The 112,550-nt window shown below is 62.7% G+C and carries 113 protein-coding genes, 1 tRNA gene and 2 pseudogenes (1 of these 116 running past the window's edge); 71 read left to right on the top strand and 45 right to left on the bottom strand.

Translation table 11 applies throughout. From position 1 onward, the window contains the following. The 7 genes from SAZ10_RS27790 to SAZ10_RS27760 form a co-directional block, all read left to right on the top strand. Nucleotides 1-649 carry the 3' end of a bifunctional 5-dehydro-2-deoxygluconokinase/5-dehydro-2-deoxyphosphogluconate aldolase gene (locus tag SAZ10_RS27790; RefSeq protein WP_318612680.1) on the top strand. The gene continues 1,271 nt to the left of window position 1, outside the view, so 649 of the gene's 1,920 nt are visible here — the last part of the coding sequence; the start codon falls outside the window, past its left edge; its stop codon occupies nt 647-649. A 21-nt stretch (nt 650-670) separates the two neighbouring features. Beyond that, a complete protein-coding gene (gene iolD / locus SAZ10_RS27785) occupies nt 671-2,518 on the top strand; it encodes a 3D-(3,5/4)-trihydroxycyclohexane-1,2-dione acylhydrolase (decyclizing) (protein ID WP_318612679.1) in 1,848 nt (615 codons plus the stop codon). Between the two features lie 206 nt (nt 2,519-2,724). Continuing rightward, the gene (gene iolE, locus SAZ10_RS27780) at nt 2,725-3,642 is read left to right on the top strand and encodes a myo-inosose-2 dehydratase (RefSeq protein WP_318612678.1); all 918 of its coding nucleotides are present in this window, start codon (nt 2,725-2,727) and stop codon (nt 3,640-3,642) included. 48 nt (nt 3,643-3,690) lie between these two features. Beyond that, on the top strand, nt 3,691-3,909 hold the full coding sequence (locus SAZ10_RS27775; protein WP_318612677.1) for a DUF3329 domain-containing protein: 219 nt from the start codon (nt 3,691-3,693) through the stop codon (nt 3,907-3,909). A gap of 4 nt (nt 3,910-3,913) precedes the next feature. Next, entirely contained in the window at nt 3,914-4,726 is an 813-nt protein-coding gene (gene iolB, locus SAZ10_RS27770; RefSeq protein ID WP_318612676.1) for a 5-deoxy-glucuronate isomerase, read from the top strand. A gap of 105 nt (nt 4,727-4,831) precedes the next feature. Then, nucleotides 4,832-5,083, top strand: coding sequence for a hypothetical protein (locus SAZ10_RS27765; protein WP_318612675.1), 252 nt, complete (start codon nt 4,832-4,834; stop codon nt 5,081-5,083). Continuing rightward, on the top strand, nt 5,080-5,568 hold the full coding sequence (locus SAZ10_RS27760; protein WP_318612674.1) for a PIN domain-containing protein: 489 nt from the start codon (nt 5,080-5,082) through the stop codon (nt 5,566-5,568). Before SAZ10_RS27765 ends, SAZ10_RS27760 begins: the two co-directional genes overlap by 4 nt. Here the strand turns inward: SAZ10_RS27760 and phnF are convergent. Beyond that, nucleotides 5,565-6,311: a phosphonate metabolism transcriptional regulator PhnF gene (gene phnF / locus SAZ10_RS27755; RefSeq protein WP_318612696.1), complete on the bottom strand. Its 747-nt coding sequence runs from the start codon at nt 6,309-6,311 to the stop codon at nt 5,565-5,567. The genes SAZ10_RS27760 and phnF overlap by 4 nt on opposite strands. Nucleotides 6,312-6,406: 95 nt before the next feature. Between phnF and phnG the strand changes: the two genes are divergently transcribed. The 15 genes from phnG to SAZ10_RS27680 all read left to right on the top strand — a co-directional run bounded on the left by phnG (nt 6,407) and on the right by SAZ10_RS27680 (nt 20,015). Next, on the top strand, nt 6,407-6,880 hold the full coding sequence (phnG, locus tag SAZ10_RS27750; protein WP_318612695.1) for a phosphonate C-P lyase system protein PhnG: 474 nt from the start codon (nt 6,407-6,409) through the stop codon (nt 6,878-6,880). Continuing rightward, nucleotides 6,880-7,602 carry a phosphonate C-P lyase system protein PhnH gene (gene phnH, locus SAZ10_RS27745; RefSeq protein ID WP_318612673.1) on the top strand — a complete coding sequence of 241 codons (723 nt, stop codon included), beginning with the start codon at nt 6,880-6,882 and terminating at the stop codon, nt 7,600-7,602. The genes phnG and phnH overlap by 1 nt, the downstream gene beginning before the upstream one ends. Before the next feature lie 3 nt (nt 7,603-7,605). Beyond that, a complete protein-coding gene (locus SAZ10_RS27740; protein WP_318612672.1) occupies nt 7,606-8,715 on the top strand; it encodes a carbon-phosphorus lyase complex subunit PhnI in 1,110 nt (369 codons plus the stop codon). Then, nucleotides 8,712-9,590 (top strand): alpha-D-ribose 1-methylphosphonate 5-phosphate C-P-lyase PhnJ, encoded by an 879-nt coding sequence (locus tag SAZ10_RS27735; RefSeq protein ID WP_318612671.1) that lies wholly within the window; start codon nt 8,712-8,714, stop codon nt 9,588-9,590. Before SAZ10_RS27740 ends, SAZ10_RS27735 begins: the two co-directional genes overlap by 4 nt. Nucleotides 9,591-9,819: 229 nt before the next feature. Continuing rightward, entirely contained in the window at nt 9,820-10,596 is a 777-nt protein-coding gene (phnK, locus tag SAZ10_RS27730) for a phosphonate C-P lyase system protein PhnK (protein WP_318612670.1), read from the top strand. A 250-nt stretch (nt 10,597-10,846) separates the two neighbouring features. Further along, a complete protein-coding gene (gene phnL / locus SAZ10_RS27725) occupies nt 10,847-11,554 on the top strand; it encodes a phosphonate C-P lyase system protein PhnL (RefSeq protein ID WP_318612669.1) in 708 nt (235 codons plus the stop codon). After that, a complete protein-coding gene (locus SAZ10_RS27720; protein WP_318612668.1) occupies nt 11,551-12,174 on the top strand; it encodes a DapH/DapD/GlmU-related protein in 624 nt (207 codons plus the stop codon). The genes phnL and SAZ10_RS27720 overlap by 4 nt, the downstream gene beginning before the upstream one ends. A gap of 389 nt (nt 12,175-12,563) precedes the next feature. Continuing rightward, a complete protein-coding gene (phnC, locus tag SAZ10_RS27715; RefSeq protein ID WP_318612667.1) occupies nt 12,564-13,400 on the top strand; it encodes a phosphonate ABC transporter ATP-binding protein in 837 nt (278 codons plus the stop codon). A gap of 100 nt (nt 13,401-13,500) precedes the next feature. Further along, nucleotides 13,501-14,409, top strand: a complete 909-nt coding sequence (gene phnD / locus SAZ10_RS27710) for a phosphonate ABC transporter substrate-binding protein (RefSeq protein ID WP_318612666.1) — start codon at nt 13,501-13,503, stop codon at nt 14,407-14,409. A 214-nt stretch (nt 14,410-14,623) separates the two neighbouring features. After that, nucleotides 14,624-15,583 carry a phosphonate ABC transporter, permease protein PhnE gene (gene phnE, locus SAZ10_RS27705; RefSeq protein ID WP_318612665.1) on the top strand — a complete coding sequence of 320 codons (960 nt, stop codon included), beginning with the start codon at nt 14,624-14,626 and terminating at the stop codon, nt 15,581-15,583. Nucleotide 15,584: 1 nt separating this feature from the next. After that, nucleotides 15,585-16,931: a phosphonate ABC transporter, permease protein PhnE gene (gene phnE, locus SAZ10_RS27700; protein ID WP_412535310.1), complete on the top strand. Its 1,347-nt coding sequence runs from the start codon at nt 15,585-15,587 to the stop codon at nt 16,929-16,931. A gap of 97 nt (nt 16,932-17,028) precedes the next feature. Next, nucleotides 17,029-17,736: a DUF1045 domain-containing protein gene (locus SAZ10_RS27695; protein ID WP_318612663.1), complete on the top strand. Its 708-nt coding sequence runs from the start codon at nt 17,029-17,031 to the stop codon at nt 17,734-17,736. 1 nt (nt 17,737) lies between these two features. After that, nucleotides 17,738-18,877: an alpha-D-ribose 1-methylphosphonate 5-triphosphate diphosphatase gene (locus SAZ10_RS27690; protein WP_318612662.1), complete on the top strand. Its 1,140-nt coding sequence runs from the start codon at nt 17,738-17,740 to the stop codon at nt 18,875-18,877. Further along, nucleotides 18,874-19,503, top strand: coding sequence for a phosphonate metabolism protein/1,5-bisphosphokinase (PRPP-forming) PhnN (phnN, locus tag SAZ10_RS27685; protein ID WP_318612661.1), 630 nt, complete (start codon nt 18,874-18,876; stop codon nt 19,501-19,503). Before SAZ10_RS27690 ends, phnN begins: the two co-directional genes overlap by 4 nt. 47 nt (nt 19,504-19,550) lie before the next feature. Continuing rightward, entirely contained in the window at nt 19,551-20,015 is a 465-nt protein-coding gene (locus SAZ10_RS27680; RefSeq protein ID WP_318612660.1) for an SRPBCC family protein, read from the top strand. A gap of 121 nt (nt 20,016-20,136) precedes the next feature. Here the strand turns inward: SAZ10_RS27680 and SAZ10_RS27675 are convergent, their stop codons facing one another. From SAZ10_RS27675 to maiA, 12 genes are all read right to left on the bottom strand, one after another. Then, nucleotides 20,137-21,228: a DUF1513 domain-containing protein gene (locus SAZ10_RS27675; protein ID WP_318612659.1), complete on the bottom strand. Its 1,092-nt coding sequence runs from the start codon at nt 21,226-21,228 to the stop codon at nt 20,137-20,139. A 2-nt stretch (nt 21,229-21,230) separates the two neighbouring features. Continuing rightward, nucleotides 21,231-22,304 (bottom strand): imelysin family protein, encoded by a 1,074-nt coding sequence (locus SAZ10_RS27670; protein WP_318612658.1) that lies wholly within the window; start codon nt 22,302-22,304, stop codon nt 21,231-21,233. Between the two features lie 2 nt (nt 22,305-22,306). After that, entirely contained in the window at nt 22,307-23,836 is a 1,530-nt protein-coding gene (locus tag SAZ10_RS27665; protein WP_318612657.1) for a di-heme oxidoredictase family protein, read from the bottom strand. Between the two features lie 258 nt (nt 23,837-24,094). Continuing rightward, on the bottom strand, nt 24,095-24,580 hold the full coding sequence (bfr, locus tag SAZ10_RS27660; RefSeq protein WP_318612656.1) for a bacterioferritin: 486 nt from the start codon (nt 24,578-24,580) through the stop codon (nt 24,095-24,097). After that, nucleotides 24,546-24,854 (bottom strand): (2Fe-2S)-binding protein, encoded by a 309-nt coding sequence (locus SAZ10_RS27655; protein ID WP_318612655.1) that lies wholly within the window; start codon nt 24,852-24,854, stop codon nt 24,546-24,548. Before SAZ10_RS27655 ends, bfr begins: the two co-directional genes overlap by 35 nt. A gap of 97 nt (nt 24,855-24,951) precedes the next feature. After that, nucleotides 24,952-26,259 (bottom strand): imelysin family protein, encoded by a 1,308-nt coding sequence (locus SAZ10_RS27650; protein ID WP_412535309.1) that lies wholly within the window; start codon nt 26,257-26,259, stop codon nt 24,952-24,954. Between the two features lie 11 nt (nt 26,260-26,270). Beyond that, a complete protein-coding gene (locus tag SAZ10_RS27645) occupies nt 26,271-26,783 on the bottom strand; it encodes a hypothetical protein (RefSeq protein WP_318612693.1) in 513 nt (170 codons plus the stop codon). Between the two features lie 382 nt (nt 26,784-27,165). Further along, nucleotides 27,166-28,794 carry an ABC transporter ATP-binding protein gene (locus SAZ10_RS27640; protein WP_318612654.1) on the bottom strand — a complete coding sequence of 543 codons (1,629 nt, stop codon included), beginning with the start codon at nt 28,792-28,794 and terminating at the stop codon, nt 27,166-27,168. Continuing rightward, nucleotides 28,795-29,925, bottom strand: a complete 1,131-nt coding sequence (locus SAZ10_RS27635; RefSeq protein WP_318612653.1) for an ABC transporter permease — start codon at nt 29,923-29,925, stop codon at nt 28,795-28,797. Nucleotides 29,926-29,931: 6 nt separating this feature from the next. Next, complete coding sequence (locus SAZ10_RS27630) at nt 29,932-30,855, bottom strand: ABC transporter permease subunit (protein ID WP_318612652.1); 924 nt, start codon at nt 30,853-30,855, stop codon at nt 29,932-29,934. A 66-nt stretch (nt 30,856-30,921) separates the two neighbouring features. Continuing rightward, complete coding sequence (locus tag SAZ10_RS27625; protein ID WP_318612651.1) at nt 30,922-32,511, bottom strand: peptide ABC transporter substrate-binding protein; 1,590 nt, start codon at nt 32,509-32,511, stop codon at nt 30,922-30,924. A gap of 314 nt (nt 32,512-32,825) precedes the next feature. Beyond that, on the bottom strand, nt 32,826-33,476 hold the full coding sequence (gene maiA / locus SAZ10_RS27620; RefSeq protein WP_318612650.1) for a maleylacetoacetate isomerase: 651 nt from the start codon (nt 33,474-33,476) through the stop codon (nt 32,826-32,828). Nucleotides 33,477-33,597: 121 nt separating this feature from the next. Between maiA and SAZ10_RS27615 the strand changes: the two genes are divergently transcribed. Both SAZ10_RS27615 and SAZ10_RS27610 read left to right on the top strand, forming a co-directional pair. Then, complete coding sequence (locus SAZ10_RS27615; protein ID WP_318612649.1) at nt 33,598-35,553, top strand: adenylate/guanylate cyclase domain-containing protein; 1,956 nt, start codon at nt 33,598-33,600, stop codon at nt 35,551-35,553. A gap of 338 nt (nt 35,554-35,891) precedes the next feature. Continuing rightward, the gene (locus SAZ10_RS27610; RefSeq protein ID WP_318612648.1) at nt 35,892-36,410 is read left to right on the top strand and encodes a transglutaminase-like cysteine peptidase; all 519 of its coding nucleotides are present in this window, start codon (nt 35,892-35,894) and stop codon (nt 36,408-36,410) included. A gap of 45 nt (nt 36,411-36,455) precedes the next feature. Here SAZ10_RS27610 and SAZ10_RS27605 read toward each other — a convergent pair whose 3' ends face one another. The 12 genes from SAZ10_RS27605 to SAZ10_RS27550 all read right to left on the bottom strand — a co-directional run bounded on the left by SAZ10_RS27605 (nt 36,456) and on the right by SAZ10_RS27550 (nt 45,761). Further along, on the bottom strand, nt 36,456-37,211 hold the full coding sequence (locus SAZ10_RS27605; RefSeq protein ID WP_318612647.1) for a hypothetical protein: 756 nt from the start codon (nt 37,209-37,211) through the stop codon (nt 36,456-36,458). 38 nt (nt 37,212-37,249) lie between these two features. Continuing rightward, complete coding sequence (locus SAZ10_RS27600; protein ID WP_318612646.1) at nt 37,250-37,741, bottom strand: hypothetical protein; 492 nt, start codon at nt 37,739-37,741, stop codon at nt 37,250-37,252. A 562-nt stretch (nt 37,742-38,303) separates the two neighbouring features. Next, on the bottom strand, nt 38,304-39,080 hold the full coding sequence (locus SAZ10_RS27595) for an SDR family NAD(P)-dependent oxidoreductase (RefSeq protein ID WP_318612645.1): 777 nt from the start codon (nt 39,078-39,080) through the stop codon (nt 38,304-38,306). Nucleotides 39,081-39,130: 50 nt separating this feature from the next. Next, a complete protein-coding gene (locus SAZ10_RS27590) occupies nt 39,131-40,042 on the bottom strand; it encodes an SDR family NAD(P)-dependent oxidoreductase (RefSeq protein WP_318612644.1) in 912 nt (303 codons plus the stop codon). Between the two features lie 107 nt (nt 40,043-40,149). Beyond that, nucleotides 40,150-40,926, bottom strand: a complete 777-nt coding sequence (locus SAZ10_RS27585; protein ID WP_318612643.1) for a hypothetical protein — start codon at nt 40,924-40,926, stop codon at nt 40,150-40,152. A gap of 10 nt (nt 40,927-40,936) precedes the next feature. After that, on the bottom strand, nt 40,937-41,524 hold the full coding sequence (locus tag SAZ10_RS27580) for a protein-S-isoprenylcysteine O-methyltransferase (protein WP_318612642.1): 588 nt from the start codon (nt 41,522-41,524) through the stop codon (nt 40,937-40,939). Nucleotides 41,525-41,620: 96 nt separating this feature from the next. Next, nucleotides 41,621-42,253, bottom strand: a complete 633-nt coding sequence (locus tag SAZ10_RS27575; protein WP_318612641.1) for a hypothetical protein — start codon at nt 42,251-42,253, stop codon at nt 41,621-41,623. 144 nt (nt 42,254-42,397) lie between these two features. Next, entirely contained in the window at nt 42,398-42,541 is a 144-nt protein-coding gene (locus SAZ10_RS27570; protein WP_318612640.1) for an ABC transporter, read from the bottom strand. A 188-nt stretch (nt 42,542-42,729) separates the two neighbouring features. Further along, nucleotides 42,730-43,311 carry a L,D-transpeptidase gene (locus tag SAZ10_RS27565; protein WP_318612639.1) on the bottom strand — a complete coding sequence of 194 codons (582 nt, stop codon included), beginning with the start codon at nt 43,309-43,311 and terminating at the stop codon, nt 42,730-42,732. Between the two features lie 216 nt (nt 43,312-43,527). Continuing rightward, complete coding sequence (locus SAZ10_RS27560) at nt 43,528-44,889, bottom strand: HAMP domain-containing sensor histidine kinase (protein WP_318612638.1); 1,362 nt, start codon at nt 44,887-44,889, stop codon at nt 43,528-43,530. Continuing rightward, nucleotides 44,886-45,560, bottom strand: coding sequence for a response regulator transcription factor (locus SAZ10_RS27555; protein ID WP_318612637.1), 675 nt, complete (start codon nt 45,558-45,560; stop codon nt 44,886-44,888). The genes SAZ10_RS27560 and SAZ10_RS27555 overlap by 4 nt, the downstream gene beginning before the upstream one ends. A gap of 24 nt (nt 45,561-45,584) precedes the next feature. Beyond that, the gene (locus SAZ10_RS27550) at nt 45,585-45,761 is read right to left on the bottom strand and encodes a hypothetical protein (RefSeq protein WP_318612636.1); all 177 of its coding nucleotides are present in this window, start codon (nt 45,759-45,761) and stop codon (nt 45,585-45,587) included. A 23-nt stretch (nt 45,762-45,784) separates the two neighbouring features. On the opposite strand from SAZ10_RS27550, the gene SAZ10_RS27545 reads away from it, so the two are divergent. From SAZ10_RS27545 to SAZ10_RS27535, 3 genes are all read left to right on the top strand, one after another. Beyond that, nucleotides 45,785-46,339: a class I SAM-dependent methyltransferase gene (locus SAZ10_RS27545; protein WP_318612635.1), complete on the top strand. Its 555-nt coding sequence runs from the start codon at nt 45,785-45,787 to the stop codon at nt 46,337-46,339. After that, nucleotides 46,336-46,962, top strand: a complete 627-nt coding sequence (locus SAZ10_RS27540) for a DedA family protein (protein WP_318612634.1) — start codon at nt 46,336-46,338, stop codon at nt 46,960-46,962. Before SAZ10_RS27545 ends, SAZ10_RS27540 begins: the two co-directional genes overlap by 4 nt. A gap of 200 nt (nt 46,963-47,162) precedes the next feature. Continuing rightward, entirely contained in the window at nt 47,163-47,597 is a 435-nt protein-coding gene (locus tag SAZ10_RS27535) for a hypothetical protein (RefSeq protein WP_318612633.1), read from the top strand. A gap of 365 nt (nt 47,598-47,962) precedes the next feature. Here SAZ10_RS27535 and SAZ10_RS27530 read toward each other — a convergent pair. Further along, nucleotides 47,963-48,052, bottom strand: a tRNA-Ser gene (locus tag SAZ10_RS27530). Between the two features lie 258 nt (nt 48,053-48,310). Between SAZ10_RS27530 and SAZ10_RS27525 the strand changes: the two genes are divergently transcribed. The 5 genes from SAZ10_RS27525 to SAZ10_RS27505 all read left to right on the top strand — a co-directional run bounded on the left by SAZ10_RS27525 (nt 48,311) and on the right by SAZ10_RS27505 (nt 53,141). Next, a complete protein-coding gene (locus tag SAZ10_RS27525; protein ID WP_318612632.1) occupies nt 48,311-49,018 on the top strand; it encodes a hypothetical protein in 708 nt (235 codons plus the stop codon). Nucleotides 49,019-49,216: 198 nt separating this feature from the next. Then, nucleotides 49,217-49,543 carry a hypothetical protein gene (locus tag SAZ10_RS27520; RefSeq protein ID WP_318612631.1) on the top strand — a complete coding sequence of 109 codons (327 nt, stop codon included), beginning with the start codon at nt 49,217-49,219 and terminating at the stop codon, nt 49,541-49,543. Nucleotides 49,544-49,576: 33 nt separating this feature from the next. Further along, entirely contained in the window at nt 49,577-50,242 is a 666-nt protein-coding gene (gene msrA, locus SAZ10_RS27515; RefSeq protein ID WP_318612630.1) for a peptide-methionine (S)-S-oxide reductase MsrA, read from the top strand. A 310-nt stretch (nt 50,243-50,552) separates the two neighbouring features. Then, a complete protein-coding gene (locus SAZ10_RS27510; RefSeq protein ID WP_318612629.1) occupies nt 50,553-51,542 on the top strand; it encodes a BMP family ABC transporter substrate-binding protein in 990 nt (329 codons plus the stop codon). Between the two features lie 405 nt (nt 51,543-51,947). Beyond that, nucleotides 51,948-53,141: an MFS transporter gene (locus SAZ10_RS27505; RefSeq protein WP_318612628.1), complete on the top strand. Its 1,194-nt coding sequence runs from the start codon at nt 51,948-51,950 to the stop codon at nt 53,139-53,141. On the opposite strand, the gene SAZ10_RS27500 is transcribed toward SAZ10_RS27505, so the two are convergent. Beyond that, the gene (locus SAZ10_RS27500) at nt 53,092-53,526 is read right to left on the bottom strand and encodes a hypothetical protein (protein WP_318612627.1); all 435 of its coding nucleotides are present in this window, start codon (nt 53,524-53,526) and stop codon (nt 53,092-53,094) included. The genes SAZ10_RS27505 and SAZ10_RS27500 overlap by 50 nt on opposite strands. Nucleotides 53,527-53,548: 22 nt before the next feature. Beyond that, on the bottom strand, nt 53,549-53,755 hold the full coding sequence (locus SAZ10_RS27495) for a SlyX family protein (RefSeq protein WP_318612626.1): 207 nt from the start codon (nt 53,753-53,755) through the stop codon (nt 53,549-53,551). A gap of 211 nt (nt 53,756-53,966) precedes the next feature. Here SAZ10_RS27495 and SAZ10_RS27490 point away from each other — a divergent pair, with 211 nt between their 5' ends. From SAZ10_RS27490 to deoA, 6 genes are all read left to right on the top strand, one after another. Next, complete coding sequence (locus SAZ10_RS27490; RefSeq protein WP_318612625.1) at nt 53,967-55,499, top strand: ABC transporter ATP-binding protein; 1,533 nt, start codon at nt 53,967-53,969, stop codon at nt 55,497-55,499. After that, nucleotides 55,496-56,635, top strand: coding sequence for an ABC transporter permease (locus SAZ10_RS27485; RefSeq protein WP_318612624.1), 1,140 nt, complete (start codon nt 55,496-55,498; stop codon nt 56,633-56,635). Before SAZ10_RS27490 ends, SAZ10_RS27485 begins: the two co-directional genes overlap by 4 nt. Before the next feature lies 1 nt (nt 56,636). Beyond that, nucleotides 56,637-57,608 carry an ABC transporter permease gene (locus tag SAZ10_RS27480; protein WP_318612623.1) on the top strand — a complete coding sequence of 324 codons (972 nt, stop codon included), beginning with the start codon at nt 56,637-56,639 and terminating at the stop codon, nt 57,606-57,608. Between the two features lie 60 nt (nt 57,609-57,668). Continuing rightward, nucleotides 57,669-58,061, top strand: a complete 393-nt coding sequence (cdd, locus tag SAZ10_RS27475) for a cytidine deaminase (RefSeq protein ID WP_318612622.1) — start codon at nt 57,669-57,671, stop codon at nt 58,059-58,061. Between the two features lie 24 nt (nt 58,062-58,085). Continuing rightward, nucleotides 58,086-58,886: a purine-nucleoside phosphorylase gene (locus tag SAZ10_RS27470; RefSeq protein ID WP_318612621.1), complete on the top strand. Its 801-nt coding sequence runs from the start codon at nt 58,086-58,088 to the stop codon at nt 58,884-58,886. Nucleotides 58,887-59,127: 241 nt separating this feature from the next. Next, nucleotides 59,128-60,447 carry a thymidine phosphorylase gene (gene deoA, locus SAZ10_RS27465; protein WP_318612620.1) on the top strand — a complete coding sequence of 440 codons (1,320 nt, stop codon included), beginning with the start codon at nt 59,128-59,130 and terminating at the stop codon, nt 60,445-60,447. Nucleotides 60,448-60,567: 120 nt separating this feature from the next. On the opposite strand, the gene SAZ10_RS27460 is transcribed toward deoA, so the two are convergent. The 3 genes and pseudogenes from SAZ10_RS27460 to SAZ10_RS27450 all read right to left on the bottom strand — a co-directional run bounded on the left by SAZ10_RS27460 (nt 60,568) and on the right by SAZ10_RS27450 (nt 63,223). Next, a complete protein-coding gene (locus SAZ10_RS27460; protein WP_318612619.1) occupies nt 60,568-61,134 on the bottom strand; it encodes a TIGR02281 family clan AA aspartic protease in 567 nt (188 codons plus the stop codon). A gap of 372 nt (nt 61,135-61,506) precedes the next feature. Then, a complete protein-coding gene (gene upp / locus SAZ10_RS27455; protein ID WP_318612618.1) occupies nt 61,507-62,136 on the bottom strand; it encodes a uracil phosphoribosyltransferase in 630 nt (209 codons plus the stop codon). Between the two features lie 110 nt (nt 62,137-62,246). Continuing rightward, nucleotides 62,247-63,223 (bottom strand): annotated as a pseudogene (locus SAZ10_RS27450) (adenosine deaminase). A 112-nt stretch (nt 63,224-63,335) separates the two neighbouring features. Between SAZ10_RS27450 and ubiE the strand changes: the two are divergent. The 7 genes from ubiE (at nt 63,336) to SAZ10_RS27415 (ending at nt 68,478) form a co-directional block, all read left to right on the top strand. After that, complete coding sequence (gene ubiE, locus SAZ10_RS27445; RefSeq protein ID WP_318612617.1) at nt 63,336-64,112, top strand: bifunctional demethylmenaquinone methyltransferase/2-methoxy-6-polyprenyl-1,4-benzoquinol methylase UbiE; 777 nt, start codon at nt 63,336-63,338, stop codon at nt 64,110-64,112. Between the two features lie 13 nt (nt 64,113-64,125). Next, nucleotides 64,126-65,700: a 2-polyprenylphenol 6-hydroxylase gene (gene ubiB, locus SAZ10_RS27440; protein ID WP_318612616.1), complete on the top strand. Its 1,575-nt coding sequence runs from the start codon at nt 64,126-64,128 to the stop codon at nt 65,698-65,700. A 64-nt stretch (nt 65,701-65,764) separates the two neighbouring features. Continuing rightward, on the top strand, nt 65,765-66,040 hold the full coding sequence (locus SAZ10_RS27435) for a FitA-like ribbon-helix-helix domain-containing protein (protein ID WP_318612615.1): 276 nt from the start codon (nt 65,765-65,767) through the stop codon (nt 66,038-66,040). Then, nucleotides 66,037-66,276, top strand: a complete 240-nt coding sequence (locus SAZ10_RS27430) for a FitA-like ribbon-helix-helix domain-containing protein (protein WP_318612614.1) — start codon at nt 66,037-66,039, stop codon at nt 66,274-66,276. Before SAZ10_RS27435 ends, SAZ10_RS27430 begins: the two co-directional genes overlap by 4 nt. Beyond that, nucleotides 66,255-66,683 (top strand): type II toxin-antitoxin system VapC family toxin, encoded by a 429-nt coding sequence (locus tag SAZ10_RS27425; RefSeq protein ID WP_318612613.1) that lies wholly within the window; start codon nt 66,255-66,257, stop codon nt 66,681-66,683. Before SAZ10_RS27430 ends, SAZ10_RS27425 begins: the two co-directional genes overlap by 22 nt. Nucleotides 66,684-66,696: 13 nt before the next feature. Then, a complete protein-coding gene (coaBC, locus tag SAZ10_RS27420; protein WP_318612612.1) occupies nt 66,697-67,914 on the top strand; it encodes a bifunctional phosphopantothenoylcysteine decarboxylase/phosphopantothenate--cysteine ligase CoaBC in 1,218 nt (405 codons plus the stop codon). A 36-nt stretch (nt 67,915-67,950) separates the two neighbouring features. Further along, nucleotides 67,951-68,478: a GNAT family N-acetyltransferase gene (locus tag SAZ10_RS27415; RefSeq protein ID WP_318612611.1), complete on the top strand. Its 528-nt coding sequence runs from the start codon at nt 67,951-67,953 to the stop codon at nt 68,476-68,478. A 190-nt stretch (nt 68,479-68,668) separates the two neighbouring features. On the opposite strand, the gene SAZ10_RS27410 is transcribed toward SAZ10_RS27415, so the two are convergent. Together SAZ10_RS27410 and SAZ10_RS27405 are read right to left on the bottom strand one after the other, a co-directional pair. Beyond that, complete coding sequence (locus tag SAZ10_RS27410) at nt 68,669-69,334, bottom strand: peroxiredoxin (RefSeq protein WP_318612610.1); 666 nt, start codon at nt 69,332-69,334, stop codon at nt 68,669-68,671. Nucleotides 69,335-69,528: 194 nt separating this feature from the next. Beyond that, on the bottom strand, nt 69,529-69,879 hold the full coding sequence (locus tag SAZ10_RS27405) for an MliC family protein (RefSeq protein WP_318612609.1): 351 nt from the start codon (nt 69,877-69,879) through the stop codon (nt 69,529-69,531). 189 nt (nt 69,880-70,068) lie between these two features. Here SAZ10_RS27405 and ppk2 point away from each other — a divergent pair, with 189 nt between their 5' ends. After that, entirely contained in the window at nt 70,069-70,986 is a 918-nt protein-coding gene (gene ppk2 / locus SAZ10_RS27400) for a polyphosphate kinase 2 (protein WP_318612608.1), read from the top strand. Between the two features lie 110 nt (nt 70,987-71,096). Here the strand turns inward: ppk2 and SAZ10_RS27395 are convergent, their stop codons facing one another. From SAZ10_RS27395 to SAZ10_RS27370, 6 genes are all read right to left on the bottom strand, one after another. Beyond that, nucleotides 71,097-74,642: an autotransporter domain-containing protein gene (locus tag SAZ10_RS27395; RefSeq protein WP_318612607.1), complete on the bottom strand. Its 3,546-nt coding sequence runs from the start codon at nt 74,640-74,642 to the stop codon at nt 71,097-71,099. 295 nt (nt 74,643-74,937) lie between these two features. Then, complete coding sequence (locus tag SAZ10_RS27390) at nt 74,938-76,017, bottom strand: AraC family transcriptional regulator (RefSeq protein ID WP_318612606.1); 1,080 nt, start codon at nt 76,015-76,017, stop codon at nt 74,938-74,940. A 181-nt stretch (nt 76,018-76,198) separates the two neighbouring features. Then, entirely contained in the window at nt 76,199-78,043 is a 1,845-nt protein-coding gene (locus SAZ10_RS27385; RefSeq protein WP_318612605.1) for an adenylate/guanylate cyclase domain-containing protein, read from the bottom strand. Nucleotides 78,044-78,325: 282 nt separating this feature from the next. Then, nucleotides 78,326-79,411, bottom strand: a complete 1,086-nt coding sequence (locus SAZ10_RS27380) for an ABC transporter ATP-binding protein (RefSeq protein WP_318612604.1) — start codon at nt 79,409-79,411, stop codon at nt 78,326-78,328. After that, the gene (locus SAZ10_RS27375; protein ID WP_318612691.1) at nt 79,408-80,946 is read right to left on the bottom strand and encodes an iron ABC transporter permease; all 1,539 of its coding nucleotides are present in this window, start codon (nt 80,944-80,946) and stop codon (nt 79,408-79,410) included. The genes SAZ10_RS27380 and SAZ10_RS27375 overlap by 4 nt, the downstream gene beginning before the upstream one ends. A 132-nt stretch (nt 80,947-81,078) precedes the next feature. Continuing rightward, nucleotides 81,079-82,083: an iron ABC transporter substrate-binding protein gene (locus SAZ10_RS27370; protein ID WP_318612603.1), complete on the bottom strand. Its 1,005-nt coding sequence runs from the start codon at nt 82,081-82,083 to the stop codon at nt 81,079-81,081. Nucleotides 82,084-82,259: 176 nt separating this feature from the next. On the opposite strand from SAZ10_RS27370, the gene SAZ10_RS27365 reads away from it, so the two are divergent. Together SAZ10_RS27365 and SAZ10_RS27360 are read left to right on the top strand one after the other, a co-directional pair. Beyond that, on the top strand, nt 82,260-82,937 hold the full coding sequence (locus SAZ10_RS27365; protein ID WP_318612602.1) for a winged helix-turn-helix domain-containing protein: 678 nt from the start codon (nt 82,260-82,262) through the stop codon (nt 82,935-82,937). Continuing rightward, nucleotides 82,924-84,279 (top strand): HAMP domain-containing sensor histidine kinase, encoded by a 1,356-nt coding sequence (locus SAZ10_RS27360; RefSeq protein ID WP_318612601.1) that lies wholly within the window; start codon nt 82,924-82,926, stop codon nt 84,277-84,279. Before SAZ10_RS27365 ends, SAZ10_RS27360 begins: the two co-directional genes overlap by 14 nt. Nucleotides 84,280-84,313: 34 nt before the next feature. Here SAZ10_RS27360 and SAZ10_RS27355 read toward each other — a convergent pair whose 3' ends face one another. Further along, on the bottom strand, nt 84,314-85,099 hold the full coding sequence (locus tag SAZ10_RS27355; RefSeq protein ID WP_318612600.1) for a hypothetical protein: 786 nt from the start codon (nt 85,097-85,099) through the stop codon (nt 84,314-84,316). A gap of 342 nt (nt 85,100-85,441) precedes the next feature. Between SAZ10_RS27355 and SAZ10_RS27350 the strand changes: the two genes are divergently transcribed. Continuing rightward, nucleotides 85,442-85,669, top strand: coding sequence for a hypothetical protein (locus tag SAZ10_RS27350; protein WP_318612599.1), 228 nt, complete (start codon nt 85,442-85,444; stop codon nt 85,667-85,669). A gap of 355 nt (nt 85,670-86,024) precedes the next feature. Further along, complete coding sequence (locus SAZ10_RS27345) at nt 86,025-87,107, top strand: glycosyltransferase family 2 protein (RefSeq protein ID WP_318612598.1); 1,083 nt, start codon at nt 86,025-86,027, stop codon at nt 87,105-87,107. 109 nt (nt 87,108-87,216) lie between these two features. On the opposite strand, the gene SAZ10_RS27340 is transcribed toward SAZ10_RS27345, so the two are convergent. Continuing rightward, nucleotides 87,217-88,698 (bottom strand): ArnT family glycosyltransferase, encoded by a 1,482-nt coding sequence (locus SAZ10_RS27340; RefSeq protein ID WP_318612597.1) that lies wholly within the window; start codon nt 88,696-88,698, stop codon nt 87,217-87,219. A 233-nt stretch (nt 88,699-88,931) separates the two neighbouring features. Here SAZ10_RS27340 and SAZ10_RS27335 point away from each other — a divergent pair, with 233 nt between their 5' ends. The 16 genes from SAZ10_RS27335 to SAZ10_RS27260 all read left to right on the top strand — a co-directional run bounded on the left by SAZ10_RS27335 (nt 88,932) and on the right by SAZ10_RS27260 (nt 104,838). After that, entirely contained in the window at nt 88,932-89,528 is a 597-nt protein-coding gene (locus SAZ10_RS27335) for a hypothetical protein (protein ID WP_318612596.1), read from the top strand. A gap of 17 nt (nt 89,529-89,545) precedes the next feature. Further along, nucleotides 89,546-90,208 carry an ABC transporter ATP-binding protein gene (locus tag SAZ10_RS27330; protein ID WP_318612595.1) on the top strand — a complete coding sequence of 221 codons (663 nt, stop codon included), beginning with the start codon at nt 89,546-89,548 and terminating at the stop codon, nt 90,206-90,208. Beyond that, nucleotides 90,201-90,878 (top strand): ABC transporter ATP-binding protein, encoded by a 678-nt coding sequence (locus tag SAZ10_RS27325; protein WP_318612594.1) that lies wholly within the window; start codon nt 90,201-90,203, stop codon nt 90,876-90,878. Before SAZ10_RS27330 ends, SAZ10_RS27325 begins: the two co-directional genes overlap by 8 nt. Then, complete coding sequence (locus tag SAZ10_RS27320) at nt 90,878-93,526, top strand: FtsX-like permease family protein (protein WP_318612593.1); 2,649 nt, start codon at nt 90,878-90,880, stop codon at nt 93,524-93,526. The genes SAZ10_RS27325 and SAZ10_RS27320 overlap by 1 nt, the downstream gene beginning before the upstream one ends. 708 nt (nt 93,527-94,234) lie before the next feature. Further along, nucleotides 94,235-95,023: a MipA/OmpV family protein gene (locus SAZ10_RS27315; RefSeq protein WP_318612592.1), complete on the top strand. Its 789-nt coding sequence runs from the start codon at nt 94,235-94,237 to the stop codon at nt 95,021-95,023. A gap of 130 nt (nt 95,024-95,153) precedes the next feature. After that, nucleotides 95,154-95,810: a response regulator transcription factor gene (locus SAZ10_RS27310; RefSeq protein WP_318612591.1), complete on the top strand. Its 657-nt coding sequence runs from the start codon at nt 95,154-95,156 to the stop codon at nt 95,808-95,810. Continuing rightward, on the top strand, nt 95,807-97,183 hold the full coding sequence (locus tag SAZ10_RS27305; protein ID WP_318612590.1) for a sensor histidine kinase: 1,377 nt from the start codon (nt 95,807-95,809) through the stop codon (nt 97,181-97,183). Before SAZ10_RS27310 ends, SAZ10_RS27305 begins: the two co-directional genes overlap by 4 nt. A gap of 262 nt (nt 97,184-97,445) precedes the next feature. Beyond that, complete coding sequence (locus SAZ10_RS27300; RefSeq protein WP_318612589.1) at nt 97,446-98,183, top strand: MtnX-like HAD-IB family phosphatase; 738 nt, start codon at nt 97,446-97,448, stop codon at nt 98,181-98,183. 18 nt (nt 98,184-98,201) lie between these two features. Next, on the top strand, nt 98,202-99,623 hold the full coding sequence (locus tag SAZ10_RS27295; RefSeq protein WP_318612588.1) for an aspartate aminotransferase family protein: 1,422 nt from the start codon (nt 98,202-98,204) through the stop codon (nt 99,621-99,623). 4 nt (nt 99,624-99,627) lie between these two features. Next, nucleotides 99,628-100,581: an arginase gene (locus SAZ10_RS27290; RefSeq protein WP_318612587.1), complete on the top strand. Its 954-nt coding sequence runs from the start codon at nt 99,628-99,630 to the stop codon at nt 100,579-100,581. Continuing rightward, nucleotides 100,578-100,934 carry an EamA family transporter gene (locus SAZ10_RS27285; protein WP_318612586.1) on the top strand — a complete coding sequence of 119 codons (357 nt, stop codon included), beginning with the start codon at nt 100,578-100,580 and terminating at the stop codon, nt 100,932-100,934. Before SAZ10_RS27290 ends, SAZ10_RS27285 begins: the two co-directional genes overlap by 4 nt. Continuing rightward, nucleotides 100,931-101,806: a fatty acid desaturase gene (locus tag SAZ10_RS27280; protein WP_318612585.1), complete on the top strand. Its 876-nt coding sequence runs from the start codon at nt 100,931-100,933 to the stop codon at nt 101,804-101,806. The genes SAZ10_RS27285 and SAZ10_RS27280 overlap by 4 nt, the downstream gene beginning before the upstream one ends. Continuing rightward, nucleotides 101,793-102,974 (top strand): GNAT family N-acetyltransferase, encoded by a 1,182-nt coding sequence (locus SAZ10_RS27275; RefSeq protein WP_318612584.1) that lies wholly within the window; start codon nt 101,793-101,795, stop codon nt 102,972-102,974. The genes SAZ10_RS27280 and SAZ10_RS27275 overlap by 14 nt, the downstream gene beginning before the upstream one ends. After that, nucleotides 102,971-103,417 carry an EamA family transporter gene (locus tag SAZ10_RS27270; protein WP_318612583.1) on the top strand — a complete coding sequence of 149 codons (447 nt, stop codon included), beginning with the start codon at nt 102,971-102,973 and terminating at the stop codon, nt 103,415-103,417. The genes SAZ10_RS27275 and SAZ10_RS27270 overlap by 4 nt, the downstream gene beginning before the upstream one ends. Then, nucleotides 103,414-104,271 (top strand): alpha/beta hydrolase, encoded by an 858-nt coding sequence (locus SAZ10_RS27265; RefSeq protein WP_318612582.1) that lies wholly within the window; start codon nt 103,414-103,416, stop codon nt 104,269-104,271. Before SAZ10_RS27270 ends, SAZ10_RS27265 begins: the two co-directional genes overlap by 4 nt. 39 nt (nt 104,272-104,310) lie before the next feature. After that, nucleotides 104,311-104,838, top strand: coding sequence for a DUF2147 domain-containing protein (locus SAZ10_RS27260; RefSeq protein ID WP_318612581.1), 528 nt, complete (start codon nt 104,311-104,313; stop codon nt 104,836-104,838). Nucleotides 104,839-104,950: 112 nt separating this feature from the next. On the opposite strand, the gene SAZ10_RS27255 is transcribed toward SAZ10_RS27260, so the two are convergent. The 3 genes from SAZ10_RS27255 to SAZ10_RS27245 form a co-directional block, all read right to left on the bottom strand. Further along, entirely contained in the window at nt 104,951-106,540 is a 1,590-nt protein-coding gene (locus tag SAZ10_RS27255) for a peptide chain release factor 3 (protein WP_318612580.1), read from the bottom strand. 271 nt (nt 106,541-106,811) lie between these two features. After that, nucleotides 106,812-107,555, bottom strand: coding sequence for a pentapeptide repeat-containing protein (locus tag SAZ10_RS27250; RefSeq protein WP_318612579.1), 744 nt, complete (start codon nt 107,553-107,555; stop codon nt 106,812-106,814). Nucleotides 107,556-107,701: 146 nt separating this feature from the next. Next, entirely contained in the window at nt 107,702-107,917 is a 216-nt protein-coding gene (locus SAZ10_RS27245) for a DUF6356 family protein (RefSeq protein WP_318612578.1), read from the bottom strand. A gap of 112 nt (nt 107,918-108,029) precedes the next feature. Between SAZ10_RS27245 and SAZ10_RS27240 the strand changes: the two genes are divergently transcribed. From SAZ10_RS27240 to SAZ10_RS27220, 5 genes are all read left to right on the top strand, one after another. Beyond that, complete coding sequence (locus SAZ10_RS27240) at nt 108,030-108,500, top strand: Lrp/AsnC family transcriptional regulator (RefSeq protein ID WP_318612577.1); 471 nt, start codon at nt 108,030-108,032, stop codon at nt 108,498-108,500. Between the two features lie 82 nt (nt 108,501-108,582). After that, nucleotides 108,583-109,056, top strand: coding sequence for a dUTP diphosphatase (dut, locus tag SAZ10_RS27235; protein WP_318612576.1), 474 nt, complete (start codon nt 108,583-108,585; stop codon nt 109,054-109,056). Between the two features lie 253 nt (nt 109,057-109,309). Then, nucleotides 109,310-110,164: a hypothetical protein gene (locus tag SAZ10_RS27230; protein WP_318612575.1), complete on the top strand. Its 855-nt coding sequence runs from the start codon at nt 109,310-109,312 to the stop codon at nt 110,162-110,164. Nucleotides 110,165-110,314: 150 nt separating this feature from the next. Beyond that, nucleotides 110,315-111,136: an isocitrate lyase/phosphoenolpyruvate mutase family protein gene (locus SAZ10_RS27225; RefSeq protein WP_318612574.1), complete on the top strand. Its 822-nt coding sequence runs from the start codon at nt 110,315-110,317 to the stop codon at nt 111,134-111,136. A gap of 43 nt (nt 111,137-111,179) precedes the next feature. Then, complete coding sequence (locus tag SAZ10_RS27220) at nt 111,180-112,154, top strand: proline racemase family protein (RefSeq protein WP_318612690.1); 975 nt, start codon at nt 111,180-111,182, stop codon at nt 112,152-112,154. A 295-nt stretch (nt 112,155-112,449) separates the two neighbouring features. Here SAZ10_RS27220 and SAZ10_RS27215 read toward each other — a convergent pair. Beyond that, nucleotides 112,450-112,550 (bottom strand): annotated as a pseudogene (locus SAZ10_RS27215) (IS110 family transposase); the annotation flags it as partial.

Here is a 112,550-nt window from a genome sequence, read left to right as displayed (position 1 = left end):
CGCCCGCCACCCCTTCTCGTGGCTTGGCCGCCCTGTCGAGCTGCCGGGGTCAAGGCCGCTGCGTTTCGAATTCAGCCAGGACATCGGCTCGCAGCTCGTCGAATGGCCGGTCGACCACTGCATCAAGTGCCTGTGCTTCTACCATCCCGACGACCCAATAAAGCTGAAGGACGAGCAGCAGCAGAAGCTCCGGGCGCTGTTCGAAGCCTCGCGCAAGATCGGGCGCGAGCTCCTGATCGAAATCATCGCCGGCAAGCACGGCACGCTCGACGATACGACCATACCGCGCGCCCTGGACGAGCTCTATGCGCTCGGCATCAAGCCCGACTGGTGGAAGCTCGAGCCGCAGGCTTCGGCCTCGGCCTGGAAGCGGATCGAGGCATCGATCGCACGCAACGACCCCTGGTGCCGCGGCGTCGTTCTGCTCGGGCTCGAAGCTCCGCAGCAGGAGCTCGAGGAGGCATTCGCCGCGACCGCAAATGCGCCGATCGTGAAAGGCTTCGCCGTCGGCCGCACCATCTTCAACGAAGCGGCGGAGGAATGGCTGGCCGAGCGGATCAGCGACGATGCGGCGATCACCGAGATGGCCGCCCGCTTCGAGAAGCTCACCGAGGCTTGGCTTGCCGCGCGCGGCCAGAAGGCGGCATAACAAGCCGGGAGGATCAATGCGATGACCAAGACCATTCGCCTCACCATGGCGCAGGCGCTGACACGGTTTCTCGCCTGCCAGAAAACCGAGATCGACGGCGAGACGCTGCCCTTGTTCGGCGGCGTCTGGGCAATCTTCGGCCATGGCAATGTCGCGGCGGTCGGCGAAGCGCTCTACCAGCATCGGGACGAGTTGCCGACTTTCCGTGCCCATAACGAGCAGGCGATGGCCCATGCGGCGATCGCCTATGCGAAGGCGAATTTCCGCCGTCGCATGATGGCGGCGACGACCTCGATCGGCCCCGGCGCGCTCAACATGGTGACGGCGGCCGCGCTCGCGCATGTCAATCGCCTGCCGGTGCTGCTCCTGCCGGGCGACGTCTTCGCCAACCGGGTACCCGATCCGGTGCTGCAGCAGATCGAGGATTTCGGCGACGGAACGGTCTCCGTCAATGACTGCTTCCGGCCGGTCTCGCGCTATTTCGACCGCATCGCCCGGCCCGAGCAGATCGTGCCGGCGCTCAACCGCGCCATGGGCGTGCTCACCGACCCGGCCGAATGCGGCCCGGTCACGCTGTCGCTTTGCCAGGATGTGCAGGCCGAGGCCTATGATTATCCCGAGAGCTTCTTCGAGCCGCGCGTGTGGGTGCCACGGCGGCCGCGGCCGGACCTCGCCGAGGTCAAACGCGCGGCCGACGCGTTGCGGAAGGCCGAGAAGCCTCTCATCATCGCCGGCGGCGGCGTGCTCTATTCCGGCGCGTCGCGAGAGCTTGCCAAGTTCATCGATGGGACCGGCATCCCCGTCTCGGAAACGCAGGGCGGCAAGTCGTCCCTTCCGGACGATTACGAACTCAACATGGGGGCGGTCGGCGTCACCGGCACATCGGCTGCGAACCGGCTCGCCGAAGAAGCGGACGTGGTGCTGGCGATCGGAACGAGACTGCAGGACTTCACCACCGGCTCCTGGACGCTGTTCAAGAATGCCGGCAAAACGGTGATCGGATTGAACGTGCAGCCCTTCGATGCCGGCAAGCACCGCGCACTCACTCTTGTCGGCGACGCGCGCGAGGGCTTGAAGGAACTCGACGCCGCCATGGCCGGCTGGTCAGCCCCCGACGCGTGGACGAAATACGCTATCGACGGCAAGGCCGAGTGGCAGAAGGCGGCCGCGGAGGTCACGGCAGTCACGAATGCCTTGCCTTCGGATGCGCAAGTGATCGGCGCCGTGCAGCGGGCGCTGGGCAGCAGCATTACGCTGATCAATGCCGCTGGCGGCTTGCCGGGCGAGCTCCACAAGCTGTGGCAGGCCGACGCGCCGGGCTCCTATCACGGCGAATACGGTTTCTCGACCATGGGTTACGAGATCGCTGGCGGGCTCGGCGCGAAGATGGCCAGGCCCGACCAGGAGGTGGTCGTCATGGTCGGCGACGGCTCCTACTTGATGCTCAATTCCGAAGTCGCCACCTCGGTGATGCTCGGCCTCAAGCTGACCATCGTGCTCCTCGACAACCACGGTTTCGGCTGCATCAACCGGCTGCAGATGGCGACCGGCGGCGCGAACTTCAACAATCTCTTCAGGGATGCCCGCCACGAGGTGATGCCGGAGGTCGACTTCGCCGCGCACGCGAAGAGTCTAGGCGCGATCGCGGAAAAGGTATCGTCGATTGCCGACCTCGAGGCCGCGCTGAAAAAGGCGAAGACGAACGACCGCACGACCGTGATCGTCATCGATACGGACCCGCTGATCTCCACCGAGGCCGGCGGGCATTGGTGGGACGTCGCGGTGCCGGAAGTCAGCCCGCGCGAGCAGGTCAACGCCGCGCGCAAGGCCTATGAGGAGGCCGTAAAGCTGCAGCATGTGGGGGATTAGGGCGTTCTGCAATTCGCCTGACGTTGGCGCTGCCCCTCACCCTCACCCTCTCCCCGTAAAGGACGGGGAGAGGGGGCGGCAACGCCTCAGAATCCCCTCTCCCCGTTCACGGGGAGAGGGTGAGGGTGAGGGGCAGCGCCAACGCAAAAACAGCAAGCTTTAGAGCGGCAAAGCCTCTGAACGATCCGCAAACCTGGAGTGAAGTCTTGAAAGCCAAACTCGGCATGTCTCCCATCGCGTGGTGGAACGACGATCTCGTGGAGTTGAGCGACGACGTCTCGCTGGAGGAGTGCCTGCGCCAGTCGCGTTCGGCGGGCTTCACCGGCATGGAAATGGGTCGGCGTTTTCCCAGGGATCCCGAGGTCATGCTGCCGATCCTCAGGGCGGCCGACGTCACGCTGTGCGGCGGCTGGTTCTCAGGCACGCTGGTGAACGAGGACATGGCGGCGAACAAGGATCGCATCCAGCCGATGATCGACCTCTTCAAGGCGGTGAACGCGCCCTGCATCGTTTACGGCGAGGTCGGACGGTCCATCCAGGGCGACCGCTCGAAGCCGCTCGCCACCAAGCCCCGGCTTTCGGACGACGAGATGAGGACCTATGCCAAGCGCGTGACCGAGTTTGGCGAGTGGTGCGCAGAGCAGGGCATGCCTCTCTCCTATCATCATCACATGGCCGCCGTCGTCGAGACCGAACCCGAGCTCGATGCCTTCATGAGATATTCGGGTGCCGGTATCCCGCTGCTGCTCGACGCAGGCCATCTCGCCTTTGCCGGCGGCGACGTGCTCCGCACCATCGACAAGCACCACGCCCGCATCAACCACGTGCATGTCAAGGATGTGCGCATGGGAGTGATCGAAAAGCTCGACCGCACAAGGCAATCCTTTCTGGATGCCGTGGCGCTCGGCGCTTTCACGGTGCCGGGCGACGGCTCGCTCGATTTCGGCGCGATCGTGCAAAAGTTTGCCGACTATGGGTATGAAGGCTGGTTCGTGGTCGAGGCCGAGCAGGACCCCAGGAAGAACCCGCCCCTCAAGATGGCAGAGGTTGGCCATAAGGAGCTGATGCGGGTCATGACGGCGGCCGGCTATACGGTCGAAACACAAGGCTTCCCGAATGCCTGAGGTTGTTCCCCGCGACGGGGCGAGGTCGGCCTGATATAGGATCGCCCCATGAACGACGCTCAGCACCCTTTCTTCAGGCCACTTTGGCGACGCATCGCCGTCGTCGTTTTCTGCGCGGCATGGTCGATCTTCGAGTTCTCGACCGGCACTCCGCTCTGGGGAACGCTCGCCGGCGGCATGGCCGTCTACGCCGCCTGGATCTTCCTTCTGAACTACAAGCCGCCCGCCGGACCTACCGAAGGCCAGCCTCCCTCGGAGAAGGAGTAGATAGATGTCCAAACTCCTGGTGAAGCCCACGGGCAAGAGCGGTCTCGTGAGCCACGTCACGCCCGAAAGCGCCGGCTGGACCTATGTCGGCTTCGATCTCTATCGGCTGAAGCCCGGCGAGAGCGCTTCTGCGCAGACCGACGACCGCGAAGTCTGCCTGGTCTTCGTCACCGGCACGGGAAAGGCGACGGCAGGCGGCAATTGGCTGGGTTCGCTCGGCGGCCGCAAATCGCCTTTCGACGGCAAGCCCTGGTCGGTCTATGTTCCGGAGAGATCCAGCTGGGCGGTGGTGGCCGAGACCGAGCTGGATCTCGCGGTCTGCTCCGCGCCGGGCCGCGGCGGCGGCTTACCGGAGCGGGTGATCGCGCCCGATACGCTCGGCCAGGAGGTGCGCGGCAAGGGCACCAACACGCGCTACGTCACCAATATCCTGCCGGAGAACGAGCCGGCCGACTCGCTGCTCGTCGTCGAAGTCATCACGCCCGGCGGTCACACGTCGAGCTACCCGCCGCACAAGCACGATCGCGACGACCTGCCGCGCGAATCCTATCTCGAGGAGACCTACTACCACCGGCTCAATCCGCCGCAGGGCTTCGCCTTCCAGCGCGTCTACACCGACGCCGATGCCAACGGCACGGGCGAGCTCGACGAGGTGATGGCGGTGGAGGACGGCGACGTGGTGATGGTGCCCAGGGGCTATCACCCCTGCGCAGCCTGTCACGGCTATGATCTCTATTACCTCAACGTCATGGCCGGCCCGAAGCGGACCTGGAAATTCTACAACGCACCCGAGCACGAGTGGCTGATGAAGGCATAGGAAGCGGGGCAATTCACTCTCCTCGCTCCGAACCTCAGTAACCACTTGTCAACCTTGCCTCATGCGCCCATCGGCATTACATACATGTCGCAATCTAGAAGGACGATGAAGATGGCTGTTGGTGCTATCAGCATGCGCGAGCTCCAGAAAATCTCCGCCGGGGCCATTCAGGCGTTACCGCATCCCGTGCCGATCAAGAACGGAACGGCGACGGTCGGCGTCTTGGTGCCGGCGCACAGTGTCAGCCGCGACTATTTGCGTAAGGTGTTTGCTCTTCTTGAGGAGGCCGAGGCAAAGCGGACCCCGGAAGAACAGCGGGCAATCGATGAAGTTCTTGCGGCTCGCGGCATTGAATGAGCTCGCCTGACACGGTGCACCTGCCACGCGCCCCGTCATCAATCGTGATTGTCGACGCAAATGTCATTTTGAGCGTCGTTCTCGGACGACGATCCCGGACTGTATTCGCAACGGTTGACGCCTCGCGGCTCTTGGCGACATCGTCAAGGGCCGCCGAAGAAATCCGTGGCGTTCTCAAGAACATCCCGAATCTTCAGCCGCATGTAATGGAGGCTGCTGACGTGCTGCTCGATGGCATCCAGATCATCGATAAGGACGTCTATTCGCCCCTGATGGACGGAGCCGCTTGGGCTTTGCGCCATGCTGTCCCGTCCAAGAACGGCTCGGAGAGAGACGCGCATCTGCTGGCATGCGCCTGGGCGTTTGACGCTGATATCTGGAGTCACGACCGCGATCTCGCCGGCTCGGGCTGGGCGTCATGGTCGACCGCCAATCTGCGCAATGCCCTCGAGGCCGAGGGCGCCATCGAAGTTCCCCAGGGCTAAGTCATCACCGAAAGCTCGACCCGATCGGCCGCGAATCGGCTTTCAGCGAACTCGATCGGTCCGCCTTCCATGTCGACGTTCACGGCGACCGTAACCAGCACGATCGCGCCAGGGGCCAGGCCGAGATCGCGGAGATCGGCCGGGTCCGCATGGCGCGCGGAGACGACCGTCGACTGCCTGACATAGTCGTCGACACCGTACCTCTTGAAGGCTGCCGTGACCGACTGCGTTTCGCTATAGGCCTTTTCTAACCCCGGAAACCGTCCAGCATCGAACCATGCCGTACTCCTGGACAGCGGCCGTCCGTCGACCTCGCTCAGCATCTCCATCCGCAGCACCGGAGCGCCTGAGTTGAGGGCGAGCGCCTCCGCAACGCGCTCGACAGCCGGCTCGACCCCATAGTCGAGCAACGCGCTTCTGCGCTCCCTGACCTGACCTTCCAGCCCGGTGGAGAAGCGCGTGCGCTTGGCGATCGGGTAGGAGAGCTTCTTGCGCGCGGCGACGAAGGTGCCGCGGCCTTGCTCGGCCCGCAGCACGCCGTCCTGCACGAGCGCCGCGATTGCGGCCCGCACCGTGTGCCGGTTGACGCCGAACCGCGCCGACAGCTCCAGCTCGGGCGGCAGCCGCCCGCCTGTGCCGAGCTCCTCCGCAGCAATGCCGAGCCTGATCCGGTCGGCGATCTGTCGCCAGAGCGCGATACCGGAACGGCGTTCGACATCCGCCTTTCGCGTTGCGCCAACCATTTTCGCCATTTGTCACGGACCCGTCATGGACATGAAGTATGGAAAGGTTTAACTTGTATAGTTGTATAGAACAATAGACAAATAGTGAGGCTCGGATAGTGGCGAGAACGAGTGAGAAGAATGAGGGAGAGATCGCGGCTCGCCAGGCTGCATTCGCAATTCTTTCGCACGCTGCTCCCGACGAGTTGAAGCGGCTTTGGGAAGAGGCCGGGCTGCCCTCGCAAGCGCATCTGCTGCGCGGGCCGGAGATTGGGCTCGTCACATTGCGCGGACGCATCGGCGGCGGCGGAGCGCCGTTCAATTTCGGCGAAGCAACGGTCACGCGCGCGACCGTCAGACTATCGGACGGGTCGGTTGGCCATTCCTATGCGCTCGGCCGCGACAAGGAGAAGGCGAAGCTCGCGGCGATCGCAGATGCCCTCTGGCAAGATCCGACACGCCGCGCGGAGGTCGAGGTGAAAATCCTTGAACCCCTGCGCGCCGCGGCCGCAGCGGCGGAGAAGAAGCGCCGCGCCGAAACAGCGGCAAGCAAGGTCGACTTCTTCACGATGGTGCGCGGAGAGGATTGATGTTCGGGCAAGCTGATACGATCGAGGGTGGCTTCGCCAATCCCGTCTTTGATGCGCAGGCGGTATTCAAGGCCGTCATGGACGCCATGGCGCGGCCAGGCACGGTGATGCCGGTCAAGGCGCTGGCCAGCCCGCCCGAGCCGCTCTCGGCGACCGCGGCCGCCGTCGCGCTGACGCTCTGCGACCATGACACGCCGCTCTGGCTCGATTCCCAGCTCGCGGCCTCGGCCGCGGTCTATTCCTGGCTCGGCTTCCACACCGGCGCGCCGCTTGTCGAGGTGCCCGCTCAGGCCGCCTTCGCGCTGGCCGCGAGTCCAGGCAGGCTGCCGCCGCTCGGCAATTTTGGACGAGGCTCGCAGGAATATCCCGACCGTTCGACGACGATTGTCCTGCAAGTGGATGCGTTGTCCTCAGACGCCGGCGCTGCCCCTCACCCTTACCCTCTCCCCGTGAAGGACGGGGAGAGGGAGGCGTCAACGCTGGTGCCCCCCTCTCCCCGCTTGCGGGGAGAGGGTAAGGGTGAGGGGCAGCGCCGCCTTGTCCTGGAAGGCCCCGGCATCCAAACGACCACGACGCTTCTGGCCGCACCTTTGCCAGCCAATTTCATCGAGCAGTGGCAAGAGAACCGCGCTCGCTTCCCGCGCGGCGTCGACTTGATCCTCGCGGCACCCGGGGCGGTGGCCTGCCTGCCGCGTACTGTCCGCATCGAGCCGGAGAGCTGAGCCATGTATGTAGCCGTCAAGGGCGGTGAAGCCGCCATCCAGAACGCCCATAGCCTGCTCGCCGACCGCCGCCGCGGCGATCGTTCCCTCCCGGCGATCCGGCTCGACCAGATCGTCGAGCAACTGGCCCTCGGGGTCGATCGTGTCATGGCGGAAGGCTCGCTCTATGACCGAGAGCTTGCCGCCCTCGCAATCGTGCAGGCGCGGGGAGATCTCATCGAGGCGATCTTCCTGGTACGCGCTTACCGCACAACCTTGCCGCGCTTCGGTTACACGCACCCCGTCGACACCGCGAAGATGCTTGCCGAGCGTCGCATCTCGGCTACCTACAAGGACCTCCCCGGCGGCCAGGTGCTCGGGCCGACCTTCGACTACACGCACCGGCTGCTCGACCCGGAGCTTGCCGCCGACCCGGATATTCCGGCGCCCGAGCAGCGGCTTGAACCCACGCAGCCGATGCCGCGCGTCTCCGACATCCTTGGCAATGAGGGCTTGATCGAAGCCGACGGCAGCATGCCCGAAGGCCACAGGGCCGGCGACATCACGCGCGAGCCGCTCGAGTTCCCGATGGCGCGCGACATCCGCCTGCAGGCGCTGGCGCGCGGCGACGAGGGCTTCCTGCTTGCCCTCGGCTACTCCACGCAGCGAGGGTACGGCCGCACGCATCCCTTTGTCGGCGAGGTACGGATCGGTGAGGTCGAGGTGGAGCTCGACATTCCCGAGCTGCCGTTCCCGGTGCCGCTCGGCCGTATCCGAGTCACCGAGTGCCAGATGGTCAATCAGTTCAAGGGCTCGGCCAAGGCGCCGCCGCAATTCACGCGCGGCTATGGGCTGGTCTTCGGGCAGTCGGAGCGCAAGGCGATGGCCATGTCGCTCTGCGACCGGGCGCTGCGCGCCTCGGAGCTGGGCGAAGACATCGTGGCGCCGGCGCAGGACGAGGAGTTCGTGATCTCGCACTCCGACAACGTCCAGGCCACCGGCTTCGTCGAGCATCTGAAGCTGCCGCATTATGTCGACTTCCAGGCCGAGCTCGACCTCGTGCGCCGCATGCGCGCCGGGCACGAGGCGCAACAGGCGGAGTCGACCGAACAAGCAAGGGAGGCCGCAGAATGAATATGCAGGCCGATATCGCCACCTACAATTTCGCCTATCTCGACGAACAGACGAAGCGCATGATCCGCCGCGCGATCCTGAAGGGGATCGCCATCCCCGGCTATCAGGTACCGTTCGCGAGCCGCGAGATGCCGATGCCCTATGGCTGGGGCACCGGCGGCGTGCAGGTGACTGCCTCGATCATCGGGCCCGACGATGTGCTGAAGGTGATCGATCAGGGCGCCGACGACACGACCAATGCCGTCTCGATCCGCGCCTTCTTCAGGAAGGTCGCCAATGTCGCGGTCACGACCGAGACCGCCAAGGCCACCATCATCCAGACGCGCCACCGCATTCCGGAGACCGGGCTCAAGGCCGGGCAGACCATCGTCTTCCAGGTGCCGATCCCTGAGCCGCTGCGCTTCCTCGAACCGCGCGAAACCGAGACGCGCAAGATGCATGCGCTGGAAGAATATGGGCTTATGCACGTGAAGCTTTACGAGGATATCGCCAGGCACGGCCGCATCGCCACGACCTATGCCTATCCGGTGAAGGTCAAAGGCCGCTATGTGATGGACCCCTCGCCGACGCCGAAATTCGACAATCCGAAGATGCATATGTCGGCAGCGCTCCAGCTCTTCGGCGCCGGCCGCGAGAAGCGCATCTACGCCGTGCCGCCCTACACTGACGTGGTGAGCCTAGACTTCGAGGACCATCCTTTCGAGGTGCAAAAATTCGATCGGCCCTGCGCGCTTTGCGGTGCGGAGAACGTCTATCTCGACGAGGTGGTGCTCGACGATCGCGGCGGGCGCATGTTCGTCTGCTCGGATACGGATCATTGCGAAACGCGGCGTGCGGAGGGGTATAGGGGTGAGATGGCGGGGGAAGAGTTGTGATGAGGCTTTTCTTGAGTGGTCGCGCCCTGTCGCGCCCCCCTCTGTCCTGCCGGACATCTCCCCCACAAGGGGGGAGATCGGCTGTCATCCAGGATTTCGCCAATCTGCGACGTTGGCGATTAGCCAAAACAAAGCGGCCGTCCAATCTCCCCCCTTGTGGGGGAGATGTCCGGCAGGACAGAGGGGGGCGCCGTAGGGCGCAGACCTCGCTCGTGAGAGGAGCGATCCAATGACCGACGAACCCCTCCTCCGCGTCTCCTCCCTCACCAAGCACTACGGCGCACGGATCGGCTGCGAGGAGGTCTCATTCGATCTCTGGCCCGGCGAGGTGCTGGCTGTCGTCGGCGAGTCCGGCTCGGGCAAGACGACGCTGCTCAACTGCCTGTCGACCAGGCTGCCGCCCAGCTCCGGCAGCGTCAGCTACCGCATGCGCGACGGGGCGTTTCGCGAACTCTATGAGATGAGCGAAGCCGAGCGCCGCTTCCTGATGCGCACCGACTGGGGCTTCGTCCACCAGAATCCGGCAGACGGGCTGCGCATGACCGTCTCGGCCGGCGCCAATGTCGGCGAGCGGCTGATGACCATCGGCGACCGCCACTACGGCAAGATCCGCGGCACCGCGCTCGACTGGCTCAGCCGCGTGGAAATCCCTGACGACCGCATCGACGACCAGCCGCGCGCCTTTTCCGGCGGCATGCGCCAACGCCTGCAGATCGCCCGCAACCTCGTCACCGGCCCGCGGCTGGTTTTCATGGACGAACCGACAGGCGGGCTCGACGTATCCGTGCAGGCGCGCCTGCTCGACCTCTTGCGCGGCCTGGTCGCCGATCTCGGCCTTGCGGCGATCGTGGTCACCCACGACCTAGCCGTCGCGCGGCTGCTCTCGCAGCGCATGATGGTCATGAAGGACGGCCGCGTCATCGAGACCGGCCTCACCGACCGCGTGCTCGACGACCCGCACGAGCCCTATACGCAGCTCCTCGTCTCCTCAATCCTGCAGGTGTGATGATGGTCTATTGCATGCCAGGTCTGCGTCCCTTCGCGCCCCCCTCTGTCCTGCCGGACATCTCCCCCACAGGGGGGGAGATTTGCTTTCATTTTGGTTTTCGCCAATCCTCGACGTTGCAGGGCGAGCACCGGCAAAGCGGTCGTCCGATCTCCCCCCTTGTGGGGGAGATGTCCGGCAGGACAGAGGGGGGCAACGTAGAGCTCCACCCCTGGACAGGATCTGGTGACTCCATCCGGAGGGCAAGCTGATGGCCAACCCTCTCATCGTTTCAGACGTATCCAAGAACTTCACCATGCATCTGCGCGACGGCGTCAGGCTGCCGGTCGTGGCGGGCGTGTCCTTCGCGCTCGAGGCCGGCCAATGCGCGGTGCTCGGCGGACCGTCCGGCGTCGGCAAGAGCTCGATCCTGAAAATGCTCTACGGCAACTATTCGGTCGATGCCGGGCGGATCCTCGTCGAGCACCGGGGCGAGACGGTCGACCTCGCCCAGGCGAGCCCGCGCACCATCCTTGCCGTGCGCCGTGATACGATCGGTTATGTCAGCCAGTTCCTGCGCACGGTGCCGCGCGTCTCGGCGCTCGACGTCGTCGCCGAGCCGCTTGCGGCGCGCGGCGTCAACAGGGAGGAGGCCCGTAGCCACGCGCGCGAGCTTCTCGCCCGGCTCAACCTTCCCGAGAGGCTCTGGTCGCTGCCGCCGGCGACCTTCTCCGGCGGCGAGCAGCAGCGCGTCAACATCGCGCGCGGCTTCATCACCGACCATCCGGTCCTGCTCCTCGACGAGCCCACCGCTTCGCTGGATGCCGAGAACCGCGCCGTGGTGATCGGCATGATCGCCGAGAAGAAGAAGGCAGGCGTCGCGCTGCTCGGCATATTCCACGATGCCGATGTCCGCGACGAGGTCGCCGACCGTATAATAGACGTCACCCAGTTCGCTGCTGCACGGCTCGCCGCATGACCCCGAGAACGAAGCTCTCCGAACCCCCTCTGGTCCACCCGACGGCTGAAGTGAGCGCATCCACGCTCGGCCGCTACACCGAGATAGCCGAGCGCTGCCGCGTCTCCGAGGCCGAGCTCGGCGACTATTCCTACATGATGCATGATTGCGCGGTGTGGTGCGCGAAAATCGGCAAGTTCGCCAACATCGCCGCCGCGGTCCGCATCAACGCGACCAATCACCCGACGTGGCGGCCGACGCTGCACCATTTCACCTACCGCGCTGCCGACTATTGGGAGGACGCCGAGCACGAAACGGAGTTCTTCGAATGGAGGCGCGGCAATGCCGTCAAGATCGGCCATGACACCTGGCTCGGGCATGGCTCGACCATCCTGCCCGGCGTTTCCGTCGGCGATGGCGCCGCCGTTGGCGCAGGCGCCGTCGTCACGAAAGACGTCGCTCCCTATACGATCGTCGGCGGCGTACCGGCAAAGCCGATCCGCGAGCGCTTCGATCGCAGGACCGCCGAACGCTACCAGGCGCTCGCCTGGTGGGACTGGGACCACATACGCCTGCGCGCCGCGCTCGATGACTTCCGCAATCTCGGCGCCGAGGCGTTCCTGGAGAAGCACGGCGGGTAAGAGCGAGTAGAGGGCGCGGCGCCGGTGCCCCCCTCCCCCTTGTGGGGAGGGATTCAGGGTGGGGGTGCCTCGCGATTGCCTTGCAAGGTTAGCTGAAGCAGACGGCACCTCCGGCTTGGCTTGGCGCGCGTCGCACCCCCACCCTGAATCCCTCCCCACAAGGGGGAGGGGGGCACCAGCGTCGCGCCTTCCATATGCAATCGCCCTGCCCTTTGAGGCGGAGAGGTGCCGAGCGAAGCGAGGCGGAGTGGGGGTCTGCGCCGCCATGTGCCATTGCCCCTGTGCATCGTCATGGAACTGACATCGTACTGACACCGCACCTTCATGCGCCTGAGTTAGGGCATGCCCAGAAGACGGCGAGAACGCCGCGCTCGAACAGGGAAGCCGGCATGTCAGCAGCGCTTGAGATTCGTGCGGTCACGCGACGATTTGGCAAGAACACCGCCGTCAACGGCATCAATCTCGTTATTCCCCAAGGCCAGATGGTGGGCATCATCGGCCGCTCCGGCGCCGGCAAATCGACCTTGCTGCGCATGGTCAACCGCCTCGTGAACCCGAGCGAGGGGTCGATCCTGTTCGGCGGCGTCGAGGTTTCGAGGCTTGCCGGCTCGGCACTGAGGCGCTGGCAGCGCGACTGCGCCATGATCTTTCAGCAGTTCAACCTCGTGCCGCGGCTCGACGTGCTGACCAACGTACTGCTCGGCCGGCTCAACCATCGCTCCACCACGGCTAACCTGCTCGGCGTATTCTCCAGGGAAGAATCCATCGAAGCGATTGCGGCCCTCGAGCGGCTCGATATTGCCGCGACGGCGCTGCAGCCGGCCGGCACGCTGTCCGGCGGCCAGCAGCAGCGCGTTGCCATTGCCCGTGCCCTGATGCAACAGCCGAAGGTGCTGCTCGCCGATGAGCCGATCGCCTCGCTCGACCCGCTGAATGCCAAGGTGGTGATAGATGCGCTCCGCGACATCAACAGGCGCGAGGGCATCACCGTGATCACAAACCTGCATACGCTGGACACGGCTCGGGCCTATTCCGACCGCATCGTCGGCATGGCTGCGGGCAAAGTCGTCTTCGACGGCACCCCGGACGAGCTCGATGGCGACGCGGTGCGCATGGTCTATGGCGCGGACTCGAGCGACGAGATCTCCGAATCCATCACCTCGACCAGCATCGCAAGGTCGAGAATTCCAGCATCCGCCGCACCGCTCGAACCCGTCTTTTCTTGAGGGAAAGAGCGGCCTGGATCGCCCGCCCGCGTCACAGGCATTTTTTCCGAATTCGACTGCAGCCGGCCCAGGCGCCGGAACCCAACAGGAGAGAGATCAGATGTTCAAGAAGACGCTTCTAGGCGCCGTGTCCGTCATCGCCATGGCGGTCGGCGCTGCTCAGGCAGAAGATATCAAGGAATTCCGCGTCGGCATCCTCGGCGGGGAAAACGAGGCCGACCGGCTGCGCAACTATCAATGCCTTGCCGACCATCTGAAGGAGACCTTCGGCTTCGAGAAGGTTTCGCTGTTTCCGGCTGCAGACTATGACGGCGTGATTCAGGGCCTGCTCGGCGGCACGCTCGATTTCGCCGAACTCGGCGCCTCGGGCTACGCCAACGTCTTCATCAAGGATGAGAAAGCCGTCACGCCGATCCTCACCACCAAGCAGACCGATGGCTCGACCGGCTATTATTCGATCGGCCTGGCGCTGAAGTCGTCCGGCATCAAGACGATCGAGGACGCCAAGGGCAAGCGGCTCGGCTATGCCGACCCCGATTCGACCTCGGGCTATCTGATCCCGCTCACCCAGATCCCGAAGACCACCGGCGTGCCGAACGACCAGTTCTTCGCCGCGACCCAGTTCAATGGCGGCCATGAGAACAACATCCTGGCCGTGCGCGATGGCAAGGTCGACGTGGCCGTGGACGACTCCTCCGGCATCGGCGATTTCAAGGATGGCTTCACCTCCGGCACCTTCCACAAGGTGGTCGCCAAGGGCTCGGTCGACCCGAACGATTTCGTCGAAGTCTGGCGCTCGGGCCTGATCCCGAACGGCCCGCTGGTCGTGCGCACCGCGCTTGGCGATGAATGGAAGACCAAGCTCACCGACTTCTTCACCAAGCTGCCCGAGACCGATCAGGCCTGCTTCACGGCGATCGAGGGCGGCGATTTCACCAGCTACGTGCCGGTGACGCCGGAATTCTATAACGTCATCATCGAAACGCGCCGAGCTGCTATCGGCGGCTGATGTGAGTTGAGAAAGAGGGCGGTGCCTAGTGTCGTGATTTCGAAGTTCGCCTCACGTTGATATTGGGCTCGGAGCGAACTTCGAAATCAAAACGACACTAGGACTCGGAAAGTTACCAGTGTCCCTTTGGTTCTGAAATTCGCTCTGAGCCCGATATCCAACTCCAGCGAATTTCAAAACCGGGACACCGGCACCGCCCTTTTTTCATGACCCGATGACCCTTTCCACAACCGCCCGGTCGGACGAAGCTCACCAGTTTGCCGAGGCATGGCGCCGGCAGACGGACCTGCGTCGCCTCTATACGTTCATCGGCGTAACCCTGCTGTTCGCCGCCCTATGCGGATCGCTATGGTTCGCAGACGAGAGCAATGCCGGCCATTTCTTCGATCGGCTGCCGCACCTGCTCGATTTCCTGAGCTGGCTCGTTCCCAAGGACTGGAACGACGTCTGGCGCGCCCTGTTCGACATCGCCAGCCCGAACGACAAAGGCGGGCAGGAATTCAATTTCGCACAAGGCCGCGTTTACGTCTGGGGCAGTTTCTATATCCCCGAATATTTCGAGCTGATGATCACCACCATCAACGTGGCGCTGGTCTCGACCTTCATCGGCTTCGTATTCGCCGTGCCGTTCTCCTTCATCGCCGCGCGCAACCTCACACCTCATCCGGTGCTGAGGATTGTCGTCAAACGCTTCATGGAACTGCTGCGCGCCTTCCCGGAGATCGTGATCGCCGGCCTGTTTTCGGCGATCCTTTCGATCGGCCCGGTTGCGGCGATCATCGCGGTCGGCCTGCACTCGATCGGCGCGCTCGGCAAGCTCTTTTATGAAGTCAACGAGAATGTCGACATGCGCGCCGACGAGGGCCTGAGGGCAGTCGGGGCCAACTGGTTCGAGCGCGTGCGCTTCGCCGGCCTGCCGCAAGTGCTGCCCAATTTCATGTCCTATACGCTGCTTCGCGTCGAGATCAACGTGCGCGCCTCCACCGTCATCGGTGCGGTCGGCGGCGGCGGCATCGGCGAGGAGCTGAAGCTCTCCATCTCGCGTGGCTTCGGCGCCAAGACGGTAGCGCTGGTGCTGCTGCTTTTCGTCACGATCCTGATCGTCGACCAGTTCTCGGCCTGGCTCCGCCGCCGGCTGGTGGGCGAGCAGGCTTTCCTGTTCAGGGCGCAGTGAGGTGTCTGCGATGACCGCAGCGGAGATGTCATCGATCGAGGGCCGCTATCCCCAGATATTCCAGCGGCCGTTGATCAAGCGCCAGGGACATTGGTTCCTGCTCGGCGGGATCGTTCTCTACCTCGCCTACGCCGTCTGGTTCTTCAACCTGCCGCAGATACTGAGCGATGCCCATTGGGAGCGCATGGGACTCTATCTGACCCAGTGGGTCAGCTATGACGTTCAGCCCGATTTCCGGCTGGACGCACCCGCGATCACGCCCAAATACCAGCGATTTTCGCCGCTCGGCGACAATCCGAGTCCTGATTGGGTAAAGATCAATCCCGACAGCAGCTTTACCGTGGAGATCGACGGTCCCGGCAAATCCGTCACCTTCAGCAAGACCGAGGCCACGGTGGTGGCCTTCGGCGAGACCGTGCCGGTCGCGCTCGCCAGCGGCAAGCCGGTGGTCGATGGTCCTGTTCCCGACTGGATCACCGCTCATGAAGATGAGGTCGTCGCGAAAATGGGCTTTGCGGGCGGGGTCCGCATCGCAGTCGATCGCATCAAGGTCACGAAACGCTTTTTCGGCTGGCCGAACTTCATCTTCGACACCAGGTCGCCCTTCTTCGGCAAATCGGCCGGCGAGGTGATCTCGCTGCTGATTTTCGGACCGGAGCTGAAGCCCGGGACATCCAATCGTGCGCTGGCGTTCGACAATTTCTGGAATAATTCCCAATGGCAGCATGGCGACGTCTGGACGAAGCTGCTGCAAACCATCGTGATGGCATTTCTCGGCACCCTGCTCGGTGCGCTCGTCGCCTTCCCCTTGTCCTTCTTCGCGGCTCGGAACATCACGCCGAGCAGGCTCATGAATCAGCTGCTCAAGCGGTTTTTCGATTTCATGCGTTCGGTCGACATGCTGATCTGGGCATTGTTCTTCACCCGCGCCTTCGGGCCGGGGCCATTGGCCGGAAGCGCAGCGATCTTCTTCACCGAGACCGGCACGCTGGGGAAAGTGTACTCGGAAGCCCTGGAGAATATCGACGACAAGCCGCGCGAGGGAATCAAATCGACTGGCGCCGGCGGGTTGCTGGTGCAACGCTATGGCGTGCTGCCGCAAGTCGTGCCTGTCTTCGTCGGCCAGACTCTCTATCAGTGGGAATCGAACACAAGGGGCGCGACGATCATCGGTGCCGTGGGTGCAGGCGGTATCGGCCTGAAGCTGTGGGAGGCGATGCGGACCAACTCCAACTGGGCCAACGTCTTCTACATGGTGCTTCTGATCCTTCTGGTCGTTTTCATATTCGATAACATTTCCAACGTGTTGCGACGCCGTTTGATCGGAACCAATCCTGCGGAACGGTGACGTTCAAGCAATGATCTGCTAGGCTCGGAAAACCAATCGGGCTTCGTCAATCTGTCATGCAAATCACCTAAGGCATCGGGCTTAAAGAAGGACGCCCATGCGCTACGCAATCTACTTCACGCCACCCAGGGAGAGCCCGCTGACGCGCCTTGCCGCCAGCTGGCTTGGACGGGATGCGTTCTCGGGCGCGGCGGTCGAGCCGCCGAAAACCGGGACGCTCGTCCCCGCCGAGATCGCCTTCCATTCGGCTGCCGCGCGCCGCTACGGATTTCACGCGACACTCAAGGCGCCGTTCCATCTGGCGGCCGGCGAGAGCGACTCTTCGCTCGCAGAGGCGTTGGCCGAATTCGCGGCCGGCGTCGAGCCGTTCTTCATTCCGCGCCTGGCTGTCGGCCAGCTCGACGGCTTCTTCGCGCTACTGCCTGCAGCCCCCGCCGCGGCGCTGAACCGCCTTGCCGATGACGTGGTGGTGGCCTTCGACCGCTTCCGTTCGCCGCTCAGCGAAGCGGACATCGAGCGCCGCAATCCCGACGCGTTGAGCGCTCAGCAATTCAGCAATCTTCACCGCTGGGGTTATCCTTACGTATTCGGCAGCTTTCGCTTCCACATGACGCTGACAGGTCGGGTGGCCGGTGCCGAGGCGGAACGCGTGCGCGCGGCGCTGGACGAGGTGTTCGGCCCCGTTCTCGTATCTCCTGTCCCGGTCGACGGCATCGCGCTCTTCGTCGAGCCCGAACCGGGCGCCCCTTTCACTATTCATTCCTATTCTCAATTCGCGCCGCAGCGCGAAAGAAAGTCCGCATGACATGACCACCGAGACTGTACTCAGCAATGCGCGAATCGTGCTGGCCGACGAGGTGCTCGACGGTTCGCTGCTCATTCGCGACGGTATCATTGCCGATGTCTCGCAAGGTGCTGCTCAAACCGGTGAGGATATGGGCGGCGACTACCTGATCCCGGGGCTCGTGGAGCTGCACACCGACCATCTAGAAGGTCACTATCTGCCGCGGCCGAAGGTGCGCTGGAACCCGCTTGCCGCCGTGCTTGCCCATGACGCGCAAATCTCGACTGCGGGCATCACCACCGTCTTCGACGCTTTGCGCGTCGGCCTCGACGAGGACGCGGAGTTGACCTCTGCCGAAATCCGCAAGCTAGGCGACGCGATCAAGGACGGCGTGACGAACGACCGTCTGCGCGCTGACCACTTCCTGCACTTGCGCTGCGAAGTTTCTGCGCCGGATTGCCTGGAGGCATTCAGCCTGTTCGAGGATGACGAGCGCGTAAAGCTGGCCTCGTTGATGGACCATTCGCCGGGCCAACGCCAGTTCGTCAATGTGGAGACCTACGCCTCCTATTATCAGCGCAAGATGAAGCTCACGGATGAGGACTTCAAGAAGTTCTGCGATCGCCGCATGGAAGAATCGCGGCGCTATTCGCCGACCAACCGCGCGGCGATCTCCGCTGCCTGCCAGGCACGCGGCATCGTGCTGGCGAGCCATGACGATGCCACCGTCGGCCATGTCGAAGAGGCGATAGCCCAAGGGATCCGTGTCGCCGAATTCCCGACGACGCATGAAGCGGCCAAGGCATCCCGCGAGGCGGGATTCGGCGTGCTCATGGGCGGCCCCAATGTGGTTCGGGGCGGATCGCATTCGGGCAATGTCTCGGCGCGCTCGCTGGCCGAGCAGGGGCTGCTCGACATTTTGTCGTCGGACTACATTCCCTTCAGCCTCATCCAGTCGGCCTTCTTCCTCGGTGAGGTGGTGGATGGCATCTCGCTGCCACGGGCGGTTGCGATGGTCTCGAAGAACCCGGCCGAGGCGGTGGGCTTGACCGACCGCGGCGTGATCACCCCCGGCCGCCGGGCCGATCTGGTGCGTGTCAGGGTCGACGAGCACATCCCGGTCGTACGCACGGTCTGGCGGGAAGGTCGCCGCGTCGCATGATGGTGTCGGCGTTGATAGAGCGCGAGCTGGCGAGCACCGGTTCGCCTATTCGCAACGGCGTGTTCGTCGCCGTCGTCGGTCCGAGCGGCGCCGGAAAGGACACTCTGATCGGCTATGCCCGTGAGGCCTTCGCCGGCAGCGAGGCTGTGGAGTTCGTGCGCCGCGTCATCACCCGGCCCTCCGATATTGCGAGCGAGGACCACGACAGCCTGGCCGACGAAGAGTTCGAGGAGGCCAGGAAGGCCGGTGCCTTTGCCGTGTCCTGGCCGGCACACGGGCTGCATTACGGGCTGCCGGTCAGCGTCGACCGGTCGATCGCCGACGGCCATGTCGCAGTCGCGAATATTTCGCGCGGCGCGATCCCGCTCATCAAGGCACGCTACGCGAATGTGGTGATCGTCGAAGTGACGGCGTCGCCTGAGATCCTGGCGCAGCGGCTTTCCGCGCGCGGCCGCGAATCACGCGGCGAGGTGCTTGCCCGGCTCGCCCGCAGCGCCGAACTCGGCACGTCGCTTCCCGGCGCGATAAGGATCGACAACAGCGGCAGCCGAGATGAGGCCGGCGAGCGTTTCGTCGCCGTATTGCGCAAGGCGATCGCATTCGCCGACGTCTCGGGGACGGTGTAGCCGACCGGCCAAACTGTATATGATGACGCCAAGGAGAGGACGGCGTCATGAAGTCTGGCAGAACCGATTCCGTTTCGAGGGTCATCAAGGCCTCGCCGCAGACCATCTACAAGGCATTTCTTGACCCCGAGGCGTGGGCCTCGTGGCTGCCTCCGGACGGCATGAGCGGCCATATCGACCGCTTCGACCCACGCGAGGGCGGCACCTATCGAATGGTGCTCACTTACGATGAAGCGGAACACACCGGCGGCAAGACTTCCGTGAACTCGGACGTCGTGGAGGGGCGCTTCATCGAACTGGTTCCCAATGAGAGGGTCGTGCATGTCGTGGAGTTCGAGTCCGACGATCCTGCCTTCTCGGGCGAGATGAAGATGATTTGGAGCCTGGCTGCAGCGCCCGGCGGCACAGAGGTGACCATGATTGCCGAGAACGTGCCGACCGGCATACGGCCGGAGGATCATGAGATGGGGATGAGCTCGACGCTCGCAAACCTCGCCGCATGTGTGGAGTGAAACTCGACCGGCAGGCGGCGAGATTGCGCAGGGGACAGTTTATTTTTTCCGCTTGCGTCAGCTCTGAAGCGCCGCCGCCCTACTGCGCAAAAAAGTAAACTGTCCCCGGCACTTCCTCACCTCACCCGATCCTAAGCAAGTGGTTGTCCCACGCATAGTCGTCGAAATGTGTCGGTTTGCCGTAGCTATCGACCACGTCGCCGCGGCCGGTCGAGGCGACGAAGCCGCAGCGCTCGGGCGCCAGGCCGCAGACTTCGACGAGCCCTGTCGACAAGACGACCTCTCCGCTTGCGGCATCGATCACCGCCACCGAATTTCCGGCCGGCGAGGAGACGCCAATCATGCCGGCATCACGATTGGCCTCGACCGCGCCTATATAGTTGCGCAGGCTGTTGAGAATTTCCGGCTCCATCTGAAGCAGCTCCACGGCGGCGCCGAGCCGGGCCTTGCCGACCAGCGGCGGCCGCTCGCTTGCCGGCCCCTTGTGCTGGCCACCGAACCATACCGCACCCGAGGCATCCTCGGCGAGATGATGGAGCGATAGCTGGTGCAGCTCCGGCGCAAGTCTGTGCTTCTCCCTGAGATCTCCGGTCTCGCGGTCGAGAAACACCAGGGACGGCTGCATCGTCGTTATGTTGAGCTCGGCGCGACCATAATCGGGATGCGTCTCGACGCCGCCATTGGCGACGGCCAGCGTGCGGCCGTCTGCGAGCAGCAGCACCTCATGCGGGTCCATCCCATGCGTCGGAAACTCGCCGACACGGCGAAAACCGTCGGCGGCGTCGTAGACGCCGATCATCCCGGCCGCATTTTCATAATCGTTCTCGGTCGCGTAGAGCAGCTTTCCGTCAGGCGAGAATGCACCATGGCCGAAGAAGTGGCGGCCAGGCTGGCTTGCGATCGTCAGCGGCTCTGTCTTGCCGGTGTGATCGAATACGACAGCAAAGGTGCCAGGCCGCCGCGCAAACACGACCGAGCGGCGCGCGATCGGGTCGAAGGTGACATCATGGCCGCGGTCGGGCAGATCGGTCGTGAACAATATCCGGCGATCTTCTGAGAGCACCGCAACGCCATAAGCGCCGTTCTTTTTCTGATACGCCGTGGCAAAAACGGCGTCGGCCTGCTCGATGGCGTAAAGCCGGCGCGGCGCGAGCGAGGCCGCGAAGGCCAGGCCCGCTGCCTTCATGAAATCGCGTCGATCGATCAGCTTCAAGGTCAGTCTCCGTCGAGCGAGGAGAATCCAGCCGTCAGCCCGTAAGCCTCGGAGAGGCGCTTGCCGAACAGGTCCGACAGGCTCGAAGTTACGATGGCGAAATAGACGAGCTTGCCGCGCTTCGTCTCGTCGGCGAGCACCGCATCGATTGGGCCCTCGGCACCCTTCGTGGCATTGACCGCATTCGAGAATTCGAAGCCGATGGATTCGGCGATCCAGCGCAAGTCCGGCGGGAGGTCGTTCCCGAGCCCCGATGCATCGAACAGCGCCTTCATGCCGGCAATATTGGCGCCAAGCGATCGTGCCGTGCCTTCGGAGCGCCAGTAGATCGCCTGCTTCGGCTTGTCCTGCCCGGCCGCATGGCCGAGGAAGGCGTTCAGCCGCACGTCCCGCACCAGCTCGAGCCCGTTGACGAACACCTCCAGCAGCTCGGTCACTGACTCCGTGCCGCTCTGGTAGAGCGGATTGCTCGGACCCGGATTGGCCCATTTTTTCGCGAAACCGTCAGGGACCGCCCATTCGGCATCGAGGTCGCCGGCAATCCCGGCGATATTGGCGGCAATCGCTGCGCCGTATCGGCAGCGATAAGGATCCCCGGCGGCGGCAAGTGCATCCGAATCCGTGCCGAAAAGCACGAATTCCAGTGCTCCGAACCCTTGCACGGCAACACTCTTTTCGGCGAGCTGCTCAGGATCGGCAGCGGCTGCATCCTTGTTGGCCAGGGTTGCCTGTACCTGCTTCAGGCCGATGCCCTTGCGATCCGGCCAGAACAGGAGCCGCTCCAGCCGATTCTCTTCCGTCACCGGACCGAAACGTATGATCTCGGCGTAAGACCAGGCCTCGGTTGCACCTTTGAACGCCTGCCGTGCTGCTTCGAGCTTTTCCGAAGACGGCTCCACGCACAGAGCATCCATCGCGTCGTCGAGCGCCCCAGCGCTGTTTGCGAAGCCGGAATAAGCAGACCGGATGAAGCCGTTGATCGCCGCGTTGACGATTGCCGTCGCCTTTTCGTTGGCCAGCGCGTGATCGGCTGAGCCGAAGCAAAGGACGAGCAGGAAGAGTGCCAGCTTTCTCATGATCAGAGCGATTCCAGGAATTTGATCAGCGCATCGCGATCCTGCCTCGCGAGCGCGGCGAAGGCGTCGCGCGACCTCCCAGCCTCTCCCCCGTGCCAGAGGATCGCCTCGCTGAGATTGCGCGCGCGGCCGTCATGCAGGAAGAAGGTATGGCCGTTGACGGTCTTGGTAAGCCCGATGCCCCACAGCGGCGGGGTGCGCCATTCGTTGCCGGTCGCCTCTCCGACCTGCTGGCCGTCGGCCAGTCCGTCGCCCATGTCGTGCAGCAGGAAGTCGGAATAGGGCCAGATGAGCTGGAAAGACTGCGCCTTGTTGGGCGCGTTGCGTCGCGTCACGAATTTCGGCGTGTGGCAGGAGGCGCAGCCGCTCTGGTAGAAAAGCTGCTTGCCGTGCAGCACTTCCTTGTCGTCCATGTCGCGACGGGCCGGCACGGCGAGGTTCTGCGAATAGAAGGTAACGAGGTCCATGATCGGGTCCGGCGCCTCGACGGGCCCGAGCCGATCCTGCACGCCATTCGGCATGGCAAGGCAGGCGGCCTCGGCATCGGTGCATTCGCCTGAGTGTTTCGGAACTTCCGGCGTGGAGATGCCGATATCGCCATTGAAGGCAGTCGCGGTCTGCTCGCGGATCGTCGGCGTCTGCGCCTTCCAGCCGAAGCGGCCGAGCGTCAGTTCGCCGCTCTTGCCGTCGCGCACGATCTGAGGCTTGCCGGAAATCCCATCGCCGTCACTGTCGTCCGGATCGGCATGGGCGAGGATGTCGGCCGGATGGATCTGCTCGATAAGGCCGAGGCCGATCATCGGGGGCGTCACCCGAGGTGAGAGCGTGGTGCGCGGATCGAGCGGACCGTAACCGAGGCCGGTCACCGAATAGCCCGGCTTGCGCAGCGAGACGACGGTGCCGTCGCCGAGCGTCACCGGGACTTCCTGATAGCTGATGGCCATCCTGCCTTCGCCCGCGAGCCCCGGCACGGCCAGCTCCTGCAACTGCGTGCCGTACACCGGGTCGGGGAAATTCAGCGCATTGTGGTCGGCAACGGCCGCCTTCTCCTCCTCGGTCTCGGCCGCACGCGCCAGGCGCAGGAACATGGAAGTCGAGTCGCCCGCTCCTTCCGGCGGATGGCCGCGGCCATCCTTCAAGTGGCAGTTCTGGCACGCGCGTGCATTGAACAGCGGCCCGAGGCCATCGGAGGCCTGGGTCGACGACGGGGCCGAGACCCAGACCTTCCTGAAGATGCCGTTGCCGAGCTTGAAGGTCGACTCCTCTTCGAAGGTGATATTCGCGGAGGATTGCGAAAAGGAATCCTGGTTCACCCGCTTGCGCGAAGTGCCCGCCCCGCCCTGCATCAGCTCGAACTGTTCCGGCTTCGAAAAATCGGTCGTCGGCTTTGTGATGGCGATGACGCGAGCGAGGTCCTTCTCGGAGAGATCGTCGCGCGTGGTTGCGAGGCCGGGCGGTATGTCGCCCGCGAGAGCGATAGCAGAAACAAATGCGGCTGAGCCTGCGAGCAGCCCACCGAACAGGCTTGTCAAGCGGGGGCGCTGTTTGATTCGAGAGAAGGGGCCGGCGTCGCGGCAGTCGTTCTTCTCCCCGTTCCGAGCTTGTCGAGGAAACGAGGGAGGATGCCGTCCTTCGACAGGCTCAGGAGCAGATGAGGGGCGGCGCAAACTTTCCCAGGTTGGGTGCTGCCCCTCATCCGACCCTTCGGGCCACCTTCTCCCCGTAAACGGGGAGAAGGAAACTGCAACGCGGCGCAGTCTGCCGATTATGCGCCGCATGCGTGCATCGTCCTATTCGACCTCGTTCGCGGGATCCGCGTTGAGCTGGCCGTATTTCTTGTCGCCAATGGCATTGAACAGGTCGAGCTGCGTCTCGAGGAAATCGATATGTCCTTCCTCGTCCTTCAGGAGGTCCTCGAACAGCTCCATCGTCACGTAGTCACCAAGCTCATGACAGATCTCGCGCGACTTCTTGTAGGAAGTGCGGGCGTCATATTCGCCGGCGAGATCGGATTCCAGGACTTCCTTCACGTTCTGACCGATCCTGAGCGGGGCGAGCGTCTGCAGGTTCGGATGCCCTTCGAGGAAGATGATGCGGGCGATGATCTTGTCCGCATGATGCATTTCCTCGATCGATTCCGCGCGTTCCTTCCTGGCGAGCTTCGTGTAGCCCCAGTCCTCCAGCAGCCTGTAATGCAGCCAGTACTGATTCACTGCGCCGAGCTCCAGGAACAGCGCTTCATTAAGCCGCTCGATGACCTTTGCTTCGCCTTTCATTGAACCTGCTCCCGAATTTGACGCGCAGTTCCCTGACGCGATCGAGGTGTGAAACGATATCGGCATGCACTTCGGCACGGGAGTGGTATGCTTCCGTGACGCGAATGATCGTTTCCACCACATTCGGGAAGCAGCCGCAACAACGCCCGCGCTTGTTCATGCGATGATAGACCTTAGCAGGCACGATCAATTGCCAGGCGTCCTCATCGAGCATTTCGATGATCGTTCGTTCGATCTCCTTCTCGGTCATGACGTTGCAGTGGCAGATCAGCATGCTTCACTCGACTGGGCTGACGGCGCCGCCCTGGACGCCGGCTGGCAATTGTCTCTGTCCTATCGGACGTTGGGACGCGCCTTTCCTAAGTCCCCGCTTATTGGAACACCTTGTCCGGCGAATCGAGGCTGTCCGAGCCTTCGAAGGCGATCGCGTCGAGCTTGAGCGCCGAGACGGCGCGTTCGATCGACTTTGTCTGATCGATGAGCGCGTCGATCGCGGCCTGCACGGTGGCGTTGCCTTCGGCATTGCCCTCGCCGATCTGCTGGTCATAAGCCTCGCCCGCCTCGACGCGCTTCTTGATCGCTTTCATCTTCTCGACCGTCGCGTCGAGCTTGGCGGAGAGCTCGGCGTCGATTGCAGGATCGGCCGCCTTCACCAGGTCCGAGACGGACGGACCATCCATTACGGTGCCGTCGAGGCGCTTATAGTGGCCGTGATAGGCGTCGCGGATGCCGATCGCGTCGTTGAGATGCGAGTTGTGGGTGTTGTCGGAAAAGCAGTCGTGCTCCTCCTCGGGGTCGTGCAGCAGCAGGCCGAGCTTCATGCGCTCGCCGGCAAGCTCGCCGTAGGAGAGCGAACCCATGCCGGTGAGGATCGTCGACAGTCCGGCATTCGCCTCGCCCTGCATAAGCGCCTCGCGCGCCGCGCCATCCGCCTTCCAGTTTCCGACCATCTCCTCGAGATCGGAGACCAGAAGGTCGGCAGCAGCCTTCAGATATTGGGCACGGCGGTCGCAATGGCCGCCGGTGCAGTTCGCGGTGTCATAATCGGTATAGGGCCGCTCGCCGGCGCCCGGTCCGCTGCCATGCAGGTCCTGCCCCCACAGCAGGAACTCGATCGCGTGATAGCCGGTCGCGACGTTGGCCTCGATGTCCCCGGCCTCCTGCAGCGTCTTCGACAACAGCTCCGGCGTGATGTTCGAAGTGTCGACCTTTTGCCCGTTGATCTCGATCGAGGTGTTGGCGATCACATTCGCCGTATACAGCGGGTTCTCGTCGGACTCGGCGCCGTATTTGCCGGCGTCGACATAGTCGATCAGCCCCTCGTCCAGCGGCCAGGAGTTCACGCGACCTTCCCAGTCGTCGACGATCGCATTGCCAAAGCGGTAAACCTCGGTCTGCTGATAGGGCTGCCGCGCCGCCTTCCAGGCCGCGCGCGCCGCATTCAGCGTGTCGGCCGAGGGCTTCGCGATGAGCGCGTCGACGGCCTGGTCGAGGAGCTTGGCGCTCGCCAGCGAGTCCCCGTATTTGGCGAGCGCGATGTCGGCATAATTCGCGATCACCGCCTTCGGATCCGTGTCGGCTCTCGCCGGCAGCACGAAGATCGCCGCCGTCAGCGCAGTGGAAGCGGCGATTGCGGCGAGCCGTCCCGAAAGCCGTACACGGCTCATTATCTTCGTCATGACCCATCTCCTCAATGAATTGTGGCGCGCCCGACAGCCGAGCGCGAGAGAACGTCCTCGATCGCGCCCTGCGGGATCGGCAGCAAATAGTGGCGCGCCGCTGCGAGCGCGTCGGCGAAGAAAACGGCAGCCTCCGCAACATCGGCCGAAACGGCCGGGCAGGCGATCGCAGAAAGACAAATCCTGGCAGCACCTTCGTCGTCATGCTGCAGGGCTGCAATCAGTCCGAGAGCAAGGCATTCGTCGCGGCAGACATGGTGCGCATTAAAGGGGAAGCTCCGCAGCGGACAGGCGGCGCAACGCCGCAGCGTGCGTACGAAATGGGAGAGCTCGACAACCAGCCGGCGGCCCTGGACGCGACCGAGCAGTTCCTCATAGAGCGCCTGCGTCATCTCCCACGGCGTCACCGAGCCGGTCTCGAAACCGGCGAGCCAGCCGCGATAGCCTTCCAGCACCAGCCTCTCGGGCGGACGCTCGAAATAGCAACCGGCATGCTCCATGGGATCGAACTGGCCGGGCCGCATCAGATTGACGCCCCAACGTCCCATCCAGCGGCGGCGCGGCTCACCGAAAGCCGGCGATATCGTGCAAAAGCCGCGCTCATGCGCGGCCTGGAAAAGGCAAACACGGTGCACTCCAATCGAAAGGGTTCAAGGCCCTGACATCAAAGGCTATAGCGGCATAAAGCCGGGAGGGGGCTGGAAAGTCAAATGGAATCTCAGCAAAAGCGTTTAAAATCAATAATTTAGAATAATTCTAAACTAGAAAAGTCAACTTATGGCGGCATAGGTACGCGGTGCCAGAGCCTCCTGCTTGCAGGTCGGCGCCGCCCTCACCCTCACCCTCTCCCGTAAAAGACGGGGAGAGGGTAAGGGTGAGGGGCGGCGCCAGCGCCCGGCGAGTTGACTAAACCGCCCGCAGCTTCCTCTGCCCGAACTTCGTGGTGTCGATCGCCGCAGCCATCAGCGCCTTGGTGTATTCCTCGCGCGGGTGATCGAAGATCTCGTCGGTTGGACCTTCCTCGACGATCTGCCCCGACTTCATGACGATGATGTAGTCGGCCATCGCGCGCACGACCGCGAGATCGTGGCTGATAAAGAGATATGAGAGATCGTGCGAACGCTGCAGCGAGCGCAGAAGCTCGACGATCTGCTTCTGCACGGAGCGGTCGAGCGCCGAAGTCGGCTCGTCGAGCACCACGACCTTCGGCTTCAGGATCATCGCCCGCGCAATGGCGATCCGCTGGCGCTGCCCACCCGAGAACTCGTGCGGGTAGCGGTTGCGCATGGCCGGATCGAGTCCGACCTCCTTCAGCGCCTCGACCGCACGTCGGTCGCGCTCTTTGCCTGAGAGCGACGGCTCGTGCACGAGCAGTCCCTCGGTGACGATCTGGCCGACCGTCATGCGCGGCGAAAGTGAGCCGAACGGGTCCTGGAAGACAACCTGCAATTCGCGCCTGAGCGGCTTCATCCTTGCGCGATCGGCGCCGGAAATGTCTGTCGTCTCGAACCTGATCCTGCCCTCGCTCGGCAGAAGCCTCAGCAGCGCGCGGCCGAGCGTAGACTTGCCCGAGCCCGACTCGCCGACGATGCCGATCGTCTGGCCCTTGCGGAGCGTCAAGCAGACGCGGTCGACAGCGCGGATGACTATCGGCTGCCCCCCGAACATGCCGCCGCCGATATTGAAGATCACCTCGACGTTGCGGCCGTCGAGCAGGACCGGCGCGCCCTGTAAGGGCGGCGCCTTGCGGCCGGTCGGCTCGGCCGCGAGCAGCATGCGCGTATAGGGGTGCTGCGCCGCCGTGAATATCTTTTCGGTAGCGCCCTCCTCCACCACAAGTCCGGATTGCATGACATAGACGCGGTCGGCGAAGCGCCGCACGATGCCGAGATCGTGGGTGATGAAGACGATCGCCATGCCGAGCCTCTCCTGCAGCTCGGAAAGGAGATCGAGGATCTGCTTCTGGATCGTCACATCGAGCGCAGTGGTCGGCTCGTCGGCGATCAGTATGTCGGGGTCGTTGGCAAGCGCCATCGCGATCATGATGCGCTGGCGCTGCCCGCCCGAAAGCTCATGCGGGTAGGATTTCAAGCGCCGCTCTGGATGCGGGATCTTCACCAGCTCCAAGAGCCGCACCGCCTCCTTCCGGGCTTCGGCGGCGCCCAGACCGCGATGCTTGCGGATCGGTTCGACGAGTTGGCTGCCGATCGTGTAGAGCGGGTCGAGCGAGGTCATCGGCTCCTGAAAGATCATGCTGATCTTGCGGCCCCGAATGCCGTTCATCTCGGACTTGCCGAGCGTCAGCAGGTTCTTGCCGCGATAATCGACATGACCGGCCGCCTCGCCATTGGAGGCAAGCAGCCGCATCGCTGCCATCATGGTCTGGCTCTTGCCGGAGCCCGATTCGCCGACGATCGCCACCGTCTCGCCGGCATCGACGTGAAGGCTGATCCCCTTCACCGCATCGACGATGCCGTCCAGCGTTCGAAAGCGGACGCGAAGCTCTGTTACCGTCAGAATAGGATCGCCGGCCATCTAACGGTCCTTCGGGTCGAGCGCATCGCGCAGCCCGTCGCCGATGAAATTCAGCGCGAACAGCGTCGAGACAAGGAAGACAGCGGGAAAGAAGAGCAGCCAGTTGGCGGAGCCGATGTTCTTGGCGCCGGCCGAGATCAGCACACCCCAGCTCGTCATCGGCTCCTGGACGCCGAGCCCAAGGAAAGAGAGGAAGCTCTCCAGGATGATTACCTGCGGGACCAAGAGCGTCATGTAGATGACCACCGGGCCGAGAAGGTTCGGGATGATGTGGCGGAGCAGGATGCCGCGCGGCGAGACGCCCAGCGCTTCGGCCGCCGAGACATATTCCTGCCGGCGGATCGACAGCGCCTGCCCTCGCACGATACGGGCCATGTCGAGCCACTGGACCGCACCGACGGCGAGGAACATCAGGACGAAATTGCGCCCGAAGAAGACCACCAGCATGATGACGAAGAAGATGAAGGGCAGTGAATATAGAATGTCGACGATGCGCATCATCACCTCGTCGACCTTGCCCCCCAGGAAGCCCGCGGTCGCGCCGTACGCGACGCCGATCGCGACGGCGACGATGCCGGCCAGGAGCCCGATCGCCAGCGAAACGCGGCCCGCCATCAGCGTGCGCGACAGGAGATCACGCCCGATATTGTCGGTGCCAAACAGGAAATATTGCTGCTTGACGGACGCACTCATTACCATGCGCATGCCGTCCGGCGACGTCTCCTCTATCTTGGCGTCGTCGAAGGCGTCGGATCGCTCGAGATAGCGCAGGTTGCGATCGTCGATCTTCTTCGAGGACGTGAGCGTGACATAGACGCGGCTCTCCTCCTGATGCCATTCGGCGAGGTCGAGACGCATGCGCTTGACCACCTCGTTGAGTGCGGTCTCGATCATCTCCTTCTGGGGATAGGGCGAGAGGCTAGGCGGCGTGCGCACGTAATCGGAATAGATCGTCGTGAACTGATGCGGCACGAACCACGGCCCGACGATGCAGACGATTGCCATCAGAGCGAGATAAAAAATGCTCGCCATGGCCGCGCGGTTGGCCTTGAGGCGGGCCCAGGCATCGCCCCAGAGCGAACGACCGACCGTCGCTTCCTCGAGCATGGTGGTGGCGGTGAGGTCAGTCATAACGCATCAATCATAACGGACACGGGGATCGACAACGGCGTAGAGGATGTCGACGATGAGGTTGAAGACGATCGTGAAGATCGCGATGACGACGACCGTTCCCATCACCAGCGTGTAGTCGCGGTTGAGCGCGGCATCGACGAAGTAACGGCCCACCCCCGGGATAGCGAAGATCGTCTCAACGATGACCGAGCCGGTGAGCAGCGCCGCCGCCGCCGGACCCGCATAGGAGATGATCGGTAGGATCGCCCCGCGCAGCGCGTGCCGGACGACGACCGACCAGTCGGATAGGCCGAGCGCGCGCGCTGTGCGGATGTGATGACTGCGCAGCGATTCGATCATGGAGCCGCGCATGAGACGCGCGACGATCGCGATCTGCGGCAGAGACAGCGTCAACACGGGCCCGATCTTGTTAACCAGCGCACCGTCGCCCCAGCCGCCGATCGGCAGAAGCATCCAGGTCAGTCCGAAGAAAAGCTGGATGATAGGCGCAATCACGAAGGTCGGGATCGTGCTGCCGGCCGTGGCCGTGGCTATCACCAGATAGTCGCCGAGCTTGTTCTGATTGAGCGCGGCGACGATGCCGAGCACCCCACCCACGAACAGCGCAAGGATCAGCGCCGAGGCGCCGAGCTGTACCGAGACCGGCAGGCCCTTGGCGAAGAGCTCGCCGACCGTGAAGTCCGGCAGATTATAGCTCGGGCCGAAATTGCCGTGCAACAGATTGCTGAGATAGTGCAGATATTGCCGCCAGAGCGGGTCATCGAGACCATAGGCACGTTCCAGGTTGGCCTTCACCTCAGGCGCAAGGCCGCGCTCCTGGTTGAACGGGCCGCCAGGAGCGACGCGTATCAGGAAGAACGCCAGCGTAACGATCACGAAAAGCGTCGGAATGGCGGTGAAGAACCGCTTTATCACATAGGTCAGCATGTCGGCCGGGCCCTCATGAGCACACTCGCCCGCCGTCCTTCAGAGGACGGCGGGCGAGCAGGAAGCCTAGTCCTTGCTCATGAAGCGCGACGGATGGACATCCATGACATTGTCGTCAAAGCCATGCAGCTTGGGCGAGACGATGTTGTGGAAGCTGTAGTAGAGCAGCGGAATGTTTCCGAGGTCGTCGACCAGCACGCGTTCGGCTGCGGCGAGATCCTTCATCCGCTCCTCCGGCTTGCCGCCATCGGCGGCCGCCTTGTCCATCAGTTCTTCGAATTTCGGGCTGTTGTAGTTGGAATAGTTGTTGCCCGAGGCCTTGCGGGTGATGCCGAGGAAGGTTTCCGGATCCTTGTAGTCGGCAATCCAAGCGGCGCGAGCGACGTCGTAATTGCCCTTCTGCTCTAGGAAGCCGTAATGCGTCTTGGTGTCTGTGTTGAGCAGCGTCACCTCGACACCGAGCGGCTTGAGCTGTTCCTGAATGGCGACCGCCGTGTTCTTGTGGTTCTCAGACGTGTTGTAGCGGATTTCCATCTTCAGCGGATGCTCGGGCGTATAGCCGAGCTCCTCCAGGATCTTCCTGGCCTCGTCCTCGCGGTCAATCTGCGACATGTTGGCATAATCGGCCTCCGCCGGCGTGTAACCCTGGATGCCGGGCGGCACCATCGAATAGCCGGGAAGCATTGAATTCTGCCAGACCTTCTCGGCGATGAAGTCGCGGTCGATCGCCATGGAGATGGCGCGACGCAGCTTCGGGTTCGACCACGGCTCCTTGTCTGTCTTGATGGCGTAGTAATAGGTGCCGAGATACGGCCCGACGCGGACCTTGTCGCCGAACTTGGCCTTGAGGTCGGCGAGCTGCTCGGTGGGCAGATCGTCATAGCTGTCGAACTCGCCTGCCTCGAAGCGCTTCATCGCCGAGGAGCGGTCCTCGGTCGGAATAAAGTTTACGACGTCGATCTTTACATTGGCGGCGTCGTGGAACTTCGGGTTCTTGACCATCTTGAGATGATCGTTCGGGACCCATTCGGCGAGCGTGTAGGCGCCGTTGGAGACGAGATTGCCTGGCTTGATCCAGTCCGCGCCAAGCTTATCGATGGAAGCCTTGTTGACCGGGTAGGCCGACTGGTGCGTCAGCATTTCGAGGAAGTACGGGGTCGGCGCATTGAGGGTGACCTCCAGCGTCTTCTCGTCCACCGCCTTGACGCCCATATCTTCGGGTTTGCCCTTGCCGGTATTCACGGCTTCGGCGCCCTTGATCACGTAAAGCATCGAAGCATATTCGGCGCCAGTCGCCGGGTCCTCGAGACGCCGGAGAGAATAGGCAAAGTCTTCGGCCGTCACCGGGCTGCCGTCCGACCACACGGCGTCCTTGCGCAGCTTGAACGTGTAGATCTTGCCATCGTCGGAAACGGTCCAGCTTTCAGCGGCGCCGGGGATCAGATTGGCATTCTGGTCCTGCATGACGAGGCCTTCGAACAAGTCGCGCAGGACATGCGCCTCGTAGACGGTCGAGGTCTTGTGCGGGTCGACCGACTCCGGTTCCGCGGAACTGCCGCGATTGTAGACGACCTCGGCGAAGGCCGGGACGGTGAATGCTCCTCCCGCCATCAGCAGGCTTGACGCCAGCAGAGTGGCGCTCAGCAGTTTCTTCATTTTGCGTTCTCCTCTTTATCTCTAGCTTTGGACGCAAAAACCCTCTGCTCCGCAAGGCGAAACAGCGGATCTTATAGCATCGGGCTGCGTGACGCAGGGGCAGAAAACCGGTTTTTCACCGAGGATTCGCGGCATTTGGCCGATGCACTCCCTGTAGGCGGCCGCTTTCGGCCGTCCTCCATTTCCCGACAATGCCACAAAACCGAGCGTTGTTAAGCAGTTATTCGCGGCTAAGTGGTGACGCGGGGGAATATGCTTGTTGATCAGTACGCTAAATTCGGTTCGGCTCGCTGCCGCGACATAAACCAATTCTTCTACTCTGCGTCAGGTTGCTTCTCGGGCGCAGCATTTGCGAAAGCGGGCTCGGCTGCACAGACTTCGAAGATACGCCTGATGGTCGGGTAAGGTATCATATCGAAGTCGAAGCGACGGTTGTTGATCACTTGTGCAAAAAGGCATGCATCGGCCATGCTCGGGCGGCTGCCGTGGCAGAATGTGCCGGTCGCCGGATCGCCAGCCAGCATCTCCTCCAGGGGCACGAAGGTTTCCGCCACCCAATGCCGGAACCAGTCGCCCACCATCGCGTCGTCGGCGCCGAAGCGAGCGCGCAGCACATTGAGCACGCGCAGGTTGTTCAAGGGGTGGATCTCACAGGCAATCGCCTGCGAGATGGCCCTCACCCGCGCCCGCGCTGTCGCCTCGGCCGGCAGCAGCGGCGGCTCGGGACAGACCTCGTCGAGATATTCGATGATCGCGAGCGACTGCGTCAGCACCGTCCCGCCCTCGATCTCGAGCGAGGGTACGAGCATCTGGCGGTTCACCGCACGGTAAGCTTCGCCGCGATGTTCGCCGAGCCTGAGATGATGCGCGACATAGGCATAGTCGAGGCCCTTCAGGTTGAGCGCGACGCGCACCCTGATCGAAGTCGAGCTGCGGAAGTAATTGTGCAGGACAAGCGGGCCCATGCGTTCCTCCGGGCTGCATGTCTGCCACGGACTGTCAAACAGCGAAAGGCCTGACAGCAGCCTCCGGCGAGGAGTCTCCCGCCGGCTTGTACTTTCCTGGCTCGTCGCCAACATTGTGTCCATGAATCAGGTGCATACTGACGAGATGGACAACGTCGTGTCGCTGCAGCCGCGCGAACGCGACCGGCGGCGAATTTCGGTCGCGACGATCCTGGCGCTGAGCTTCGGCGCGCTTGTGCTCGTCTCGGTCGGCAGCGTACTCGCGCTGACAGTCGGGGCGAACTACCGCAACACCATCGATCTCGTCGGACGACGCGCCAGCTTGCTCGTCGGCGCGATGGAAGACTCACTGCGAGCGAAGATGGGACGCGCGGAGGACGCCGTCACCGGGCTTGCAAAGCTCTACGGGGCCGGCGGCTTCGAGATCGACGACACAGGCGCGATGACAGCCGCCTTGTCCGGGGCACTTTCGTCGGTTCCGGACGCGTCGGGCATGCTGATCATAGATCGGGAGCAGAGCCGCCGGGGCGTTGTCCGCAAGAGCTCACAAGGCGGCAATCAGGTTGCGCCTTTCCAGGTTCTCGAAAAGGAGCCCGTAACGAACCCGGACATTCTTCAGCGCCTGCATAAACTGCCGGGGGCACAAAGGACCCAATGGGGTGACTTCGTGCTGAATGAGGGGCGGCTCTACGCCAATGTAGCGGCACCGCTCATCCGCCAGGGCGAGATACGCGGCTGGATTGTGGCGCCGATCGAGCTGCTGACGCTTTCGCGGATCGCGCAGGACCTTTCGCAGCGCTTCGAGACGACCGCCTTCATCCTCGAAGGCGGAGACCGCGTCCTCGCCCACGAACGGCTGCTCACCCACGATTTTTCGAAAGGCGAGGCGACAATCCCGCTTGCCGGTTTCGACGATCCGGTGCTGGCGCATTTCACGCAGCGGCGGCCAATCAGCGAGTTCGCGAAACTTGGCGCAGAAGGCGTGCAGATCGCCGAGATCGACACTGCTGACGGACCCGACGCCGGCGCCGTGCACGAGGGCGCGCATGGCTACATCGTCATCACCAAACAGCTCACCGGCTATGGCGTTCGGCCCTGGACGATCGGCGCCTATTTTCCGAAATGGGAAGTCAGCCAGGAAATCATGCGCACATGGCTGTCGGCAGCGATCGGCCTGGCATTGCTCGCGATCGCCCTTGTGGTGGCAGTCATTCTGGGCAAACGCCTTTCCCGTCCGGTAAAGGCGATCGCCGCCCAGGCCCATCTGGTCGCCGACTTCGATCTCGACGGTGTCAAGCCGCTTCCCCACAGCCGCGTGCTCGAATTCGACAATCAGGCGTCGGCCTTCAATGCGATGCTGACCGGCTTGAGGGCCTTCTCGGCCTATGTGCCGCGCTCGCTCGTCGCCAAGCTCATTCGCACCGGCGAAGCCGACGCGACGAAGCCGCGCGAGGCGACACTGACGGTCATGTTCACGGACATAAACGGATTCACGAGCCTCTCCGAACAATTGCCGGCAAGCGTCGGCGCCGAGTTGCTGAACCACCATTTTGCCCTGCTTTGCGCTGCGATCGACAAGGAGGGCGGCACCGTCGACAAGTTTCTCGGCGACGGGGTCATGGCCTTCTTCGGCGCGCCCGATCGATTGAAAGGCCACGCCACGGCAGCCGTACGCGCCGCAGTCGCCATCCGCGCGGCAATCGAGATGGACAACAAGAGCGCCGCCGAGATGGGCTTGCCGCCGCTTCGGATCCGCGTGGGCATCCACACGGGCAAGGTGATCGTCGGCGACATCGGAGCCTCCGACCGCGTCAACTACACGATCGTCGGCGATACCGTGAACGTCAGCCAAAGGCTGCAGGAACTCGGCAAGCTTCTGGCGCCGGACGCCGAAGTCGCGATCATGATTTCAGGCGAGACGGCGGCGCGGCTGGATGATTGTTTTCAGCTCACGGCATCCGGCAAGCATCGCCTGCGCGGACGTGGCGAGCCGGTGGAGGTGTCCCTCGTCGGAGAGCTTGCCGACGCCGACGCGCTCGAGCGGCAGGCCATTGTGAATGTCGTCAAGGAAGCGTGAGTGGAGGTTGCCGGTCACAGTACTGGGGTGAGCAGCCTGGGGCGCTCGACGGCTTTCATCTGAACTGAAAAATCGAGCTGCACCTGGTGCCGGCCAACTGGCTTCAAGAGGTCCCGCGATAGCCCAAACGCAGCTTCACGATTCCGTAATGTGAATTGACCCAGGCGGCTGATTGCCGTTTAAGCCTTCGTTAAAGAAAAATTAATAGGGTGTACGGGGGCGGGATGTCCTTTTCACAAGCTGGTTCTTGGCGCGCCCGGTTGGGCGGCGCAATGGTGGTGCTGGGCCTTGCTCTTTGCAGTCAGGCTGTCCGTCCTGCAGAGGCGGCAGATCGCAACATGATCACCGGCGCCCTCACCGCCCAGCCTCTCGGCCACTACGACTTCTGTAAGGTCTACCCGAGGGAATGCTCGATCCGCTCGCGGAACAAGGCGCCGGAACACATGACCGCTAAACTCTGGCGCCGGATCACGAGCGTCAATCTCGCCGTCAACAAACGCATCAAGCCAATGACCGATCAAGAAATATATGGCCGGGAGGAGGTTTGGGCTTACCCGGATAAAGGGGTCGGCGACTGCGAGGACTTTGCGCTGGAAAAGCGCCGGTTGCTCATCAAAAGCGGCTTGCCGGTCTCCAACCTGCTGATCACGGTCGTGCGCAAGCCGGATGGCGAAGGGCATGCGGTGCTCACGGTGCGGACCGACAAGGGCGACTTCATCCTCGACAACCTCTCGGACCGGGTGAGGTTTTGGACCGAGACGGGCTACCAATACCTCAAGCGGCAGGCAGCCGACCACACCGGCCATTGGGTAGCAATCCTCGACGGCGGCGCAGCGCTGGTCGGTTCCGTCCAATAGAGCGGGGTCGGTTCGACTTGGATCGCCACGCCGCCTTTCAAAGGCTCAGAAGCCGACCTTCTCATCGATGTAGAACGTATTGAGGATCGACAGGCGCGGCTTGTCCATGGGCGCACTGATCTTCGGCCGACCGTGCCAACTCATCCCGAAAGGCGAGTGATAGGCCTTCAGCACGACGAAGGCGTAGCCGACATTCGGCAAGAACGGCAGGGTCTTGACTGGCTCCAGGAAATAGGAGCGCGGGTGGCGTAATCCATTCAGCGAGGCCTGATAGAGCGTGGTGCCCAGATCCTGCTGCGAGCTGTCCGTCGGACAATAGAGTTGCATCGTCACGACTTTCTTACGGGCATCGGGATGGGGTTTGATTTCATAGCCGTCGCTGTCGCGGTAAAGGACCGGCTGGGCCACCAGCTTCAGCGCGTCGGGTCCCCTTACCCTGTCGCCACGCGCACGTATTTCCAGGCCGTCATTCAGCTTCAGGCGGATCGCTTGCTCCACCTCTGACGACGTCAGGGTCTTCGAAACGGCTTTCCAGAGGTCGCGTAGACCGATCTCGATCTTGTCGACATTGTCCCCGTAGAGCCGGAGCGCCATGCGGGTTCCGTCGCCTTTTATCGGATCATAGCCGTTGGCTGGCCAACTGTTGATCATCTCCGCATAGAAGTCGGGCGGAAAGAAATCGCGAAAGAATATATGCGGAAAGGGCTTCGAGAAGTGACTACACGCCTCGATGCTCGCTACGGCGTGCCTTGTCAGCCTGGCGGTTAGATCTTCTTCCCTTTCCTTGGCGAGTTCCGACATGCCGAATTCCTCCTCCCTGATAGTGCCCCATCCGGCGCTTACAGGCGGCGCAGATCGATCTGGCTCGTAATAACGATCTTGCCCGTCTGTGGATTTGTGTCGATCGTCGTCAGGCGCATTCTGTCGCCCCCGATTTTTTCGATCCGCAATTGTGCCGACCGATCGCCGTTGACGTTCCTGGCCCAGCGGATTTCAAGATTCAACGCGTTTCCGGATCGTGTGCCCCGCAGTGTGGCCGGCCCGGTTTTCGATCCGAGATAGGTCCCGGTGTACAGTTTTCCGTTCGTCTTAACCGTCGCGCTGAGCGGCCGTGAGAAAATTGCCAGGCTGGTGCATTGTCCAGCCAGAGACATAGAACTTTCGGTTGCCGTCGAAGAGAACCTGCATTTGACCGGCATGGAGGGCATTGTCGTTCGGATCCTGACCGAGCCGTCGCCGCCCCAATCGCCGCCGAGGGTGTTCAGGAAACCGACTTCGGCCGCATGGGCGATGGCGGGTGAAAGCGCCAGGGCCGCGGCGATCAGTGCCACAAGGATCTTGGTACTGCTGATGACCTAACCCTCCGAACACGAAGACCGCCGGCATCAAGTCAAGCGGTGTTGGCTAAATTGGTATGGCGTCAACGAAAGCGCCGTTGGCATCGAAGCGGCATCTGAAAGCAGCGCCTCCCTCGACATCCCCCTCCGCCCCCTTGTCTATCGTCCCGTCTATGGTGGTGCTGCCATCAGCCTCCCGCACAGGCGAAGCTGTGCGGACACGATCCGGCTGTGTCACGTTCCGCGTAGCTAGTTCGGCTCGGCAGTAGTCCGGCATGTAAGACCGGCTGATCGACGGCCCGTTTCCCCTCAGGGACGAGGTCGGGACCCTGGCGGCCGAAGCAGACATCGCGACGGGTCGCATCTGTTCGTCTGTTTCACAGCCGCACAGAATGACGGCCATCGCGCCTGCCGCCAATGCAGACACCAGTCGCCCCATGCTGATCCTTGTGAAAAGCGTTCCCCGGGGAAGTCCGATTCTCAAATCATACGCCAAAGCTGTCGTATCCGGCAACTTCGACACCTCGTTGTCCCACAGCATATCGCTCCTATTCTATCAAATGGCGGTCGTGCCGCCGTCGACGGTCAATGTCGTACCTGTCATGAAAGAGTTCCTTGGATCTGCCGCAAACAGAATTGCCTCGATGACTTCGTCGATCTCAGCAATCCGTTGCATTGGAATGCCCCGCGTCAGCACTGCTATCGCTTCGGCCCGGTGGTCGCCCGCAAGCTGAACCAGATCGCCAAACATCCTCGTTCTCGCATAGGATGGGCATACGGCATTCACGCGGATGCCTTTCGATGCGTATTCGGCCGCCGCCGACCGAGTGAGTCCGATGACTCCATGCTTCGCGGCTGAATAGACCGACAGGCGAGCTGCGCCGGCAAGTCCGGTGACGGAGGCGACATTGACAATTGCGCCGCCATGACCACCTGTCCGGCTCTGCATTTCCATGACCGGGAGCTGGTGCTTCATGGCGTAGAAGACACCGAGAAGGTCGATTTCGATGACGCGGCGCGCCTCATCGGAGGGAACGTGCGGAAGCTTGACGAAGCTTTGGGCCACCCCTGCGTTGTTGAGAGCAATGTCGAGCCTTCCGAAGCGTTCGACGGCAAGCTTAACGAGAGATTCGGACAACTGCTCATCGGCTATATTGCCTGCAAGCGTTGCACTTTCAGCATCAAGCGACGCCGCCATTTCCTCCAGCGGGCTACTATCGATGTCCGAAAGCACGAGCCGCGCCCCCTCGGTCGCGAATCTTTCGGCCGCCCGGCGGCCGAACCCGCCTGCAGCGCCGGTAATGAGAACCGTGAGGCCCTGAAAGCGGCCCATTCATCCCTCTCCGTCGAAACGCCGGGCCGCAAGAAGCGTCCCCATAAAGATCAGCGATGTTCCTGTTCGCTCAAATGACCACCCTCCGAAGGCCGGCGTCGCAACTGAAGACGCCGGGCACCATGGCATTTCTTGAACTTCTTGCCCGATCCGCAGGGGCATGGATCATTGCCGCTGAGTTGCAGGCGGCCGATCAGCGGCAGCACCAGAGCAGGCGGCAGGAACCGTGCAGCGAGCACCGCAAGCTTGGCCGAAATGCCTGGAACGACCAGACGGCGTCCGGATTTGAATCCTTGCCACGCCCGTTCGGCCACCTGGCGTGGATCGAGCTTTGGCCAGATTCTGAACATCGGTATCGATCGAGCACCGGCCCTGCCATAAAACTCGGTCTTCACCGGTCCCGGCGCAACGCAGGTGACCGTTACCCCTGTGTTGCGCAGCTCCTGATGAAGCGCCTCGGAGAAGGAGCGCACAAAGCCTTTGCTGGCGTAGTAGAGCGCCATGTAGGGCCCCGGCGTCGAACCGGCGACGGAACTGAGATTGATCACCCCGCCCCGCCTGCGCGCCACCATAGCCGGCAGAAAGTGGAGGGTCAGTTCGGCAAGGGCGCGGATGTTGAGATCGATAATGCCAAGCTGATCCTCGAGGGAAAGCGCCGTCGCCGCGCCCCGCAGTCCATACCCTGCACTGTTGACCAGGACATCGCAGACCAGGCCGTTTGCCGACAGAAATCCTTCGATACGCCCTGGCGCGTCGCCAGCCAGCAAGTCCAGCTGGAGTATGTATGGCTTGCCACCCGCCTTCTGCACGTCGGCCGCAGCTGCTTCCAGCCCCTCGGGCGAACGCGCGACGACCACGACTGCGCCACGCTCTCGCGCAGCGACACCGGCAATCGCCCTCCCAATTCCACCCGACGCGCCGATGACGACGACCGCCGGCTGGAGTTTGCTTTGTTCGGTCATGAGGCTGACGCTGACGCCGTCCTCGACCGATCTTCACCGGTCAAGTCACACAGCTGGGCTGCTCCTGACGCGCACCGTGAAAATACTTCCTCGCGAACTCTCACCGGCTAGGTTCCTCCCTGGACCATGGAAACGGCAGTGACTTCAGCCAACCGTTTCACTTCGTCGGTAATGGGGCCGTTGAGTATCTTTTCGAACCTCTCCAGCGCCCGCGCCACAGTCGCGCCGTCCATGACCCTGTGATCATAGAGGATGCGAACATTCACCAATCCGTCCCGGCCGATCAGACCGTAGTTGAGAAGCGTCGTCAAAGGCGTGAGCGGATTGAAGGATTCCGCTCCCAGACCCGAATAAACAGACAGCTGGAACGTCCCGAAATAATTCGGCCTTTGCCGGCCGAGATTGAGACCGAGCCACATCAACAACCATCTAAGCGGCGCGGGCACGCGGGCCATCGCCAAGGCGCGCCTGAAATCCTTGATCTGCAGGACTGGACGCGATCGTGCGTTGCGGACCCATGAATCGAGCACTGCGATCGAGCAGTGTTCGGGGCCTTTGATGCGGCTCAACAGGACGGCCTGCTCGCCTTCATACTCGCGCTCATGGGCGACCGAGGCCACGCTGACCGGGTATTCGTAGAGCTGCGGCCAAGGCAGTTTCACATAGGCGCGCCTGAGCTCCGGCGTCTCGCTGGCAAGGAGCGCATACCCTCTCAGGAAGAGCGCGGTCCAGGACGGCCTGCGCTGCAGCGCTGCTCTTGCCTGCAAGAGCGGGCTAAGATTCATCTGGCGCTGCACCGTGACTCTCGGAATCCCGATCGAGAACCTCATCAGATCACCGACCAGGCGTCTGGGCGCTGAGAGCTTGAGAGCTCGGCCTCGCATCGTTCGCTCTCTAATAGAGGTAAGGGATGATCCTCTTCGTCCTCTTCATGTAAGGGCGGTATTCCGGCCCGAAGTTTTCAAGCATCATATGCTCCTCCTTGTCTACGCGCAGGAGAAAAAGGACCGCAAAACCGAGCAGGCCCGCCAAGCCCACCACCCAGTTCGAAAGCAGAAAGGCCTGTCCGAGGGCCATGAGCAGAAACGAAGTGTACATGGGGTGCCGGATCAAAGCGTATGGGCCGGTGCTGACAAGTCTGTGCTCCCGGCGGATCTGCAGCGTGATCGACCAGTTTCTGCCGAGTTGCTTGTGGGAAACACGGAAAAGCAGAAGCCCGGAGGCGAAGATCACAGTTCCGAGAGCAATGGCCCAGGCCCTTGCCAAATAGTCGGCCGACCGCGGGAATCCGGTTGCCAGATAGAGCGCAGGCAGGATCGCCATGCCAAGAAGAGCCGCAGCAAGCCCTAGGGTATCGGACTGCGAGCGGCTGTCTCTTACAACCTGGACGCGTTTTGCGCGGCGCTCGAACGGATAGCGTATAACGTACCAGGCGATGATGCCGAGCACCCATATGCCCTCGCCCACTGAAGCTGTTGTCATGCTGGCCTCGGATCAACGAGGCGACCCCGGATCACCTCGACACAGAGACGTGGCCCGTGCCAGCTCATTGCTATTCACCGATTTCGAAGCTTTCCACTAACGTATAGTTGAAGCGGAAGCCGGAGCGATGCTTGCGTTCGCACCCGCGTTCAACTCTCGGAGCTTGGTCATGAATTCCTGCGGCCGCAGCCAAATGGCGGGTGTCTTATACCCCATGTGGCGCGCAATATCCGCAGTGAAGGCGTTACAGTTGTAGATCGTGGCATCCCAGACTGGGGAACTGGCCTGCAGCTTGCGAATGTAGGCAACCGTTTTCTTGTATTGCGCTTCATCGACAAGGACGCGCCAGCTGGCCGACCTGTACTGTTCTTCGAGGTCACCGTCGCTCCAGCCGGTTTCTGCCGGCACGGGAACGAAATGGCCCAGAACGTAGGGGACAGCGCTCATCGAAGCCGGATGAAGACCAGCGACTTCGGGGCTGTACATCTCTCCCTTCTCGCCCACGCGACCAAAGACTACGTAGGAATGGCCGTAGCTCAGCGCATAGCGGGAGCGGAACTCGATGAAGTACTGGTGGTCTTTGTTCTGGCCCGACGGCGCGGACAGCTTGCCGTTGCCATCGGCGACGGAAACGTAGCGCGGCGCAGCGCTGGTGTCTTTTGTCTGGCACGCCGACAGCGCGGGCGCCAGCATGACCATTAGAGATAGACAGACTCTCGCGAGTGTCATTCCCACACTGCCTTGCAAAGAGCAAAACTTAGAGCACAACTTGCCCTAGCCGGGCAGTAGTCCGGATCGCGTATATTTGCGTCCAATTTATGGAGGAAGGACAATAGTCCTCCCTCCATATGCCGAACCAAAAAGGATCAGGCCTTATTTATAGACTGGCGCGGTCGCTACAGGTGCGGCTGCCGGAGGCGGAGCCTTGCCCTTGCCTTTACCGATCCAATCGGTGGTGCAGCCGCTGACGCTGGCCACAACGAGTGCTACAACTATTGCGGGTACAAGTCTGCTCATGAATGCAATCCTCTCCTGGGGCGGGATAGATTAATGGAGCAACGCAGCGAGACTAGCGGCGAACGACGCTCATGAATAGTGCAAGAAAAACACAGTCGGCTTCGAATTGTAACAGAAGCGCCAGGTGTCTCAGAACGGTACACCCCAGCCGTTCACGGCAGGAACCAGTCGATCATGCAATGAAACGGTCAGGTGACCAGGACCGGAGTCCCCAAAGGTGCCCGGTCGTAAAGTTCAATAACGTCCTCATTGAACATGCGGATGCACCCGTTTGACACGGCATGGCCGATTGTCCACGGCTCATTCGTACCGTGCACCCGGAACTTTGTGTCCCACGTGCCACGGTAGAGATAGAGGGCGCGTGCGCCAAGCGGGTTGTCCGGCCCGCCGGGGACACCGCCGGCATACTGCAGCAGGCGCGGCTTGCGCTTCATCATGGCTGCAGTAGGTGTCCAGGATGGCCACTCCGCCTTCCGGCCGACGGTCGCTCGCCCCTTGAGGGTCAATCCCTCCTCCCCGACGCCGACGCCGTAGCGCGTCGCTCGGCCGTCCCCTTCAACGAAGTAAAGGAACCGTTCCGACGTATCGACGACGATCGATCCAGGTTTCTCGCTCGTTGGATATGCGACGGACTGTCGCCTGTAGCGGGGATCAATCGCGAAGCCGGGCGAAACAGGTGCCACCACCTGCTCTACCCTCGGAATGCATCCTGCGACCAATGCCAGGCTGCCGAGCAGCAACCCTCGGCGCGTAATCCTATCGACGTCCATTTTGGCCTGATCAAAACACCACCACGCGCTTTTCTAACACTCCGGCGCATCGCGGCCAAGTCTCATAGATCGAGGAGAGTTCGCACCCTACCAGTATACATGTTCTTGAAATCACCAAGTTCATGCCGTTTGTCGTGTTACTGAAAAATACAATCGGTAACATTTGTTTACGACGCACAGCCGAGATAGGTACCCCTCAGCGGTTTGCCAGTCGCCCTAGCGGTCGACCGGAAAGGTCAGAGTGAAGCGGGCGCCATGTGGCGGTACATTGGTCACGCCGATTTCCCCCTGATGCAGTCTCATGATCTCGGCAACGAGGTTAAGGCCGAGTCCGGCGCCCTCGCCGCGCCCCCGCAGCCGATAGAACGGCTCGAAGATCTTTTCGCTTTCGTCTTCCGGAATTCCCCTCCCCTGATCCGAGACGGAAATCACTCTGTCGGGTGAGACGGCGATCTCGATCGTTCCGGCATTACCGCCATGCTCGATGGCGTTCTGGACGAGATTGGTTATGGCGCGTTGTATCGCGATAGCGTCGCCTGCGACCATAATCGGCCTGACGAGAGCTTCGAACGTCATCTCGTAGCCCGCTTCGAACGCCATCGCCGCCAGGTCTAAGACCACGCTTTCGCTGACCGCCACCAGATCGAGCCGATCGAAAGACATGGGCTGCCGGACCACCCGCTCGAGGTCGAGCAACTGGTTGGTCAATGTCGACAGACGTGCTGCGTCCTGCAGCAGCCGCGCCCGCTCCGGCGAGACCGGCAGCGAGGCGAGCCGCGTGTTGAGTATGGCGATAGGCGTACGCAATTCGTGCGCGGCGTCGGCGAGGAAGCGCTTGTGGCGTTCGTAACCTCTATCCAGCCGTTCGAGCGCTTCGTTTACCGCCTCGACCAGCGGCACGACCTCGATCGGCACGCCTGCAAGCGGGAGCCGCATCCCACGCCGATCGATGTCGATGCGCTCTGCTTCGGCCGCGGCGTACCTCAATCCCGACATCGCTCCGCGCACGACCCATGGAGTAGCAAAAAAGGTGCAGAGCGCCATCAGTCCCGCTGCCGGAAGAATGAATTGCAGAAAGAACAGAGGAGCCTGCAGCATCAGGCGCATCAGCGAAAGCTCGCCCTTGGTCCCGGTCATGATCTGCACCTTGCCGGCGTCGGTGTCGACCCATCTAACGCGCACCGCCGGCGGCGCTGCATCGCCATTGTTGGCATGATCGAGCCGGGCATCGCCTATCTGGTCCACCAGATGCGCGAAGGGCTTGAACTCCGCTGGTATCGTGCCTTCCTGAATTCTGGCGCCTTCACGATCGCGGATCAGGAACCACAAGTCGGGCACGTTTGTGCGCAGCGAAGCGAGATCGGCCGTTTCATTCAGGACCAGCGCACCCGACGGGTCGCGGGCCACTGCCTCGACCAGCACATCCATCGTTCCGCCTTCATATTTGCGGGGGATCAGGCCGGTAAGGAGCAGCGCAAAGAAGATGAGGAGGATGATCAGCGTCAGTAACGCGCCTTGCAGAAGGGCAATGCGGATGGTCAGCCGCCATTTCAGCGAATGCAGCGCGCGAGGTTTCATGCGGTCTCGCGCAGGACATATCCGACGCCACGAACGCCATCGATCGCCACGCCGCTGTCGGCTGCACTCAGTTTGCGCCTGAGGCGGGAGACATGGGTATCCAGCGCATTGGACTGTATCTCGTCGTCAATGCCGAACACGGCTTCCATTAAAGAGGCGCGCTGCACCATGCGTCCGGTGCGCCGCATCAGGGCTTCCAGGACAAGGAGCTCGCGACGCGGCAAAATCAGCGGCGCGTCACGAATGCTGACCTCTCGGTGGCCGAGATCAAGAGCCAGATGGCCGGCGCGAATGATCTGCGGCCGCATGGATATCGGCCGGCGCATCAGCGCGCGCAGGCGCGCCAGCAGCTCCTCGAAATCGAACGGCTTTGCCAGATAATCGTCGGCGCCTTTATCCAGGCCGTCCACCTTGTCGGCCGTTTCGCCGCGTGCCGTCAGCACCAGGACCGGCGTCATGTTGTTCGCAGCTCGCAGGCTTCTGACCAGGGTGAGCCCATCGCCATCCGGCAGCTGCCGGTCAATTAGTATGGCGTCGTGGCTTTTGGCAGCGACAAGGTCGCCGGCTTCGAGCAACGAAGCGGCGAGGTCGATCACCATGTCATGCCGGCGCAGCGCAGCGCGCAACGCCTGGGCCATTTCCGGTTCGTCCTCGACCAACAATATTCGCATGATCAATCCGATGAATCTCGTCCGCTACAGGATGAACATTGCGGCAGCATTGCGCAGTTGCTCTGCGCCAATTTCCTGGTGATGCGGGATTTTCGCAATGTCAGCGTAATCGAGCCATTGCAAACAGCCTTCGACTGCGGCCGGCGACTTGGGCGCATCGCGACGATGAAACGAGGGAAGCAATGTCTGAAAGTGACGCATTTGTTTTTCTGCGAGCCTGGGCGATGGCGCCGCTCAAGATCGCGTCCATTGTGCCTTCCAGCGCCACGCTGGCCACAATGATGACGCGCGATATCGGCCCCGGTACCGGTCCGGTATTGGAACTGGGGCCAGGCACTGGGCCCTTCACCCGGGCGCTGATTGCACGGGGTGTCGCCGAGGCCGACCTGACCCTCGTGGAAGCCAATGCCCATTTCGCGGCTCTGCTGAGGAAACGCTTTCCCAAGGCGACCGTGCTGGAGGCGGATGCAGCGGATATCCGATGCAGGCGGCTTATCCAGGACTCACAGTTTGGCGCGGTGGTCAGCGGGCTGCCGTTTCTGACCATACCCAGCCGCCCGACCCTTGCCATCCTGCAAGCCACGTCTGCCGCACTTCGGCCGGGTGGCAACCTCTATCAATTCACTTATGGCTGGCGCTGCCCGATCGATGAAATCCTGCTTGATCGGCTGGGCCTCGAAGCGGTACGGATTGGACGAACATTTCGCAATTTTCCCCCCGCAGCGGTTTTCCGCATCTCCAAAATCAAATCATCCCGCCACTGCCGGCATTTCCCATGATCGACGTTTTGTCCTTCGGCGCCGGGTTGGGTCTCGCCGGCGTGCTCCTGTTGACCTTCACGGAAAAGCTCCTGCCTGTTCCGCCCTCCCATGCCATCCTGCTCTATCTGGGAATGACCGTTGCCAAGGACGGGCTGCAGCTGGCGCTTCTGCACGCTGTATCGGTGCTTGGTTCGACCGCAGGATCGCTGCTGTGGTTCGGGGTCGGCAAGGCTCTCGGCCCGGATCGAGCGGGTTCATTCGTGGATCGGTTCGGCCGTTACATATTGCTGCGGCCTAAAACCTACCGGAGACTTGCCGAAAGCTATCGCCGTCGCTGCTTTCGGATCAGCCTCTTGGCGCAACTCGTGCCAACTGTGCGCAATTACGTCGGCATCGCTGCAGGTTCATTGAATCTGTCGGTCTTGTCGTTCGGACTTGCGACGCTCGTCGGTTCTGCCCTTTGGAATATGGGATTTCTCGTCTCGGGCTACCTGTTGCGGGGCGATCGGCAGGATATGGCCGCGACGGGCCTGCGCCTGATCTTGATCGTGATTGCCTTCGAAGTGACCGTCTTCCTGCTATGGCGAATGAAAGCCGCACTCTTCGGTTTCCGCTCCGGCCCGAGCCGTCCGCCTGGCTAACCGCAATCGCAGCGGCAATGCACGAGGTCTCCGGCTCACCTCACCCCGCTGCAGCTCCGACAATTGCGGCTATTGAAACACGACGCCGGATGAGAATGCGAGAATCGGCGTTTCGTCGAGACCCCCATAGCCGCCTCCCTATCCGTTTGCGCAGGCAGGCCGTTCCTCTACAGTAGCGGACTGCGCTTCCGGAGATTCGCTTGAGCACCATCCGCCACGAATGGGACATGCCCGACGTCGGGCTGCGGCGGCTGTCGGCACTCGACATGCGGCGCTTCTGGGACGGCTTCATCGCCATGCGGCCGGGCATCCGTTACGGCTGGGGCAATGTCTATTCGCGCTGGCGCGCGGTTCCCGGCACCGAATTCAACTTGTCGCTCTATATCACCAACCACAGCGTCGGCCTGTTCGTGCGCGGCCCACGCGGCATGCCCCTGTCGGGCACGCGCGCCACCCTTCAGCCGCGCGCCAGTGAGCTGGAGCGGGCGCTTGGCGCGGAACTTCACGCCGAAGCGCCATTGCTGCGCAACCTGCCGCTGGCGACGACCGATGCCTCCACCTGGAGCCGCGGCTACGAATGGCTGCAGGCGAGCGAGGCCGAATATCTTGCGGTGCTTGCGCCGGGAGAGCTTTAGGCAGTCGATACGAGATTCCTTTTCAGGCGGCCCGGCAGGATCGCCATCCGCCGCCAAATTTGGACAGAAATATGCACATTGTCTAATATTCGTTATGCCCCAGCGATACGGTCTAAGGCGAGGCTCTGACAGCACCTGGTCGGTGATCGACACGCTCACCGGGCAGTGGGCGGTGATGGGCGAGCCTTTTCTCGAAACGGACTTCCTGCTGAGGGCTCGATTTCGAGGACGCGGACGGGCTGGCCGAACTCCTGAACCGCATGGACAGGGAACAGCGGCGGCAGCTTTGACGCCTCCCTTTCGACGCGATCGCACGGACGACAATCCTTTTCAGGCCGGACTCTTACTACCGGACACATGGATGCTGGCGGAGAGAGGGGGATTCGAACCCCCGATACGGTTTCCCGTATACACGCGTTCCAGGCGTGCGCCTTAAACCACTCGGCCACCTCTCCGCATCGCTTCGGCGACGGCCGGTTCTGCCGCGCGGGTTGGGGAAGCGAAACCTTTGCGGGATTGCCCGATGGACTGAAGCGGTCGTCAACCAGCGCCCGCACCCGCTGCCCCCGAAAATCGCCGACGCAAGCCCAGGAGCGCGCCTCATCTAGTCGATCGGCCGGCGAAAGCCAAGGCCCGAATGCCGCTATCCGAAATGCCGTCCTTGACTTGGCATTGGCAAGCCGTATCGCTCGTGCATTGGGGAGGGAAAGCGCATGTCACAACCGGACCGGACGGGGACTGCACCAGGCGCAAGTCGCTCAGGCCTCGCGACGCTGCCGGCACTCTGGGTCGGCGTCAACATTCTCATCGCCATCTACGCCGTCTATTCGGCCTGGTCTGTCACATATGTTTACGGCATCCCGGACAGCGCGCTCTACCTGGTCTATGCCTCGCTCGCGGCCGGTGTCGTCAACATGCTCTGGGGCCTCTATCTCGTCGGCCTCGCGATAGGCGGCTCCGTCCGTTTCCCACGCCACTTCACCATCTGGCAAATCGTCAACATCGTCTGGATCGCGCTGCGCGAAGCCTATGTGCTCGTCACACCCGATTTCGTGGTGACACTCACTCCGCTCGCCTATGCCGCCGCCGAAATTGCCATCGGCGTGATCTGCATCCGGCTGCTCAGCCGTCATCCGGGTACGGCAGCCGCCTATTCGAACACCGGAACCGGACGCCCGCCGGCGATCGTCTCGGTCATCGCTGCCCTGCTCGGGGTGATCATCGGCGGCGCGCTCGGCTTCGGCGCCGGAATCGTCGGCGGTGTGATCATCGCGGACGCGACGCAGATGAGCTGCTTCGAAGGCGCCTGCGGCTATTTCGCTTTCTTCCTGGGTCTCGCCGCCATGCTGGCCGGCGCTATCGCCGGCGGCATCTTCGCCGTCTGGCGCACCAATCGCCGCCGACCCGCGCCGAGCATGTGAGCCGCTTTAGGCTGCAATTCGCGGTCGCCCGAAATTGCCTGCTCGGACTGGTAGCATTCTCGCATAACGCTTGATCACATTCCGAAACCTGCATGGCGTCAAAATCGCGTGTAAAATGTTGCGCGCCAGCGGGCGAAGCCGTATCTCATGCACCCGGAAAAAGGGCACGCGAATCGCTCCGGGAAACGCAAGGGCTGCATGATCCGATTCCTGTTCCGGTTGATGGCGACTGTCTCGCTCGCCGTCGCGACAGTAATGGCCGTGCTCGATGCGACGCGCACGGTCGCCGCGGGAAGCTGGGTGATGACGCCGCTTGGCGAAAGCTGGAAGACGGTGTCGCCCGACACGCTTACCAAGGCCCAGGCAACCGTCGAGACCTTGCTGCTGCCTGCGCTCTGGGACCCGGTCGCCTTGTTTATCCTCAAATTGCCGGGCTTCGTCGTTTTTGGCGTGCTTGCCCTGTTGCTCTATGCGATCGGCCGCAAGCCGGCACGCCGCCTGGATCCTTTCGCGCAAAGGGCGTGAGAGGCCGGGCGAAAGACCACCAAGGAGAAGCGGATGTTCTTCCTGAATGAATTCTCCAACAAGAAGCTGCAGCTGCCGAAGGCCTCCGAGGCGCTTCCGGGCCGCGACCGCGCGATGCCCACCGCTTCGAAGCATCGCGTCTCCGGGCGCCCGCTCAAAGGTCCCTATCCCGAGGGGCTCGAGATCGCCTATTTCGGCATGGGCTGCTTCTGGGGCGCCGAGCGGCTGTTCTGGCAGACGAAAGGAGTATGGGTGACGGCGGTCGGCTATGCCGGCGGCTTCACGCCCAATCCCACTTATCAGGAGACCTGCACCGGCCTTACCGGCCACGCAGAGGTGGTCATGGTCATGTACGACCCGAAGCTGGTCTCCTATGCCGACCTCTTGAAGGTCTTCTGGGAAGCGCATGATCCCACGCAAGGCATGCGCCAGGGCAACGACGTCGGCACCACCTATCGTTCGGCGATCTACACGACCAGCGACGAGCAGGCACGCATGGCCGTCGCCTCGCGCGACGCCTACCAGGCCGAGCTCAGGAATGCCGGCCGCGGCAAGATCACCACAGAAATCGCGCCTGCTCCCCCTTTCTACTACGCCGAAGAGGATCACCAGCAATATCTGGCCAAAAACCCTCACGGCTATTGCGGACTGAAGGGCACCGGGGTGGCTTGCGCAATTCCCCAGACTGTCGACGCCTGAACCGGACTTTCATGGGCTGCCCAAGCATTGGGTCCGGCTTCGTCATTCGAACCAGAAATCCAGCATCCCAACGGACCTCTTCCCGTACCAGACAACCCGTCGGCATTCGCCTCGTTGCCAGGCTATGCGCCATCTGCTTGCCGCCTAGGCCTTGTCCAAAAGGTCAAAAATCTTCGTGAAATTTGCTTTCCGCCGTGCCAGAGTGCGCGCGAGCGGGAGGGAGAAACCACTCCTGCCTTGCAGAGCAGCCGACGGGGAGAACGGCCGGCAGCGCTGCCTCACGCAAAACAACCGACAGGGTGTGGATCACATGAAGCGTTTCGTATTGGGCCTCCTGGCCGCTGCCGCGATGACCGCTCCGGCCTTCGCTGCGGACATCAAGCCGGCGATCATCTACGATCTCGGCGGCAAGTTCGACAAATCCTTCAATGAGGCTGCCTTCAACGGCGCCGAAAAGTTCAAGACCGATACCGGCATCGAATATCGCGACTTCGAGATCCAGAACGACTCGCAGCGCGAGCAGGCACTGCGCAAATTCGCGGAAGACGGCAACAACCCGATCGTGATGCCAGGCTTCTCCTGGGCGACGGCGATCGAGAAGATCGCTCCCGATTTCCCGGACACCAAGTTCGTCATCATCGACGGCTCCGTCGACAAGCCGAACGTACGTTCGGTAATCTTCAAGGAGAATGAAGGCTCATATGTCGTCGGCGTTCTCGCTGCAATGGCCTCCAAGTCCAAGAAGGTCGGCTTCGTCGGCGGCATGGACATCCCGCTCATCCGCAAGTTCGGCTGCGGCTATGTCGGCGGCGCCAAGGCCGCGGGGGCGACCGACGTCATCTGGAACATGACCGGCGATACCCCGGCTGCCTGGAATGACCCGACCAAGGGCGGCGAGATCGCCAAGGCGCAGATCGACCAGGGCGCCGACGTGATCTATGCAGCGGCCGGCGGCACCGGCGTCGGCGTGCTGCAGGCCGCGGCGGACGGAGGCAAGCTCGGCATCGGCGTCGATTCCAACCAGAACTACCTGCAGCCCGGCAAGGTGCTGACCTCGATGATGAAGCGCGTCGACGTCGCGGTCTACAACGCCTTCGCCGACACCAAGGACGACAAGTTCACGGGCGGCCTCAACCTGCTCGGCCTCAAGGAGGGCGGCGTCGACTACGCCATGGACGAGAACAACAAGGATCTCGTCACGCCGGAGATGAAAGAAGCGGCCGACAAGGCCAAGGCCGACATTATTGCCGGCAAGATCGAGGTCCACGACTATACGAAGGACAACAACTGCCCTTATTGATCGGCTTGTGTACTGGGATGACGAAGACCGCCGGGCGTGAGCCCGGCGGCTTTGTTTTACATGGGGGCAGCTATGTCCGACGCCACAAGTTTGGCGCAGGCGCCGCCCCTCACCCTTACCCTCTCCCCGTAAACGGGGAGAGGGGGTCGTCAGCGTCGCGACTCCTGCGGCAGAGGAGCTAGGCGCCAACGTCAGTGCCCCCTCTCCCCGCCTGCGGGGAGAGCGTAAGGGTGAGGGGCGGCGCCGACGTTAGAGGAGCAAGCCGAGCGCTCTACGAAACGCGGGCCGATTCAGAGCGTCGAATCTCCTTTGCTGAATCTTATTGTGGTGTGTCGCCGCGGTTGTCTAAGGGGCGTGTAGGACACGCCGTGAAGCAGGCGATCGAGCAGGGGCCAGACGCGATCAATGACCAGCAATGCCAGTCGTCTAGCGATCATCGTCGTCCTGCAGATCGTCGGCATTCTTGCCGGCGCACAGCTCGGCAAGATCGCTCCGCTCGTCGACTGGTATCAGCGCGAGGTCGGCCTCTCGCTGACGCTGATCGGCTGGTTCACCTCGATGATCGGCATTTTCGTCGCTGCGGTTGCGCTGCCGGCTGGCTGGGCGATCGAGCGCGCCGGGCCGGACCGCACCTTCGTCGCCGGCTCGCTCGTCCTGGCGGCGGGCGGTTTCGCGCTGTCGCTGCTCGATGCGCCGTCGGCGGTGCTAGCCGCCCGGCTCGTCGAGGGTGCCGGCTACCTCGTGCTTGTCATCGCCACGCCGGCGCTGCTGGCGGCCATCTCGCCGGCGCGCTGGAAAGCGCCGGTGCTCGCCATCTGGGGCGGCTTCGTGCCAATCGGCTTTGCCGTCGCCGATTTTTCGGCGCGCGCCATGCTGCCTGAGACCGGGCCGAAGATCTATCTGGCCACCTCCATTGCCGCCTTCGCCGTCGTTGCCGGCCTTGCCGCTCTCCTGCTTCACGAAGAGAAGTATCTGGAGCAGCGCGCAAGCGGGGCGGCCGGGAACACCTTCATGGCGACAATGACATTGCCGGTCTGGCTGACCGCGCTCGCCTTCGGCGTCTATGTCGTCAGCTCGGTCGGCTTCTTTACGTTCATGCCTGCCTATGCCGGTGAGAGGGATGGCCTGCTTCTCTCCGCGGGCGCGATCGCACTCGCCGTCCCGGTCGGCAACATCCTTGCTGGCATTCTCGTGCGCGGCCGCGGCCTGCGCTTCATCGTCCTGCTTTCAGGGGCAGGCTTTCTGGCGAATATGGCGCTCGCAGTCCCCGGCTTCACAGCTGCCGATCCGGCCTTTGCGACCCTTGCCGTCGTCGCCTACGCCATCATCGGCGGCTTGGTCGCCTCGGCGCTCTTTGCTGCGATCCCGTTCCTCGTCCCGCAGTCGGGTTCGGCATCGGTGGCGATCGGCCTTGTCGCACAGGCCGGTGGCCTCGGTACCTTGTTCGGGCCCCCGCTCGCCGGCCATATCATCGAAAATTTCGGCTTCGGTGGCTTTGGCATGCTGCTTGCCGCGGTCTCGTTGATCGGGGTCGTCGTCCTTCTGCCGCTCACATTAGCCAAAGTGCAGCGAGATAACCTGCTGCAAACGCAGCAATGAGCGAGATCGCGTAGACCGCCGCCTGCCGAGACGGCAGGGCATATCTGATTTTACGCAATTTCGGACGGAAAACCGGCTCCCACTTTCGCTGGACTTTCCCAACGGTCCTGAGCTTTCGGACCGGTACAATGGCACCTTCTTCGGCCCCGCGCATGTGCGGCAGAGCGGCAATCCGCGCCGCGATCAGCTTCCAGTGCTCGGCACCGCCTATGGCCTTTTGGGGCACCACATCCAGCACCTGCAGCCGTCCGGCGAACTCGAGCACGGCCTCGCGAAAAACCGGATCGATCTCGAGATCGCGCTCGGCACGCTGGCGCTCCGCGTCGTTCATCAATCCGAGCACAAAGCTCTCGGCCCGCGACACCCTGTTGCTCCCGGCGGCCATGGGCTGGACCTTCCTCGGACCCTCACCAATGCGGAGGTTTACGCGCCTCGATCGGCGGCGCGGCATGCTCCTCCAGCGCAAGGAACCTGTCGGTAAGCGCATCAAGCTTCTTCTGCAGCCTCTCGATCTGTTTCCATTGGGCGGCGACTTCTCCAGAAAGCTCCTCGATCGTCTTTTCCTGCTCGGCCGCGCGGATCTCGAGCGCCGTCAGGCGATCGGTCGTGGTCATTGGCGCCTCCCATGGCAGTCGACTTCAGTGCCGGTTCCTGTTGCAAAGCCGTGCAGTACGTTTGCGGAACCTGACCGGTAGGCTTCGAAATTGACAAGAGCAGGCGCTTTTGTCGAGAGTAGCGGGGGGCGCCGCCGCTGGCATGGCGAAGGCAGGCGTGCTAAGTCGTTTTGACCAAACGATAAAAAAAATCCAAGAGTGGGAACCTTGCATGGCGGAAGCTGCAATCGAGCTGATCGGCATCAACAAGAGTTTTGGCGCGGTCCATGCCAACCGCGACGTCCATCTCGAGATTCCGCGCGGCACGATCCACGGCATCATCGGCGAGAACGGCGCCGGCAAGTCGACGCTGATGTCGATCCTCTATGGTTTCTACCACGCCGACAGCGGCGAGATCCGCGTCAATGGCAAACCCACCCTCATCCAGACGCCAAACGACGCGATCGCGGTCGGCATCGGCATGGTTCACCAGCATTTCATGCTGGTGCAGAACTTCACCGTGCTGGAGAACGTCATCCTCGGCGCCGAGAGCGAGCCGCTATTGAAGAGAAGCATCGCCAAGGCGCGTGGAGAGCTGGCGCGCCTCGAAAGGGAGTACGGGCTCGAGGTCGATCCCGACGCCATCATCGAGGAATTGCCGGTTGGACTGCAGCAACGCGTCGAGATCCTGAAAGCCCTCTACCGGGGTGCCGACATATTGATCCTCGACGAGCCGACCGGCGTGTTGACCCCGGCCGAGGCAGACCACCTTTTCCGCATCCTCAAACAGCTGAAGGAGCAGGGGAAAACCATCGTTCTCATCACGCACAAGCTGCGCGAGATCATGGCTATCACCGACAATGTGACCGTGATGCGCCAGGGTACCGTGGTCGACACGCGCGAGACTAGGAAGACGACCGTCGAAGAGCTTGCCGAGATGATGGTCGGCCGCCGCGTCCTGCTGCGCGTCCACAAGGAAGAGGCTCGGCCGGCTGCCGTCAAGCTGTCGGTCAGGAACCTCAGCGTGAAGGATCAGCGCGGTGTCACCATGGTCAACGACGTCTCCTTCGACGTCAGGGCAGGCGAGATCGTCGGGATCGCAGGTGTCGCCGGCAACGGCCAGTCCGAGCTGATCGAGGCGATCTCCGGCATCCGCAAGGCGGTTTCGGGCACGGTCGAGCTCGACGGCCATCCAATCGATGTCACGGGCGAAGCAGATCCCGGCGAACTGCGCGGCCGCGGCCTGGCACATGTGCCGGAAGACCGGCATCATGTCGGGCTGGTGCTGCCCTTCGAGGAGAACGAGAACTCGATCCTCGGCTACCACGACCACGCGCAATATCTGAACGGCGTATTCCTCGACATCCCGGCCATCATCAAGGACGCCAAGGACAAGATCGAGAAATTCGACATCAGGCCAGGCAATCCGCGGCTTAAGACCGCCAACTTCTCCGGCGGCAACCAGCAGAAGATCGTGCTCGCGCGCGAGATCGAGAAGGACCCCGGCGTGCTGATCGTCGGGCAGCCGACGCGCGGCGTCGACGTCGGCGCGATCGAGTTCATCCACCGCCGCCTGATCGAGATGCGCGACCGCGGCAAGGCGGTGCTGCTGATTTCGGTGGAGCTCGATGAGATACGCTCGCTGTCGGACCGCATCCTGGTGATGTTTGACGGCCGCATCGTCGGCGAGCGCGGTCCCGAGGCGACGGAGGGCGAACTCGGCCTGCTGATGGCCGGCATCGAGCAGAGGGAGGCCGCCGAGTGAGCGCGCCATACGCGAAGCTGCCAGCCTGGGCCGATTACGGGCTGATCCCGCTGATGAACCTGTTCGTCGCATTCATCGTTGCCGGGCTGGTGGTGCTTCTGGTCGGGGAGAATCCGTTGCGCGCCGCCGTCATCCTGTTCGAAGGCGCGTTCGGAAGTGGCCAGAACATCGCCTACACACTTTTCTACGCGACCAACTTCATCTTCACCGGGCTCGCTGTCGCGGTGGCCGTCCACTGCGGCCTGTTCAATATCGGCGGCGAGGGGCAGGCCTATATCGCCGGCCTCGGCGTCTCGCTGGTCGCGCTCACCTTCGATTCGATCTTGCCGTGGTGGCTCACCTTCCCGCTGGCGATCCTTGCCGCGGCGCTGGTCGGCGCGCTTTGGGCGCTGATCCCCGCCTATCTTCAGGCCAAGCGCGGCTCGCACATCGTCATCACCACCATCATGTTCAACTTCATTGCGGCTTCGATCATGGTGTACCTCTTGGTCGACGTCCTGAAGCCGCTCGGCGAGATGGCGCCGCAGACGCGCGGCTTTGCCGAGGGCGGGCAACTGCCGAAGCTCAACTTTCTCCTGCAGGCAATCGGACTTCATGTCCGCTCGGCACCGCTCAACGTATCCTTCCTGCTCGCGCTTGCCATGGCCTATCTCGTCTGGCTGCTGATCTGGCGCACCAAGCTCGGCTACGAGATGCGCACGCAGGGACACAGCCCGAAGGCGGCCCGCTATGCCGGGATCAGCGAGGCGAGGATCATCATCCTCAACATGATGATCTCGGGGGCGCTGGCCGGGATGATGGCGCTCAATCCGATCATGGGCGACCAGCACCACATGGCGTTGGATTTCGTCGCGGGCGCGGGCTTCGTCGGCATTGCCGTGGCGCTGATGGGCCGCTCGCATCCGGCCGGCATCGTGCTCGCCGCCATCCTGTTCGGCATGCTCTACCAGGGCGGCGCCGAGCTTTCCTTCGACATGCCCAATATCAGCCGCGACATGATCGTCATCATCCAGGGCCTAGTCATCCTATTTGCCGGCGCGCTCGAGCACATGTTCCGCCCGGCAGTCCAGGCCGCATTCGCCGCGATGAGCCCTCGTTCGGTCGGCATGGTCGCGACCAAGGGGGAAGGCGCCTGAGATGGAGTTCATCAACGTCCTTGTCCAGCTGCTCGACGCGACGATCCGCGTCTCGGTGCCGCTGCTGCTCGCCTGCCTCGCCGGCCTCTATTCTGAGCGTGCCGGCATCGTTGACATCGGACTTGAAGGCAAGATGCTCGCCGGCGCCTTTTCCGGCGCAGCGGCAGCCGCTGTCACCGGCTCGGCCTGGCTCGGCCTGTTGACCGCCGTCATCATCTCCGTGCTGATGTCGCTGGTGCACGGCTTCGCATCGATCACGCATCGCGGCAACCAGGTCGTTTCGGGGCTGGCCATCAACTTCATCGCGGCCGGCTCCACGATCATTCTCGGCCAGGCCTGGTTCCGCCAGGGCGGCCGCACGCCGGCACTTTCCGGCGCAGCCCGCTTCGAGACGATCACGCTTCCCGGCGCCGATGCGGTGAAGGACGTCCCGATCCTCGGCCTGCTCTATTCCGAGCTGATCTCCGGCCACTCGATCCTCGTCTATCTCGCCTTCCTCATGGTGCCCTTCACCTGGTGGGTGCTATTCCGCACGCGCTTCGGGCTTCGCCTGCGCGCAGTCGGCGAGAACCCCGCCGCGGTCGATACGGCCGGCATCTCCGTCGCATGGCTGCGCTACCGCGCCGTGATCTGCACCGGCGTGCTCACCGGCGTCTCCGGCGCCTATTTGTCGGTCGCGCAGAATGCCGGCTTCGTGAAGGACATGACGGCGGGCAAGGGCTACATCGCGCTCGCCGCGCTGATCTTTGCGAAATGGCGGCCGGTGCCCGCCATGTTCGCCTGCTTGCTGTTCGGCCTGCTCGACGCCGCTTCGATCCGCTTCCAGGGCCAGCCCTGGCCGATGATCGGCAAGGTGCCGGTGCAGTTCATGCAGGCCCTGCCTTATGTGCTCACCGTGGTGCTGCTCGCCGGCTTCGTTGGCAGAGCGATCCCGCCGCGTGCCGGCGGCGTGCCATATGTGAAAGAACGCTAAGGCATGATTCTGAGAAGTAGATACCGGTTCCCGAACAAGATCATCCGCAAGGAATAACCGATGTCCCACGACCTGTTCGAGGCTGCAAAGGCGGCCATGGCGAAAGCCTACGCGCCTTATTCGAGATTTCCGGTTGGCGCGGCAATCCGCACTGCCGACGGCAAGGTGTTCGCCGGGGCGAACATCGAAGTCGCTTCCTATCCCGAAGGCTGGTGCGCCGAGACGACGGCGCTCGGCCATTTCGTGATGGGCGGCGGCGGCAGGATCGCCGAAGTGGCCGTGATCGCCGAGCGCATGCCGAAGGTCACGCCATGCGGCGGCTGCCGCCAGCGGCTTGCCGAGTTCGCCGGGCCCGAAACGAAGGTCCATCTCTGCGACGCGACCGGCGTCGTCGAGACTGTGACGATGGGCGACCTGCTACCCTATGGCTTCCGGGCGGACCTCTTGAAATGAGCGGGTTGAAATGAGCGAGCTGACATGAGCGAGAGTGGGGACAAGCTCGGCAAGCTTCTCGGCAATCTCACGCCGACGACTGCGCTCGTGCTTGGCTCCGGGCTTGGCGGGCTGGTCGACGAGGTCGAAGGCGCTGTCCGCATTCCCTATGCCGAGCTGCCGGGCTTTCCCAGGAGCGGCGTCACCGGTCATGCCGGCCAGCTCGTCGCCGGCCGGCTTTCCGGCACCCCCGTGCTGATGCTCGCCGGGCGCGCTCATTATTACGAGCACGGCGACGCGGCAGCCATGCGCCCGGCGCTGCAGACGCTCGCCGAAATCGGCGTCACGAAGCTCATCCTCACCAACGCCGCCGGATCGCTCGAGCCGGGGATGGGACCCGGTTCGGTGATGCTGATTACCGACCACATCAACTTCTCCGGCGCCAACCCGCTGATCGGCGAGCCGACCGAGCGCCGCTTCGTGGGCCTCACCGAGGCTTACGACAGGGCGATCAGCGCTGCGATCGAAAAGGCAGCCGCGGCAACCGGAGCACCGCTCTTCAAGGGCATATACATGTGGTTCTCAGGCCCTTCCTTCGAAACGCCGGCCGAGATCAGGATGGCGCGGGTGCTGGGCGCCAATGCCGTCGGCATGTCGACCGTGCCGGAGGTGATCCTTGCCCGTTTCCTCGGACTCCGTGTGGCCGCCTGCTCCGTCATCACCAACCTGGCGGCCGGCATGACGGGCGCCGAACTCTCGCACCAGGAAACGAAGGACATGGCCCCTCTCGGCGGCGCGAGGCTGGCGGCGATCCTGAGGCGGATGTTTGCGGAGGGGGTGGAGTGATGCTTGGCACGCCTAGATTTGAGGTGTCGCGCTCCGTCTCGCCCCCCTCTGTCCTGCCGGACATCTCCCCCACAAGGGGGGAGATCGGCTGTCTTCCAGGATTTCGCCAATTGTCAACGCTGCGGGACAAGAGCCGGCAAAGCGGCCGTCCAATCTCCCCCCCTGTGGGGGAGATGTCCGGCAGGACAGAGGGGGGCGCGACAGGGCGCCGGTGTTTGCCTATCGAGCATCAAGGCCCCTAATGCTCCCCCAGGAAATCATCCGAACCAAACGCGACGGCAGGCGGCTCGCCCCGAGCGAGATCGCCGAGTTCGTCGCTGGCATCGCCGCTGGCACGGTATCCGAGGGGCAGGTCGCGGCGCTTGCCATGGCGATCTTCCTCAACGGCATGAGCCGCGACGAGGCGGTGGCGTTGACGCTCGCCATGCGCGATTCCGGAGACGTGCTCGACTGGTCGGACCTGCCCGGCCCGGTCACGGACAAGCATTCGACCGGCGGCGTCGGAGACAATGTCTCGCTGATGCTTGCGCCGATCGTAGCCGCCAACGGCGCCTATGTGCCGATGATCTCCGGACGCGGGCTCGGCCATAGCGGCGGAACGCTCGACAAGATGGACGCGATACCGGGCTATGTCAGCCAGCCCGACAATGCGCTCTTTCGCAAGGCCGTGCTTGCCGCGGGCTGCGCCATCATCGGCCAGACCGCAAACCTCGCGCCGGCGGACAAGCGCATCTACGCGATCCGGGATGTGACGGCCACGGTCGAGTCGGTGCCGTTGATCACTGCATCGATACTGTCGAAAAAGCTCGCGGCCGGACTGCAGTCGCTCGTGCTCGACGTGAAGCTCGGCAACGGGGCCTTCATGACGAAGTCGCGCGATGCGACGGAGCTTGCGACGAGCCTCGTCGAGGTAGCGAACGGCGCCGGCCTGAAGACGACGGCACTGATCACCGGCATGAACGAGCCGCTGGCGTCCGCCGCCGGTAATGCAGTCGAGGTTGCCAACGCCGTCGATTTCCTAACCGGCCGCTCGCGCGATAAGCGGCTCATCGACGTGACCCTGGCGCTTGCAGCCGAAATGCTGCAATCGGCCGGGATCGCCGGTTCCAATCAGGAAGGGCTGCTGCGCGCCAACCACGCCCTGGACAGCGGCAAGGCAGCGGAGACATTCGGCCGCATGGTTACGGCGCTTGGCGGCCCGGCCGATTTCGTCGAGCGGTGCGAGGCCTACCTGCCTAAGGCGCCAGTCGTCATTCCAGTAACCGCGCCGCATGCCGGCTATGTCGGATCGATCGCTACGAGGGAGATCGGTCTTGCCGTGGTCGCTCTGGGCGGCGGCCGCACGCGTCCTGAAGACACGATCGACCACGCCGTCGGCCTGACGGCGCTCGTCCCGGTCGGCGCGGAAATCCGTGAGGGAGAGCCGCTCGCGCTAATCCATGCGCGAAGCGAGAGCTCGGCAGAAAGGGCGGCGGCCGAGATCCGGTCCGCCTACCGGATAGCCGACAGCCGTCCGGCGGCGCAGAAGGCGGTCATACGGCGCGTTGTGGCGAGGGATTAGGGCAATAAGGCAATAAGGCAGTAGGGCAATAGGGGACCAAGGGGGTGCAGCGGCGCACGGTGGTTGGAAGCTGATCCCTTATTGCCCTATTGCCGTATTGCCCTATTGCCTGCTGCCTCCTCATTGCACCAACAGCAACGCCCCGTCCTCCACCTCGAACCTTCTCAGCTGCTTTAGGAAGCTCATGCCGATCAGCGTTCCGTCGAGGGCCTTGTCCTCGAGAACGACGGCCTGGACATTGTCGATGGCGATCCGGCCGATTTCGAGGCTGTCGATCGTAGCTGCCGCGGCACGCGCGTTTCCGTTCGCCGTGGTGACCTGGTACTTGAAATCGGCGGGCGTCAGGCTGATGCCGATTTTCTTCGCCGTCGAGCGGTTGATAGCGACCAGGGTCGCGCCAGTGTCGATCATGGCGTTGACGCGGCGGCCATTGAACTTGAACTCGGCAAGGAAATGGCCGGCTGGATCCGCCGCGAGCCGCACCTTGTGTCCTGGCAGCGTTTCCGGCTCGACCTTGGCGACACGCAGTTCCGGTGCGGGCGCTTCCATGCGCGGCGGCGCCGGGTCGCGGCCCTGGGCAGCCAGTCTCACCAGGCTCTGGAACGCCTCCGGATTTGACTGATAGATGGCCGGGATCGACGCCGAACTCGCGGCGAAGATGCCGACCATGATGAATTTGCGCAGCATGCCCGCGGCCCTGTGGTCAGGTGCGATGCTATGATGTCAGGGTGTTTGCTGGCTTAACGAATGCCGTTCGCGGGCTGCGAAAGCGGGGTTATGTTAACGGTTGGTTAAGTCTCGGAATTGCGCACTGCAAGCTATGTCGCCCTAGCCTCTGACCGTTGGCGCTGCCCCTCATCCGGCTGCCGCCACCTTCTCCCCGCAAGCGGGGAGAAGCACGACTGCCGCCTTGATTTCGCCAATCGCCAGCGTTGCAGGAGAAGCGCCGCCAAATCGGCCGGCGGTCTTCTCCCCGTTTACGGGGAGAAGGTGGCGGCAGCCGGATGAGGGGCAGCGTCAACGGTCAAACATAAGCCGCCCATCAAGCCCAAATCGCCGCTATTTCGTCCCGTACATCCGGTCGCCGGCGTCGCCGAGGCCGGGTAGGATGTAGCCTTTCTCGTTGAGATGACTGTCGATGGCCGCCGTATAGATCGGCACGTCGGGATGCGCCTTGCTGAAGTGCTCGATCCCTTCGGGCACGGCAAGCAGGCAGAGATAGCGAAGGTTGACGGCGCCGCGGCCCTTCAGCATGTCGATCGCCGCGACAGCCGAATTGCCGGTGGCGAGCATCGGGTCGACCACGATGACCAGCCGGTCGCCAAGGTCGCTCGGCGCCTTGAAGAAATACTCGACGGCTTCGAGCGTCTCGTGATCGCGGTAGAGCCCGATATGCGCGACGCGAGCGGCCGGCACGAGGTCGAGCAGGCCTTCGAGCAGCCCATTACCGGCGCGCAGCACCGAGGCAAAGACCAGCTTCTTGCCCTCCAGCGTCGGCGCCTCCATGGTCTGGAGCGGCGTCTCGATCGTGGTGGTGGTCAGCTCGAGGTCGCGCGTCACTTCATAGCCCAGCAGCAGCGATATCTCACGCAAGAGCCGCCGGAAGCCGGCCGTCGAAGTCTCCTTGTTGCGCATGATAGTGAGCTTGTGCTGGACAAGCGGGTGGTCGACGACGGTGACGCCCTTCATGATCTGCTCCCGGATTGCGGCTTGACGACTACTCTAGCCGCTGATCTGCACAGGAGAAACCTGCCAGGAAACGAGCGAGCTCACTGAACCACAATTTTGTGGCGCAAAGATCAGCGGCCTGCCGAGCCATTGAGCCGGGAAAGCAACGCCGCGCGCGTCTTGCGATCGACAAAGGCTGCCTCGATCGCCGTCCTGGTCACTGCCGTGAGCGCCCTGGCATCCAGCCCGAAATGCTCGCCGGCCACGTCGTACTCACGCTTCAGGCTCGTCCGGAATAGGGTGGGTCGTCGGAATTGAGCGTGAGTTTGCAGCCGGCCGCCTTCAAGGCGTTGAAAGGGTGATTGGCGTAGCCGTCGAACACTTTCAGCTCGATGTTGGAGACCGGGCATACCTCCAGCACCACGCCTTCCTCGGCAATGCGCCTGACGAGGTCCGGGTTCTCGATCGCACGTACGCCATGCCCGATGCGCGAAGGACGGATGTGGTTCAGCGCAGCCTTCACGCTCTCCCAGCCGGCCAGCTCGCCGGCATGCACGGTAATGCCGAGCCCCGCCTCGCGGGCGAGCTCGAAGGCGCGCTGATAGTCCTCGAGGTCGCCGAAACGCTCCTCGCCGGCCATGCCGAAGCCGGTCACAAGCGGATGGCGGCATTTGGCCGCAAAGCGCGCCGCCGCCTCGACAGGCTCGACCCCAAAATGCCTGACGCCGATGACGATCATGCGTCCCTCAAGGCCGGTCTTGGCCCTGGCGCGCGAAATGCCTTCGCCAAGCGCATTTGTATAGGCGGCAGGCGAAAGACCGGCCTCGCGCGCATGATCGGGCGAGATGAATATCTCCGAATAGATGGCTCCGTCCCGTGCAAGGCTGGTGAGGTAGTGCTCCGCGAGCAGGGCATAGTCCTCCTCGGTGCGAAACAGGCTCGCCGAGAAGTCGTAGGCCGCGAGGAAACTCGTGAAATCGTGCCAGACGAAGGAACCGCTGCGGATGAAGGGCGAGACATCCGCATTGTATTTCTGCGCCTGGCGGATGACGAGATCGGGCGTGGCGGCGCCCTCGATATGGCAATGCAGCTCCGCTTTCAGAACCATTTCGCGTCCCCTTCTCCGTTCCGAAGCGCGGCTCTTCATCGCGCCTGCTAGGCAATAGCGTCGGAGATTCCGATCGGCTATGGTCCGGCCGGAATTGAGGCAGATCACGAAAATGTCAGAACAGCGCACCTCGGCCATCGGCGGAATGGAGACTTCCTTCGGCTTCCGCAATGTCGGCGAGGGTGAGAAGCAGCCGCTTGTCAACGACGTGTTCCACCGCGTCGCCGGCCGCTACGACGTCATGAACGATCTGATGTCGGCCGGCATGCACCGGCTGTGGAAGGATGCGCTGGTCGCCTGGCTGAACCCGCCGAAGCGCGGCGACTGGAAAGTGCTGGACGTTGCCGGCGGCACGGGCGACATCGCCTTTCGCATCATCCGCGCCTCGGACGGCAATGCGCATGCGACCGTGCTCGACATCAACGGCTCGATGCTCGAGGTCGGCCGCGAGCGGGCCGAGAAGCAGCACCTCAGGGAAAATGTGGACTTCGTTGAGGCCAATGCCGAGCAGCTGCCCTTCGCCGACGAGAGTTTCGACGCCTACACGATCGCCTTCGGCATCCGCAACGTGCCGAAGATCGAGGCCGCGCTGACCGAGGCCTACCGCGTGCTCAAGCCCGGTGGCCGCTTTCTCTGCCTCGAATTCTCGGAGGTGGACGTGCCATTTCTCGACCGAGTCTACGAGGCCTGGTCATTCAACGCCATTCCCCGCATCGGCCAGATCGTCGCGGGTGCGGGCGAGCCCTATTCCTATCTCGTCGAATCAATCCGAAAGTTTCCGAACCAGCCGAATTTCGCCGCGATGGTGAAGGCGGCGGGGTTCGAGCGAGTGACCTGGCGAAACTATTCTGGCGGCATCGCTGCACTGTATTCGGGCTGGAAGCTTTGACGGAAGCTTCCCAATGAGCACCGTCGGCGCTGGTTTCAGGCTCGTCAGGGCTGGCTGGATCATGGTCCGCGAAGGTGTGGTGGCCGCCCTTCCCGGCGACCAGCTCTGGGGCCTGCCGAAACTCGGCTGGCGCATGGCGCGCCTCTTCACACGTCGCAGCGCGTTGCGGCTCGAGCGCAGCGAACGCCTTGCGGACGCCGTCGCGCGGCTGGGGCCGTCCTATGTGAAGCTCGGCCAGTTCCTGGCCACGCGGCCGGATGTCGTCGGCCCCGAAATCGCTGCCGATCTTGCTGCGCTTCAGGACCGCATGGAGACCTTTCCGCGGGCCGAGGCCGTCGCAGCCATCGAGGATTCGCTCGGCCGCCCGATCGACGAGCTCTATGAGAGCTTCGGCGAGCCTGTCGCGGCCGCATCGATCGCCCAGGTGCATCCGGCAACGGTCATGCGCGACGGCGTGCCGGTCCAGGTCGCGGTCAAGGTGATCCGGCCAGGCGTGCGCCGGCTCTTCCTGCGCGACCTCGAAAGCTTTTTCCTCGCTGCCCGTCTGCAGGAGCGCTACATTCCGGCGACGCGCCGGCTTCGCCCGGTCGAGGTGACCGAGGGACTGGCGCAGACCACCAAGCTCGAAATGGATATGCGGCTGGAGGCCGCCGCGCTTTCCGAGCTTGCCGGCAACACGCGCGACGATCCGGGTTTTCGTGTCCCCTCGGTCGACTGGGAGCGTACCGGCCGCGATGTGCTGACGCTGGAGTGGATCGACGGCATCAAGCTTTCCAATGTCGAAGGCTTGTGCGCAGCAGGTCACGATCTCAAGGCGCTCGCCGTCACGCTGATCCAGTCCTTCCTGAGGCACACGCTGCGCGACGGGTTTTTTCACGCCGACATGCACCCCGGCAACCTGTTTGTCGACCCGGCGGGCGATATCGTCGCGGTCGATCTCGGCATTTCCGGGCGGCTCGGCAGAAAAGAGCGTCGCTTCCTCGCCGAGATCCTCTATGGCTTCATCAGCCGCGACTATCTGCGCGTCGCCGAGGTGCATTTCGAAGCGGGCTACGTGCCTCACAGGCACGATGTCACCGCCTTCGCGCAGGCTATCCGCGCGATCGGCGAGCCCATCCATGGCCAGCCGGCGGAGACGATCTCGATGGCTCGGCTTCTGACGCTGCTCTTCGAGGTCACCGAACTGTTCGACATGGAGACCAGGCCGGAACTGGTGCTCCTGCAGAAGACGATGGTCGTCGTCGAAGGCGTCGCCCGCACGCTCGACCCGGCCTTCAACATGTGGCGAGCGGCAGAGCCTGTGGTCGGCCAATGGATCGCCGCAAATCTGGGGCCACGAGGCCTGCTTTCAGACGCTCGCGAGGGTGCAACGGCGCTCCTCTCGCTTGCCCGCCACGCGCCGGAACTTGCGCATCGCGCCGAGCGCCTGTCGCGCGAGATCGACCTCATGGCAGAGAACGGGCTGCGTTTCGACGAGGCGACCGCACGCGCGATCGGCAAGGCCGAGGCGCGGCACACGCGCTCCGGCCGCATCGCGCTATGGGTGATTGCGCTAGTGCTGATCTGGATGGCGTGGAAGCTCACTTGAGATCAGCTTGATCGAATTGCAGTCAATGCATACATTGACTGCAATGACAGCACGAGGCTGGATCATGGCGACGTTGACGATCAAGAACGTGCCTGAAGATGTGAAGCAGGCACCGCGCGTAAAAGCGGCCGAAAGCGGCCGATCTCTGCAAGAGGCTCTCCGGCAACTCCTTTCAGAGCAGGCCAGCGACTTCGGCCAGCCGGCAAGCCGGATTGATGCCGACGAAATGCGTCGCGCCGCCGAACTCGAAACCGATGAGCCGGCGGAGAGCCGGTTCAAATACTTCACCCAGAAGGAACTGAGCGACGCGATCTGCGGCGAGTATGATGGTTTACCATGAGCACTCTGACGATCCGCAACCTCGATGACCGCGTAAAACAGAAGCTGCGTGAAAGCGCTGCGGCGCGTGGGGTTTCCATGGAACAGGAGGCCAGGGATCGGCTGGCGGAAAGCTTCAATGTCGCAAGGCGGAAGCCATCCATTCTGGAGGATTTGCGGCGCTTAGGAGCGAAGCCGGGCAAACCGTTCGACCTCAAGAGGATCAGCGATGAAATGTGGGAAGAGGGGCTGCGTTGAGCGGCTTCGTCATAGACACATCGGCAATTGTTGCCATCTTGCTCAGGGAACCGGACGCGGACCTGTTCAGGCGTTATTTGGATGAGCGGCCTTGGGCTGCACTCAGCGCCGCGACTCTGCACGAAGCATATTGCGTTTCGAAGCGAGACGATTTTCCGAGTGGCGCTCGACAGATAGACGAGTTTCTCTCGTTGGTTGAACCGGAGATCGTTCCATTCGACATGGTCCATGTCGGCGTTGCCCGTGCCGCCTACGATACCTATGGCCGCGGCTCCCACCACCCGGCTAATCTCAACATGGGCGACTGTTTCTCCTACGCTCTCGCCAAGATCCGCAAGCTGCCTCTCCTTTTCAAGGGCGATGATTTCATTCATACCGACATCGAGCCGGCGCTGAAGCCTGCTTGAACGGGCGGCGGCAATGATCCTTTCCGGAAAGCGCATCCTCCTCATCATCGGCGGCGGCATCGCCGCTTATAAGTCGCTCGACCTTATCCGGCGGCTCGGCGAGCGCGGCGCGAGCATTCGAGTCGTGATGACGGAAGCAGCGCAGCATTTCGTCACCCCGCTCGCCGTGGGCGCGCTGACGGCCGACCACGTCTTCACCGATCTCTTCGATCGCCAAGCCGAGCAGGATGTCGGCCATATCCGCCTCGCCCGCGAGGCCAACCTGATCGTCGTGGCCCCGGCAACCGCCGATTTGATGGCGAAGCTCGCGAACGGGCTCGCCAACGACCTCGCCTCCGCCGTGCTGCTCGCCACCGAACGTCCGGTGCTGATGGCCCCTGCCATGAACCCGAAGATGTGGTCGCATCCGGCGACGCGGCGGAATCGCGCGACGCTGGAGAAGGACGGCGTCCGCTTTGTCGGCCCGAACAAGGGCGAGATGGCGGAGAAGGCGGAGGCGGGCGAAGGCCGCATGGCCGAGCCGCTGGAGATTGCCGCGGCGGTCGAGGCCTTGCTCGACGATCGGCCGAAGCCGCTTTCAGGCCGGCGGATCGTCGTGACATCCGGCCCGACCCACGAGCCGATCGACCCGGTGCGCTACATCGCCAATCGTTCTTCCGGCAAACAGGGCCATGCAATCGCCGCCGCGCTCGCCCGGCTCGGCGCCGATGTCCGTCTCGTCTCAGGCCCAGTCGCGATCGCCGATCCGACTGGCGTGACCACCATCCATGTCCAGACGGCGCGCGAGATGAACGATGCCGTGGAAAGCCTGCTGCCGGCCGATGCCGCCGTGTTCGTCGCAGCCGTCGCTGACTGGCGGCCCGAAAGCGAGGCCGGCGAGAAGATCAAGAAGGCCGATGGCGATGGCCCGCCGCAGCTGTCGATGATTGAAAACCCGGACATACTGGCCGGCATCGGTCACCATAGCAGGCGGCCTTATCTCGTCGTCGGCTTTGCTGCCGAAACGCAAAACCTGCTCGCCAATGCCGCCGCCAAGCTCGAGAAGAAGGGGGCCGATTTCGTCGTTGCCAATGACGTCTCGGCCGCAACCGGGGTCATGGGGGGCGACAGGAATCGCGTGAAGATCGTCTCGAAATCCGGCGTCGACGAATGGCCCGAACTCAGCAAGGCCGAAGTGGCAGTGCGGCTTGCCGCGTTCATCGCCGAGCGCCTGAAGACGACCGCGGTGTGAATTTGGTCGCGGCAAATCCGATCAACGAGGAGCTTCATGTCGCTCGAAATCCCAATCATCGAAACCGAGCGGTTAATCCTGCGCGATCACCGGTACTCCGACTTCGAGGCCTATGTGATGATGTGGGCCGACCCGGTCGTGACCCGCTTCATCGGCGGGCGGCCGCGCACCCGCGACGAGACCTGGATACGCTTCCTACGGCACGCCGGGATGTGGCATCATCTCGGGTTCGGCTTCTGGGCGATAGAGGAAAAGGCGAGCCGCCGACTGATCGGCGAAGGCGGCTTTCACGAACTGAAGCGCAACATGCAGCCCAGCCTCGAAGGCACGCTCGAGACCGGCTGGAGCCTGCTCCCTGAAGCGCATGGCAAGGGCTATGGCACCGAGGCAGTCGGCGCGATGTTGCGCTGGGGAGCCGCCAATTACCCCGGCTCGCCCATCACCTGCTTCATCGATCCGGAAAATAATGCCTCGATCCGCGTGGCCAGGAAGAACGGCTTTGTCGAGCGCACCCGCGCCGAGTTTGGCGGCGAGCCGGTGATCATTTTCGATCACAGGCCTTGATTAAGGGGTTCTGCAAATCGCTTTAGGCTGGCGCTGCCTCTCACCCTCACCCCGTAAGGACGGGGATAGGGGACGACAACGTCGCAGAACCCCCTCTCCCCGTTTTTCACGGGGAGAGGGTGAGGGTGAGGGGCAGCGCCCGCCTGAAAGCAGAAGGCTCCAGCCACAGAATCCGCCCAATCCGAATTGCCTACTGCGCCGCGCCCGGCTGCTTCGTCTTCCTCAGATATGGCAGGATCGTCTCGAATGCGCCGAAGCGCTTGATCGCATCCTCGTTGGAAACCGCTGCAGTGATGATCACGTCCTCGCCCTGCTTCCAGTTGGCAGGCGTTGCCACCTGATGCTTCGCAGTCAACTGTATCGAGTCGATCGCTCTAAGGATCTCGTCGAAGTTGCGGCCGGTCGTCATCGGGTAGGTGAGGATCAGCTTGATCTTCTTGTCCGGGCCGATCACGTAGACCGAGCGCACCGTGGCGTTGTCGGCCGGGGTACGGCCTTCGGAAGTTTCGCCGGCTCCGGCGGGCAGCATGTCGTAGAGCTTGGCGACCTTGAGATCGCGGTCGCCGATCAGCGGATAATCCACCCTGAAGCCGGTCGCTTTCTGAATGTCTTCCTTCCACTTGTCGTGGCTGGCGACCGGATCGACGGAGATGCCGATGATCTTCACGCCACGCTTCTTGAACTCGTCTTCCAGCCCGGCCATGGCGCCAAGCTCGGTCGTGCAGACCGGCGTGAAGTTCTTGGGGTGGCTGAACAGCACCGCCCACCCATCACCAATCCATTCGTGGAAGTTGATCGTTCCCTGCGTCGTCTCGGCGGTGAAGTCCGGCGCGGTGTCGTTGATGCGAAGACCCATCGTTTTCACTCCCTCAGCGATTGTTGTTCGGATCGGCATCATAATCCAATTCGCACTGCTTGCGAGAACACAAAGGTTGGAGTTGCCGCAGTGGACGAACGAGGGAGGCCGATTTCCGACCAGCTTGCGCAAAATTATTCTACGACGGAACGGTCGCGTTCAGCGGTCGAACGCCGCTGCTCGCTGGAAAAGCCTCATCCTGCAGGCCCTGCTTTGCAGTGGAGAGGCGGCGCGCTCTCGCCCTTGGTCAGGTCGTAGAGGTCAGCCTGCTCGCCTTTCGTCCACCAGATGTATTGCTGACCGGCATATCTGGCACCCGAGCCCGACAGCACGTTTGAGAAGACGACCGTAGCGTCGCCGATCTTCAGCACCGCAAGTCCATTCCTGCCTGCATTGATGTAGGTGGCAGCGATCACCTCGCCGCCGCACTCATAGGCGACCAGATGCGTCTCGGGCGCCCCGCTGCCCGGCAGATCGAGCGTTACGGTCGTGGCAAAGGCGGGGCTTGCAGCAAGCATGCCCATTGCCGCGATAATGCCTCTCATCCATGCCTCCAGCCGAATAAGCCCTACGTTAGCAGAAGGCCGTCAGGCGCGCAGCCCGACATCTGCCGCAGCGGCCGCTGCTTCGCGTCCGCGCGGCCGCCATGTTGCCATAAAAGCTTCATGGAACTCGCGGATGGATTGCTGCGGGGGTGCCGAGCCGCCCTGCCATGCCGACAAGGAGGATGAACGATGAACGACCAGCAGAGCAGGAGCGGCATGGACTGGCTGGAGGCCGAGCTCGCGGACACGCTCGACGAGGACTACGAGCTGGAGCTGTCCGAACCGGCGCTCTCGGAGGCGATCGCCAAGATCTATAAAGAGAGGCATCGTGCCACCATCGACCGGGTGACCTATTTCCGCGAGCTTCTCAGGCTGCAGTCGGAGCTGATCAAGCTGCAGGACTGGGTGGTTCACACTAGGTCCAAGGTGGTGGTGATCTTCGAGGGGCGCGATTCGGCCGGCAAGGGCGGAGTAATCAAGCGCATCACCCAGCGGCTCAACCCGCGGGTGGTGCGCACGGTCGCCCTGCCCGCGCCTACCGAGCGCGAGCGCTCGCAGTGGTATTTCCAGCGCTACGTGCCGCATCTGCCGGCCGCCGGCGAGATCGTGCTGTTCGATCGCTCCTGGTACAACCGCGCCGGCGTCGAGCGCGTCATGGGTTTCGCCACGCCCGCCCAGGTCGAGGAATTTTTCCGCGACGTCCCGGAGTTCGAGCGCATGCTGGTGCGCTCCGGCATACGTCTGGTCAAATACTGGTTCTCAATCACCGACGAAGAGCAGCAGCTGCGCTTCCTGATGCGCATCCACGACCCGCTCAAGCAATGGAAGCTTTCGCCCATGGACCTGCAGTCGCGTGTGCGCTGGGAGGACTACACCAAGGCCAAGGAGGAGATGTTCGCCCGCACCAACATCCCAGAGGCACACTGGTATATCGTGGAAGGCAATGACAAGAAGCGCGCGCGGCTGAATTGCATGGCGCACCTCCTCTCGGTCATCCCCTATGAGGATGTGCCGCACCAAGAGATTACCCTGCCCGACCGCGTGTTCAACCCGGATTACGAGCGCAAGGTCCTTCCGCAGGAGCTCTATGTCCCGCAGAAGTGGTGAAGACAGGCAATCTTGATTGTCTCGGTAAGGAACGGCGCACCAATGGATCAAAACCTCGGATCGAGTGCTGCGGCGGCACCTCGGTGCTGCAGATCAGCTGCCGGAAGAGCTCAGAATTTTGCGCTGAAATCGGCCCGCAGGCCATGGTCGCTAGCTTGGCTGGCGATTTGGCCTGAGTATGAGATGCCGAGCGATATTGTCTGGGAGACCGCGACGTCGAGTCCGGCTTCCAGAACAAGAGCGTCCTCGGCAATCGGCACACCTGCTATCGTGAAGACATCGCCGCCGGAGAACGCCATCGTGGAGGTCGGCACGTCATCGCCGAATGCGTGGCGCCATCCGATCATCCCGGTGAGTTTCGTGGCTTCGGCTTCGCCGAACTTCATTTCGGCCCTGGCGCCAAGCGTCATGAAAGTTGTGTCAGTCCGCTGGCCTTCTGCAGCAAGGGCCGCGGCGGCGCCGCTCTCGGTGAAGCCGTCGGTATGCAGATTCACGTAGGCGAGACTGGCGAATGGCTCGACGTGCGCGCTACCCACGCTGAACCGATAGCCCGCCTCGCCGAACGCTTGCCCGGTGGCCGCGTCATAGTTGCCGGTGAGACTGTCCGAGAAGCCCGGGAAAGCGACCACACGGCTGACGTCGATCTCATGCCAGCTATAGGCGCCGCCGAAGCGCAGACCCCAAGCGCCCCACTGGCTGCCGCCATAGGCGCCGAGATGGAAACTGTCCGACGAACCGGACGAGGCTCGAGAATCCACCTCGAAATTCGATCGGCTGTACCCGGCGAGGAGCCCCAGGCGGAGATTCTCCGCCGCCAACATGTCGCCGCCGAGGAAGAAGCCTCCGATCGAGCGGTCCATCGACGCGGCATTGCCGTCACCGTCCCAATTCCCCCAGGACCCGAATGCCTGGCCCCAGACTGCGAACCGTTCCGTGCCGGCAGCAGCTGGCTCCGGCCCACCCGGGCCATAGGCGAAAACAGGCGCTGCGGCGCTGGATGCCCCTCCGAAGGCAGCGCGGATCCGGTTCGTCGCGGCATCACGCACGAAGCGACTGTCCTCGATCAGTGCTGTCTTGGCGGACGCGTGGATCTCGCCGGACAACAGGTCGAAGGCACCGCGCGCCGTGTCTTCATCAAGCACGACCACAGCGTCGTAAAGCTTGCCAGAGCCCAGGCTTTCGACGCCTTCGCCGGTGGCACACTGGTTTGGCGTCACGCCGACCTCGCAGAACGACACGTCGTTGCGGACGAGCGTCAGGAACACGCTGTTCGGATCGTAGCTCAGAGACGGGTCGAGGAACGCGAAATCCGAGGTTACGCCGTCGAAGGTCCCGGAAACACCTCCGTCGGCCGCGATGATCTCGTAGGTGCTGAAGGGGCGGTAGGTACCCTCCAGACCGACATGAGCGACGGCCCCGCCATTGAGCGTCACTATGCCCGTGGCCCGGATCAGGTCGGCATCGGTGTCGCCCGGATTCACCTCGACCTCATAGATGCTGCCGGCGTGGAAAATCAGGTCGCCCGCGACGTTGAGCGTTCCGATCGAATTGCCGGGCGCAATGGTGGCTCCCCCGGCAATGGCGGTGGAGCCGACCGTGCCGGAACCCTGGAGCCTGCCGCCCGCAAGCACATCGAGCGCGCCGCCGAGCCTGCCGTTCACGATGAGCGTCGCGCCGTCGTCGACCGTGGCCTGGCCCGTGAACCCGCTCGAGTCCGCGCTGAGCAAGGTCGTGCCAGACAGCACATCGATCGTGCCACCACCCTCGATGGCTGGTGCGAAGAGATAGTCGGCAGCCGTATGATTGAAGACGAGCGCGCCGGTCCCTTCACCGAAAACGAGCTTCGTCGTTTCGAGCAATCCCGGAGCCAACGGCGCGAGCCCGGAGGCAGCGCCGATATTCAACGTCCCCTCCGAACCGGCGAGAGTGCCTATGAAGGTCGTGCCGGCCGCTTTTACCACGGCGCCGCCGGCAATGTTCAGCCTGCCTTGCCCTTCGCCGGCCACATGGAGATCGCCCGAATTGAGCCAGCTTGAACCCGATCCCGTGACGGTGACGACCCCGAGCGAGCCTGCGTGTGCGCCGAGGGAAGCATCTTCGGCGCTGACTACAGCCCCGTTCTGGATAGTGAGTGCACCGTTCCCCTCGAAGCCGACAAAGAGGGCGCCGGCATTGACCCATTGCGAGCCGGAATCGGTGACGAGGACCGCGCCGGTGCTTCCTGCCTCGGCGGCGACTGTTGCATTACCGTCACTGGCGCGGCCGCCTTTCAGGATGGCCAGGGTTCCATTTCCTGCCCCGCCGACATTGAGATAGCCCGAATTGTCCCATGTCGAGCCTGCGCCCGTGATGCTGACGCTCGCCTGGGATGTGCTGAAGTTGGCAATATCGGCACCCGCGCTGGTTAGCCGTCCGCCATCCTCGACGCGGAGTTCGGCGGTACCGCTGTTGCCGACACGCAGCGAACCGCTGTTCAGCCAGGCCGAACCGCTTCCGGTCACGGCCGCGCCGGCGAAGGAATCCGGGGTATTCGCGAGAATTCCTTGGGCACTCTGAATGACCCCGCCAGCAACCGCAACGAGGCCGCCTTCACCGCTGCCGCCAACATGGATTCCATCTGTGACCGAAAAGGTCGAGCCCTTATCGGTGACCACGATCAGGCCCGACGAGCCCGTATCGAAACCGATGACGCTGCTGGTGGCCTGAACCGCACCGCCGCCGTGTATGATGACGTCTGCTTCGCCCTGAATACCGACGATGAAATTGCCTGATGTAATCCACTCGGAGCCTTCTCCGCTGATCAGCGCCTCGGCCGTGCTGCCTGGAGCTTCGGCGAACAAGCTGTGCTCGCTGCTTATCCTGCCGCCGTCCAGAATGCTGATCGCGCCATCGCCACCGTTGCCGATGGTGAGAATGCCGACGCTCTCCCAGTACGAACCATCACCCGTCACGTTCACGGAGCCTGACGAGCCGCCAGCGTCACCTAGCTCCGCATCGGAGGAGCTAAGCTTTCCGCCGTTGTCGATATTGATCGTGCCCGTTCCTGAATCGCCAACCACGAAGGAGCCGGTCGCGGTCCAGATCGAACCTGTTCCGGCGACGGTGGCGGAGCCGAAAGCATCAGGGCCGGCACCCAGAAATGTGTCGTTGCTGGAAACGGCGCCGCCGTTGACGACCGACAGCGAGCCCTGTCCGAGATTACCGATGACGAGATTGCTCGTACTCACCCAGGACGCGCCAATCCCGATCACGGATACCGCCCCGCTCGCATTGAGGTTCTGACCTATGAAGCCGCGGTCGTTGGTCAGGCTGCCGCCATTCTGAATTGTCAGGACGCCGTTCGCGGACAGGCCGACGAAGGTCCTGAGCGCCTCCGCCGAACCGCCCTCGATGGCAGGCAGGCTGTTCACGACCGTGTCGATCTCGGCAAAGTCCGCATTGGTCGGCACGCCGGCGGTCCAGTTGCCGGGATCAAACCAGTCCGAGGAATTCGTGCCGGTCCAGGCAGTCTGCGCATGAACAGGCATGCTCTGGGTGATCACGGCAAGTACCGCCGCGGTCGTAAGAACCGTGTTGTGCCCAGTGCGGCCGCGTCGTGACGCAGGCAACCAGGCGCGATGAGGAGAGGCTTTGTCGCTCGAGACTTCCGCCGCCATAAAATTCCCCCGAATGAAGGACGGACCCTGGTCCGATCCGGCGTCTTCGCGCACGGATACGAAACCATTGCTTCAGGAGACGGAGACGCCCCGCGCCTGACCCTGATGATCGCTTTTCGATTGGACAGCGGAAGGTTTTCAAGAACTATGTCGCTGACCGGCGCAAATGTGGCCCGGAGCGCAAGAAATGTGACCCTTGATGCAAATTTCGTTGAGGTTTCCCTAAAGAAGTTATGCGGCCGCTTTTCAGTAATTTCTAATGTAATACTACGTCGGCCATTGATTCTGTAAAGCTTTACCGCAGCTCGCGAATCCAGTGCCACATGTCCACGCCTTCCCTGTGTTGCTTGAACAGGCTGCGGCCCTCTGCAGCAAGAATCCGCATCTCCCGTGGTGTCATGCCGAAGGACCTGCGGAAGGCGCGGACAAAGCTCTTGCGATGGCTGAAGCCATAGCTCTCTGCGATTTCGGCGATGCTTCTGTGCCGCTGCTCGGGATCGACGAGCTCCGTTCGGCATCGGCGCAGCTTTTCCTCCTGGACATAGGAGGAAAAGCCGCCATAGGGCTCGAACAGATAATATAGTTTGCGCGTCGAGATGCCGTAGGCCGCAGCAATTGTCTCAGCGGTCAGATTCGGATCCAAGATGTGATCGCTCACATGCCTGCGGATATCCCCGGTCAGCGCCAACTGGACCGAGGCGGCATTCTCATCGGTTACCGCTGCATTGATCGCGGCGGCAGCCAGATCGACGGTCGGACGCACCACCGCCTCGGCGTCTTGCAGGCTCATGGACCGGGCACCCTCGTAGAGGCCCAAGAGATGATTGCGCAGCAATGCAAGCAACGGCACATTCCCCGAAATCACTCGGAGATTCTGCTCATCCGGCTGCCTTAGAAGCGGGGCGAGAACACTGCGCGGCACGGTGAGATTGAGACTGTCGAAGTCGGTGGTCACCGTCGCCTGCGCCTGCGCGAGATCCGACACGATCAAATCGCCGGGTCCGGCATGGCCGGCTGAACCGGCGTCCGGTCTGCCATGGCTCCCCTTCAGGCAGATTTGCAACGTGAGATGGTCGAGACCATCCCGCCCGATGCGAGCGCGCGAACGATCGAAGCTCTGCGCCACGCACGAGTAACTGGTCAGGACTATACTGCCAAAATGAAACGCCTCGGCCCGGAAGCGGAACGGGTCATCGGCCTTCTTGCGGAGCCGCACATCGTAGAAAACGTCCATGCTCTCCCGCCAAGCGGGAATAGCCTCCTCGACGGCTAGGCCTTCGACCGTCAGCACGGAATGCGGAAGCTTCAGCGCAGTGCTCGCCTTCTCCCCGGCATATCCGGAATCGCCCCCGTTCACCATGCCCTCTTCAACCATCCCGACCGGCGCAAGTCGGCGTTCAATAGAACTCAAATTTACGAAACTGGCAAATGCCCCGCGTGCAACAACCCTTAGCCAACCACGCAGGTTTCCGCTCGGGTCGAACTTGACGAATCGTCCCGCGACAGCACCGGGTCAAGCTTGTGATGTCTCCTCTGCATGCGGTCGATCGCCCACATCATTCGGGCACGCCGGCAATGCCCAAAGCCTCCAAGTAACGCTCTCCGAACGCCTTGTCCCGCCACGGATTGATCTGCCGCTGCAAGGAAAGCGTGTAGGTCGGGAACGCCTCCATCAGCTGCCCAGCCGCCGACCGCGCCTCGTCCAGCCGGTCCAATCCAACCAGCGCCCCGATCACCACCCGGTGAGAGGAGCCGTAATTCGGCATTTCGCGCAGCGCGCGCTCTCCCCATGCCAGAGCTTCCTCGTAGCGCTCGAGCATCAGGTAGCTCATCCCGATGCCGGACAGCGCAATGCCTTTCTCGGGGTCGACCGGGCTCAGGCGCATTGCCCTGTGAAAGTGCTCGATCGCCACGAGCGCGCGGCCGGAATGGGCGTTCACCCAGCCGCTGCCCGTATAGCCCTGCGCCGAATTGGGGTTTAGGAGCAGGGAGCGTTCGATGGCGTCCAGCGCCGTCTCGTAATCCTTGGCGCTGTAGGCGATCACCTGCGCGGCGAAGCGCAGGCTGGTCGGATCGTCGCGCGCTTCCGCCAGCACCTCGCGTGCCATACGCACGGCGACCCGGATATCGTCGGGCTCGTGCCAGCACTGGCTCACGGACAGGCTTCGGATATAGGCGCCCAACGCCTTCGCCAGGATGAAGCCGGTATCGATACTGAGCGCCTCGTTGGTGAGCCAGCGCACATCGGCAAAGCCTTCGCGCGTCATGCTGTAGAAGCGCGGCAGCGCACGCAGATAAAGGTCGTACGCGCTGATGTAGCTGGTCGGTTTCGTGCGCGCCTGCTTGATCTCCTCCAGCCGGATGCTCGGTTCTACGGCGCCAACAACGCTCTCGGCCACTTTGTCCTGAAGATCGAAGATGTCGCTCACGTCGCCATCGAAGCGGTCGCCCCAGACATGGTGTCCGCTGACCGCATCCACCAGTTGGCCCACGATGCGCACTCGCGACCCCGCCTTCCGGATGCTGCCCTCGAGCACGTAACGGACGCCGAGCTCACGGGCGACCTGGCGCACGTCCACCGCCCGGCCCTTGTAGGTGAAGGAGGAGTTGCGAGCGATGACAAAGAAGGATTTCACCCGGCTCAATGCCGTGATGATGTCCTCCACCAGTCCGTCGGCGAAATATTCCTGCTCGTGGTCACCGCTCATGTTGGTAAACGGCAAGACCGCTATCGAGGGCTTCTCCGGGAGCGGAGGTGGCGCAGCGACCGAGGCGCCGGTCTCGATGCTGTAGGCGCGCACGAGCCGCCCGATATTCTTGAGACGCAGCTCGCCGAGCGGGGTGAAGCTGCAGTCGAGCTTGCCTTGAAGGTGATCGTAGGCCGTCCCCGAGACGACAACGGCGCCTGGATCGGCGATGCCCTCGAGCCGGGCGGCGATGTTGACGCCGTCGCCGTAAAGGTCGCCATCCTCCTCGCAGACCACGTCCCCGAGATTGATCCCGATGCGATAGCGGATCCGCTCTTGCTCAGGCGTGTCCGCCTCGCGCTCCGCCACGGCCTGCTGGATCGCGATCGCCGAGGTCACGGCGTTGACGACGCTCGCGAACTCACACAGCATGCCGTCGCCGGTGAGCTTGACGATGCGTCCCTGGTGCTCGGCGACCAGCGGCTCCACGACGCCCTTGCGATATGTCTTGAGCCGCTCGAGCGTGCCGCCCTCATCGCGCTCCGTCAGGCGCGAATAGCCGACCACGTCGCAGGCCAGGATCGCCGCGAGGCGGCGTTGCGCCGTCACTGCACCGCCCGGCCAGGCACTTGCCTGCGAGCCGCCCCGTACCTGTGGCCCCCAAACTTCCAGATTCCCCCCAACGTCCAGACGCCCCATATGCATGGCATCCATTCTCTCCCAATCGCTGCCCCTCTCCTGCGCGGAAAGGAGAACGGAGCTTCAGCCTGCCTTCACGAGGTTCGCTATTTCGCCTGCGCGCCACAGAGCGACCCGATCAGCTCTGCCGACAGCGGCTACATGCGGCGCTCCCACGCCGCTCCGGTTAAAAGCCCACACGGCGCCATCCGGAGGCCGGGAATATTCCCTGCCCGTGTAACGGGCTGACGCCACCGGAGCGGTGCTTTTGTCACCGTCATGTATCGGCAGGCACGACTGATGCGTATCGTCAGTTACCTACACGAACACATGGGCCTTTGCCGCGATCGACAGCCGCACGACGTCGCCGACCGACAGCCCATTCGGACCCGGCTTCTTCAGGGTGACTGGAGCACTACCGATTGCCGCAACATCAGGCAGCCCCGGGCTGTTGAGCAGACCGACCGTCACGGTGGATATCGCGCCGGCGAATTCCACCTGTCGCACTTCCGCAAAAACCGTACCTGGCTCGGCACCGGCAATCTCTCCCGACACTGCAGGCTCCAGGGAAATCTGTTCGGGCCGCAGCATGATACGGGCTGCTTTGCGCGATTCTGTCACGTCCACGGCGACGCGGCCGAGCGGCGTCAGCGCGACGCCGTCGGCGATGGTCGCCGGCAGCACAAGCGCATCCCCAAGGAACTCGGCCACCATCCTGTCCTTAGGCTTCAGGTAGACGTCGCGAGGCGTCCCTACCTGCGAGAATTTGCCTTCGTGCATTACAGCGACCTGATCGGCGAAGGACAGCGCCTCGCCTTGGTCATGCGTCACCAGGATTGTCGCGATGCCCGCCGACTCCAGCAGCTCCGCGACTGCTTTGCGCATTGAAGACCTCAGTCCGGTGTCCAAGGCCGAAAAAGGCTCATCAAGCAACATCAGCCTCGGCTTCGAGGCCATGGCGCGGGCCAGCGCCACCCTTTGCTGCTGCCCGCCGGAAAGCTGATGAGGCCGCCGCTTCAGGATCGCTCCGTCGAGCCCGACCGTGTAGGCGAGTTCAGCGATCCTTTTTTCCCGGGCCGCATCCCGACGGTCGAGCCCGAAGCCGATATTGTCGGCCACCGTCAGGTGGGGAAACAGAGCCCCGTCCTGGGATACGAGGCCGATGCCGCGAAGATGCGCCGGGATGCTGTTATTGCCTTTGGCCAGTATCAATCCGTCGATGGCGATCGTGCCGCTATCGGGAGCGTCGAAGCCTGCGACCAGCCTCAGCAACGTCGTCTTGCCGCATCCCGACGGACCGACGATCGCCGTACGGCTCCCCTGCTGCACGTCGAGATCGATACCGTCAAGTGCGGCGACCGCGCCGTAGCGCCGCTTGAGGTCTCTCAATTCCAGAAAACTCATTGCCCAGCCATTCGCTTGGATTGGACGTGTAGCAGCCAGGTAAAGGGCAGCGAAATCAAAACCATGATCAGCGCATATGGCGCAGCGCCGGCATAGTCGAGTTCGCCGCTCAGCGCCCAGAAACCCATGGCCAGCGTCCGCGTCCCTGTCGGCGCCAACATCTGCGTGGCCGTGAGCTCATTCATGATGCCGAGCGACGACAAGGCCATGCTCGCTGCGGCGCCGGGTGCCGCCAGGCGGATCGTCGTCGCCCAGAGCGCCCGCGCCGGCGAGCGGCCAAGACTGCCTGCTGCCTGCTCCAGTTCCACCGGGGCTTGTGCGATCGACGCGCGCAGGCTGACCAGCGCGCGCGGCAGGAACATCAGCCCGTAGGAAAGCAGTATCGTCGTCATGGTCTGGTAGAGAGGGAAGGCCACGCGCACGGTGATCGTCACCAACGCCAACGCCACCACCGCACCCGGCAGCGAGCCGACGATGTAGTTGGTGTGCTCGAGCGCACGCTGCAGCCGCCCCGGCGCCCGGATCGACAGCCACGCCATGGGAATGGCCATCAGCGTGGTCAGCAGGCCGCCCAGGACCGCCAGCAAGGTGGTCTGGACGAGCGCAAGGCCGATGGCGTCGAGCCGCCAGATCGAAGCGCCGCCGATGGCCAGCCAGCGGCCGATCGTCAAAAGCGGGACGCCGAGCGACAGAATGACAACGAACGCCATCGTGAGCAGGCAGGGTATCGTCATGGCACCGAGGCGCGCACGCTGAGCATGGCGGGCGGCGCCGGAGCCAACGCGCGAATAGCGCGCATTGCCCCGCAGCATCGCCTCAAGGGCCAGCAGCACCAGGCAGCAGGCCACGAGAACACCCGCCAGCATGGTCGCCGCCGGACCGTTGAAAGTCGACTGGAATTGATCGACGATGGCCGTGGTGAACGTGTCGAAGCGGACGAACACGTAGAGGCCGTACTCGGCGAGCAGATGCAGGCCCACCAGCAGCGCGCCCCCGCACAGCGCCACGCGCAATTGGGGCACCACCACGCGCAGGAAGACGCGCCATGGCCCGAAGCCGAGCGAAGCGGCGGCATCCTCGAGCGCCGGATCGAGCCTGCGGAATGTGGCGGCTACGGGCAGATAGAGAAAGGGAAAATAGGCGACGACCGAGATTAGAACGCCGGCAAACGGGCCCTCCAGGCCCGGTATCAGTGTCACCCAGGCGTAACTGTGCACAAAGGCAGGAACGGCGAGCGGCGCGATGCAAAACCACGCCCAGACGCGCCTTCCCGGAAGGTCGCTGCGTTCGGTCAGCCAGGCCAGCAAAATGGCCAGCGCCATTGACACCGGCACTGCGAAAAGAACGAGCCGCGCCGTGTTCCATAAAAGCTCGGCGACGCGCGGACGGAAAATAAGCGAAGCAGACGTCTTCCAGCCGGTCTGCCAGGCGATCCAGACGATGAAGCCGACCGGCACCACCGCAAATAGGGAGACGAGCGTTGCACTCACCTGCATCCAGGGCACGTGATGCGCGGCGCTGTGCGGCTTCGCCATCCAGCGCGCGGCCTCAAAGGATTCGTGGGTTGACGTCTGTGCCATCTCAAAAAGCTTGCTCCCGCGAGAGCGCCTCTCCCGGGAGCGTCACAGACAATCCTGTTAATTGCACTCAGGTATCAGGACAAGCTCTCAGAGCAGGCCCGCCTCCGTCATCAGGTCGGTGACCTTCTTGCTGTTCAGGTTGCCAGGCTCGACTTTCGGCGCCTGGAGCTCTTTCAGGGGCACGAGCGCGGGATTGGATTCCGCGCCATTGCCGACGGCATATTCGTAGGATGTGCCTGTCTTGAGGATTTCCTGGCCGGCTTTGCCCGTGATCCATTTGATAAAGGCCTGCGCCTCTTTCGGATGCTTGCTGGAGGCGAGCACGCCTGCGCCCGAGACCGAGACGAATGCACCGGGATCTTCGTTCTTGAAATAATGGAGGTCTATATTGCCGCTGTTTTCGCCTGTCTTGGCCCGATCGCCGAAGAAATAGTAGTGATAAATAACGCCTCCGTCGATCTCGCCCGCATTGACCGCCTTCATCACCGTGCTGTTGCCGCGGTAGGCCCTGAAGTTCTCCTTCATCCCCTTCAACCAGTTGGCAGCAGCCTGCTCGCCCTTCAGTTCGAGCAGTGCGCCGACGATGGCCTGGAAATCAGCGCCCGAGGGCGACGCCGCCCAGCGCCCCTTCCAGCTCGGATCGGCAAGATCTAGCAGCGACTTGGGCAGCTGGTCGGCGGTCAGCCTATCTTTGTTGTAGACAAAGACGGTGCTGCGCGCCGCGATGCCGGTCCAGTGTCCATTGGCGGGCCGGTATTGTTCGGGAACCTGCGCCAGCGTATCGGTATCGAGCTCTGCGAACAAGCCGGCGCCGTCGACCAGCGCCATGGCAGGCGAATTCTCGGTCAGAAACACATCGGCGGGCGATGCCGCGCCTTCCGCGACGATCTGGTTGCCGAATTCGGTATCGCTCCCCTGGCGCAGCGTCACTTTGATGCCGGTCTCCCTGGTGAAGCCGTCCACCCACTCCTTGGTCAGGCTCTCATGCTGAGCGTTGTAGACGACGATGCCGTCCGAGTCCTGGGCGAAGGCGGCGGTGGCAATCAGTGCAAGCGCGAGCGTACCGGCAACTCGGTGGATCACGTGTCTCATGGGGAGCTCCATGCTGATGGTGCGGAAGGGAGGTGCTGAACTACAGATACATGACTATCATTGTCAAGTTATGCCGAGCTCATGCCGATCCAAGCGCACCTTACGAATTGTTATATTGCCGTTCACGATGGCATAGTCTCCGATAGTCGGATGCCCGCACATTCTCAGCCCCAGCAATGCGCATTCTGCTCATAGAAGACGACAGAAAGACCGCCAGCTACATAGCGAAGGGCTTTGCAGAAGCCGGCCACCTCTGCGACATCATCGTGAGCGGCCGGCAGGCTCTCGTCCAGGCAACACACGAGGCATACGATGTCTTCGTCATCGATCGCATGCTGCCGGAGCTGGACGGCCTCTCTCTCGTCAAGGCAGTGCGCGCCGCGGGCGTCAAGGTTCCCGCGCTGTTCCTCACCGCTATCGGGGGCGTCGACGACCGGGTCGAGGGCCTCGAGGCCGGCGCCGACGACTATCTGGTCAAGCCATTTGCTTTCTCCGAGCTTCTGGCCCGCGTGAACGCGCTTGGCAGGCGCCCGCCCGTACAGGACCAGAAGATAGTGCTCAGGACTGCTGACCTGGAAATGGACCTGATCAGGCGCACTGTGATGCGTGGAGGCACGCCTGTCGAATTGCAGCCGCGGGAATTCGCGCTGCTCGAGGTCCTGATGCGCAACGAAGGCCGGGTCATGACGCGGACCATGCTTCTCGAACGGGTTTGGGACATCCACTTCGACCCCAAGACCAGCGTGGTCGAGACGCATATCAGCCGGCTGCGGGCGAAGATCGACAGGCCATTTTCCGTGCAACTCCTGCACACGATCCGCAATACTGGCTATAGCCTGCATGCGCCGCGCTAGCCTCCTGCGCAGCACGCCTTTCCGCCTGGCGCTCATTGCGGCGATGCTCTTCATCGCAGCCTTCACGATCGCCAGCTTCTTCGCTGTCCGGTCGATCAGGCAGGAACTGGCTCACAAGTTGGATCGATCGATCACCGATACCTATGCGGTCGTGGCGGCTACCTATGCTCCTCAAGACATCGAGGATCTGGTCAATACGGTCGATGCGTATGTCATAGCTGACCAGGATGGCGACCAGATCTTCCTCTTGACCGGACCCGACGGCGCCAAATTGGCAGGCAATGTGCCCGCCGAACCGGTTCCGGCCGGATGGGCTACGGTCGCGCGCCCCAAATTTGGTCTGTCCCGGAACGAGCCATATCGGGTTTTCACCGGAGAGTTCGACGGCTATCGGCTGCTTGTGGGAATGAGCGAAGCTGACATGAGCGAGATCAACGAGATCGCACTGACCAGCTTCGCCTCGGCTGCAGCCATCGTGATTGCGCTTGCCCTTGCTGGCGGTGCTCTTCTTGCCATCAGAGTGCAGCAGCGCATGCAGGCCATCGTTGCCACTATGAGTCGAGTGTCGGAAGGCGAACTCTCCGCACGCATTCCCCTCTCGGGCAATGGCGATGATATCGACATCCTCGCCACACAGGTCAACGCCGCTCTGGAGCGATTGGCGACGCTGTTCGAGAGCATGCGGCAGGTCAGCGTCGACATCGCTCACGATCTCAAGACCCCACTCAATCGCCTGAAGCTGGTGATCGAGGACGCCGTCAAAAGTCAGGCAAGGGGCGAGAATATCGCTCCCCAGCTCGCAGACGCGAAAGCGGAAAGCGACCACATCAACGCGACCTTCGACGCGTTGCTCAGGATCGCGCAGATCGAATCCGGAGTGAGGAAATCTCGTTTCGGCCCCGTGAATCTGGCTGGGGTCGTCACGGATATCTGCGAGATCTACGCTGATGTCGCCGACGAGGAAGGCAAGTCGCTGAAGATCCGCATCGAGGAGGCTACCGTCCTCGGGGATCGCGAGCTTCTCGTCCAGCTTTTCTCCAACCTGGTCGAGAATGCGATCCGGCACACGCCCGCTGGGACAGACATCGGAATCGAAATCACATGGGGGGGTGGCAACGTCGTGGCGTCAGTGGCAGACAGCGGCCCGGGGATTCCCCCCGACGAGCGGGAGAAGGTTCTGCGTCGGCTCTATCGCCTTGAAAAGAGCCGGACGAGCCCCGGTTCGGGGCTCGGCCTCAGTCTCGTGAAGGCAATTGCCGAGTTGCATGGCGCAACCCTCGAACTCGGCGACAACATGCCGGGATTGCGCGTCGTCCTGAAATTCCCGGCGGCTCAAAGCTGAAGGCTGGACCTTCAGCTCGACCTCACGCAAGGCGCTATACCTCCGGCTCAGCCTCCGCCATGGTCTCGTCGTCGCTGCTGATCGTCGCATAGACGACGATGGCGACAATGGCAGCGAGGAACAGGAAGCTGGTGCCAATCGTGCCGAAGCCGAGCCCGCCATTTTCGATGGGTTGCGAAAGCAGGTCGCCGAACGAAGCTCCGAGTGGCCGTGTAAAGATATAGGCCAGCCAGAAGGCAAGGATGCTGTCGAGGCCGATGAAGTACGCAAAGCCGATTGCTGCAATCACCCCGGCAAAGATCAGGCCGCTGGAGAGGTAACCGAGGTCGAGCTGCTCGGCGAGCAGGTCGCCGGCGGCGGTGCCGAGCGAAAAGGTGAACAGGATCGCCAGCCAGTAGAACACCTCACGCCGCGTCGTGAAGATCGTGTGGATCGACAGTGTTCCCTCACACGCGTACCAGACGATGAACGTCGCCACCAGCGTGACCGTGAACCAGGCCGTCGACGTCACCAGCGCAATGCCGAGATTGTCGGTGAGGTTGTCGGTGATCAGCGTGCCGACGATGCTGATCAGCACCACTGCCAGCCAGTAGGTCCATGGTACGTAGCGCTTCTGGGCAAACTGCAGGATTAGCGCGACGACCAGCACGCCGGTCATGATGAGGGAGGTCGTCGTCAACCCCAAGCCGAGATTCATAGAGAGATAATCGGCGGCGGTTTCGCCTACAGTCACCGCCATGAGCTTGATCAGCCAGAAGTCGATGGTGACCTCCGGCACGCGGTTGAGGCGCGCCGTTCCGCGCTTCAGCATCGGATCCATGATGATACCTCTCCAAGGCGGGGAGTCTTCGAACCGTCGCTCCCGGCCTCGGCTCTAGCGACCAACCTATTCGGCAGCCTTTCTCGGCTCATACGCTTTCGTAAGGTTCGCGGCCGATGTCGGACCGTCGGCGCAGATGACAGGTAGCCGCCACGACGGTGCGTCGCCGAGATCAGGATGCCTCGGTTGCTCCAGAGCGAGTTCGCGAGGAGCCTTACTTTGCCGCGTGCAGTGAGGTTACCAAACCGTAATCTTTCGGCAAGGGCGCAGACAGATCGCCGGCCAATAGTGATGGTGAACGGTGCCCCCGACGGGGAACCTTGCAAGTTGGAGGAATAGGACATGCCCAGAAAACTTCTGCCCGCATTGCTGGCGATGCTGCTCGCAGCCGCCCCCGCCCTTGCAGCGACCGAATACTTTGTCGCTCAAAAGCCAACCAACAAGACTTGTTCCGTTGTTAGGGCAAAACCTGACGGCAAAAGCGCAATGATGATCGGAACGTCCTCGTACAAGACCGAAGCCATGGCGAAGGCCGCGATGACGAAAGCGCCCGAGTGTCAGAAGAAGTAGATCCTTGCTGCGTCCAGCCCAGCGTATGAAGATGCCCGCGGGCTGATGGTGCTGCTCTTCGAGAATTACGGTCACCGCACTATGGGTGAGCTGAAAGCTGCCTGACCGCTGCACTCCGGAGCGAGCGATAGCTAGCGTTACGGAAGGCGGAATATGGAGATGTGGCTTGCCAGCGCGGTCGTGATCCACGACAGTGTCGGCGCGCTCGTTTCCGACAAAGCAGCCGAAATCCTTCCGATCCGGCCTTGGCCTCGACTTCGAGGTTTACCAAATCGTATGCACGCCGGAAGCCTGCCATAAAGTGCCCTTACCAGATCGAGGCCGAATCACCTCGTCGCCCACACTGTCTTTGGTTATGCCTGGCTCGGAAATCTCGATCATCGTTCCGACATATAATGAAGCACGCAATATCGAGCCTCTGGTGGGTCGATTGGCAGCCGCGCTCCCTGGCCTTGATTGGGAGGTGCTCTTTGTCGACGACAATTCGCCTGACGGCACGGCCGACGTCGTGCGTGCAGTGTCCCGCAGGGACGATCGGGTACGCCTCGTCCTGCGTTTCGCCGACCGAGGCCTCGCCAAAGCGAGCATCCAAGGGCTGCTCTCCGCGAACGGCGAAGTGCTTTGCGTGATGGATGGCGACGGCCAGCACGATCCGGCCGTCATCGAGAGCTTGATTGAACCGCTTCGCAAGGCCGAGGCCGATGTCGTCAGTGCCGCGCGACGATTGAGCGTAGGGCTTGACGCATCGGTGTTAGCTCCGGTGCGGACGCGCCTCTCCTTGATCGGCAACCGCCTCAGCAATCTCGTGCTGGGGCGCGACGTTGCCGACCCGCTCACGGGATTCTTCGCAATCCGGCGCGACGCCTTTCTCAGCGTGGCGCCTTCGCTCGGCGATCCAGGATTCAAGCTGCTGCTCGACATACTGTCCAGCGACCACAAACTCCGGCACCGTGAAGTGCCGTTTGATTTCGGCGCGCGCATGCACGGAGAATCGAAGCTCGATTCATTCGTGGCCTGGCAGTTCGCGACCTATCTCTTGAGCAGGCTGACGAACGGCATCGTGCCCGCGAGCCTGATTTCGTTCCTGATTGTCGGTGGCAGCGGGGTGTTCGTGCATCTGGCCGTGCTCTACCTGGCGCTCGCCGCAACCGGCAGCTTTGCGCTTTCGCAAGGGCTTGCCGCCCTGGCGGCGGTCACAAGCAACTTTCTGCTCAACAACCGCCTGACTTTCCGCGACCGGCGGCTGAAAGGAATTCGGCTCGCTTCCGGCTACCTGAAGTTTCTGCTCGTGTCGTCGGTCGGCGTGCTCGCCAACGTCTCCTTTGCAAGCTTCACTTATGAGAATATCGGCCACATCGCGTTCGTGGCTGCCCTTGCGGGCATCGCACTCGACACGCTCTGGAAGTTCGTCATCTCGAGCAGGATCGTCTGGAAGTAACTGGATCCCGCATAGAAGGGGGTTCGTTTTCTTAGAGCAGGACGAATTGTGCCGGACTCGTTCCTCCTGATCTAGCTGCCCAACACCTGCGCTACCCAACACATGCGGCTCAACGTGGAACCACTTCGTAGAGGCCTAAACGCCTCTCTCCAATTATGGCGTGCAGGATAAGCGTCACGTCGTTCCGACGGGCCGCAAAATTCTCGGCGCCTGGCAGGTCGATGAGGAGAAACGAGGGCGCGGGCAAGGATGCGAGATCGGGATAGGGAATGTAGCGCACCGGCCGATCGAGGTAGGCAAGGGGCGCGTCGTTCAGCCGGAGCGGCGCAAAGATGACATAGGGCTTCGACCTGGTCGCCTCTTCGATGACCCTTGCGGCTATACGGGACCCGGCGAACCGGTCGGGGAAGAGTGGAGCGACGATCCAGCCCCAGACGACCTGATAGACGACCAAGCCGGAGAGTATCACGAGCGCTGCGCGCGACAGGATCGATCGCCGTACCGTCAGGCGGTCGAACGCAAGTCCGGCCAGGGCCGCTATGGCCGGTAGTGCCGGCATTGCGTAGCGGGTTTTTGCGCCGGGCCATAGCGCCAGCGCCAACAGCGCGATGCCTACATAGAGCGCCAGCGCAAGAACCAGCGTCCTATCGCGCGGGCCGATGTCGAGCGATTCCTTGCGCCTGATCCAGGCGAGCAAGAGCGGTGCCATCAACAGCAAGCCGGGCAGGAAGGCGATCAGGATTTCCGCAAAATGAAGTCGCTCGATGAAGTAGCCATTCCCGCCATCCTCGGTTGCCGTGTCGGCAAGCCGCATGTAGACGAGAAGCTGGTTGGCGTCGGCGGCGTCGGTGGCAGCGACATACCAGGCGCCCAGAATGCCCAGGCTGATGATACCCGCCAGCGCATAGCCGGGAAGCTGCCGCCAATCGCGTTTGACGAGGATGAAGGCGCCGACGCCGAGCGGGAAGAATGCGGCCGGCTGCGGTCCCTTGCAGAGTGCAGTCGCTGCGAGCAGCAGGCCGATCGCCAGCCAGCGCAAGAGGCCGACGTGGCCGGCCTCGTAACCCTTCCACCAGACGACGAATGCAGCGAACCCGAACGCCGTCACCAGGGTGTCGGCCTCCGCCGTGACCACCTTTTGCAGGATGGCTGGGCTGAACAGAAAGCAGAGCGCGGCGACCATGGTGGCACTCCGCGACACGCGCTCGCGCAGGAGCCACGACAGCAGCAGAGCTACCGAAAACAGTGCTGCGACCGTCGGGAGCCGCGCCGATATCTGCGATACGCCGCCGAGCGGGATCGAAATCGCTGCAATGATCCACGACTGCATCACCGGTCGTTCGACCCAGCGCGCCCCGAAGAGTTCCGGGACATACCAGGGATCGCCCGTCAGCGCATCCTTGGCGAGCGCGGCGGTCAGGCCTTCTTCGTAGTGGTATGCACGAATGCTGATCAGCGGGAATACCATCACCGCCACGATCAGCGCGAGTAACGCTCCGTCCCCCAAGCGCACCCGGCCGAGCCAGGCGACAAATCGTTCGGCGACGGCACCATTGGCTACGTCGCGGAGGAAAGTTGATGAAGTCGGCATGTTCGAACTCAAAGCCCCGCACGTGTCGCCCACCAGCGGGCCAAAGGGACCTAGCCCAAGGGGCTTTGGCAAGACAAGAACGCGAACCTTGTAAAACCGTATATCGCAGCCGCACTGGCCGACCAGTCACCGATCCGGATGCCTTACGAATCCGTAAGAGCGTGGCGAGGTGGCGGACAGGTGCCCGTCGCACATAGCAAGGACCTGCACCAATGCTATGAGGGACCCTCGGAATGAACCAACGCAGCGGAACTCTACGCCACGCGGCAAATTGGGTCACCGGCGCCGCGGCAGCGCTTGCCCTCGGGCTGGCTGCCTTCCCCGGGCCTGGCCTAACGGCCGAACGAGCTGTGCCCGCGGAGAAGAACCCGCCCGGCGACATCCCCGACACTCAAGTCTTCATCGATTACGGCTCGCCGGAAGGCTTCACCATGAAGGTGCCGGAAGGATGGGCGCGAACCGACCGGCCCGACGGCGCGAGCTTCATCGACAAGCTCGACGGCGTGGTGCTGACAGTGGCCAAGGCTCCCTCGGCGCCAACGGTCGAAACCGCCAGGAAGACGTATGTTCCCGAGCTTGAGAAAGCCGAGCTGGCGGTCAAGGTCAGCGCCATCAGGCCGGTGAAGCTGCCTGCAGGCCCTGCGATCCGCATCGTCTACACGTCGAACTCCGAACCTAACCAGGTGACCAACAAGCAGGTGCGGCTGGAGAACGAACGCTATCTCTATTTCAAGGATGGCAAGCTGGTCACGTTGGAGCTCTACGCACCCAAGGGCGCCGACAATGTCGACCAGTGGCAGCTGATGTCACAGTCTTTCGAGTGGAAATGACATCGAGTGGAAATGACATGAGCGCGCTCGAAGCGCATGAGCTCTATCGGTTCTTTCATATCGGGGATGACGAGACGGCGGCATTGCGCGGTGTCAGCCTGACGGTCTCTTCCGGCGAGATCGTCGCGGTCATGGGCCCGTCCGGCAGCGGCAAGTCCACTTTGCTCTCCTGCATCACCGGGCTGGACGAACCGGATGCCGGCAGGGTCGAAGTGGCCGGCAAGCGGTTGACCAGGCGCCCGGAAGTCGAGCGCGCCCGCATTCGAGCCCGGTACTTCGGTATCGTGCTGCAGGCGGGTAACCTTTTTCCGCACCTCACTGCAGAGCAGAACGTCCGGTTCCAGATGCAGCTTGCCGGCAAGCTTGACGAGAGACGTCTGGCCTTCCTTCTGGACAGCATTGAGCTCTCCCATCGCGCTTCGGCCTTCCCGACGGAACTCTCAGGCGGCGAAACAGCTCGCGCAAGCCTCGCGGTCGCCCTGGCGACAGACCCGCCATTACTGGTAGCGGACGAGCCCACGGCGGAGGTCGATGAAGGAACGGAGAAGCGGCTGATCGAACATTTCGAGGCCCGCCGCATGTCGGCGCGCGCGACGCTTCTCGCCACGCACAGCGAGGCCCTGGCCCGCAAGGCCGACCGGGTCATCTGGTTGAGCGACGGGCGGATCGTCGATGGCTGACGCCCTGGTCGCCATCAATGGGCTTGGCCGTAAATTCTCTCATAGCGGGAGTGGATGGGTCGAAGCCCTGGCCGGCGTCGATTGCGAGATCAAGCCAGCGGCACGGATCGCTCTGGTCGGACCGTCCGGCAGCGGCAAGACGACATTGCTGCATATCATCGGCGGGCTCGACGCACCGACGAGCGGGTCCATCGAATGGCCGGCCCTGGGATCGATCAAGGAACTTCGGCCGAGAATGATAGGATGCGTGTTCCAGACACCAAGCCTGTTTCCTGCGCTTACCGCCGCCCAGAACGTCGCACTTCCACTGATTCTGGCGGGGGAGACGGTACCGTTTGACGACAAGGTGGCTGGGCTGATGGAATCTTTCGGCCTCGTCGATCTCTCGAACAAGCTTCCCGAGGAACTGTCAGGCGGACAAGCGCAGCGCGTTGCCATGGCGCGGGCTCTCGCCATTGGTCCGAAGCTCTTACTGGCAGACGAGCCGACCGGCCAGCTCGACAGCCACTCGGCTCAGATGTTGTTCGACGGGGTGTTCGAACATCTTGAAGGGACAGACACGGCTCTGGTGGTGGCGACCCACGACCGCAATATCGCCTCCCGGATGGGGACGCAGTGGATCATGGTGCATGGGCGGCTCTTCGCCGAACCGGATGACGGGCACGTATAATGCTCTTCCTTTGGATCCAGGGCATATTGCGGCGACGGTATCTGCGCATGGCCGGTGCGACAGCCGGCGTAGCGCTATCAGTTGCACTGCTCGCAGCAATTTCTCTCTTTCTGGTGGGGGCGAGTCGATCCATGACGGCTCGCGCAGTCGCGGCGGTGCCGATCGATTGGCAGGTCCAACTCGTGCCGGGTGCCGATGCGGGTGCCGTCGGCAACGCAATTGGCCAGTCGGTGCAGGTCGCGGCCGTCCACCGTGTGCGATACGCTGACGTTGACGGTTTCGAGGCGCAGACCGGCGGCACGACCCAGAAGACCGGTCCGGGGCAGGTCGTCGCGTTCGACAACAGCTATCGGTCTGCATTTCCTGCCGAAATTCGCCCGCTTTCGGGAAATGCCAAAGGCGTCTTGATCGCTCAGCAAACAGCAGCCAACCTGCACGTCGGTCCTGGCGACGTCGTGACAATCGAGCGGCGTGGGCTGGCGCCGGCGCAAGTAACAATTGCCGACGTTGTCGACTTGCCGGACGCAGATTCCCTGTTTCAGGCCGTGGGCCTGCCGTCCCAGGCCGCCCCTCAGGCTCCCCCCGACAACGTCCTGATCCTCCCCGAGGAGGACTGGCAGCGCCTGTTCGATCCACAGCAGGCGATACAACCCGCGACAACACGGCTGCAGCTTCACGTGCGGCTTGCTCGCGAGGTCCTCCCCTCCGACCCGACCGCCGCCTACATTTTCGTCACAAATGCGAAGCGCAATCTCGAAGCGCGGATCGCCGGTCTGGCGCTCGTCGCCGACAATCTGGACGCCCGACTGGACGCGGTTCGCGAAGACGCTCTCTACGCATCCGTACTTTTCCTGTTCCTCGGTTTCCCCGGCATTGCCCTCGCAGTGACGCTGACCTTCGCCGTGACATGGTCCGGCTCGGCCCGCCGCCGGATGGAGCAAGCACTGCTTCGGGTCCGTGGCGCAACCGCGCGACAGATCACCACGCTGTACTCCGTCGAAGCTGCGGTAGTCGCAATTGTCGGGACTACGCTCGGAGCCGCCGGAGCGATGTTGTTCGTGGGCCTAGCGCCGAGCCTGAGCGATACCGCCAGGATCGGTGGAGTGACATTGCTCACCGTTGCTGCAGCCGGTCTCCTGCTGGGCTTCGCCGCGATCCTGTTTCCCGCGTGGCGTGACAGCCGTTGGACAGCACCAAGCACGGCAAGGCGGGCGGTAACACGAACGGGGACGCCGCTGTGGCAGCGCCTCGGACTGGACATTCTCTTGCTTGCTGCTGCCGGGCTCTTCTTCTGGCAGACAGCAGCAGCAGGGTACCAGATCGTCCTTGCGCCAGAGGGCGTCGCCGCCATCTCGGTCGATTACAAGGCGTTCATCGCACCAGCGCTGTTCTGGATCGGCGCAGCATTTGTAACTCTGCGACTGGCGGCATACGCCATCGCCGGCAAGAGCAAATTCCTGCTGGCCGTCATCACGCCCATCGCCGGACGTCTGGCGCCGATCGTAGCGGCAGCTTTGTCACGGCAGTCGCGTCGGTTGACCATAGGAATAGCCATGGCGGCGCTGGCGATCTCATTCGCCACATCCACGGCGATCTTCAACACGACATACAATGCGCAATCGCGCGTAGATGCCGAGCTGACGAACGGCTCCGACGTCACGGTGTTCGGGACGTCCGAGAGGCCAGCTGGATCGCATTTCGCCGCATTGTCCACCCTGCCTTCCGTAGCCGCGGCTGAGCCCATGCAACACCGCTTCGCCTATGTCGGGGCCGACCTGCAGGACCTCTACGGCATCGACCCGATACGTCTACAGCGCGCAACCAGCTTCTCCGACGCCTATTTCAGCGGCACTGCGGCAGAGAATCTCCAGCGGCTCGCTGCAACCCCGGACGGTGCGCTCGTGTCTGAGGAGACGGTCCAGGATTTCCAGCTCCAGGAGGGCGATACGATAAACCTGAGGCTGATGAGCGCCGCCGACCACCAATATCACCCCGTCACCTTCAAGTTCATCGCTGTGGTCAGGGAGTTCCCAACCGCACCGAAGGATTCCTTCATCGTCGCCAATGCGGCCTACATTGCCAGTATGACGGGTTCCGACGCCTCAGAATATGTGTTGATGCGCGCCAAGGACGAGCCCACCGAACTCGCGCGGCAGGCAAGGTCGCTGCTGTCCACCGATCCATCCCTCAAGGTCAGGGATATCGGCCAGGCCGCGCATTTGATCGGATCCAGCCTTACGGCCGTGGACCTCGGCGGGCTCACGCTTATCGAGCTGGCATTTGCGGTCGTGATGGCTGCCGCGTCGGCCGGCCTGATGCTGGCGCTGGGCTTCGCCGAGCGTCGGAGAAATTTCGCCATCTTGAGCGCCATTGGCGCGAAGCCGCGGCAACTTGCTTGTTTCCTTTGGAGCGAGGGCCTGCTTGTCCTGCTTGGCGGGATCATCTTCGGGCTCCTCTCGGGGCTTGCGACGGCCTGGATGCTGGTGAAGCTGCTAACCGGCGTATTCGATCCTCCGCCAGAAGCGCTTTCGATCCCCTGGATGTATCTTGCACTGGTCATATGCATCGTAACGGGGTCGATTGTCGCCGCGGTCCTGTTCGCCAGGCCATCGGCAATTAGCGACGTCGAGCGTCTGCGCGATCTCTGACGCCCTGCGATCTCTGACGCCTTTGAGGCGTAGTCGGCAGTAGTGCCTCGTGAAAGGGCGTTCGCGAAACTTACCAATCCGTATGGCTCCAGAAATGCAGCCGCAAATCGCGCGGTCTAGCCTTGAGTTGTCTAAGCGCATGCGGGGCTTGGTCGCGTCAATGATCAGCGACATCGTTCGCATATGCCGGGCTGCAGGAGCTTTCACGAACGCGAAAAGGTCACTGCTCGCCTGCGAAGTGCTGTTCAGCGAAAAACAGAGCAGGGATGCCGCTCGCCAAGCTCTAAGCGCGCGGCAGCGTGTGAAAGAAGCCAGAACGGCCCTGCGAGAACTGCTACGCGCTCTGCCAGCCTTTGACTTGCAAGAGCGCCCAGGCTGCGGAAGATCGAGCGGCATCGAAGGTCGCCGTTGAACGCGCGCCAGCGGCTCGCGGGGGCGGGAGTCACGACTGGTATCCCGAATTCGCGCCAATGCTTTGATGGGACGCATTCCGGCAGGGGCGATCCGCTGGTGCAAAAGGGACACAGCCGGGCCATCCAATTGTCCTCGACATCACGAGTGCTGGACAATTCGTGTGTAGCGGCCGACAATTGGTGATCGATCAGCTTTGATAGCGGCAGCGGCCAAGTGATCACAAGTCTAGTGCACACGCCTCGCAGCAATAGCCGAAATTTTGCGCACGGCGCATCGGCGATTATTGGAATAGTTTTGTGCGCCCTATCCTCGGCTGCCTACGCCGACGGCACCACAAGCGAGAGCGCGCAGCCGGCGGGCCAGCGCGTTTGGACAGTGACCATCGGCGGCGGTACGGAATACGGCCCCCGCTATGAAGGGGCCAGAAATCAGTCCTTCAGCTTCGTTCCATATCTCGACATTACCCGGTTCGGTGAGGCGCCCGAACCCAGCCCGCCGGACGACAATTTCGGCTTCCCGCTGATCGACTGGCACGGCCTGGAGGTCGGACCGGTGGTGGGCTACAACACCGGTCGCTCGACATCCGACGACAGCGCCCTGGAAGGGTTGCCCAACATCGACTTCTACGTCCAAGCGGGCATCTATGCACAATACTGGCTGGTTCCCGACAGGTTCAGGCTGCGCTTTGAAGGGCTGCAGGCCCTCCACGAGAACTATGGTTTCGTAGCCGATTTGTCCGCCGACTACTTCCAGCCTATCGGGTCCAGAATTATCTTATCTGTGGGGCCGCGCCTGTCGCTTGCCGATACAGCGTACATGCAAAACAATTTCGGGATAACGCCCGAGGAGTCTGCAGCCAATGGCACGCTCGCTCCCTTCAACATCGGAGGGGGCCTCAAGTCGGTCGGATTCATGGTCAGCGCAGACTACCGCTTCACCGACACTTGGAGCCTTCAGGTCTACGACAAGTATGAGCGGCTATTGAACGAAGTTGCCGACAGTCCAATCGTCAGCGACATAGGTTCAGCCAATCAGAACACGGTAGGCGTCACCTTGCGCCGTTCGTTCGAGATATCCTTCTAAGATCCTCTCGTAACTGTGAGGCGACTCGCGGGCGGCATCTTGCTTTGCCCGCAAAAAAGCCGCGATGGCGTCATTTGTCCTGAACCGGCGCGGCAATCGATTCCAGCGTATGTGAGAGGCACCGCAAGTCATGCGCCTGCTCCTGGTCGAAGACGACATCATTCTCGGGTCCTCCTTGAAGAAGGCCTTCGAGAAGCACGCTTATGGCGTGGACTGGCTGCAGGATGGCGAAGCGGCGATAGCCGCGCTCGAGGATCTGGCATTCGACGCGGTCGTGCTCGATGTGAACCTGCCCAAGGTCAACGGGCTGGAGGTGCTGCGATCGGCACGCAGGAGAAGAGATACGGTGCCGATCCTCCTGCTCACCGCGCGCGACACGTCACTGCAAAAGGTCGAGGGGCTAGACAGCGGAGCGGACGACTATCTCGTGAAGCCGTTCGACCTCGACGAATTGCTGGCACGGCTGCGGGCGCTCATTCGCCGAAGAGACGGGCGCGCCGACAGCATCCTGAAGAGCGGCGGCATCGAGCTGGATCCCGCGGCCATGGTGGTGCGCGGGGCCGAAGGCCAGATCGCAATGACCGCCAAGGAACTGAAGCTCTTGAAGCTGCTCATGGAACGGGCGGGAAAATACGTTACCAAGAGCGATATCGAATATGCGCTCTATAGCGCTGACAATGCGGTCGAGAGCAATACGACCGAGGTCATCATCTATAATTTGCGCAAGAAGCTCGGCGCCGAATTCATCCGATCCATCCGTGGCGTCGGTTATATGGTCGAGCCGTGAAGCGCGCTGGCCTGACCTGGAAGCTCTTCTTCAGGATAACGCCGACGATCCTGGTCGCCATCGCGGTCATCGGCGTTTTTGCCTTCCGCAGCGCCAGGCGCGAAATCGACAACATCTATGATGCTGAGCTGATCAACGACACCAATGTGCTCTGGACGCTGCTAGAACATCAGATTGAAAAGCACGGCAACACCGGCCCGAGGCAAGTCAAGGATATCGATCTGGCCATGGGCAATCAGCTCGTCTGGAACGAAGAGGCCGACGACTACGCCGATGCACGGATGTTCCGCGTTTGGAAAGACGGTCAGATCAGCCTCTTTTCGAGTACGGCCTTTCCCGCCACGGTGCCTGTGCAGCGCGCGGGCTTCACCGACACGGTCTATGGCGGCGAGCCATGGCGCGTCTATTCCCTGCCAATTCCGAACACGCGGGTCGTCGTCGAGGTCGGAGAAAAGCAGGACCTGCGCGATGCACTCGTGGCGGGTATCATGCTCAATCTCTTCTTCCCCCTGCTGGTGCTCGTGCCGGTTGTCGGCCTGCTGGTCTGGTACAGCATCAATAACGGGCTGAGGCCAATCCACGGTCTGGTCCGCCAGATCCGCAGCCGTTCTCCAGAAGACCTTTCCGCCATTCCGATGGATAGGCTGCCGCGCGACCTCTATCCCCTGGGCATGTCGGTGAACCAGTTGCTCAAGAAACTGGAGCGCTCGCTGACGGCGGAAAGGCGCTTTGCCGACCATGCGGCCCACCAATTGCGAACGCCGCAGGCGGGTTCTAAGCTGCTGCTGCAGATGCTGCGCGACGCCGACTCTGAAACCGAGCGCAGCGCGATCCTTGCGGATCTGATGGCCAGCAACGACCAAGCCACACGCCTGATCGAGCAGATGCTTCGGGCGGCACGTGTCAGCCATCAGCCGATCCAATTGAAAGCTGTGCGTCTTTACGATGTCACCGCGTCCGTCATTGCGGAGTTTGGTGCGATCATCACGCTCAGGCGGCATGAGGTATCGCTCGACGGCGACGAATCGGCGGAAGTGAAGGCTGACGAACCGTTGCTTCGTCTCTTGATAGCCAACCTGATCGACAACGCGATCAAATACACCCCTGCCGGAGGAAAGATCAAAGTCTCGATCTTGCCTGAGGATGGCGCATGGTCGCTTTCCGTCACCGACAGCGGGCCCGGTATTGCCCCGCAGTACCGCGAGGCGGTGTTCCACCGCTTCTACCGCGTCAACACGCCTGAGGTGGAGGGCGCCGGGCTCGGGCTGGCGATTGTTTCCGATATCGTCGAACGCCTGTCGGCGAACATCACGCTGAGCGAACCCCCATCCGGGATCGGTCTGTCGGTCACCGTGACGCTGCCGCGCGCCTGAACGTGCCGGCCTCTGACATGCGGAGCGGCGACCGGTTGCAGCGATTTCAGTTTCGTTTCATCGCCGCCTAATCCTGGGTTCAGCCAGTCCTGCTAAAGATTCCGCGAATTCTCATAGGGAGCTCCCTATGGGCGTTTTGCTGCGATCTCGAACGAATTCACGGGCTGACGATGCGACCTCGGCGAAGGCCGCCGCAGACGGCCCGAGCGCCCGGCGATTTCAGCAGGAAGTTCCTCATGTCCACAATCCAGACAACAGCAGAATGGACTCGGTCGGCCAAATGAACGGCGGCAATGTCTTACGCACGGATGACTTGGCACAGATCTATTGCGACTTCGACGGAACCGTCTCGGTTCAGGACGCGACCGATTTCGTCCTCTCGCAGCTCGCCGATCCTGAATGGCAGGAGATCGAGCGGCTGTGGGAGAACGGAGAGATCGGATCTGGCGAGTGCATGCGCCGTCAGGTTTCTCTGATTCGCGCCAGGCCCGGGCAGCTCGACGAGGTGCTCGACGAAATCGAGATCGACCCGTTTTTCGCTTCCTTTGCCAATTTCTGCGCTGCACGCAGTCTTCCGGTGACAATCGTCAGCGATGGCGTAGACCATTTCATCAGGCGTATCCTCAGAAGGCACGGTCTCGACCATCTTCCAGTCGTCGCCAATAGGCTGGTCGTGAGCACTCGAACCGGCCAACCGCAATACTTCCTTTCTTCTCCTCATGCCGGCCCGACCTGCACGACCACGGCAGGCGTCTGCAAATGCCGGTGGCTCACTGCTCACAAGCAGGAGCGCGTCTATATCGGCGATGGCCGCTCCGATTTCTGCGTCGCAGACAAGCCCGAGTTTCTCTTCGCCAAAGGCGAATTGGCGCGGCACTGCGCAGAACGCGAGATCCCCTTCTTTGCCTATCGCGACTTCGGCGACGTGATTGCCAGCCTGAGGAAGGCAGCTGCGCATCTTCCCGAAGCCGTCGAGAAATCCCAATACGCAACAGTATAGATCGAGCTGAGCATCGCTATGAATTTCAATCTTGCAATTAAAGAACCTGGAGCGGTCGGCCTCGCGCCCCGCGACGAAGACGAACTGCGGCGTCTGGAGCAAGCCTACTGCTCGCACGGCGACACCGTTCACTACGCGACCCAACCCCCCTTCTTCGAATTCTGCGAAGGCTCCTATCTCTACGACAGCCGTGGAACGCCTTTCCTGGACCTTCAGATGTGGTACTCGGCAGTCAATTTCGGCTACCGCAATCCCCGCCTCAACGCAGCTGCGCACCGCCAGCTCGACACTCTGCCGCAAGTCGCCTCGCAATATCTACACCGCGAGAAGGTCGAGCTCGCAGCGCTGATCGCCCAGGATGCCGAACGGAAGTTCGGCCTGAAGGGAAGAGTGCATTTCAATGTCGGAGGGTCGCAAGCGATTGAGGATTCGCTGAAGCTGGTGCGCAACTACACCGGCGGCAAAAGCCTGATGTTCGCTTTCGAAGGAGGCTATCACGGACGTACGCTGGGCGCCTCGGCAATCACCTCGAGCTACCGCTACCGTCGCCGTTACGGCCATTTCTCGGACCGCGCGCATTTTGTCGAGTTCCCTTATCATTTCCGCGGACCCAAAGGGATGACCAAGGAGGAATACGGGCAGCTGTGCGTGCAGAAATTCGCCCGTCTGTTCGAGAGCGAATACAACGGCCTCTGGGACCCAAAGGCCGGCAAGTCCGAATTCGCGGCCTTCTATGTCGAGGCAATTCAGGGCACCGGCGGCTATGTGGTACCGCCGATGAACTTCTTCAGCGACCTGAAGAAGGTTCTGGACGAGCACGGCATCCTGCTGGTGGTCGATGAAATACAAATGGGTGTCTACCGCACCGGCAAGATGTGGGCGATCGAGCATTTCGGTGTGAAGCCGGACGTTCTGGTGTTCGGAAAGGCGATCACGAACGGTCTCAACCCGCTCTCCGGCATCTGGGCAAGGGAGGAGCTGATCCATCCCGACATGTTTCCGCCCGGTTCGACGCACTCCACCTTCGCCAGCAATCCGATGGGCACCGCGGTTGCGCTCGAGGCCATGAAGATGCTCGAGGAGGAGGATTTCGGCGCGTCGGTGATGGAAAAGGGAGCCTATTTTCTCGACGGGCTGAAGGAGCTGCAGAAGCTGCATCCGGTGGTCGGCGACGTCGATGGGCTCGGGCTCGCGCTCCGCGTGGAAGTCTGCCGGGAGGACGGCTACACGCCAGACAAGGCCACGCTCGACTGGATGTGCGACGAGGCCATGAAGGGCGATCTCGACGCCGGCGGCGAAAAATACGGGCTGGTGCTCGACGTGGGAGGTTACCACAAGAACGTCATCACACTGGCACCGAACCTGTTGATTACGCGGAGGGAGATCGACCTCGCGCTAACCTTGCTCGATCAGCTGTTCGCGCGCGCCGCATCGAGATAGGTCGATGCAGCTCCTTCTGCTCCACCTCGACGACGCGCTGGAGCTGCAGGCAGACTTCGTTCGCTCGTGTCTCAGGGCCGGTGGTCGCGAAATCCAGGCAAGCCAGGACGGACCGACGATACGGCTGTGGAGCAAGCAGAAGAATCTCGACGAATTCGGCGAGCGGCTGGCCAAGCAGATGTGGGGCGGCCGGCAGGAGCCGCGCCTGTGCTTCATTGGCTCGGGCGATTTTCATCACGTGACGTCGCTGCTTCTGGACGTTGCGCTGAGGAACGAGGAAAAATCGGCGACGGTGGTCCATTTCGACAACCATCCGGATTGGGTCCGTTTCTCGGGCGGCGTGCATTGCGGCTCCTGGGTCAACCGCGCCGTGCAGCATGCCAAGGTCGACAAGGTAATCACCGTCGGCGTGTGCAGCAGCGACCTGAAGCGACCGGAATGGAAGCGGGCAAACCTGTCGCTTCTGGTCAGCGGCGCGCTCGAGCTTTACCCCTACGACCACGCGCCGAGCCGGGTGAAAAAGGACTACCGCTCCGGCCCGTCTCACACGCAAACGGACGGCTCGCTGAGGTGGAACACGATTGCCTCATCGGGCGAGCAGCATTTCATCGACTATCTGCTGTCGAGGATAAAAACGGACAACGTCTACCTGACGATCGACAAGGATGTCTTTGCCCGCGACGATGCCGTCACGAACTGGGATCAGGGGCGCATGCGGCTGCGCTACCTGCTGTCGGTGATCGCTGCGATCGGCCAACTCCACCGCATCATAGGCGCCGACGTCATCGGCGACTACTCGCTGCCGGTCTATGGCGGCAGCCGGTGGACAGTGCTTTCCAAGCACGCCGAAATCCTGATCGATCAGCCGCACAGGTGGCCCGATCTGGAGCACGCCACGCGCGTCAACAGCGCCGCCAATCACCAGCTGCTCGAGGCGCTTTCGGAGATCATGCCATGAGCGGCGCCCTCACCTTGCCGATGCTAGCGCTGATCCTGTTCTGCATTGCCACGGAAATGGCACGGGAGGTCTGCTTTAAGCGCGCTGCGATTGGCTCGGCGAGCTTTCTTCAGGCGCTCCTCAGACCGGCGACATTGGCGGGCATCGTCTTCTGGGGCGTGGAACTGCTCGCATGGATGGCCGTGCTGCAGCACGTGCCGCTGTCCATCGCCTTTCCCTTCATGGCCTTGAGCTATGTGGCCATGGTGTTTGCCGGAGCGGCCTTCTTCAGGGAACCGGTCAATTTCCGCCACGCCGCCGGGGCCTGCCTGATCACCGCCGGCGTCATCTGTGTGGGAGCAACAGGGCTATGAAACTCTTCGCTCACAGCAAATGGGACATCGCGCCCGTTCTGGCGGCGCTCGCCCATCTTCTGTTCAACATCTATCTGATCGTCGGCTTTGCGAGCCGGCCGCTCTGGCTGTCGGCCGTGCTGGGGTGCCTCTATGCGGTGTCCATCTCGTGGAACATCAACAGCATCTCCCACAACTTCATTCATACGCCCTATTTCACGAGGTCATGGCTGAACCGCGCTTTCAGCCTGCTCGAATCGATCACGATCGGCTTCTCGCAGACCTACTATCACTGGGTCCACATGCGCCATCATTCGGGCAACAGCGACAGGCCCAATGCCGCCGGCGAGACAGTCGACCTGCTGTCGATCTACAAGTACGGCAAGAACGGCGAGCCGGAGAATGTCTGGAGTTACACGCTGCTCAGCTTCTTCCGCGACAGCATCTCGGACATCCACAAGGCGATTGCCCGCACCCGGCCCTTCGACGCCAAATGGGGCAGGTTCGAACTCTGCGCCTTCTTCGCGACGGTCGCCCTCGGCTTGATCTATGACTGGCGCGCGGTGCTGTTCCTGGTCCCGTTCTATTATTTCGGCAATTGCCTCTCCTCGCTCAATGGCTACTACGAACATTTCAACGGCGATCCCGACACGCCGATCGCCTGGGGCGTCAGCAGCCATAACCGGTTCTACAATTGGCTCTGGTTCGGCAATGGCTACCACGCCGAACATCATTATCGGCCGCGCATGCATTGGACGAAGCTCGCCACCTTCCATGACGAGATCAGGAAGGAGCAGGACGAGGCCGGCGTCCACGTCATCAGCACCTGTCATGCCCTCGGGTTCATGGCCAAGGAGAATCTAGGGCTGGAGAGCCGGAATGCAGATTGCTGATCCGCGCGAGGTCTTCACGACCGGCACGATCGTCCTCACCGGGGCCGATGCATCGCCGCAGACATGCATCGCCACGTCCATACGCGACATCGGACGCGAGGCATGGAACGCCTGCTTCCCAGGCGAGATCGAGGATTACGACTACCTCCTGGCCGTCGAGGAGGCGGGGATGGAGGAGTTCCGCTGGCGCTACATCGCGCTGTTCGAGAATGGCAAAATGATTGCCGCGATGCCGATGTTCCTGACGGACTATCAGCTCGAAACGACGGTCGAGGTGAAGTTCCTGCGCCGTCTCTCGCAGCGCATCAGGCGGTACTGGCCCGGTTACCTCACCTTGAGGCTTGCTTGCCTGGGCTCGCCATGCACGGAAACGGGCCTGCCCGGATTTCGCGCAGACGTGCCGGCGGTGCGCAGGCCCGCACTTCTGGCGTTGCTGCTGAGCGGCTTTGAGCGCTATGCCGACAGCCAGGGCTGTGCATTACGCGCCGTGAAGGACGTTCCCGAGACGCTGGGAACGGCGCTGCGGCGCGTGATCGACGAGGCCGGATTCGCCGCAACGCCGGCACTGCCGACTGCGTCGCTGGACGTCGATTTCACTTCGCTCGAGGAATATTTGGGACGCCTTTCGCCAGGCACCCGCAAGGACATGCGCAGGAAGCTGAAATCGGAACGGCATGTCCGGGTGGAGATGCGAACGGATTTCGCCGATCTCAGACCTCGTGTGATGAGCCTTTACAGGGAGACACGGGACCGTAGCGACTGGCAATTCGAGGCACTGACGGCCGACTATTTCACCAGCGTTCTCGACAACATGCCGGGACGCTCGCTCGGCTTCTTCTATTTTGTGGAAGAGACGCTGCTGGCGGCAAACATATTGGTGCGTGGCAAGGACAAGCTGATCGACAAGTTCTTCTGCATGGATGCCGCCGAAGGGCGGAAATACAATTTGTATTATCTGAGCTGGTTCAACAATCTTCGCTACTGCCTCGAAGAGGGGATAGGACACTACCAGAGTGGCCAGGCTTATTACGAAAACAAGATCAGGCTCGGCAGCAAACTCGCCGCCAACACAATGTATTTCAAGCACCGCAATTTCGCCGTGCAGCGGCTGCTCAGGCTGCTCGCCTCTCTACTCTCTTTTGACCGAGCCGGGGGGCAGCCGTCGTGAAGGCCGACCATCTCTTCTGGCTGGCGATCCCGCTGCTCAACACGCTTTCGCAGCTCCTCATCAAATTCGCCGCCGAGAACATCACCGGGTCGGGCTCGGAATGGCTGCAGAGCGCAGCGACGTCACCATGGTTGATCGCCGCAATCGGGGTCGAAGTCGCCTGCTTCGTAGTCTGGATACAGGTTTTGGCCGGGCTCGACCTCAGCAAGGCGTTTCCCCTCTCGGCGGTCAGCTACATCCTGATTCTTGCTGTAAGCTGGCTCGTCTTCGACGAAAGCATCTCCCCGCTGCAGCTCGTCGGCAGCGCGCTGATCCTTGCCGGCGTCTGGCTGATCAGCACGGCGGGCAGTGCCGCCGTGACCGCAGGTGGCCGGCGAAAGGGAGCGGCGGAAGCCGGCCAGCCGAGTCGGCCGCGCGGGCTGGGTTCCGGGAGAACGGCATGAGGCGCACGGATCCCAGCATATTCTTGCATCGCGGCAAGGTCGGCGTGCTGCTCCTGCACGGGCTCGGCGGCACGCCTGTCGAGATGAAGAATGTGGCACGGCATCTGGCCGGCTGCGGCTCGACGGTGCTGTGCCCAGTGCTCGCCGGCCACTGCGGCACCGAGGCCGACCTCAAGGCCACGAGCTGGCAGGACTGGTATGCCAGCGCCGAGAACAGCCTTGCGGCGCTGGAGAGAGAATGCAGCGTCGTTATCGTCGGCGGCCTGTCGATGGGCGCCGTACTGGCCGCGATGCTGGCGGCCCGCCAGCCGCAGCGCGTGCACGGGCTCGTGATGCTCGCTCCCACGCTCTGGTATGACGGCTGGTCGATCCCCTGGTACAGCTTCCTCTTGAAATTCGCGCTGATCAGCCCACTTGGCTATTGGTACCGCTTCGTCGAGCGCGAGCCCTATGGGCTGAAGGACGAGATGCTGCGCCATGTGCTGGTGCAATCCATGTTTTCGGGTGAAAGCCATATGGCGGGTCTCGAGGCGACGCCCTCGCTTGCGCTGAGGGAGCTATGGCGGCTCGTGGCTGCACTCAAGCCTAAGTTGCCCTCGACGCGGCAGCCGGCGCTCATCGTGCAAGCGCGGGAGGACGACATCGCCAGCCTTGCGAATCTGCATTATCTGCAGCGTCGGCTGGGCGGCCTGACCGAGTCCCTGATCCTCGACGACAGCTATCATCTCGTCACGCTCGACCGGCAGCGACGGCTGGTGATGGCGAAAACGGCGGCATTCATAGACGGTGTGGCCGAGCGACACCTGAAGGCGCGGAGGCAGGAGCACGACCGCCATGAGGCCGCTGCCGAGTGAGGCCCAATTGAACTCTGATCGATGGCCCGGAGCATGACCATGCTGCAATACACGTCAATCAATCCATTCGGGCGAAGGGCGGTGACGGTGCTCGGCACCGCGCTGGTCGCATCGGCCTTTGCAGCCGGGAACGGTGCCGCATCGAACGGCGACGTATTCACGACATGGCAGACGAATGACGGCAAGGCGGTGGTCGAGATATATCGATGCGAGGGCGAAAAGCTCTGCGGCCGGATCGTCTGGCTCAATCCGCGATTGCAAAGGGAAGGCTCGGGGTTGGTTGACGCAAACAATCCCGATCCGTCGCTGCGCAACCGGAGCATCTGCGGACTGGAAGTGCTGAAGGGCCTGACACCTGACCAGAATGGCGCCTGGGACGGCGGCCGCGTCTACGATCCGGAGGAAGGCCGCAGCTACAACGCCGCACTGGCGTCCAGAGGCCCGAACGAGATCGCCGTGACCGGCTATCTTGGCTTGCGCGCACTCGGCGAGACGATGATATGGCACAAGCGACCCCTCGCGGCGTCGCAGCGCTGCGAGGGCTCTTCCCGGCGCGGGACTGGGTGAGTCAGACGGGGTCGCGCCCCGTCCGGAGCTGCCACGAAGCCGGCGCCCGCGAGGTCGGATGGGGCGCCGGGGACGCGGGCGGAAAAAGTAAACTGTCCCCTGAGCTAGCTGCCTAAGCCGCCTCGCGCACCTGATAGTCTTTCACCGCCGCGAAGCGCACGTCGCGCCAGCGATCGGCCTCGTAGTTCAGGCCGAATTCATGCGGGGCCAGGAACACCGGGTCGCCATCGAGGTCGCGCGCGATATCGCCGCGATGCGACTCGATGAATCGCGTAAGCTCGGCGCTGTTGTCGGCCGAGATCCAGCGGCAGATGGTGAAACGCGCCACTTCGAAATCGACCGGCAGGCCGTATTCGACATTGAGTCGTTCCTTCAGGACGTCGAGCTGGAGCGCGCCGACCACGCCGACAATTGCCGGTGAGCCGTCTTCCGGCTGGAAGAGCTGCACCACGCCCTCCTCTGCCATCTGCTGCAGCGCCTCCTTCAGCTTCTTCGCCTTCATCGCGTCGCCCAGGCGGACGCGCCGCAATATTTCCGGCGCGAAATTCGGAACGCCGCGGAACAGTATGTCCTCGCCCTCCGTCAGCGTGTCGCCAATCCTCAGCGTGCCATGATTGGGGATGCCGACCACGTCCCCGGCAAAGGCCTCGTCGGCTGTGATACGCGAACGGGCGAAGAAGAACTGCGGCGCGGACAGGCTCATGGGCTTGCCGGTGCGCACCAGCTTGGCCTTCATGCCGCGCGCCAGCTTGCCGGAGCAGACCCTGACGAAGGCGATGCGGTCGCGGTGGTTGGGGTCCATGTTCGCCTGGATCTTGAAGACGAAGGCGCTCATCGCCGGCTCGGTCGCATGGATCAGCCGGCGATCCGCCTCCTGGTCGCGCGGCGCGGGACCGATCTCGCCCAGCGCCTCGATCAGGTCGCGCACGCCGAAATTGCGCAGCGCCGAGCCGAAGAACACCGGCGTGAGGTGTCCCTCCCGGAAGGCCTTCAGACCGAAGGGCCGACAGGCCTCCCGCGCCAGCTCCATCTCCTCGGTGAAGGCGTCGCGCTCGTTCTCGGGCAACATGCCGGCGACCTTGTCGGACTCCGGCCCATTGACTTTCGTCCGCTCCTTCTCCGCATCGCCGTGACGCACCGCGTTGTCGGCCAGATGGTAGGTTCCGACGAAGCTCTTGGCGCGGCCGATCGGCCAGGTCACCGGGGCCGTGTCGAGCGCGAGCTTCTTTTCGATCTCGTCGAGGATCTCGAACGGGTCGCGGCTCTCGCGGTCCATCTTGTTGACGAAGGTGACGATCGGGATGTCGCGCAGCCGACAGACCTCGAAGAGCTTCAGCGTGCGCGGCTCGATGCCTTTCGCGGCATCGATCACCATGACGGCGGAATCGACTGCCGTCAGCGTGCGGTAGGTGTCGTCGGCGAAGTCCTCGTGTCCGGGCGTATCAAGCAGGTTGAAGACATGGTCGCCATATTCGAAGGTCATCACCGAGGTGACCACCGAGATGCCGCGCTCGCGCTCGATCTTCATCCAGTCGGAGCGCGTGTTCATGCGGTCCTTCTTGGCCTTCACCTCGCCGGCAAGCTGGATCGCGCCGCCGAACAGCAGCAGCTTCTCCGTCAGCGTCGTCTTGCCGGCGTCCGGGTGCGAAATGATCGCGAATGTGCGGCGGCGCGCCACCGCGCGGGAAATGTCGTCCGACATGTCAGGAATTCCTGTCGCAAGCCGGGCTGACTCCCGGGGACAGTTTACTTTTTTCCCGCAGATAGGGAAATGCCGCTTCCTAAGTCCGCACCAGCGGAAAAAAGTAAACTGTCCCCCGAGCCATTCCGAGCTATTTGCGCGAGCATATAGCGACGAGAACCCGACATGTCGAACGGAATTGGCATGCGACAGACTTCCGAGCGCGCATCGTCTGCGGCGCCGACCCGGGCACAAACTTATGCTCTGTCGCGTTTCGCCACGAGATGACTCGTCAGTCCAATTGGAAGTCACAGGGCCAGTTTTTCGGTGCAGTGAGACCTGCCGGCAATTTGGTCTTGGCGTCGCCGCAGGCGAGGTCCACCTGCCATTGCGTGAGCCCGGTGGCCGCCGACAAATCGAGCCCTTGGATCTGGGTCAGAAACATGAAGGCTCTGTCGAAATTGATCGGACCTTCGAAGACCACACCTTGGAAATCGGCTCGGGAGAGATTCGCCAGGGGGAACTTGGCGCCGGTTATCGTCGCCTTCTGAAAAATCGCCCGGCCGAGCTCGGCCTTGCTGAAATCGACTCCGGTGAGGTCGGCTCCGGAAAAATCCGCACGCTCCCCTTCGGCGCTGGCGAAGGACGCATCTGGCATGGAAGCACCGGCGAAGCTGGTGCGGTAGGCCTCGACACGACTGAAATTCGCGTTCTTGGCAGTCGCCCCGGCGAGCGAAGCCCGGACGAGCAGAGCCTTTTCCAGGTTAGCTCCGGAAAGATTCGTATCCCTGAAATCCGTCGACGTGAAATCGGCGCCGGCGAGATTTGCACCGGTCAAATCGCTGCCGCCCAGCATGAGCCTGCTCTTGTTGCAGTCCTGCCATTCGACATTGGGTGAAGGCCCGCTCCTGCAATCTGCCGCAGCAGGGTTACTGCCCAGAATTGCTGCTGAAAGGACAGCGAAAATGCAGATGGAGACTCGGGACTTCCGCTTGGATGACGGAAGAACCCCGATCGGCAACACGCCTTTTTGCATACACGCTCCTCGCCGCAAACGGTGAATCACCGGACTCTATCCGGTTCCGCATTTTGCAGGAAGCGGTCTCTCCTGGATCCGTTCCGGCGACAGCGGCGTGATGCGCGTTTGGCTCGCGGCCCTTTCCAATCCTGCCGATGCTGACCTTACCGGCCTCTGTTATGCGTCCGTTCGTAGAGCTGGCGGATGATGCCGCTCGCTGTCCTCTCGAACAGGAAAGGCAAGAAGGCGTGCACGATCGCCGCCCCGCCGGCCAGGAACAGTCGCCCGGCGAACGAGGCCGCAAATGCCATGTGGCCGAGATAGGTCTCGTCCACTGAGGCCGGATGTTCGGTAAAGAGCTTGGCGAGACGCGAAGTCATGCCGGGATTCTCCATCAACTCTGATTGGAGCGTGCATAATGTCACATCGGATCAAGTCATTTGTCCCAATTTGTTCTTGAAAAGCGCTTTATCTTGGGACAACCATCCCTCTATGATCGCCGAAATCGATACGATGGACCGACGAATTCTTGCCGAGCTCCAGCGCGACGGCACACTGTCGGTCGACGACCTCTCGCAGCGCGTGGGACTGTCGCGCAACGCCTGCTGGCGGCGCGTGCGCAGACTTGAGGACGAGCGCGTGATCACCGGCCGTGTCGCCCTGGTCGATGCCGACAGGCTCGGTCTCGGCCTCTCCGTCTTCATCCTGATCCGAACATTGAATCACGACCCCGACTGGCTGAAGCGGTTCAAGGAAGCAGTAACGAGCCTTCCGGAAATCACCGGCGTCTACCGCATGTCCGGCGACCTCGATTACGTGCTGCGCGCCCGTGTCGCGGATGTGAAGGCCTATGACCGGCTCTACCAGCGTCTAATCGCCAAGGTGCCGCTCTCGGACGTCTCCGCATCGTTCGTGATGGAGGAAATCAAGGAAACTACAGCCGTCCCGGTTGAGGTGCGCTGATGAGCGAAATCCGTTGAAAAGCTCGTGACCCGACCTCCCTGAGGTTGACGGGAGCGTTTGACCGGCCAATAGAGCTCCCTCCATGACCAAGTCATCGGAAACCCATCCCGAGATCGGAATTGTCCGCCTCCCCCATGCCGAGGGGCTGGCGCTGCCGGCCTATGAATCGGCAGGCGCGGCGGGCATGGATTTGCGGGCTGCCGTCCCGGACGACAGGCCCCTCCTGATACTGCCCGGCAAGCGGGCGCTGGTTCCGACGGGCCTTGTCCTCGAAATCCCCGAAGGTTTCGAGGGGCAGGTCAGGCCGCGCTCCGGCCTTGCGCTCAATCACGGCGTTACATGCCTCAACACGCCCGGCACGATCGACAGCGACTATCGCGGCGAGGTCAAGGTGCTGCTCGTGAATCTGGGCGACGATCCCTATGTGGTCACGCGCGGCGCGCGTATCGCCCAGATCGTCTTCGCCAGGGTTGCTCGCCTGGCGGTTGCAGAGAAGTCCCTAGCCGGTGACACGGCGCGCGGGTCAAACGGTTTTGGCTCGACGGGCACGCGCTGAGCGATTTTTCCCCTGGTGTCGTGATTTTGAGGCCCGCTTCAGTGGGAAGGGCTCGGAGCGAAGTTCGAAATCAAAACGAATGTGGTTGCTTACCGGCTGAATCCCGTTTCAGTTCGTGATAGCTTCGTCCGTCTTCACTCAGCGGATATTCGTGAGTTGTCGCACGAATGCCTGCTCGGTTTCATCCGTTTGCTGCAGGTCGTTATCGCAAAACCGGGGGACACTTTGCGAAACCTGCTGAAGGGGGGTTCTTTTGCGGGTCTTCATCTGTCGGCTGCTGCTTGTATTGCCTGTCGCGCTGTATTGTGGAGCCGCAGCGCGGGCCGAAGGCGTCATCTTCCCCGATCTTGGCGAGAAGGTTCCCGGTACGGACGTCACATATCTCGATCTTGCCCACCTGGTGGTCCCGGATCTCGCCGCGGCCGATGCACTGTATCAAGGCCACAAGGTGATCGACGTTCGGCATATTGCCGGCGATCAAATCACGAGCGCCCCGCCCGAGACGCTCAGCTTTGGCTACGCTGCCGTGCTGGCTGTCCAGTCCGACGGCAAGGACCGCCTGCTGATCCTCTATGATCTCGGCCAGGCGACCGACAGCGCGGAAGGCTTCGCCGTGCTCGCGCTCTACAGCCTCGCGGGAACGCCGAAGCTGCTCGACGCTGCCGACATCGCTTACGACCAGATCACCAATTTCCTCGAGCCCAGCCATATCTCGCTCGGCGAGGGCAAGGATGCCGTCATCACGATGAGCATGCATTTCAATTCGAACCAGGATTATGTGACGAGCGCGCTGATCCTGCTACGCAAGGACCGGCTGCAACTCATCGATACGATCTTCACCTTCAGCGACAAATCCTGCAGCTTCGAGCATCAGCAGATGCCGGAGTTCCGCGCTGGCGACCGTGACGGGCGCGCCTATTCCGACATCGTCGTGACCGTGACCGAGACGACGAAGCCGACCGGCGAGATCTGCGATGGAGAAGATGCGCTGCAGGAGGCGAACCGCCAGATCGCCGTTACATATCGCTGGGACGAGGCGGCCTCCCGCTTCATCGTCGATTCGGACGCATTGAAGGTGCTGGCCAAGGAGGACGAGAGCCGATTCTAAGGCGTCCGCAACTCACTCGACGACAAGCTGGAAGCAAACCCTCCAGCCCTTGTCAGGATGACGCTTTGGATTCTTGCGTCGCCCGTTTGTCGCCCGGATCGTCTATGATTAGTATTGCCTTCCCGATTGCTAATGTCAGGAATTGCTGAGATGGATACAGGCGACAAAGGCAAGATATTTCGCGCGCTGCACCAGGCGCCAAGCGCATTCGTGATCCCCAACCCGTGGGATATGGGCACGGCCAAGCTTTTCACCTCACTGGGCTTCAAGGCGCTTGCAACGACCAGCGCCGGCTTTGCGTTCTCGCGGGGCCTGCCCGACGGCGCTGTGGGATTCGAGGCGATGATCCACCATTGCCGCGAAATGGCCGCGGCGACCGACCTGCCGGTCTCGGCCGATCTCGAAAAGGGCAAGGGCGACAGCCCGGAAAGCGCCGAGGAAACGATTTTCGCAGCTTCGGCCGCAGGTCTCGCGGGCTGCTCCATCGAGGACCACACGGGCGATCCGGACAGCCCTATCTACGAATTCAGTCTCGCGCTCGAGCGGGTCGCCGCGGCGGCAGATGCCGCCCGTTCGCTGAAGAGCGATTTCGTCTTCACGGCGCGCTGCGAGAACTATCTCTGGGGCCGTCCTGATCTCGATGATACGATCCGCCGCCTGCAGGCCTTCGAGGAGGCCGGTGCCGACGTGCTCTATGCGCCGGGCATCGCCGACATCGAAACGGTCGCGGAGATCTGCAAGGCGGTGTCGAAGCCGGTCAACGTGCTGGTCGTCCCTGGTTTTACCGTAGCCGACCTCTCGAACGCGGGGGCCAAGCGGATCTCACTCGGCTCGAAGCTCACCACCTTCTGCTACGGCATGCTGGAGACCGCCGCGCGCGAGATGCTGGGAGACGGTACCTTCGCGTTCACCCGTGCGGGCATGCCCTTCGCCAAGGTGCAGGAGCTTTTCGCCAAGCCGCAGGGCAAATAGAGCCGACCGGAGACACTGCTTGGACAAGCTCACCGTCATCGACATGCATACCGGCGGCGAGCCGATACGCATAGTGACCGGCGGTTATCCGCCGATACCGAAAGGCACCATCCTAGAAAAGCGCGCCTGGGTCCGCGACAATCTCGACCATCTGCGCAGGATGCTGATGTTCGAGCCGCGCGGCCATTACGACATGTACGGTGCATTGCTGGTCGAACCGGACCTGCCGGGCGCCGACATCGCCGTGCTCTTCATGCACAATGAGGGCTATTCGACCATGTGCGGGCACGCCGTCATCGCCCTCGGTCGCTATGCCGTGGATCAGGGGCTGGTAGCCATTCGCGAGCCGCTGACGACGGTCAACATCGAATGCCCATGCGGCATGGTGGCCGCCTCCGTCGAGGTGAAGGACGGCAAGTCGGGTGCGGTGTCATTCGAGAGCGTGCCAGCTTTCCTGTTCGAAGCCGGCAGATCGGTTTGCCTCGAACGATACGGGTCGATCATTTTCGACATCGCCTATGGCGGCGCCTTTTATGCACTGGCCGACTGCCGCCAGTTCGGCCTCGAATTCGGCCGTGACCGGGCGCGCGATTTCGTCGACGCCGCGTCGGCGTTGACGGAAAAAGTCAAGCTCGAGATCCCGCTGTTTCACCCCGACCATGACGATCTCGCCTTCCTTTACGGTTCGATCCTCACCGACGGCGGCGACGGTTCGTCACAGCCGACAAGAAACGTCTGCGTCTTCGCGGAAGCCGAAGTCGACCGCTCACCGACCGGTTCCGGCGTGACGGCGCGGGTGGCTGCGATGCATGCGAAATGCGAGTTGGGGCTCGGCGAGCCCAGAACCTTCGAGAGCATCGTGGGCTCGCTGTTCACAGGGTCGGTCGCCCGCACCACGAAAGCCGGCGCCTACGATGCCGTCATTGCCCGTGTCGGCGGCCGCGCCTTCTATTCCGGCAAGGCGGAATACTGGCGGGAAGAGGGCGATGAGCTCGGGCGCGGCTTCCTGGTGCGGTAGAGCTCGCCTCTGCCTTTAGGCCTCAGCCGCAAACTTATTTGGACCTGGGAGGGGATCACCAACGGCTTAACGTTTGCCCGTTGGCGCCGCCCCTCACCTGCCTGCCGGCATCCTCTCCCCGTGAACGGGGAGAGGCACGACTGCCGCTTTGATTTCGCCAATCGCCCGCGCTGCAGAAGAAACGCCGTCAAAAACGGCCGGCGTCCTTCTCCCCGTTCCGAGCTTGTCGAGGAAACGGGAAGAAGATGCCGTCCTTCGACAAGCTCAGGAGGGCGATGAGCGACTATCTGACGTGTCAAGTTGCATTAGCGAACTCGATGCGCGCATCGCGTGCTTTTGCATTGAGGATGACGAGCAGCTTGCGGGCGAGCGCGATGCGGATGACCATCTTCTCTT

The sequence above is a fragment of the Mesorhizobium sp. BAC0120 genome, from assembly GCF_033542235.1.
In the GTDB taxonomy this organism is placed as follows: Bacteria; Pseudomonadota; Alphaproteobacteria; order Rhizobiales; family Rhizobiaceae; genus JAWRCU01.
The sequence above is the reverse complement of the archived record's forward strand: the minus strand, read 5'-3'. Positions and strand labels throughout refer to the sequence as shown.

Coding starts and splice junctions, on each gene's coding strand:
- iolD (WP_318612679.1), top strand. CDS start 671: ATGACCAAGACCATTCGCCTCACCATGGCGCAGGCGCTGACACGGTTT.
- SAZ10_RS27775 (WP_318612677.1), top strand. CDS start 3,691: ATGAACGACGCTCAGCACCCTTTCTTCAGGCCACTTTGGCGACGCATC.
- iolB (WP_318612676.1), top strand. CDS start 3,914: ATGTCCAAACTCCTGGTGAAGCCCACGGGCAAGAGCGGTCTCGTGAGC.
- SAZ10_RS27765 (WP_318612675.1), top strand. CDS start 4,832: ATGAAGATGGCTGTTGGTGCTATCAGCATGCGCGAGCTCCAGAAAATC.
- SAZ10_RS27760 (WP_318612674.1), top strand. CDS start 5,080: ATGAGCTCGCCTGACACGGTGCACCTGCCACGCGCCCCGTCATCAATC.
- phnF (WP_318612696.1), bottom strand. CDS start 6,311: ATGGTTGGCGCAACGCGAAAGGCGGATGTCGAACGCCGTTCCGGTATC.
- phnH (WP_318612673.1), top strand. CDS start 6,880: ATGTTCGGGCAAGCTGATACGATCGAGGGTGGCTTCGCCAATCCCGTC.
- SAZ10_RS27740 (WP_318612672.1), top strand. CDS start 7,606: ATGTATGTAGCCGTCAAGGGCGGTGAAGCCGCCATCCAGAACGCCCAT.
- SAZ10_RS27735 (WP_318612671.1), top strand. CDS start 8,712: ATGAATATGCAGGCCGATATCGCCACCTACAATTTCGCCTATCTCGAC.
- phnK (WP_318612670.1), top strand. CDS start 9,820: ATGACCGACGAACCCCTCCTCCGCGTCTCCTCCCTCACCAAGCACTAC.
- phnL (WP_318612669.1), top strand. CDS start 10,847: ATGGCCAACCCTCTCATCGTTTCAGACGTATCCAAGAACTTCACCATG.
- SAZ10_RS27720 (WP_318612668.1), top strand. CDS start 11,551: ATGACCCCGAGAACGAAGCTCTCCGAACCCCCTCTGGTCCACCCGACG.
- phnC (WP_318612667.1), top strand. CDS start 12,564: ATGTCAGCAGCGCTTGAGATTCGTGCGGTCACGCGACGATTTGGCAAG.
- phnD (WP_318612666.1), top strand. CDS start 13,501: ATGTTCAAGAAGACGCTTCTAGGCGCCGTGTCCGTCATCGCCATGGCG.
- phnE (WP_318612665.1), top strand. CDS start 14,624: ATGACCCTTTCCACAACCGCCCGGTCGGACGAAGCTCACCAGTTTGCC.
- SAZ10_RS27695 (WP_318612663.1), top strand. CDS start 17,029: ATGCGCTACGCAATCTACTTCACGCCACCCAGGGAGAGCCCGCTGACG.
- SAZ10_RS27690 (WP_318612662.1), top strand. CDS start 17,738: ATGACCACCGAGACTGTACTCAGCAATGCGCGAATCGTGCTGGCCGAC.
- phnN (WP_318612661.1), top strand. CDS start 18,874: ATGATGGTGTCGGCGTTGATAGAGCGCGAGCTGGCGAGCACCGGTTCG.
- SAZ10_RS27680 (WP_318612660.1), top strand. CDS start 19,551: ATGAAGTCTGGCAGAACCGATTCCGTTTCGAGGGTCATCAAGGCCTCG.
- SAZ10_RS27670 (WP_318612658.1), bottom strand. CDS start 22,304: ATGAGAAAGCTGGCACTCTTCCTGCTCGTCCTTTGCTTCGGCTCAGCC.
- bfr (WP_318612656.1), bottom strand. CDS start 24,580: ATGAAAGGCGAAGCAAAGGTCATCGAGCGGCTTAATGAAGCGCTGTTC.
- SAZ10_RS27655 (WP_318612655.1), bottom strand. CDS start 24,854: ATGCTGATCTGCCACTGCAACGTCATGACCGAGAAGGAGATCGAACGA.
- SAZ10_RS27650 (WP_412535309.1), bottom strand. CDS start 26,259: ATGACGAAGATAATGAGCCGTGTACGGCTTTCGGGACGGCTCGCCGCA.
- SAZ10_RS27645 (WP_318612693.1), bottom strand. CDS start 26,783: ATGCGGCCCGGCCAGTTCGATCCCATGGAGCATGCCGGTTGCTATTTC.
- SAZ10_RS27640 (WP_318612654.1), bottom strand. CDS start 28,794: ATGGCCGGCGATCCTATTCTGACGGTAACAGAGCTTCGCGTCCGCTTT.
- SAZ10_RS27635 (WP_318612653.1), bottom strand. CDS start 29,925: ATGACTGACCTCACCGCCACCACCATGCTCGAGGAAGCGACGGTCGGT.
- SAZ10_RS27630 (WP_318612652.1), bottom strand. CDS start 30,855: ATGCTGACCTATGTGATAAAGCGGTTCTTCACCGCCATTCCGACGCTT.
- SAZ10_RS27625 (WP_318612651.1), bottom strand. CDS start 32,511: ATGAAGAAACTGCTGAGCGCCACTCTGCTGGCGTCAAGCCTGCTGATG.
- maiA (WP_318612650.1), bottom strand. CDS start 33,476: ATGGGCCCGCTTGTCCTGCACAATTACTTCCGCAGCTCGACTTCGATC.
- SAZ10_RS27615 (WP_318612649.1), top strand. CDS start 33,598: ATGAATCAGGTGCATACTGACGAGATGGACAACGTCGTGTCGCTGCAG.
- SAZ10_RS27610 (WP_318612648.1), top strand. CDS start 35,892: ATGATCACCGGCGCCCTCACCGCCCAGCCTCTCGGCCACTACGACTTC.
- SAZ10_RS27605 (WP_318612647.1), bottom strand. CDS start 37,211: ATGTCGGAACTCGCCAAGGAAAGGGAAGAAGATCTAACCGCCAGGCTG.
- SAZ10_RS27595 (WP_318612645.1), bottom strand. CDS start 39,080: ATGGGCCGCTTTCAGGGCCTCACGGTTCTCATTACCGGCGCTGCAGGC.
- SAZ10_RS27590 (WP_318612644.1), bottom strand. CDS start 40,042: ATGACCGAACAAAGCAAACTCCAGCCGGCGGTCGTCGTCATCGGCGCG.
- SAZ10_RS27585 (WP_318612643.1), bottom strand. CDS start 40,926: ATGCGAGGCCGAGCTCTCAAGCTCTCAGCGCCCAGACGCCTGGTCGGT.
- SAZ10_RS27580 (WP_318612642.1), bottom strand. CDS start 41,524: ATGACAACAGCTTCAGTGGGCGAGGGCATATGGGTGCTCGGCATCATC.
- SAZ10_RS27575 (WP_318612641.1), bottom strand. CDS start 42,253: ATGACACTCGCGAGAGTCTGTCTATCTCTAATGGTCATGCTGGCGCCC.
- SAZ10_RS27570 (WP_318612640.1), bottom strand. CDS start 42,541: ATGAGCAGACTTGTACCCGCAATAGTTGTAGCACTCGTTGTGGCCAGC.
- SAZ10_RS27565 (WP_318612639.1), bottom strand. CDS start 43,311: ATGGACGTCGATAGGATTACGCGCCGAGGGTTGCTGCTCGGCAGCCTG.
- SAZ10_RS27560 (WP_318612638.1), bottom strand. CDS start 44,889: ATGAAACCTCGCGCGCTGCATTCGCTGAAATGGCGGCTGACCATCCGC.
- SAZ10_RS27555 (WP_318612637.1), bottom strand. CDS start 45,560: ATGCGAATATTGTTGGTCGAGGACGAACCGGAAATGGCCCAGGCGTTG.
- SAZ10_RS27550 (WP_318612636.1), bottom strand. CDS start 45,761: ATGCGTCACTTTCAGACATTGCTTCCCTCGTTTCATCGTCGCGATGCG.
- SAZ10_RS27545 (WP_318612635.1), top strand. CDS start 45,785: ATGGCGCCGCTCAAGATCGCGTCCATTGTGCCTTCCAGCGCCACGCTG.
- SAZ10_RS27540 (WP_318612634.1), top strand. CDS start 46,336: ATGATCGACGTTTTGTCCTTCGGCGCCGGGTTGGGTCTCGCCGGCGTG.
- SAZ10_RS27525 (WP_318612632.1), top strand. CDS start 48,311: ATGTCACAACCGGACCGGACGGGGACTGCACCAGGCGCAAGTCGCTCA.
- SAZ10_RS27520 (WP_318612631.1), top strand. CDS start 49,217: ATGATCCGATTCCTGTTCCGGTTGATGGCGACTGTCTCGCTCGCCGTC.
- msrA (WP_318612630.1), top strand. CDS start 49,577: ATGTTCTTCCTGAATGAATTCTCCAACAAGAAGCTGCAGCTGCCGAAG.
- SAZ10_RS27510 (WP_318612629.1), top strand. CDS start 50,553: ATGAAGCGTTTCGTATTGGGCCTCCTGGCCGCTGCCGCGATGACCGCT.
- SAZ10_RS27505 (WP_318612628.1), top strand. CDS start 51,948: ATGACCAGCAATGCCAGTCGTCTAGCGATCATCGTCGTCCTGCAGATC.
- SAZ10_RS27500 (WP_318612627.1), bottom strand. CDS start 53,526: ATGGCCGCCGGGAGCAACAGGGTGTCGCGGGCCGAGAGCTTTGTGCTC.
- SAZ10_RS27495 (WP_318612626.1), bottom strand. CDS start 53,755: ATGACCACGACCGATCGCCTGACGGCGCTCGAGATCCGCGCGGCCGAG.
- SAZ10_RS27490 (WP_318612625.1), top strand. CDS start 53,967: ATGGCGGAAGCTGCAATCGAGCTGATCGGCATCAACAAGAGTTTTGGC.
- SAZ10_RS27480 (WP_318612623.1), top strand. CDS start 56,637: ATGGAGTTCATCAACGTCCTTGTCCAGCTGCTCGACGCGACGATCCGC.
- cdd (WP_318612622.1), top strand. CDS start 57,669: ATGTCCCACGACCTGTTCGAGGCTGCAAAGGCGGCCATGGCGAAAGCC.
- SAZ10_RS27470 (WP_318612621.1), top strand. CDS start 58,086: ATGAGCGAGAGTGGGGACAAGCTCGGCAAGCTTCTCGGCAATCTCACG.
- deoA (WP_318612620.1), top strand. CDS start 59,128: ATGCTCCCCCAGGAAATCATCCGAACCAAACGCGACGGCAGGCGGCTC.
- SAZ10_RS27460 (WP_318612619.1), bottom strand. CDS start 61,134: ATGCTGCGCAAATTCATCATGGTCGGCATCTTCGCCGCGAGTTCGGCG.
- upp (WP_318612618.1), bottom strand. CDS start 62,136: ATGAAGGGCGTCACCGTCGTCGACCACCCGCTTGTCCAGCACAAGCTC.
- ubiE (WP_318612617.1), top strand. CDS start 63,336: ATGTCAGAACAGCGCACCTCGGCCATCGGCGGAATGGAGACTTCCTTC.
- ubiB (WP_318612616.1), top strand. CDS start 64,126: ATGAGCACCGTCGGCGCTGGTTTCAGGCTCGTCAGGGCTGGCTGGATC.
- SAZ10_RS27435 (WP_318612615.1), top strand. CDS start 65,765: ATGGCGACGTTGACGATCAAGAACGTGCCTGAAGATGTGAAGCAGGCA.
- SAZ10_RS27430 (WP_318612614.1), top strand. CDS start 66,037: ATGAGCACTCTGACGATCCGCAACCTCGATGACCGCGTAAAACAGAAG.
- coaBC (WP_318612612.1), top strand. CDS start 66,697: ATGATCCTTTCCGGAAAGCGCATCCTCCTCATCATCGGCGGCGGCATC.
- SAZ10_RS27415 (WP_318612611.1), top strand. CDS start 67,951: ATGTCGCTCGAAATCCCAATCATCGAAACCGAGCGGTTAATCCTGCGC.
- SAZ10_RS27410 (WP_318612610.1), bottom strand. CDS start 69,334: ATGGGTCTTCGCATCAACGACACCGCGCCGGACTTCACCGCCGAGACG.
- SAZ10_RS27405 (WP_318612609.1), bottom strand. CDS start 69,879: ATGAGAGGCATTATCGCGGCAATGGGCATGCTTGCTGCAAGCCCCGCC.
- ppk2 (WP_318612608.1), top strand. CDS start 70,069: ATGAACGACCAGCAGAGCAGGAGCGGCATGGACTGGCTGGAGGCCGAG.
- SAZ10_RS27395 (WP_318612607.1), bottom strand. CDS start 74,642: ATGGCGGCGGAAGTCTCGAGCGACAAAGCCTCTCCTCATCGCGCCTGG.
- SAZ10_RS27390 (WP_318612606.1), bottom strand. CDS start 76,017: ATGGTTGAAGAGGGCATGGTGAACGGGGGCGATTCCGGATATGCCGGG.
- SAZ10_RS27385 (WP_318612605.1), bottom strand. CDS start 78,043: ATGGATGCCATGCATATGGGGCGTCTGGACGTTGGGGGGAATCTGGAA.
- SAZ10_RS27380 (WP_318612604.1), bottom strand. CDS start 79,411: ATGAGTTTTCTGGAATTGAGAGACCTCAAGCGGCGCTACGGCGCGGTC.
- SAZ10_RS27375 (WP_318612691.1), bottom strand. CDS start 80,946: ATGGCGAAGCCGCACAGCGCCGCGCATCACGTGCCCTGGATGCAGGTG.
- SAZ10_RS27370 (WP_318612603.1), bottom strand. CDS start 82,083: ATGAGACACGTGATCCACCGAGTTGCCGGTACGCTCGCGCTTGCACTG.
- SAZ10_RS27365 (WP_318612602.1), top strand. CDS start 82,260: ATGCGCATTCTGCTCATAGAAGACGACAGAAAGACCGCCAGCTACATA.
- SAZ10_RS27360 (WP_318612601.1), top strand. CDS start 82,924: ATGCGCCGCGCTAGCCTCCTGCGCAGCACGCCTTTCCGCCTGGCGCTC.
- SAZ10_RS27355 (WP_318612600.1), bottom strand. CDS start 85,099: ATGGATCCGATGCTGAAGCGCGGAACGGCGCGCCTCAACCGCGTGCCG.
- SAZ10_RS27350 (WP_318612599.1), top strand. CDS start 85,442: ATGCCCAGAAAACTTCTGCCCGCATTGCTGGCGATGCTGCTCGCAGCC.
- SAZ10_RS27345 (WP_318612598.1), top strand. CDS start 86,025: ATGCCTGGCTCGGAAATCTCGATCATCGTTCCGACATATAATGAAGCA.
- SAZ10_RS27340 (WP_318612597.1), bottom strand. CDS start 88,698: ATGCCGACTTCATCAACTTTCCTCCGCGACGTAGCCAATGGTGCCGTC.
- SAZ10_RS27335 (WP_318612596.1), top strand. CDS start 88,932: ATGAACCAACGCAGCGGAACTCTACGCCACGCGGCAAATTGGGTCACC.
- SAZ10_RS27330 (WP_318612595.1), top strand. CDS start 89,546: ATGAGCGCGCTCGAAGCGCATGAGCTCTATCGGTTCTTTCATATCGGG.
- SAZ10_RS27325 (WP_318612594.1), top strand. CDS start 90,201: ATGGCTGACGCCCTGGTCGCCATCAATGGGCTTGGCCGTAAATTCTCT.
- SAZ10_RS27320 (WP_318612593.1), top strand. CDS start 90,878: ATGCTCTTCCTTTGGATCCAGGGCATATTGCGGCGACGGTATCTGCGC.
- SAZ10_RS27310 (WP_318612591.1), top strand. CDS start 95,154: ATGCGCCTGCTCCTGGTCGAAGACGACATCATTCTCGGGTCCTCCTTG.
- SAZ10_RS27300 (WP_318612589.1), top strand. CDS start 97,446: ATGGACTCGGTCGGCCAAATGAACGGCGGCAATGTCTTACGCACGGAT.
- SAZ10_RS27295 (WP_318612588.1), top strand. CDS start 98,202: ATGAATTTCAATCTTGCAATTAAAGAACCTGGAGCGGTCGGCCTCGCG.
- SAZ10_RS27290 (WP_318612587.1), top strand. CDS start 99,628: ATGCAGCTCCTTCTGCTCCACCTCGACGACGCGCTGGAGCTGCAGGCA.
- SAZ10_RS27285 (WP_318612586.1), top strand. CDS start 100,578: ATGAGCGGCGCCCTCACCTTGCCGATGCTAGCGCTGATCCTGTTCTGC.
- SAZ10_RS27280 (WP_318612585.1), top strand. CDS start 100,931: ATGAAACTCTTCGCTCACAGCAAATGGGACATCGCGCCCGTTCTGGCG.
- SAZ10_RS27275 (WP_318612584.1), top strand. CDS start 101,793: ATGCAGATTGCTGATCCGCGCGAGGTCTTCACGACCGGCACGATCGTC.
- SAZ10_RS27265 (WP_318612582.1), top strand. CDS start 103,414: ATGAGGCGCACGGATCCCAGCATATTCTTGCATCGCGGCAAGGTCGGC.
- SAZ10_RS27260 (WP_318612581.1), top strand. CDS start 104,311: ATGCTGCAATACACGTCAATCAATCCATTCGGGCGAAGGGCGGTGACG.
- SAZ10_RS27255 (WP_318612580.1), bottom strand. CDS start 106,540: ATGTCGGACGACATTTCCCGCGCGGTGGCGCGCCGCCGCACATTCGCG.
- SAZ10_RS27250 (WP_318612579.1), bottom strand. CDS start 107,555: ATGCAAAAAGGCGTGTTGCCGATCGGGGTTCTTCCGTCATCCAAGCGG.
- SAZ10_RS27245 (WP_318612578.1), bottom strand. CDS start 107,917: ATGACTTCGCGTCTCGCCAAGCTCTTTACCGAACATCCGGCCTCAGTG.
- SAZ10_RS27240 (WP_318612577.1), top strand. CDS start 108,030: ATGATCGCCGAAATCGATACGATGGACCGACGAATTCTTGCCGAGCTC.
- dut (WP_318612576.1), top strand. CDS start 108,583: ATGACCAAGTCATCGGAAACCCATCCCGAGATCGGAATTGTCCGCCTC.
- SAZ10_RS27225 (WP_318612574.1), top strand. CDS start 110,315: ATGGATACAGGCGACAAAGGCAAGATATTTCGCGCGCTGCACCAGGCG.
- SAZ10_RS27220 (WP_318612690.1), top strand. CDS start 111,180: ATGCATACCGGCGGCGAGCCGATACGCATAGTGACCGGCGGTTATCCG.